Source organism: Streptomyces sp. NPDC021096 (assembly GCF_040641275.1).
Classification (GTDB): Bacteria; Actinomycetota; Actinomycetes; order Streptomycetales; family Streptomycetaceae; genus Streptomyces.
In genome coordinates, this window is record NZ_JBFADG010000007.1 from 1 (window position 1) to 111795 (window position 111795).

Here is a 111795-nt window from a genome sequence, read left to right on the forward strand (position 1 = left end):
ATCATCATCCATCGCCTCCGCGAACGCCGGCGGCACCTCCACAGCCGGCTCCACCGGCCCGGCCTTCTCCACGACCCGCTGGATGAAACCCTCGACCCGCGCGAACGCCGACTCCGCCTCGCGCAGCGCTTCCTCGCTGTACTCGATCATCGACCGGTAATGCGGGGTACCCAGGTAGTAGCGCAGCACGATCGGCCGCCAGTGCTTGACCATCTCCGAGACCAGCACGGAGTTGCCCAGCGACTTCGACATCTTCTCGCCGCTCATGGTCACCCACGCGTTGTGGGCCCAGTACCGGGCGAAACCGTCACCGAAGGCCTTCGCCTGAGCGATCTCGTTCTCATGGTGCGGGAAGATCAGATCCAGGCCGCCGCCGTGGATGTCGAAGTCCTCCCCCAGGTACTTGTGGGCCATCGCCGAGCACTCCAGGTGCCAGCCCGGCCGCCCACGGCCCCACGGCGTCTCCCACGACGGCTCACCCGGCTTGGCGGCCTTCCACATCGCGAAATCACGGGGGTCACGCTTACCCGTCTCACCCTCACCCGAAGGCTGGAGAAGGTTGTCCAGCTCCTGGTTGGACAGCTCCAGATAACCGGGGAACGAACGCACATCGAAGTAGACGTTGCCGTCCACCGCGTAGGCGTGGCCGCGCTCGATCAGGCCCCGCATCATCTCGATCATCTCCGGCACATGGCCGGTCGCACGCGGCTCCACCGTCGGCCGCAAGCAGCCCAGCGCGTCATAGGCGGCGTTGAACGCGCACTCGTTCTCGTAGCCGATCGACCACCACGGACGGCCCTGATCGACCGACTTCGCGATGATCTTGTCGTCAATGTCGGTCACATTGCGCACGAACGTCACATCGAAGCCACGGTAGGTGAACCAGCGACGCATGATGTCGAAGTTCAGACCCGACCGAATATGCCCGATATGCGGCGCGGCCTGCACGGTCGCGCCACACAGGTAGATCGAGACACAGCCCGGGACGAGCGGGGAGAAGTCGCGGATCTGCCGGGCGCCGGTGTCGTACAGGCGGATCATGACGCGGCGTTCAGGATGTCCAGGAGGTCCTGGGCGGCGGCGCGCGGGCCGAGGGCGTTGGTGACACCGGAGGTGTTCAGCACGACCTCGTCCACACCGAGCGCGCGGTACTCGGCGAGCCGCTCGTGGATCTCCGCGGGCGTCCCGTACAGGAACACCCCGCCGTCGACGAGCTTCCTGGCGTCCTCGGGGCCGCCGTCACCGGCCACCACGATTCCGGCCTTGCGCAACGCGTCCTGATAGTGGGGCGCCTGGATGTGCATGCCGCACGAGGCGGCGGCCAGGGCGGTGACGTCGCGGCCGGGGCCGGACAGGGCGACGGGCACGATGGCCGTGACCTTCACCGGATCCGCCAGCTCACGCTTCGCGCCCCGGATGGCCGGCATCAGGACATCGCCCACGTACGACGCGGAGCCGAGCCAGGTGATGGCCACATCGGCGACCTCACCTGCCAGCGCCGCCATCTTCTCCCGGAGCACGCCCAGACCCACGGACACCGGCATCTGGTGGTAGTCGAACAGCTTGGCCTCGACCGAGAAGTGGGCACCCGAGACATCGGCCTCGTCCCGGTTCACCAGGCTGCGCACGATCTGCACGTACTCCCTGCACGCGCCGATCTGGCTGGCGTAGGGCTTGCCCATGACGGCCGCCTGGAACTCCAGCGCGCCCGGGCCGAATCCGGCGACGACGGGCTGCCCCGTCGCGATCGCGACGGAACGGGCCTCCAGCGCCGCCTGGTACGGGGAGCGCAACGGCATCAGCGACACACCGAATCCCGTGGGGATCCTGATGCCGATGCCCGCGAGCCAGCTCGCCACATGGTGGCTGTCGAGCAGCTGCCCCTGTCCCTGCCACAGCCGTTCGGCACGGGTCCACTTCACCAGGTTGGCGAACGTCACCACTTGCTCGGGCCGGTTGGGGCCGAGCGGGAGAAGAATCGAGTACTGCACCCCGTTATTTCCCTTCAATCGCTACGCGAACGCGACCGGGACGGCGTGCTCGCCGGTCCCCGTGCCGTTCAGGACGGAGTGGAGCAGGAGGTCGGTGTCTCCGACGCCGGCCCAGCCGATCATGTAGCCCACCAGTGCCGTCCGGCCCGCCGAGCCGGTGAAGAAGCCGTTCGCACGGATCCCGGCGAGGACGTTCTCCTGGTGCTCGTGCGCCCGGCGCACCAGGGACGCGTCGCCCAGGGTGCGGCCGGCGCCGATCAGCGACTGGATGACACCGCTGCTGCCGTGGCAGACCGACAGGTCGACCGGGCGGCCGGCGGTGAGCCGGGTCGCCTGGTCGGCCATGGCCTCCAGCCGCGCGCCGGACAGCCACTCCTGCCGGCCGGCCGAGGCGAGGATCTCCGCCGAGGACAGCAGCAGGCCGGCGGCGCCGTTGCACCACCCGACGGCCGGGGTCTGGTCGTCCGAGGCGAGACGGTCGAGGAGCCAGTCCGCCGACTGCCGCACCAGGCCGTCGTCGCCGAGGACCCGTCCGATGCGCGAGCAGGCCCACCGCAGTCCCAGTTCGCCGTGTGCCACGTCGAACCACCGGGCGTCCCTGGGCTTCGCCAGATCGGCGAGGACCATGTCGCGCAGCATCGCGAGCCGCTCCTCGCCGACGCCGGGCGTCGTCACGCCGGCCTCGATGCGGGACAGCAGCGTCATGAGCAGGCCGGCGGGGCCGTTGCCCAGGTCGGTGTCCAGCTCGCCCGCCGCGGAGCGCTCGGCGATCCTGCCGAAGATCTTGTCCATCCACTCCGCGTCCACACCGGCGGGCCGGGTGAGCAGCAGGGAGGAGGCGCCCGAGATCGCGGACTCGGCGATGCCCAGCAGTCCCTTGTCGTACTCCGACACCAGCGAGGTCAGGCCGCGGTCCGCACTGAGGGACCAGGGCCGGATGTCGCTGTCGTGGCGTCCCGCGCGGCCCAGGAAGGCCACGGTGCCGCCGATGTCGTGGAACGAGACGAAGTTGCCCGGGGTGATGGTCGGCGCTTCCCCCATGGGGCCGATGCCGCACACCCAGCCCAGTTCCCGGCCGTCCGGCCCGTCGAAGGGCACACCGACGGCAGCGATCTGGCGGGCGATCTCCGGCCACCACGTTCCCGGGCGGGCGTCGGCGAACGTCTCCTTGAACAGGCTCTGCGACGACAGACCCGCGGGGTTCTCCTCGCCGGACAGCTCGCTGAAGCACTCCTCCAGCAGGAACCGGTGGTAGAGGTCGGGGCGCTCGGAGTTGGAACGCACACCCGCGCGGGCGAAGTCCGACGGCGTCTTCTTGTACACGCCCGGAAGGCTGGTCCGGTGCGTGGCCAGTTCCGTCGAGCCGCTGCGCGACACGAAGTAGGGGATGTCCCCCTTGGCCAGCGACGCGCGCTCCTGGATGCCGACGTATTCGACGCCCTCGGGCGAGAGGTAGTCGGGGAAGTGCTTGAGCAGCGTGAAGATCCGCTCGGCTTCCTCGGGGCGGGTCAGGTAGTCCGGGTGCGTGGCCGCGTCGACGAACCTGTTGTAGACCATCGTCGCCCGCAGGAGGATCCGCACGGGCATGTCCGGGTAGGCGTCGAGGACCTTCAGGACGCCGTCCCCGCGGACGAAGCCGAGACCGTCGAAGTAGCCCCGCAGGATGTCGGCGTAGTGGTCCGTCGCCGACAGCTGTGCCTCGCCCAGGCGCGGCACGTTGTCCTTGTGCGTGTACGTGATGGGCTCACGGCCGACGGAGACGGCGTCGGTGCCGATGTGCTGGATGGCCGTCCGGGTGATGTTCGACTTCTGGTCGCCGGCCACCCCGACCCCGGCCATGAGCACGTCGATGGTCGAGGACCGGTTGATCACCGGAACGAGCATCGTGGAGACCACGGAGAGCTTCGCGTGGTTGATCAGCGTGTGCGGCAGCGTGTCGTTGTCCACGCCGGCGTCGGGCCGCATGACGGTCTCGGTGTCGATCACGCACGGGTGCTCGCCGTGAGCCAGCACGTTCTCGTCGTGGAGGTCGGACGCCCCGATGGAGCCGAGGATCGCGCAGAGGGCACCGAACCGGTAGAAGTACCGGGCCGGCTGGTCCGGCGTCTCCATGGCCATCGGGGTGACGAACTGCTGCCAGCCGTGGGAGCCGATCGTCACGGAGAGCGGAATGCAGCCCCGCAGCGAGTACGTCAGGTGCGCGTCGGCCGCCGTGTAGAGGTCCTGCACGAAGGTGTCGGACGTCAGCGCGCGCGGCTTGAACATCATCCGGGCGCCGCCGGCCAGCCGCACCCCGATGACCTGCCGGTTCTCGTTGTGGAGGTCCGAGCCGGAGATGAAGATCGTCGCGATGAGGTCGTCGTCCCCCGGCGCGCCCAGCAGGCCGGCGGCCTTCAGGGCGGGCCGGTCCGCGGCGTACGCGACGAACAACTCGGCGAAGGCGTCGAGCGAGTTGCGCAGGATCGACTCGAGCCGCTCCTTGAGCACCGGGTACTTCTCGGCGATCCGGTGACAGGAGCCGTCCTGCTCGAGGTGCGGCCGGAACTGCTGCATCGCCCGGTCGCCGTCGGTGGTCATGGGCAGGCCCAGGCCTTCGCGGAAGGCGTGGAACTCGCCGATCATCATCCTGAAGGAATGGGCCTCGACGAGGGAGATGAGGGCTTCCCAGATGTCGAAGAGCACCTCTTCGACACGCTCGGGCCGGGTGACCGGAGCCACGAGCTCGCGCAGTGCGGCGTCGACGGCGCTCCTGGGCACCAGGTGCTCGTAGAAGGGAAAGAAGTCCCGCATGGACACGTTCGGTTCAGTCATCACTCACTCGCCTCCAACAAGGACTTCGGCATCGGCGGTCTTCTCCGCGTACAGCTCCCTGTACAGCGTTCCGCCGTTCAGCAGCTCCGCGTGGGTTCCCTGCTCGGCCACCCGGCCGTTGTCGAGCACGTAGATGCGATCCGCGGATTTGATGGTGGCCAGGCGGTGCGCCATGATCACCTGCGTTGCGCCGATCTCCTGGATGAGCTCGGTGACCCGCCGCTCGTTGATGGTGTCCAGCGACGCGGTCGCCTCGTCCATCACGATGATCCGGGGACGCTGCAGGAGGGCACGCGCGATGGCGAGCCGCTGGCGCTGGCCGCCCGAGAAGTTCGCGCCCATCTCCGACACCAGGGTCTTCAGCCCCATGGGCAGGTCCTCGAGGAAGTCGAGGATGCCCACGCTCGCGCAGAACTCGCGCACTTCCTGCTCGGGGATGTCCTGCCCCAGCGTCAGGTTCTCCAGGATCGTGCGGTTGTGCAGGTGCACTTCCTGGGGGATGTAGCCGATCAGCCGGCGCAGCGAGTCCTTGTCGTACTCGGCGATGTCGTGCCCGCCGAACCGGACGGATCCGACGGTCGGCTCGTAGAGGCCGCAGATGATGCGCCCCAGGGTGCTCTTGCCCGAGCCCGAGGAGCCGACCAGCGCGACCTTCGAGCCGGCCGCGATCTCCAGGGAGACGTCGCGCACGACGAAGTCGCTGTGCTTGGTGTACTGGAAGCTGACGCCCTCCAGCCGGATCGAGGTGTCCGGCACCTCCGTCAGGGCGCCGCCGGACGTCTCGGAGGGCGTGTTGCCGATGTCGTTCAGCCTGGCCATGTACCGCGACGCCTCGGCGAACTCGGTGTAGGTCTGGAACACCGAGGTCGACAGCGCGAAGTAGGTCGCCGAGACCGCCTGGACACCGATCGCCGCGCCCAGGGATATCTGACCGCGGCTGACGAAGTACAGGCTGGCGAGCAGGAGGATGATCGGGCCGAACATCTGGGTCGTGGTGGTCACGCCCGAGATCCGGCCCTGCTGCAGGCGCATGCGGGACTTCATCGCGTCCAGCGACGAGGCGTAGACCTTGTGCCAGCTGTCGAGGAACTCGCGGGCGTAGCCGCCCATCTTGATCGTCGGGATGGAGACGATCGCGTCGAGCTGCGTCGACTGGCTCCGGCTCAGCTGGGCGAGCTCGGCGTCGACGGCTTCCAGCACGCGGACGCGCGTCTTGAGCAGATAGGCCGCGTTCAGCAGGAACAGGAAGATCGCGATGAGGCCCAGTCGCCACTCGATGACGAGCAGGTACACGGTCACGCACGCGAGCGTGCCGACGTCGAGGATTCCCTGCGCCACCCGGGAGGACAGCAGGTCCCTGATGGAGTTCACGGTGTTCAGCCGGAACAGCAGCTCGCCTGGTTGTCGCGTGGTGAAGAACTTGTACGGCAAGGACAGCAGCTTGGTGAAGGTGTGCGTCATCAGGTGTTTGCCGAGGAGCGCCACCAGCGACGACAGCACGAGGACCCTGACGAGGTGCAGCACGAAGTAGCCGGCCGCCACTCCCGTGATCAACATGATCATCAGGAACAGGTCGTCCACGCCCTGCCAGCGCGCGTACCGGTCGACCGCCCACTCGGTCAGCATCGGGATGCCGAGCACCGCGCCGTACCCGCTGAGCGAGAGCAGCCCGACCAGCGCCATCCGCTTGCGCGAGCCTTCGGCGAGGAGCGGAGTGCTGCGCCACTCGGCGAACGGCTTCTGCCGCGTCCGCTCGAAGTCGGGACCGATGTCGGCGGAGATCACGATGCCGCTGAAGCCCTCTTCCAGCTCCTCGCGGCTCAGGCGCCGGCGTCCCACGGCCGGGTCCATGACGACGGCCTTCTCGCCGTCGAACTTCTCCAGGATGACGAAGTGGTAGTCCTCCCAGTACAGGATCGTCGGCGAGGAGAACTTCGCGAGGACGGAGACGTCCTTGACGCGGTACAGCTTGGCTTCCATGCCCCGCGTACGCAGGAACCGGGCCAGCTGGCCGGCGCTCAGACCGTCGCGGCCCGCCTCCATGTCGTCCCGTGCGGTGGAGAACTCCTCCGCACGTCCGTAGTAGCGCAGCAGGGAGACGCAGCAGCACAGGCCGCACTCGGTCTGGGTGACCTGGGTGAGGGTCGGTACGCGGCGCGCCGTGCGACGGCCGGTCGTGGAACTCATCGTCACCGACTCTCGACTGCGAAATTGATCGGGGAGACGCTCATGCCCGGGTCGATGCGGTTGAGCAGGTGCAGGACGATGCCGGAGGTGCCGACCATGACGCTGTTGGTGTGGGCGTAGCGGCTGCGCATGTCGCCGATCTTCCGCTCGAAGATCTCCGGCGTCAGCCACCGCCGCTCGACCTCGGCGATCTCCTCGCGCAGCGCGGCGTCGCCGGTACCGGCGGCGATGCCGGCCAGGACGTCGTGGTTGCCCAGGTCGCCATGGCACCAGGTCAGGTTCCGGCCGAAGCCGAGGCCCAGGGTGTTGCGGACCGCCAGGTCACGCATGCGCACCACGGCCTCGTCGTCGCACAGCGAGCTGTACGCCTGCAGGGCCTGGGCGATGCCGCCGGAGCCGTGGCACCAGCCCGTCGCGAAGTTCCAGGGGGTGGCGGCGTTGGAGAACCAGTTGTCCTCCTTGGGGTCGTAGAACCCCTTCAGCCGCTCCACCAGGCCCGACAGCGTGGCGGCGACGACCTCCTGCTGCTCGGGCGAGACACGGGCGTGCGCGTTGCTCAGCGCGTGGATGAGTCCCGCGACTCCGTGCGCGAACCCGGACTGCTCGAGTACGGGCTGGTGGCCGGTGCCGCTCAGCGCGCCGGTGAGCAGGGAGGTCAGCGCCGCGAGGTGACTGTCGGCGTCCGGACCGCCGATCGACGTGACGCACGACATCACGCCGGCGACGCCGCTGATCACGTCCAGGGGCAGCTCGGCCGGTGACGTGTTGCCGACCTGGCCCAGCACCAGCGGGAGCGCGCCCTGCGCGGCGGTGACCCAGGCGTCCTCCCCGAGCAGCCGGCCCGCCGTGGCCAGGGCGAACAGGATGCCCGCCATACCGGTGTAGCCGCTCCAGCCGGCCTCGTGGATGCTGCGCATCTCGTAGCGCTCGCCCGCGAGGATGTCCGCGGTGGTCGAGAAGATCTGCGCGGCCAGGTCGCGGTACTCGGCGTTGTCCAGCACGCGCCCGGCCGAGGCCAGGGCCAGCGCGGGGCCGACGCGTCCGGTGTACACGTCGTATCCGAGCACTCCCGGCGGCCACGGCCGGTTGGCCTGGGCGGAGGCGAGCGGACCGATCCAGGTCCTCGGCAGGTGCGCGAACTTGTCGGGCAGCGAGGTCGCGACCAGCTTGTCCGAGAGACGGACGACGAGCTCGCTCAGCGAGTCGCCGGAGCGTCCTTCCGACCGCGGGGCCGGCACGGTGGCCGCTGCCTCGTCCTCCGGGCCGCCCGCGGCGCCCAGGTGGTTGTCGGGGAAGCGGGAGGCGAAGGCCGAGTAGAGGAGCATGAGCTGCTCCTCGAGCTCGAACTCGCTCATGTTCGTGGTCTTGGCCACCGCGCGGTCGAGCGGCGACTCGTCGAAGTCCGCGCCCACCGCGACGCCGTCGCCGTCCTGGAGGACGACGCTCGTGCTGGCGACGGTGAAGTAGGGGACGTCACGGGCCGCGAGCTGCTTCAGCTCGGAGCCGATGAGGTCCTGGGAGGAGGTCTTGCTGGCGATCGCGATCCGCTTCAGCAGCGCCACGTAGGTCGAGTAGTCGTCCACGGCACCGGGGCCGGACGTCATCCGCAGCGTCTGCGAGTACAGGGCCGTCGGGTTGTGCACGTAGCGCACACGCACCCCGGAGACCGCCTTGCGCAGCAGCGCGTGCCAGCCGTCCCGGTCGGCCATCACCGCGCGGAAGACCTTCGTGAACCCGGCGGCCATCCGCTCGCCGAGCTGGTGGATCTCTTCCTCGGACAGGGCGTTGACGACCGTCTGCCGCTCCTGCGTGTCCTGCGCCTTGAGCACCACGTGGATGCGGTCGGTGTACGGCTCCTGGAACCGCAGCGACTTGAAGGGCGAGGTGCCCCGGCCGGCATCCCCGAGGAACCCGAGGTCGATGTGGCCGGCGTCCTGGTCCTTGCCGACCATGACCAGCGGCAGGATCCCGATTCCGTAGATCGACTGGCCGATGGTGTCGTAGGCGTTCGCCGGGGCCTCGGGCCGGGCCCCGCGGTGGATCCGCGCGGGGTGGAGGATGGTCTCCAGGTCGATGGGGACCGGGCCGCGGCGGGTGGGGACGATGTTCTCGAAGTGCATGTCCCGCGCGTTCAGCAGGTAGAACACCGCGGCGAGCTCGCCGCTGGCGTGCATGAACTCCTCGGAGATGTCCGAGACGTCCTCGGCCTGGATGAACTCCACATAGCCGTAGTGGTCCCGCTCGAGGACCTTCGCGGCGACCAGGGACATGTCCAGGCTGCTGTTGAGCTCCTGCACGACGGTCTCGTACGCGGCCTCGCAGGACACGTCGCGGGGCTTGTACGCCAGGCGCTTGCCGGAGAGGAACTCGAGCACCGAGACGCTGCGGCCGTGGTTGTGCACGTCGCCTTCGGAGAACCCGCAGGAGACGACCGGGTCGGTCGCCTCGATGCCGAAGGTGGCCTCGATGGCCTCCCGGTCGGCCACCAGCCGGCCGCACAGTTCGACCATGCTCTCGACTTCGAGGCGCAGCACCGTGCGCGTGATGTCGCGCAGGACCGGGAAGGACAGCCCGCTCACGTCCTCGAACGACGTGCGCTTCGACTCCTCGACGAAGTAGGTGTACCGCTCGGCCGGGTCGGCGCCCTTCAACTCGCCCTTCTCACGGGCGTGGTTGATGGCGGCCACCAGCGGCCGGGGGTAGACCTCGCGCAACCGGGACTCGGTCCGCTCGAGCAGCTGCGTCACGATGGCCTGGGGCTCGTGGAACAGTTCCTCGAAGGGAGCGATGGGGTCCGCGTTCACTACGGTCGCGGCGAGGTTTTTGATAATGCTCTGGAAAGGGTATTGCTCCGGCCCGGCAAGCCATGTCTCCACCGTGGCACGCGTGATGTCACGCGCAGTGGAAGGTGCTTGCTCTTTTTCTTCGACCTGGAGCGCAGCGACAATATCTTCATCGAACCGCGCCAGCGGCAGGATCGTTTCTGCGACTTCGGCGCCATCGAACTCAGGGTAGTACTTTTCCGAAGATATCACGGTCGGTCGCTGCTCCATTTTCGCGCTATGTCGTAAAACTGGCCGAAGCCGGGCAGGCGGAATGGAGGCCCAGTGGGCGGACCCCCATTCCGCCTTACCGTGCTACACGTTCACCAAATTAGGCGACGACAATCAGCACTTGCTGGTGCACTTGGTCGTCGGGCAGAACGCGGTGCTGACGACGGCGCTCGCGGCGCACCACGGGCCGGTGCCACCGAAGGCGTCGGCGTCGCTGAGCTCGATGAGCTCGGCCTCGTCGAAGCGGCCGAGAACGTCCTGGTTCATCTCCATGATGTACCTCTTTCCAGTGTTAGTGGGTTTGCTGCTTAGGCTCAGTTGCAGGCGTTGGTGCATTCCTTGGTGACGGTGCACCAGCCACCGTTGTTGCCCAGCTTGTTGCTCAGCGAGAAGGTGTTCGTGGTGCACGCGCCGTACGCGACACCGTCGAAGTCCTGCTCGGCAATCTCTTCCACCAGCGAAACATCGCCCTTGTACACGGGAATACCGCCTTCGTATGGGTGGACCGAATCACTACACACCCACCGAAAGATGCTCCTACTGCAACTCCCGATTTCGGAGTTCAACACCCCCCGGTGGAACGATCATGACTTTATGAGTCCACCTCGGGGCCTACAACCGGCTTTCATGTGGCCCACGTCACATTGAACGGGGAATAGGCCATTCCGAATGATGCCGAGAGCCAATCCGGCCGCTTTTCGGATGCCTGACGCCGCAGCCATCACCAAGGAATGGAACGCTCCGTTCTCGCCAAGGGCGGAGGGTTTCCCGCCCGGAGCGGCAGCGCGCCGCGGGGACGCGGCCGTATCTGACGGTCCGTGACATTACCGCCGGTAGGCGCCAGTTGGCAGCTGCCGCAGGTCAACGTCGGGCGCTGCCGACGACCGTGACCGCCCGCCCCGGCCGCCGGTACGGACGGGTCCGCTCGGACGACGGTCGGGCCATGTCAAGTAGCGGATGGGCCAAGTCCGGTTTCGCTGAGGAGTATTGCGGCCACATTGCGTGTGGCTGGAAATGGACCATCCACAGCCGCATGCAGGCGAAAACCGAGCCCTTCTCGTTCAACTGTAGCTTCCCTGAATATCAGGAGGTGCTCCGAGAAAGCCCGATATGGATCACGAAGGCGGCGTCCGGACCGAGAGCTCCGAAGACGTACCTGTTAAAGATTCCGTACATGACAAAAAAACGGCCCCCTCGGCGAATCCTGAGGGGGCCGGACGGTCCGGGGCGGCGGGGGGCGTCAGGCGGAGGCGCCTCCCCGTGCGCCCGCCAGGGCCAGGTCGCGGGAGAGGTGGGAGCGGCACAGACCGTGCTGCCGCAGGCGGCGGCGGTCGGCGCGGTTGTCGTACATGAGCTGCGTGTGGAAGTAGTTCACGTGCTCCAGCACCGCGAACAGCGCGAAGCCGAGGCCCGGGATCGTGCCGCGCCCGGGGTCGCCGGCCACCGCCCAGACCGTGAACGCCACTCCGGCGAACAGCACCGGGACGTTGAGCACGCGGGCGGCCGCGAAGGCCCTGGCGCCGGGGAGCGGCGCCCGGGGTATCTCCATCTGACGGAGCTTGGCCCCCCAGTACGCGGACCCCTCCAGAAGGAGGAGCGAGAACAGCGCGAAGCCGGCGGCGTTCGCCACGGTCACCGGGAAGCCGAGCTCACCGAACCAGATCACGGCCTGGAGAGGGATGTTGATCAGTTCCAGGAGCGCCAGCGACCGCAACCGCCGCCGGACCCGAGCGCGGGATCGTTGATTCATTCCTGGATCATGTCAGTCGGCGTCCGGGGTGGCCACGGCTTCCGGACGGCCCGGCTCCGCGCCGGCGGCGGCCCGGATCTCCTCCAGCAGCGCCGCCTGTCGCAGCACCGCGGCCGTCTGCCCGTCCGGCACCCCGCCCTCGCGCACGGCACGGGCGAACGCCGCCACCGTGGCCGCCACCTGGTCGTGCGGTCCGCCCGCGGGCAGCTCGCGCACGGCCCCGGCCGTCTCCAGGCGTACGACCGGCCGCGCGTCGGCGGGCGGGGTGAAGGCGCGCTCCACGGTGAGGCGGCCGTGGCTGCCCCACAGTTCGTACACGGAGCGGTAGGCGTGCGCCATGCCGAAGGTCAGCTGGGCCGTGACCCCGCCGGGCGTCGTCAGCAGGGCGGCGCCCGTGGTGTCGACCGTACGGCCGGGGCCGCTGCCGAGGTGGGCGCCGGCGACGCGCAGATCGGTGCCGAGGACGTGCAGGGCCGCGCGCAGGGGATAGACGCCCACGTCGAGGAGGGCGCCGCCGCCCAGCTCGGGGCGGTGGCGGACGTCGCCGTCGGGGCGCTCCGGAATGGTGAAGGCGGCGTGCACGGCGCGCAGTTCGCCGATGGCGCCGTCGGCGACGGCCGCGCGGACCGCCTCGTGCTGGCGGTGGTGGACGAACATCATGTTCTCCATCAGCACCAGGGAGCGCTCGCGGGCGAGGTCCAGCAGCCGCGTGGTGTCCGCGTGGGCGCACGTCAGCGGCTTCTCCGCCAGGACGTGCCGGCCCGAGCGCAGCGCCGCCTCCGCCCACGGGGCGTGCAGGGCGTTCGGCAGCGGCACGTACACCGCGTCGATGCCGTCCATGGCCAGGAGTTCGGCGTAGCCGGTCACCGCCCGGCAGCCGTACGGCCGTGCCGTCGCCTCCGCCGTGGCGGCGTCCCGGCTCGCGACGGCGACGAGGGAGACGTCCGGTGCGGCCGCGAGGGCGGGCAGCAGCCGGCGGCGGGCGATGTCGGCGCAGCCCAGGACGCCCATGCGCAGCGTCATCGGCCCTCGTCCCCCATCGCGCCGAGGCAGGCGAGCAGCGTGCGGGCCTGGACGTTGAGGTAGTGGCCGTGGCGGACGAGGGAGCGCAGCTGGCCCGGGGTGACCCAGCGGTAGCCGGGCGGCGGGTCGAGGGGAGCCTGCGCCGCGTCGGCCTCGACGACGAGGGTGCGGCCGACGGCGTTCAGGAAGCGGCCGCCCTCCTCCGAGTGGACGGCCTCGTACCGCACCTGGCGGGGGTCGGCGTTCAGCACCAGGTCGAGGAAGGGCGGCCGGTCGGCGGGGGCGAGGTGGGCGTAGTTGGCGGGCGTGTACTGGACGGTGGGGCCCAGCTCGACGGTGTCGAGGAAGCCGCCCTCCACGCGCGCGTGCGCGAGGAGATGCAGTACGCCGTGGATCCGGCGGGCCACGAAGGCGGTGACGCCGGGTGCCACCGGTTCGATCAGCGGCTGGGTCCAGCGCGGGACCTCGCGGCTGTCGGCCTCCACGGACACGGCCACGACGCGGAAGTAGCGGCCGTCCTCGCGGGCGATGGTCTCGGGCCCGCGCACCCAGCCGGGCACGCCTGCCAGCGGGATCCGCTCGGCGTGCACGTCGTGCCGGGAGCGTTCGCCGGTGAACCAGGACAGCACCTCGGTGTCGGAGTGCAGGGCGCCGGCCGGGCGGCCGTGGTCCGGCAGGCAGGACAGCACGGTACGGGCGTCCATGTTGACGGTGAGGTCCCGGTGCAGCAGCTCGCCGAGCTGGCCCAGGGTCAGCCAGCAGAAGTCGTCGGCCGGCGGTACGTCGCCGAGGGCCTCGACGATGACGTTGCGGTTGGACTTCCGGTGGAACCAGGACCCGTGCTCCGACTGCAGGACGTCGGCGAGGACCCGGCCCCGCCCGGGCCGGGTGAAGTACTCCAGGTACTTCACGTCCGCGCCCCGGTGGACCTTGGTGTAGTTGCTGCGGGTGGCCTGCACCGTGGGCGAGAGCTGCAGCAGGTTGGGGTTGCCCGGCTCCATCTTGGCCTGCATCAGGAAGTGCAGGACGCCGTCGAACTCCTTGGCCAGGATGCCGAGGATGCCGACCTCGGGCTGTTTGATGATGGGCTGGTGCCACAGCCGGTGCGGCCCGCTGCCGGTGGTGACGCGCAGCCCCTCGACGCTGAAGAAGCGGCCGCTGCGGTGGACGAGGTTGCCGGTGCCGTCCTCGAAGGACCAGCCGTCCAGCGCGGCGAAGGGCACGCGCTCGACGCGGAAGCGGTGCGCGCGCCCGCGCCCGGCGAGCCAGTCGTCGAACTCCGCCGTCCGCAGGTGAGCGCCGTCGGTGGTGGCGGCCGAGAGGGCGAGCCGTGCGGGCAGGCCGGCGTCCTCGCGCTCGCGCAGCGCGGGCGGCGGCCCGGCCGGGGCTGTGCGGGGTGCGGGGGGTGCGGCGGGGACGGTGGGGGCGGGGACGTTCGGCAAGGCGGGCTGCCTCCTCGGTTCGGTACGGGTACGACGGCTCACGCCCGCGCCGGGGCGGCGCGCTCGTCGGGGAGGTCGAGGAAGCCGTCCAGTACGCGGCGGTAGTAGGTGGGCCCGAAGCCCATGCGGGCGGTCTCCGGCACCAGGCCCCGCAGCTTGCGGGTGCAGATGCCGGTGACCACGGGCGGGCCGCCCGCGTCCTGGTGCTCCCTGCGGGCGGCCAGGCCCAGGCGCCGCTCCAGGTGGTCGACGATGGTGTCCACCGGTACGGCCTCCCCGGAGGCGACGTTGACGGTCTGGCCGCGCAGGTCCAGGGTGAGCAGCCGGTCGACGACGGTGACGACGTCGGCGACGGCGATCAGGTCGCGCGTGGCCCCCCGGTGGATGCGGACCGTGCCGTCCCGCAGCTGCCGCACGAGGCCCGGCAGCAGCTGGTGGGGCGGCTGGCCGGGGCCCACGACGTGGCTCAGCCGCAGCACCAGGTGCGCGGCCCCACTGGCGCGCAGCCGCTCCTCCAGGGACAGCTTGTGCACGCCGTAGGGGGTGCAGGGGGTGACAGGCCGGTCCTCGGTGCCCGGGCCGGGCCCGGCGCCGTACATGCCGGTGGAGGCGGTCGAGAAGAACAGCAGCCGCCGTCCGGTGGCCCGGCACCGCTCGGCCACCTCGCCGAGCAGCGCCGCCTCGCGGGCGAACGCCTCCCAGGAGGTGCCGCCCGCCGAGGAGACCCCGGCGGCCAGGACCACCGTGTCCGGGTGCCGGCCGGCCAGCGGCCGCAGGTGCCGGGCGAGGAATCCGTTTCCCACAATGTCCATGCCGGGGTTCCCGTCGGGTGAGCGCGGCGGTGTCAGTTCGCCACGAGCGGGGCGCCCGCGGCGAGCTCCTCGAGAGCGGTGACCAGCGCGACGGGGTCGGGCTGGGCCTCCATCTCGCGGCGCAGGCGCTGCGCGGCCTTGCGGTGGCCGTCGTCGCCCAGCAGGCGCGTGACGGCCGAGCGGACATCGTCGGCGTCCGCGGTGGCGTTGTGCAGGGCCATTGCGGCACCGGCGCCGGCGACGCGTTCGGACATCAGCTCCTGGTCCCAGCCGTTGGGCAGGATCAGCTGCGGAATGCCGGCGGCGAGCCCGGTCATGGTGCAGCCGGCGCCGCCGTGGTGGACGACGAGGTCGCACTCGGGCAGCAGCAGGTGCAGCGGCGCGTTCTCCAGGGCCGTCATGTGCGCGGGCAGTTCGCCGACGCGCCGCCGGTCGCCGGCGGTGAGGGTGAGGACGACGTCGACGTCGAGCTCCGCCAGCGCCTCGACGACCTTGGGCACGGCGAAGGACACGGGCCCGAACGTCTCGGTGGCCGAGGTGCTCCACACCACCCCGACCCGGGGCCGCGCCGCGCCCTGTCGGGGCTCCGGCCGCCAGGGCGGCATGGCGCCGGACCCGTTGTACGGCACGTGGCGCACCGGGTGGCGGCGGACGGGCACGGGTACCGCCAGCGCCTCCGGGCAGGGGTCGATCATGTGCTCGTAGGTGTCGGGCGACAGCGGGGCCAGGCCGTGGCGGGCGAAGGCCTGGCTGAAGTCGACGGGCAGGAAGGGCCTGGCCCCTCCCACCTCTTCCCCGTCGTGCGGCCCGACCGGTCCCCACAGGTGCAGCAGGGCGGGGACGTCCAGCACCTTCCCGATCAGCGGGCCTTCCACGCTCATCAGGTCGTGCACGACCAGCTGCGGCCGCCACCAGCGGGCGAACTCCACCGCCGCGTCGCTGCCGCGCATCGAGATCTCGGCCAGGCGCGGCCAGTTCTGCTGGTACCAGCCCATGGCGTCGAAGGCGTCGGCCGACTCCAGCGGGAGGCCGGTCTCCGGGTGCGGGGGCGGCTCGGCGAAGCGCCACTGGCCGCGCTGGGCCTGCACGCAGTTCACCGCGCGCAGCATGACCTCCTCGCGCTCGGCCTCCAGGACGGGCACGGGCGTCAGCCCGGCGCGGGCGACCGCGTCCGACTGGGCCGGTGCGCAGACCACCCGGACCTCGTGGCCGCGGGCGCGCAGCGCCCAGCCGAGCGGGACCATCGACGACCAGTTGCCGGGCGAGTGGGACACGGTGAACAGCACGCGCATGGCGCCTGCGGGGACTGCCGGGCTCATGACCGGCCCTCCTTCGGGTATTTGGCGGACTTCCACCAGTCGGGGTTGTCGCGGTACCAGCCGACAGTGGCTGCCAGGCCCTCCTCGAAGGGGATCCGCGGTGCGTAGCCGAGCTCGTCGTGGAGCTTGCGGCCGTCGAGGGCGTAGCGCAGGTCGTGGCCCTTGCGGTCGGCGACCTTGCGCACCATGCGGGCGTCGGCGCCGCACAGCTCCAGCAGTCGTTCGGTGACGGCGGCGTTGGTGAGCTCGGTGCCGCCGCCGACGTTGTAGATCTCGCCGGCCCGGCCCCGGCCGAGGACGAGGTGGACGGCCGCGCAGTGGTCGTCGACGTGCGTCCACTCGCGCCGGTTGGAGCCGTCGCCGTACAGCGGTACCGGCTGTCCTTCGAGGAGGTTGGTGACGAACAGCGGTATCAGCTTCTCGGGGTGCTGGTACGGGCCGTAGTTGTTGGAGCACCGGGTCACGGAGACGTCCATGCCGTGGGTGCGGTGGGCGGCCAGCGCGATGAGGTCGGACGCCGCCTTGGACGCGGCGTAGGGGGAGTTGGGCGCGAGCGGCCACTCCTCGGTCCAGGCGCCCTCGTCGATGGAGCCGTAGACCTCGTCGGTGGAGACGTGCACGAAGCGTTCGACGCCGCTGTGCCGGCAGGCGTCGAGGAGGACCTGGGTGCCGTAGGCGTTGGTGCGGACGAAGTCGGGGGCGGCCTCGAGGGCGCGGTCGACGTGCGACTCGGCGGCGAAGTGCACGACGGCGTCGTGGCCGGGCAGCAGGTCGAGCAGGAGCGGCAGGTCGCAGATGTCGCCGCGGACGAAGTCCAGGCGCGGGTCGCGGTCGGGGAGGCTGGCGCGGTGCCCGGCGTAGGTGAGCTTGTCGAGGACGGTGACCCGTACCCCTCCGGTCACGGCCAGGCTGCCCTCCAGCAGGGCGCGGACGTACCGGGAGCCGATGAAGCCGGCGCCTCCGGTGACCAGCAGCCTCATGCCGCCACCTCTATCCGGGTGTGGTCGCCCACGACCAGCCGGTGGTGGGGTGTGCCGAGGGCGGCCGCGCCGACGTCGGCGGAGCGGCCGATGAGCGAGCCGCGCACGCCGCGGACGCCGCACACGGAGGCGCCGTCCAGGACGATGGAGTCGGCGATGTCCGTGGCGCGCAGCACGCAGTCCCCGCCGATCGCGGTGTGGGGTCCGACGTGGCTGTCCTCGACGAGGGTGCCGGCGCCGATGACGGCGGGCCCCTCGATGCGCGAGCGCACCACGCGCGCGCCGGCCTCGATCACCACGGCTCCGGTGATCTCGCTGTCCGCGTCGGCCTCTCCGGCCATCGAGGGCCGCAGGTCGCGCAGCAGCTCGCGGTTGCAGGCGAGGACGTCCTCGATGCGGCCGGTGTCCATCCAGTAGCCGGTGTACTCGACGGCGCGGACGTCGTCGCCGCGCTCGACCATCCACTGCACGGCGTCGGTGATCTCCAGCTCGCCGCGGGTGCTGGGCCCGATGGCGGCGACGGCCTCGTGGACGGCGGGCGTGAAGAAGTACACGCCGACCATGGCCAGGTCGCTGACCGGGCGGTCGGGCTTCTCCTCCAGCCGCAGCACCGTGCCGTCCTCGGCGACCTCGGCGACGCCGCAGGCGGAGGGGTCGGGCACCTTGTGGACGACCACCTGGGCGGCGGGGCGGGTGGCCCGGAAGCGCTCGGCGAGGTCCTCGACGCCGCCGGGGAGCATGTTGTCGCCGAGGTACATCACGAAGTCGTCGTCGCCGAGGAAGTCGCGGGCCAGCCGCACGCAGTGGGCCAGGCCCAGCGGTTCGTCCTGCGTCAGATAGGTCAGGCGCAGCCCGAGGGCCGAACCGTCGCCCAGCGCCGCGGAGATGGCCTCCAGCCGGTTCCCGACGACCACGCCGACCTCGGTGACGCCCAGGTCCGCGATGTTGGCCAGCACATGCTCGAGAACGGGCTTGTTGGCGATCGGGATGAGCTGCTTGGGCATCGAGTGGCTGAATGGTCGCAGGCGGGTGCCGTTCCCACCGGAGAGCACGAGAGCCTTCATGGCAATTCCTTACGGAGCTCGGACGCTGATGCGGGTCGTGCTTGCGGGCGGGTCCGGAGGCCCCCGGGCCACCGGGAGATAAGTGCACGCGCCACACGCCTAGTCTCGGCGAGCTCCACGAGGGATTCCCCTAGCACAAGGGGCGTACGAATAGCGGAAGATCACACGCGCGAGCGTGTCGCGATCGGCTAGCGGTCCTCGCCGCCCGTGCTCTGCGGGCCGTCCTCGCCGTCTTCGTACGGCGCTTCCTCGATCAGCCGCTCACCGATGTCGTCCGCCCAGGCCTGCGCCCAGCGCCGCAGCTCGGCCGTACGGCCGGCGTCCAGCCCGTACGCGGCGAACTCGCGGTCGTCGATCCAGTCGGTGCCTTCGAGCCGCGCCCGCAGGTCGGCCAGGTCGAAGGTGTCCCGGGCGTGCCGGCGGCCGAACTCCTCCAGCTCGGCGCACGACCAGCGGCCGGCGGCGGCGTGCACGTCGACGAGGTCGCGGGCCAGGCCGCGGTCGGCCAGGGCCCGGGTCTTGGTGCCGGCCACGTCCTCGGCGGCCAGGGCGGGCCCGTACGCGGTGGGGACGGGCGGGCGCCACATCGTCTCCTTCAGGAGGTGCACCTCGCACTCCCGCTCCGTCTGCGGGTCGGTGACCGTGAAGCGGGCGGAGAGCGGGTCGGTGTGGGCGTGCCGCACCCGCAGGCCGCGTGCCTCGAGCCCGGTGCGGACGGCGGACGCGATGTCCGCCATCGGCACCGGGCTGTCGGTGGCGAGGGCCAGGCCCCGCACGGGCCGGTCCACCAGATGGTGCGCCCGTACGGCGACCCCGCCGGTGACCACGAGCGGATAGGACGCGCCGAGGTCCACCAGCTCGGCGAGCAGCCGCCGCTGGAGCCCGGAGAGCTGCGTGCCGCGGTCCGCTTCCATGGTCGTGATTATGGCGGGGGCCCGGGTCAGCGGCCCGGCCAGCCGTCCAGATGGCGGTGCACCGTGACCGCCGGCCGGGTGGTGGCCGCGGTGGTGGAGGTGGGCTTGGCGAGGAGGGCGGTGACCTCGGCGGCGAGGGCGTCGGCCTTCCGCTTGAGCTCGGCGGCGGGGACGCGGGAGCCGCCGAGGGCGTCCAGCCTGCGGTGGATGCCGGCCAGTTCGCGCTCTGCGGCCGGGGTGAGCCGGCTGGCCCTGGGCGTGGAGACGACGAACTGGTAGGCGCCGGCGAGGGTCTGGCAGCCGGTGCAGTGGTCGTTGACGGCGCGGCCGTTGTTGATGGCGTTCAGGCGCACGTTCTGGCCCGAGAGGGTGACGATCTGGAAGGACAGCGCCACCGAGCGGCAGGCGTCGTCGGCGGTGCAGCCGGAGGAGGTGGCGTTCGCGCGGTTGCTGACGCGGGCGGCGGTGACCGTGCCGAGCTGGTGGACGGTGAAGCTGTCGCGGTACTGCGTGTGGTGGCGGTGGTTGGCGGTGGTGCGGACGCTGTCCATGGTGACGGTCACGCCTCCGGCGGCCTGGGCGGGCCCGCCGGTGACGGCCGTGGCCACGCCGGCGGCCAGCAGGCCCAGCCGCAGGAAGTGCCGGGAGTAAGGGCTTTGCACGGTCTGCTCCTTGGGTGTTCTCACGGTGACGGTGTCGGGGACGCGGCCGGGGCCGTCGGAGCCGGGGCGGTGGACTCCGGGGGCGGGGTGGTCGCGGGGGCGGGGGCCGGGGCGGTCGTCGCGGGCGCCGCCGTCGGGGGTGCGGTCGTGGCGGCGGGCGCGGGCGCGGGGACGGGCGCCGGTGCGGGCTTGGGCGGGGCGGCGGGCGGCAGCGCCGGCGGGAGGGCGGGCGGCAGCGTGGGCGGCAGGACCACGGGCACCGGGGCGGCGGAGGGCTTGGCCTGCGGTGCGTGCTCGCCGGGCGGTGCGGCGACGGGTACGAGCGGGGGCACGCTCGCCGGCGTGGGCAGGCCGGGAGCGGCCGGCGGGGTGCGCCAGGGCAGCGGCGAGACGGGCGGCGCCGCGCCGTCGGGGCTCCAGGTCCCCGGCGTCCGGGCCTCGGCCGGGTCGCGGCCGGGCAGCGGCGGGTGGCTGGGTGCCGGGGGCACGGTCGGCACGTGGGGCTGCAGGATCGGGGCGATCGGCGGCTTGGGCGGCAGCGGCTTGGGCGTGACCCCGCTGGTCCAGGCGTAGGCCAGGGTGGTGGCGACGGCCGCGACGCCCAGGACGAGCCCGATGCGCAGGCGGGGCCGGTCGGCGGTGGCGCGCAGGGCGTTGCGGCCCAGTCGCCCGGAGAGCCGGATGGACAGGTAGGTCATGCCGCCCAGCGGGACGATCAGCATGAGGCTGCCGAGCACGCCGGCCAGCCCGGCGGGGATCTCGCCGGACGCGAACGCCTCGTAGGTTCCGGTCAGTTGTCCGGTGAGCGAGCGCACCCCGGTGGCGACGAGGCGGGGCAGGTTCCACAGCGCGTAGCAGAGCTCGCCGAGCAGCAGCGGGACCATGGTCAGCACCCAGGTGGTGACGATGACGCGGGTCTTGCGCTTGAGGTCGGCGACGGCCGGGTCGGGCTTCCGCCAGGGGACCATGCTGAGCAGGATCGGTTTGATCTTGCCGTAGAGGTCCGGCACTCCGGCGAGGTCGCCGAGGATGAAGTAGCCGTCGAGGCGGACGGCCGGCATCAGCTGCTCCAGCACCTCGAAGTGGCCGAGGTAGACGGCGCAGAGCAGGAAGGGCTGCCCGGTGACGAAGTAGGCGCCGGTGAGCAGCAGCATGAAGACGACGTTGAAGTAGACCCCGCCGAGGTCGGTGCGGATGCGTCCGGCGCGCCCGAGCCGGTAGACGTCGGTGACGTCGGTGTACATGGACGGCCAGATCAGGAAGATCCCGCAGCCGATGCAGCCGGGTTGGGCGCCGTCGTATCTGCAGGCCGAGGCGTGCCCGAACTCGTGGAAGACGAGGGAGGCGACGGTCAGCCCGAAGACGGCGAGCAGCAGCAGGGGCTGGTCGAGGACGTTCAGTACGGGCGTCATCGCGCCGTGGAAGGCGAACAGCCATACGTCCATGGAGACGGCCAGCAGCAGGACGACCACCACGACGGGCGGGCGGTGCAGCCAGGCCAGGGCGCGGGCGATGACCGCCACCCGTCGCTCGTTGAAGACGACCTTGTGGCCCTTGAGGGCGAGCAGCAGGTCCGAGCGGGGGCCGGAGACCTCGTCGCTCTCCTGGCCCTGCGGCACGGTGATGCCGAGCGGTTCGAGTTTGTTCTCCACGAGGTAGGCGACGTTGTCGGCGCTGACCTCGCGGCCGAACCCGGCGCTGACCTCGCGGGCGACGGCCCGCATGTCACGGACGCCGTCGATGGCGGAGGCGACCAGGTGGAGCAGCCGGGAGAGCTGGACCACCTGGCCGTCGCCGCGGCGGGCGATGTACTTGGGCTCGTTGAACCCCGAGCCCTGGTACTCGCCGTGCAGGCGCAGCCCGGCGCCGAGCCTCGGTACGAGGGCTCCCGCTTCGGACTGCGGCTGCGGTTCGGGCTGCCGTGCCACCGGCAGCCGCAGGGTCCCGGCGGCCGTCCCCTCCTGCCCGTACTCCTCCGCGACGGTGTACGGGAAGCCGCCGGGTCCGGGCACCGGGGCGCCGGCGTCCCCTGTCCGGACGTCGGGTGCCACGGTGTCCCGGTCGATGGTCGCGGTCTCGTCGATGCTGCGATGGCGGCTGCGGCCGGCCTCGTGGTCTCCGACCACCGTCATCTGGTTCCTCCCCCTCGACGAAACCGCTGTTCCCCCCCTCGGCCGGGCGGACCGCGCCTTCCCCTGGACGCGGTCCGCCGAGTGCGTGGGCCGGGTCTACTGCTTGATGGAGATGACCTGGGCCGCCTCGGACTGCGCGACCGCGAAGGGCGAGCTCTCGTTGACGGCCAGGGACTCGTTGTGCGCGTGGACGTTGGCCACGTGCTTGGTGACGTTCGTGGTGCGGGAGAAGCTGAACTTCAGCTTCCCGAGCGCCTCACGGCCGGGCAGCAGCTCGGCGGACTCGGCGTCGAGCTCACGCGGGTTCATGCTCATGGCTGGGCCTTTCTGATCGGGTCTGCGCTGGTCGGCGTGGTGGTGCGGCTTCGGTGCCGCGGCCGGCTACTGCTGGATGGCGATGGTCTGGCCGGCCGCGGACTGCGCGAGGGCGTCCGGCGAGCAGACGTTGAGCGCCGACGAGGTGTTGTGCGCCGAGACGTCGGCGACGTGCTTGGTGACGTTGGTCGTCCGGCTGAAGCTGAACTTCAGCTTTCCGAGCGCCTCACGGCCGGGCAGCAGCTCAGCGGACTCGGCCTCGAGCTCATGCACATCGAGCATGGTCGTCCCCCTCCGGGAATGGTGGTGCGAATGAAAGCGCTCGGGCACGGGCAGGACCCCCCAGCCCGCGTCCGATGCTGTCGGACGAGCTGTCCAACGAGATTGGACAGTAGTGGCGTCCGTCGGCACCGCGCAAGCGGTTCCGGTGGACACCCCCCGTAGAATCGGTTCACCCGAGCGGAACCGAGCCAGCCGAGAGCAGGAAGCGACCGTCAGTGGCCAACGCACTGCAGCAGATCATGAGACAGCGTCTGGACCGCCAGGGCTGGTCCTACGGTGACGTCGCTCGCAGGGGCGGCATCCCCCGTTCGACCGTGCACCACCTGGCCACCACCGACCGTCTGGTGCGCATGCCGCAGCCGGCCACGCTCGAAGGACTGTCCCGCGGGCTCGAACTGCCCCTGGACACCGTGCGCCGGGCCGCCGCCGAGGCCTGCGGCATCCACCTCTACCCGACGGCCGAGGACGCACCGGGCACCCCGCCGGACCCCGAGGTCGACCTGCTGATCGCGAGTGTCCAGCGCCTGTCCTCCGACGACCGCCGGCACGTGGCGGCGCTCGTCGAATCACTGCTGGAGCGGGCACCGAAGGAACACCCCGAAGAGGGCTGAACCAGCCGCTCCGGCACGGCCGTCGGGTACCGGACGCAGCTCCGGGCCCGGCCGGTTCCACGGAACAGTTGAATCCGGCGAATATTCCCGTCCGGCCGAGGATCATGCCCCTTCCCGGCTATCGTCTCGATCTGCCCGAGGCCAGGGGGAATGAGTGCTCGTTGTCAGTGGTGGCTCGACGTCCAACGCCGTCGTCAGGGGACGCACCGGGGAATCGGTGGTCCTGCTCTCCGGGGACCTGCCCGACGTGCTCACCGACCGGAGCGTCGCCGAACTCCTCGATCTGGCGGCCGCCGTGCTGACCGACGACGAAATGGGCATGTTCCGCGACTGCCTGCGGGCGCTGCGCCGTGGCGAACGGCTGGGCCGGCGGCGGGTCGAGGCCGGCGGCGCCGTGCTCACCGTCTACTACGAGACCTGAGAGCCGCCCCCCGGGATCGCCGGGGGGCGGCTCTCGTGTGCGGGGCGCGCCCCGGTCAGTGGGGGCCGTGGCCTCCGTGGCCGTGGCCTCCGTGCTCGCGGCCGCCGAAGAGGCCGCCGCCCTCGTTGCCGGATCCGTTGCCGGACAGGATCACGAGGTCGTCCAGGATGTGCGACAGCGGGTCGTCGCCGTCGTTGATCACGGAGTTCTCGGTGCACTGCTGCTGCTGCTGCGAGGACAGGATCGGGATGTCCTGGAGGTTGATGGGCACCGCTCCGGCGAGACCCTGGAGACCGATCTTGCCGATGGCGATGCAGGGCTTGTTGAACGAGCCGTTGATCAGGCCCATCTGCGGGCTCATATAGCCGCTGGTGTAGGTGTTGCCGTAACTCTGCATGGCGCCGTTCGCATTGGCGACGTCCTGGCTGTCACCCCCGTGCGGGCCGCCGTACGCCAGGGCGGGAGCAGCGGTGCCGCCGACCGCGGAAACCGCCAGCACGGCCGTGGCCACAACCTTCTTGATCACGTTTTTCCTCAGCTCCGGTCGACGAATTCACAAGAACTACCTGCATAACTGGGAACGTGTGCGAAGGTTATCGGCCTTCATTCTTTCGGCCCAGGACGGCGAAATGATGAGAGCAGGAATCCACCCGTCCCGGAACAGGGGAAATCCCCCGGCAGCGGGTCCCGCACACCCGCCGCAGGGGGATTTCCTGGCACGCTCGGTCCGGCCGGTCAGTGACCGTGGCCCTGACCCGGGAAGAGGCCGCCCTCGTTGCCGGAGCCGTTGCCCGACAGGATCGGGATCTCGTCGAGGATGTGCGACAGCGGGTCGTCGCCGTCGTTGATCGTGGAGTTGTCGGTGCACTGCTGCTGCTGCTGCGAGGTGAGGATCGGGATGTCCTGGAGGTTGATGGGCACCGCTCCGACGAGACCCTGCGCGTTGATCTTCCCGATGCCGAGGCACGGCTTGTTCAGCGTGCCCTGGATCAGGCTCATCTGGGGGCTTTCCTTGCCACCGGTGTGGGTGTTGCCGTAACCGGTCTTCGCGCCGTTGGCGTTGAAGACATCCTGGTCGTTTCCGATGGCCATCGCGGGCGAGGCGACGGCGCCGACCGCGGAAGCGGACAGGGCGGCCGTGGCGAGAACCTTCTTGAGCACGTCTATGCCTTTCGATCGAGTAGCGCCCCCACTGAGAATGCGTTCTGAATAACTCCGGCCCATTCGGGAAGTTCCGGGCATTCATCGGGCTTTCACTCATTCGAGCCAGTGGGAGTGCTACCGCGAAATCGGCATCAACGGGTCAGCCGCCGATAAGAAAAAATGCTGGTCAGCGTGACATAGCGATACTGCCCGCCACGTTCGCTGCGCAATTCGCCGCGCTCTATCAGATGGGCCACGGTCCACGGGGAGAGCCCCAGCAGGGAGGCCGCGGTCCGCACCGGGACGCTCAGCCCTTCGAAGACCTCGGGCAGAGGCTCCTCGGCCGCCGCCCAGCCGCTCATGGAGAGGTCGTCCACCGAGCGGTCGTCCACCGCGTGACCGCCCACCGCGCCGTAGTCGTGTGCGGCGTAGTAGTCGATCGCGGCACCAGCGTGTCGGGCCATGTCGACGCGCACCATCCCCTCGGTCCAGTCACATTTACGTACTTGCCGCCAGGCTAGTTACTTCAGCCGGAAGGGTATGCACTGACTTGCCGGGCGTCAAGTACGGTATTGCGCGCGCCCGGTCCCCCGTCCCGGTCGTCGTCCGCACGGGCCCGCCGCGCCCCCTACCGTGTGCGGGGCGATCCGACGGGGACCCGGCGGAAGCCGCGGGAAGGCCGCCGGAAAGCCGACGGGAAACTGACTTGCCGACTAGCTAGTTAAAGTCACAACAGAGCACGGAGCAGTCAGGCCGCCCCGGCCGGAGCCCGCGAGGCCCCGGCCGGGGCGGCCGGTTCACGACGGAAAGACGGAGAGCGGGAGACAGACCATGGCCAGCACCCCCAAGGCCCGCAGGAGCAACACCCGCGAGCGCATTCAGAAGACGGCCCTGGACCTCTTCGTCTCGCGCGGCTACGAGAAGACCTCGCTGCGGGAGATCGCCGAGGAGCTCGGCGTCACCAAGGCCGCGCTGTACTACCACTTCAAGACGAAGGAGGACATCCTCACCGCGCTCTCCGACCAGCTGGGAGAGCCCGTCGACGAGCTCATCGCCTGGGGCAGGAGTCAGCCACCGACACTGGAGACCAAGCGTGAACTGCTGCGCCGCTACAGCGCGGTGCTCAAGGACGCCGCCCCGCTCTACCGCATCCTGCAGGAGAACCAGGCGACCCTGCGCGAGCTGGCCGTGGGCGAGCGGCTCAAGGACCGCGTGGTCTCCTTCTCCCGGCTGATCCAGGCCGGTGAGACCCCGGTCGCCACCCAGGTGCGCTTCTCCAGCGCGATGCTGACCGTCCACTTCGGGGCCCTGGCCCTGGAGACGCTGCAGGGCGACCCCGAGGAGAAGCGCACCGCACTCCTCGACGTCGCCCTGGAGATCATCGACTCCACCGCCCCGGTCGGCTGACCGCCGTCACCCTGCGGCTGACGCTCCAGGTCACCCGGAAGGGTTGCTCCACGGCCGGATCCCGCCCCCGCCGCCGGATGCGGTCGGTTTTCTTGGGACGCGAGAGGAAGCCGGGACTCCGCCGAAGGGCCCGGCCCCGCGCCTCACGCAGGATGCCGAACCCCTCCCCGTACCGTATGTGCGGTTTTTAAGATCGCCGTCAGCGGCGTATGCGGCCGCCTCAGCCGAAGAGCGGGGCGTGCTCATCGGCCCACTGCGCATAGCTGCGCCCCGGGCGTCCCAGCAGCCTCTCCAGTGTGGGGTCCACCTGGCTCTTCGCGCCCTGGATCTGGCGCTCGGCGCTCTCCTGCAGCGCCTGGGCGACCTCGGCGCCGTACCGGGCCTCGGTCGCCCGGCGCACCTGCTCCGGGGCGAGCTCCTCGAAGGCCAGCGGCCTGCCGAGCGCCCCGGCCAGCAGCCCGGCCTGCTGACGTGCCGTCACCGCCGCCGGCCCGGTCAGCCCGTACGCCTGCCCGGCGTGGCCGTCCTCGGTCAGGACCCGGGCCGCGACGGCGGCGACGTCACCGGGGTCCACGCAGGCGCCCGGGGCGTCCGCGGGCCAGGCCCGCACCGTGCCGGACCTGCGGATGCCGTCGGCCCAGGCCAGCGTGTTGGTCATGAACGCCCGGGGCCGCAGCAGCGTCCACTCCAGCCCCGAGTCCCGTACGAGCTCCTCCGCACCGCGCTGCCAGCACGTGATGAGGTCCTGGGCGCCGGGGTCGGTGACGGCCGCGGCGGAGAGCTTGACCAGGTGGCGCACGCCCGCGTCCCGGGCCGCGCGCACCACGTTGGCGTCGTGGCCGGGCAGCCGGGGGTCGGCGGTGACGACGAGGACCGCACGGATCCCCTCCATCGCCGACCGCAGGGCCGCGACGTCGGCGAAGTCGCCCGTCGCGATCTGGGCCGTGGGCCCCAGGTCCGGCAGGCGGGCGGCGTCGCGGCCCAGCAGCCGCACCGCGTACCCCCGGCCCGCCAGCAGCCGGGCCGTGGCCCCGCCCACCGTGCCGCTCGCGCCGGTGAGGAGGATGCGGGCACTCACCGCGCGGTGAATCCGCCGTCCACCGGGACGGTGGCGCCGGTGACGAAGGAGGAGTGGTCGGCGAGGAGCCAGGCCGCGGCGTGGGCGATCTCGACCGGGTCGGCGACGCGGGGCAGCATGGAGCCGCCGGTCAGGAGGGCCTCGACGCCCGGGTTCTGGTCGAAGCCCTGCTGCATCAGCTCGGTACGGGTCACGCCGACGGCGAGGGTGTTGACCCGGATGCCCTGGCTGCCGTACTCGTCGGCCGCGGCCTTGGTCAGGCCGATCACCGCGTGCTTGGCCGCGATGTAGGGGGCGGAGGGCACACCCGGGGCCACCAGGCCGGCGGTGCTGGAGGTGTTGACGATCGCGCCGCCGCCGGGGTTCTCGAGCATGGCGGGTATCTGCTGCCGCATGCAGTTCCACACGCCGCGGACGTTGACGTCCATGATGCGGTCGTAGTCGGCGTCGTCCATCAGGTGCATCGGCTCGCGGGCCGTGCCCCAGCCGGCGTTGTTGAAGGCGGCGTCGAGCCGGCCGTGGGTCTCGACGGCCACCGCCACCGCGCGGGCGACGTCCGCCGCCACGGTCACGTCGCCGGTCACCGCGGTCGCCGCGCCACCGGCCGCGTTCAGCTCCGCGGCGAGCTTCTCCAGCAGCTCCCTGCGGCGGGCCAGCAGAATCACCGCGGCCCCTTCGGCGGTGAACAGCCGGGCCGCGGCCGCCCCGATACCGCTGGAAGAGCCCGTAATCATTACCGTCTTGCCGGCGAGCATTCCCTGACGGTCATTCGTGGCGTGATTCTTCATGTCATTCATGGCGCGATCATCACCCGGCGCACAAAGGCGAAGCAAGGCGAAAGCCGACCGCCACGGAGCGGACCGAAAGCTGAATCCCCGGTTCCGGTCAGGGAATCGGGCTCACCCCGCCGCGACGGCCGCCGCCTCCCGCAGCCGGCGCCCCTCGGCGACGACGCGGGCCCCGCGGTCGGGGGAGGTGTCCAGCTGCACCAGGATCGCCGGGGTCGCCAGGGCCGGCAGGATGTGCCGGAAGAGCACGGAGATCTGCTCCTCCAGGTCGCTCAGGCCCGTGGTGACCTGCGAGACGAGCAGCACGCCCGTCCAGGCGCTGATCACGAACCGCGCGGTGGCCTCCGGCTCGACGTGGGGCAGCACCTCGCCCAGCGACTTGGCCTCGGCCAGCAGCTGGGCCGACACCTCGCTCCAGGTGGCCCACGGACCCGTGCTCACCAGCTTCTGCATGTGCGGATCGGTGGCCAGCCGGGCCCCGGCGCGCAACAGGGGCTCCTCCGGCAACCGATGGGCCAGCGCCATGCCCACGTCCACCCACTCCTGGAGCTTCGAGGCCTGCGGGGCCACGCCCTCCAGGGTGACCTGCTCCTCCAGCACCCCGCGCGCCAGGGACTCCTTGGAGTCGAAGTGGAAGTACAGCGCGCCCTTGGTCACCCCGGCCCGGGCCAGGACCTCCGAGATGGTGCAGGCCTCGTAGCCACGCTCGGCGAAGAGCGCCGCAGCCGCCTCCAGCGCTGCCCGGCGAGTTCTGATCCCACGCTCCTGCTGCGCCACTCCGCGACCTCCAGCCGTGTCATCCCGCTCAGCCTTCCGGCAGCGGTGACGCCACGCCGGGTCAGGAGACGAGACCCCTTGGGGGAAACCAAACCGAACGCGACGCATTTTACCCGGCGGTGCATTCTCGAACTCGCCACGCGGCAAAGGCGAGAGGCGTTATTCGGTCAATTAATCCGGGCCGGACCCAGCGTCACCGGCAGGCTCCGATGGCCATGGGAAATGAAGGACTCCAGCGGCTGAAGCTCCTCCACCGGTACGGCGAGAGCGAGTTCCGGAAAGCGATCGAAGAGCGCGGGGAGCGCGAGGGACGCCTCGAGCCGGGCGAGCGGGGCGCCGATGCAGTGGTGGACGCCGTGCCCGAAGGCGAGGTGGTCGCGCCGGGTGGGCCGGGTGAGGTCAAAGCGGTCGGCGTCCGGGCCGTGCCGGTCGGGGTCGAGACCCGTGGCGCTCACCGAGATGACGATGGCATCGCCTGCGGCGATGACCTGGTCCCCGGCCTCGATGTCCTCGATCGCGAAGCGCATCGGAATGGTGGCCACCGGGCCCCGCGCGCGCAGCGTCTCCTCGATGACGTCGTCCCAGCCGGCCTTGCCGGAGCGCACCAGCTCCAGCTGGTCGGGGTGGGTGAGCAGGGCGAGAACGGCTTGTTCGAGGAGGTTGACGGTGGTCTCGTGCCCCGCGCCGATGATGAGCAGCAGGGAGTCCAGGAGCTCCTTCTCCGTCAGCTGTCCCTCGGCGTCGTCGCGGGCGGCGATCAGGTCGCTCGTCATGTCGGCGGCCGGGGCGGCCCGCTTCGCCGCGATGAGGGAGGACAGCAGGGTGTAGAGCTCGTACTGGTTGGCCTGGGCCTCTTCGGGGGTGATGGAGGTGCGGAAGGTGGTGTCGACGACGCGGTAGAGGTCGTCCCGCACCTCCTCGGGTATGCCGAGCAGCTCGCAGATGACCTGGATCGGCAGGGGCAGGGCGAAGCACTCGCGCAGGTCGACGCTCTGCCCCGCCGGGAGGGCGGCCAGGGCGTCGACGAGGGTGGCGACGTGGTGCTCGACGCGCGGGCGCAGGGCGGCGGTGCGGCGGGCGGTGAAGGCCTTGGCCATCAGCTTGCGCAGGCGCCGGTGCTCCTCGCCGTAGGCCGTGAGCATGTTGCGGACCGAGACCCACATCGCCATGGGCCAGCTGTCGTCGAGCTCGCCGTCGCGCCAGGCGGGCCAGTGCCGGTAGGCGTCCTTGGAGACGCGGGGGTCCAGCATGAGCCGGGCGGCGAGCTCATGGCTGGTGATCGCCCATGCCCCGACCCCGCCGGGGAGTTCCACCCGGACGGCCGGGCCCAGTTCGCTCAACCTGGCCGCCTCGCCGCGGACGTCCCGTCCGGAGGGGTCGAGGACTACGGGGCAGGACTGGTGCTGCATCAGCTCTCTCCATTGGATGGTTCGGCGCGGAACGACCGCGCGGGGCCGTGCTCGTGGGGCCTCGGGCCTTGAAGAAAACCGGCCAACCGTTATCTTAGAACAGGACAAGAATTTCAGGTTTCTTGACTCTTGCTCACATCGGGTTTCATGGAGAGTTCCGTGCATCGGCCAACCACTGCGAACGCGATCCCCGCGCCGCGCCCACCCGCCGTTGCACCGACGCTGACCAGCACGGTTCCCCGGGAGTTCGTCCATCGCGCCGCCGTCGCCGAGGTGTTCCTGACCGGCTGCACGGGAGTGGACGAGACGCATTTCACGCTCACCGCCCAATGGCCGCGGGCCCATGCGTTCTTCACCTCGGACGGGGGCACCCGGCATGATCCGTTACTCGCGGCGGAAACGATTCGACAGACCGGTCTGTTCCTCGCCCACACGGAATTGAATGTTCCGATGGGTCATCATTTCCTGCTTCAGGAAATGCAATTCACGGCACATGAGGACCGGCTCGCGATCGGGAACGCCCCCACCGATCTGACCATTGCCGCCACCTGCGTGATCCTCGACCGCAGGGAACGCCGCTTCGCCTTCCGGATGGACATCACCGTCATGCGCGAGGGCCGGACCGTGGCCACCGGCGGCGGCCGCTTCACCTGTCTGCCGCCCGGGCTCTACCACCGCATCCGCGGCCGGCGCGGCAGCACCGCCGACCCGCTGCCGATGATGCTCCCGGCCCGGGCCGAGCCGTGCGAGGTCGGCAGGGACGCTCCCCTGGACGTCGTGCTCTCCCCCACCGCCCGCAGCGACCGCTGGGTGCTCAACCCGAACCTGCGCCACGCGACGCTCTTCGACCACCCCTGCGACCACATCCCCGGGATGGTCCTGGTGGAGGCGGCCCGCCAGGCCGCCTACGGCACGCTGCGGCCCCGCCGGACGCGGCCGTCGCGCGTGGCCGTCACCTTCCACCGGTACGCGGAGCTGGACAGCCCCTGCGTCATCGACGTGACGTCCACGGACGCCGGCGGCCGACAGCCCGCCGACGCCCTCACCACCGAGGTGACCGGCACCCAGGACGGCGAACCGGTCTTCACCTGCACCCTCGCCGACGCGGCCGCCCGCCTGCGCCCCACGGTCGCGGCCTGAAGGCCGCGGGACTCAGGGCCGCGGGGGCCCGGCGCCTCATTCCTCGTCCGCGCCCTCGGAGACCTCGGCCCCGCCGGAGGGCTGCTCCTCGTCCTCGCCGGAGGCGGACTCGGCCTTCCTCTTCTCCTCCTCGGCGCGCCGCTTCTCCTCCTCGGCACGTCGCTTCCGCTCCTCCTCCGCCTTCCGGTCGGACGACGCGGACGGCTTGGACTTGTCGACGGTGTCCTGGGGGAAGGTCAGCTGCTTGCTCATCCACTCCAGCGTCGGGCTGATCTCGCGCCGCCAGGTGGTGAAGTTGTGGCTGCCCGCCGGGAGGATGATCTTCGCCGCGGTCATGGGTTCCTTGACCGCCTTGAGGAACTTCTGCGTCTCCGCGTAGTTCTTCTCGCCCTTCTCGCTGCTGGTGACGAGCACCGAGACATGGGGAGCGGGCAGGTTCCGCAGCCGCCACAGCAGGTCGTGCTCGCGCTGCCGCTTGGCGGCATCCGGGCCGCTGCCGAAGAGCTTGCCCGTCGTGAGGTCGTTCTTGATCCGGTAATCGGCGGACAGGGCGCCGGCCACCGGGTACGCACCGGGCTGGCGCATCGCGAGTTCGAGGGCGCACGTGCCGCCCGAGGAATAGCCCATGACGCCCCAGGCGCTGGCCTCGTGACCGACCCGGTAGGCGCTCTTGAGGGCCTCGGGCAGGTCCTTGGTGAAGTAGGTCTCGGCCTGGGGGCCGTCCGGCACGTCGACGCACTCGGTGTCGCGCGGCGGGGCGATGGTCGGCCGGACCATCACGATCACCGTCGGCTGCATCCGGTTCTCGGAGATCAGCGTGCTCGCCGTCTTCGGCACCTGCAGATACTGGGTGAGATTGGTGATTCCGCCGGGGTAGCCGCTGATGGCCACGATCACGGGGAAGCGCTGGCGCTCGTACTGCTTCTGGAAATACTGCGGCGGGAGATAGACGATCGCCGGCTCGACGACATTCGCACGGCGGGCGACCAGGCGTACGGATTCCACCGCGCCGACCTTGTCCTTCGGCCCCTTCGGCAGCCCCGCCTTCTCCAGCCCCTCCGAACCGCCCGGCCGCACCAGCCCGCCGCCACTGCCCCGGCCCGCCTCGACCTTGCCGTTCCCGCCGGGTTCGGTCACCTGCGTGACCTGGCCGGGCGAGCGGTCGTACTTACCGATCAGCTCGCCCCAGGTGCCGTAGAAGCTATTGGCGGAATTCACCGCGAGCAGGACCGCGGACATGATCGTCAACTGGGTCACCAGGATCGACCCGAGCCGGCCCAGCACGGGCAGCGGACCGCGTCCGGAGAGCCGCGGCCAGAGCCAGATCGTGAGGCCCACACACACAATGGCGACGAACACCACCGTGTACAAGAGTGACCGGCTGGTCAGGCCCATGTGCCCCTCAACTCCCTGCCCCCGTGGTGGGTACTCATGTTCGGTCCGGCAATAGTCACCGATAAAGAGGCGGGAACAGGCGTACAGGGTTGCCCTGCATCCATTTATTGCCCTGCTCTTGTCCTGTCCGTGTACTGCGCTTCCCCGGGAGTTCCCGGCGGGTAAACGGACGCCGAACTTCCAAGAGATACCCGTGGCGGATGAAGAGTCGCCGACGCGCAGGTGGAGGCTGGCCGAACCCTGCCTTCCGCTGGATGGTGGAAAGGCGGCCTCGCGGTGGGGGCACCGCCCGGCGCGGCCGGGGGAGGGCCGGTGGAGGTGGCTGCATGACCGACGCGATCGCGGGCCGGGCGTACGCGGGACCGAACCCTTATCTGCGGGGCCTCTTCGCCCCCGTCCACGACGAGATCACCGCGGTCGACCTGCCCGTGACCGGCCGGATCCCCGAGTCCCTGCGGGGCCGCTACCTGCGCAACGGCCCCAATCCCCTGCACGTCGAGGACCCGGCGGCCTACCACTGGTTCAGCGGCGAGGGCATGGTCCACGGCGTGCGCCTGCGCGACGGGCGCGCCGAGTGGTACCGCAACCGCTGGGTGCGCTCCGACGCGGTGGCCGGGCGGCTCGGCGAGAAACTGCTGCACGGGCCGCGCCACCTGGACATGGACTTCGCGCCCAACACCCACGTCCAGTTCTTCGCCGGGCACTGCCTCGCGCTGGTCGAGGGCGGGACGCTGCCGTACGAGCTCGATCCCGAGCTCTACACGATCGGCCCGTTCGACTTCCACGGCACGCTGCCGGGCGGGCTGTCCGCGCATCCGGTCCTCGATCCGCGCAGCGGTGAGCTGCACGCGGTCGCGTACTGCCCGGCCTGGCCGTACGTGCAGTACGTCGTCGCGGGCACGGACGGGCGGGTGCGCCGCCGTGTCGACGTCCCGGTCGTGGGGCGGCCGATGATGCACGACTTCTCCCTCACCGAGCGGTACGTGCTGCTGTACGACCTGCCGGTCGTCTTCGTCCGGAGCCGACCCGGGGGCAGCCCCCACCCGGTCTGGGACCCGGCCCGGCCGGCCCGGCTCGGGGTGCTGCCGAGGGAGGGCGGGGCGGACGAGGTGCGCTGGCTGGAGATCGAACCGTGTTTCGTCTTCCACCCCATGAACGCCTATGAGCACGGCGGTCGCTTCATCACCGTCCATCTCGTCCGCTACGACCGTTTCTTCGACCCGGCCGACGCCGGCCACCCGGCCCCCGGCCGGCACCTCGCCCGTCTGGAGCGCTGGACCGTCGACCTGGCCGCCGGAACCGTGCGGCGGGAGCGGCTGGACGACCGGCCGGTGGAGTACCCCCGCGTCGACCCGCGCCGGCTCACCGGCCCGCACCGCTTCGGCTACGCGATGCGCGAGCGGGAGCCGGGGCGGGACACCGCTCTGCTCAAGTACGACCTGGAGCGCGGCACGGTCGCGGAGTTCCGGGTGCCGGCGGGCGGGGACGTGGGCGAGGGGGTCTTCGTACCTGCGGCGCCGGACGCGGCGGAGGACGACGGCTGGGTGCTGGCCTTCGTTTACGACCCCGCGCGGGAGGCCACGGACCTGGTCGTGCTGGCGGCACAGGACTTCGCGGCGGGGCCCGTCGCCCGCGTCCATCTTCCGGTTCGGGTGCCGCTGGGTTTCCATGGGAACTGGATTCCCGATCACCACTGATGTACGACGGGGACACGCGCACCCGGCGTGTCGGGTGTGAACGTACTGGAGCAGGCTTGACGGCTAGCCTTACGTAGTCGTCAAGACTGGGGACTTTTCCCCGCAGTACGGACATTTCAACTGCACCCGAGACACATGAAGGACATCTCCCCATGGGCATTCGGAGTCTGCTGCGGAACGCGTTCGGCCGGAACAGGACGGCCGAACGCGACGAACCCAGCCTGCCCCAGCAGAGTGCGGGGCCCGACAACACCGCGGCCGCCGCCGCCACTGTCCCTGACGAGGCCCCTAACACGGTGGTCGTACCGGCCCAGCCGACGGCGGACCGCGCGGACCTCGCCGTCGAGACGGTGGCTGAGCCGGCCGTCGAGCGCGTGGCCGAGCCGGTCACCGAGCGCGCCGCCGAGCCCGTTGCCGAGCGCGTCGTTGAGCCCGCCGTTGAACCCGTAGCCGAACCGGTCACCGAGCCCGTCACCGAGCCCGCCGCCGAGCGCGTGCCCGATCCGGGGCCGTTGGGGCCGATTCCCACGCCGGGGCCGCACCGGCCCGAGCCGGTGCCGCAGCCCGAGCCCGAGCCGACGCCCATGCCGTCGCCGAAGCCCATTCCCGAGCCGGAGCCGGTGCCGACGCCCGATCCGAACCCGGTGCCGGAGCCGGCCCCCGGCCCGGACCCGGAGCCCGCGCCCGCGATGTCGGTCACCGCGCCGGCCGCCCCGGCCGAATCCGCCGACGCCACCGACCTCGTCGGCGCTCCCGCCGTCAGCCTGGAGAAGGTGCAGGCCACCGCCCCCGCGCTGGTCAGCCTCTACAAGTCGGCCGGCGTCTCGCTGCGCAAGCAGGGGCTCGCCGGGCAGCGGGCGGCTGTCTACCTCGTGCTCGACCGGTCGGGCTCCATGCGCCCGTACTACAAGGACGGCACGGTCCAGCACCTCGCCGAGCAGGCCCTGGGCCTGGCCGCGCACCTCGACGACGACGGCGTCGTGCCGGTCGTGTTCTTCTCCACGGACGTGGACGGCACGGCCGAGATCGACCTGGCCAACCACAGCGGCCGCATCCAGGAACTGCACGAGTCCTACGGCCACATGGGCCGGACGAACTACCACTGGGCCATCGAGGCCGTCATCGACCACTACACGAAGTCCGGCAGCACGGACCCCGCCTTCGTCATCTTCCAGACCGACGGCGCGCCGTACAGCAAGTCCGCCGCCGAGAAGGCGCTGTGCGACGCGGCGAAGCTGCCGATCTTCTGGCAGTTCGTCGGCTTCGGCAACCCGGAGGGCAAGGGCTTCGACTTCCTGCGCAAGCTCGACGACCTGCCGGTGCCGGAGCGGCGCGTCGTCGACAACGCGGGCTTCTTCCACGCCGGCCGCGAGCCCAAGGCGCTGTCGGACGACACGCTCTACGCGGAGCTCATGGTCGAGTTCCCCGAGTGGCTGGCCGAGGCCCGGGCCGCCGGGATCGTCCGGTAGGCAGCTCCACGACCACCCGAAGGCCGCCCCCGGGACGGGGGGCGGCCTTCGCCGTACCTCCGTGGGCGCGGGCGATCGAGCGCACGATGGACAGCCCGAGCCCGGCCCCGCCGCCGAGCCGTTCCCGGCCGGGGCCCCGGCGGAAGGGCTCGAAGAGCGTGCCGACGTCCCCGGCGGCGACGTCGGGCCCGGTGTTGACGACGGTCAGCCGGCCGGGCCGGACCCGTACGTCGACGCTCCCGCCCGGGTGGTTGTAGCCCACCGCGTTGCGCAGCAGATTGCCGGTGAGCTGGGCGAGCAGGAGCCGGTTGCCGGTGAGCGGGGAGGCCGCGGCGTCCACGCGGATCCGTACGCCCTCCCGCAGGGCGCCGGCGGCGAGGGAGGCGACCTCCTCGCCGACGACCTCGGCGAGGTCGAGCGGTTCGCGGCTGTCGAGGCCGCGCTCGCTGCGGGCGAGCAGGAGCAGGCCGTCGATGAGCCGCTCGGAGTGCCGGTTGGTCTCCAGGAGCGTGGCCTTCGTACGGGCGAGGTCCTTGGGCGAGGGATCGCCGTCCAGCCCGACCTGGATCGCGGCCCGTTGGGTGGCCAGCGGCGTGCGCAGCTCGTGCGAGGCGTTGGCGATGAACCGCCGCTGGCTGTCGAAGGCCCCCTGGACGGGCCGCAGGAAGAGCCCGGCCGTCCACCAGCCCACGCCGAGCGCGAGCAGCGCGGTCACCAGCAGCGCCGCCGCCGACCAGACGATCAGCTCGTGGGAGGCGGCGGCGCTGACGTCGCCGGAGAGCCGGTGGAGGGTGGTGACGGTCACGGTCTCGTACGGCGGCCGGGCCTCCGCCGGCACGGCGGTCCGCGCGATCCGGGTGGCCCGCTCCTGGGTGCCGGCGCGCGAGAGCACGTTGACGGTGACGAGCAGTCCCGTGCCGAGCACGGCGAACGCCGCCCCGAACGCGACGGCGATGCGGGTCCGTGCGGTCAGTACGGGCCGTCTCACAGGGCGTACCCGACGCCCTGCACGGTACGGATCAGCGGTGGGTCGCCGAGCTTGCCGCGCAGTTTGCTCATCGCCACGCGCACCGCCCCGGTGAAGGGGTCGGCGTGCGCGTCCCAGGCCCGTTCCAGCAGCTCCTCGGCGCTGACGACGGCGCCGTCCGCCTCGAGGAGGATCTGCAGGACGGCGAACTCCTTGGGCGAGAGGTCGAGGCCCTGCCCGTCCCGCTCGGCCGTGCGCCGCACGGTGTCGAGCCGCAGCCCGGCCTTCTCCAGCAGCGGCGGCGCGGGCCGTGCGCTGCGGCGGCGCAGCGCACGCACCCGCGAGACGAGTTCGGGGAACTCGAACGGCTTGGGGAGGTAGTCGTCCGCGCCGAGGTCCAGCCCGGCGACGCGGTCCTCCATGGAGCCGGCGGCGGTGAGCATCAGGATGCGGGTGCGGGAGCCGGCGGCGACGAGGCGCCGGGTGACGTCGTCGCCGTGCACGCGGGGCAGATCGCGGTCGAGGACGACCACGTCGTAGTCGTGCAGCCCGAGGTACGCGAGCGCGGCGTCCCCGCTGTAGACGGTGTCCACGGCGAACCCGGCCCGCCGCAGCCCGGTGGCCACGAGCTCGGCCAGCACTTCCTCGTCCTCGGCGACCAGCACCCGCATGACGTCGTTTCCTCTCGTCCGGCACGCCCCCTTCCTTCCAGAATGGGGGTGTACCAGAGGAGATGTTTCGCGAATGTCTCCACGGGTGGGCCGCCGTACGGTTCAGACGGTCTTCACCGTCCCGCCGTCGATGATGTGATCGGCGCCGGTGATGTTGCCCGCCACGTCGGAGAGCAGGAACGTGATCAGTGCGGCGACCTCGTCCGGCTCGGTGATCCTGCCGGTGGTGATGCCGAACATCTCGGGCACCCGGTCCAGGAGCTCCTGGTGCCCCATCCCACTGGCCGCGGCCACCTTGCCGCCGAACCCGTCGGGGTCCTCCCAGATCGCGGTGCGCACGACGCCGGGCGAGACGGTGTTGACCCGCACACCCTGCGGCCCGAACTCCTCGGCGAGGGACTTGCCGAGGGCGGTGAGCGCGGCCTTGGCGGCGCTGTAGGCGACGGGACCGACGGCGGGGAGCCGGGAGTTGACGGACGAGACGTTGACGACGGCCCCGCCGCGCTCGATCAGGCTGGGCAGCGCGGCGCGGGTCACGCGGATCGCGCTGAAGAGGTTGAGCTCGAAGGTACGGATCCAGTGCTCGTCGTCGGCGTCGAGGAACCCGCCGAGCCGTACGTCGTCCCCGGCGCCGACGTTGTTGACGAGCAGATCGATGCCGCCGAGCTCGGCGAGTGCCCGCTCGACGAGTTCGGCGTTGCCCTCGGGGGTGCTGAGGTCCACCGCCACGGGCACGGCGCCGGTCTCCACCAGCCCGGGCGTGACGGTGCGGGCCGCGCCGACGACGCGGACGCCCTCGGCGGCCAGGGCGCGCACGGTGGCGAGGCCGATGCCGCGGCTGGCGCCGGTGACGACGGCGGTCTTGCCTGCGAGTCGCAGATCCATGATTCCCATCCCCGTTCTTTAACTACAGGTACAAAATTAAGGTGTGAAAAGGCCCGCCCCGGAACGGGCGGACCAGGTCAGAGCGAGTCGAGCAGCGCGTCGACGGTACGGGACAGCCGCTCGGGCCCTTCGGCGACGCGCGCCATGAGGCGCAGCCCGACCACGGTGTTGAGCAACAGGCTCCCCACGGCCCGGGCGTCCCGGCCCGGATCGATCTCCCCGGCCCGCTGCCCCTTCGCGACGAGCGCGGCGAAGGCCTCCTCGGTACGGTCGAACATCCGCCGCACCAGCTCGGTGGCCACGCCGTCGGTCCCGCCCAGCTCGGCAGCGGTGTTGACCCCCATGCAGCCCCGGCGGTCCGGATCACCCAGATCCATCTCCACCAACAGCCCCAACGCCTCCCGCAACCGCTCCTTCACCGGCCCGGCCTGCTCCAGCATCGCGACGAGCGCTTCCGCCTGACTGTCGCGGTAGCGGCGCAAGGCCAGCTCGAAGAGGGCGTGCTTGCTGCCGAAGGCGTTGTACAGACTCCCCTTGCCGATGCCGAGCGCGTCGACGAGGTCCTGCGGCGTGGTGGAGGCGTACCCCTTGCGCCAGAAGACGTCCATCGCCTGCTCGACGGCGATCTCGGGATCGAACTGCTTGGGCCTGGCCATGGTGAAAGAGTAGAGGGTTGTGTACCTGAGGGTCAAGAACCTTCTCGATGGGCTTAGCCCGCAGTCCGGTCAGCGAACTCCTTGAGCTTCTCGGCATCGAGGGTGATGCCGACCGGGGCGGGAATCTCGACGACCTCGCCCATGTCCCACGACCGGCGCATCCGGTACTCGCCGCCCTTGGGCATGCTGTAGACGACGACGCCGAGCTTGCCCCGGTCGATACGGACGTGAACGGGGATCCCGGCGGCCGCGTAGCCGTCCCGCTTCCTCCTGAGGCCGCTCAGATCATCACCCAGGCCGCGGGGGGTGATTTCCACCGTCATCAGCACACCGTCGGGATCGGACCACTCGCCGTGCCCCACGAAGTGCTCGACCGGTGCGAGCACACCGTCCGGACGCACCCGGCCCTGACGGCCGGCCTCGGTCTTGAGCCCCCGCAACGGGTAGAGCCAGAGCCCGGGCCGCTGCTCCCTGCAGCACATGGTGAGGTGCATGAGCGTCTCGCCGTGGTTGCCGTCGTGCGGCGGCTTGACCTCCAGCCTGCCGTTGATGAACTCCAGCCACACGGTTTCGGGAGCCTTGAGGGCGATCTCTTCGAACTCCTCGACGAGCATGCTCATGCGCGGTTCCTTTCAGGTACGCGGGCAGCCGCCCGCAGCTCGGCGATGCGGGCCCGGACTTCGGCGGGTGCCAGGCCTGGCGACTCCGGCGGCCTGGCCTCGCCGCGGCAGGGGCGGCACATGCCGCCCGGCAGGGCGTCGGGCCGTCCCGGCACGCCGCACACGGCGCACTCCATGATGCGGAGCGGCGCCCGCCGGGCCTCCGGCTCCGGCTCGCGTTCCGGGGGCAGTTTCTCGACCAGCCGGATGCGGACCAGCGCCGCAGGGGCGTGCACCTGCGGCGGAAGCCCGGCCGTCAGCGCCCTGACCAGCTGCGATTCACCGGCGCCGCGCGCGAACCACTCCGCCGCGAGCGGTTCGAGTGCCGCGCAGTCCGCCGCCGACAGCGCCAGCCGGTCATCGGCGCGGGTCAACCCGGCCAGCGCGGCGTACGCCCGCGAACGTGCGGGGCGAGCGGCGGGCACCCTCGGCGGCGGGTCCGAGGCCTGCTCCTCGACGACATCTCCCGCCCAGAACCGCTCCCACCATCCGTCGTCCCGCGCCGCCCGCGAGAAGTACGTGCGCGTCACCCACCGCATCCCGCCGTCCTCGGCCTGCCCGCGCTCGCGGAATCGCCGCAGGTGACCGGCGCTGTGGAGCCGGTTGAGCGCGCTGCGGCACGCGGCCTGGCCGTAGTCGGGGCTCAGTTTGGCGAGGGTCTTCGCGTCCATGGCGGCACCCTCGGGAAGGGCGTCGATGAGCGCGGCGATGGCCGCCTCACGCTTCGGCAAGTGGGCGAAGTCGCCCTTGCGGCGAGGAGCTTGGCCGGGGGCGAGGCGCTTGCCGTAGCCCGGGTTGGCCATGGGGGATGCGGACGCGCGCGGGGCGACGTTAGAGTCGTCGTAAGCCACAGGATCCTCTGGAGATCTTGTTGGTGAGACCCCGGCATGGTGTTGCTAGCACCCTGCCGGGGTTGTTTGTTGCTGCGCACGCTAGGGCTTGGCGACGCGCCGTCGCAAGCCGGTCACGAAAAGTCATCTCCCTGTGGTATCGCGGCACTTGGGAGGTACAGGGGAGGGTGGGTGGGTTGTACCAACCCACCCCTTCATCAGAAAGAGAGCTCGGCCCCCGGGGCCCGGAGCTCAGGGCGCAACACCGGGCGCCGGCCTGTGCTTGCCTGCGCACCGCCCACTGTCTACGGTCAAAGACTCCGGACAGCACGCCGACCGGAAGGATCAGGCGGCATGAACAGCACCGCAGCCGGCTCGGGCGGCACCTCCGCGCCCATCCCCCAGCCTGCCGGCACCCCGGAGGAGCTCCGCGCAGCGCTCGCGCTCCTCGCCCCTCACGCACTACCCACGTTCGATGCCGAACGGGCAGTCGCCCTGCAGCAGGCTCGGGACTCGGTGAGCGCCGCTCCCCTGCGACGCTTCACCGGGCAGTGGGCGGTGTACGTCGCCATCGAACGTCACCCTGAGCGCGCCGACCGCCTGCGCCGACTGGAAGCCCGGGCGGCTGAGACCGACGACCTCGACGAGGTCCGCGCGATCACCTCCGAGATCGGCCGCATCCTGGACGTCGCGTTCGTGGAAGCGGCCTGACTCAGCGGTGGCCGAACGGGACTTGCCCCGGTTCCTCCCGCGCCGGACGGGCTGAATAGTCAGCCCGTCCGGCGCTTGAGGACCGGGGTCCGGGGCTGAGCCCCGGGACTCAGCGGGCCTGCAGCGTCCAGCGCTGGCCCGGGCCGCCGCTGCACGACGTGACGCGCAGCGTCGTCGCGGTGTCCTCGATGCAGTGGCCCGAGGCCACGTCCCGCAGCGGGGTCGTGCGGCCCGGCAGGGTCCTCCACTGCTGGTCGGGCGCCGGCATGCACTGGGTCGTCGACAGCACGCGCCCCGCACGGATCTCGAGGCAGCGGCCGTGCGCGGCGTTCTTCAGCGAGTAGACGGGGATGTCCCCGCCGTTCTCCGTGACCAGCCACTTCTGGTCGGACCCGCCGTCGCACGCACGCGTGGCGGTCATCGAATTGCCGTCCAGACAACGGCCCGTGGCCTCGTTGACGAAGCTGTACGTGCCCGTACCCGTACCGGCGGCCGACGCCGGCTGGACCCCGGCGAAGACGGCGGCCAGTCCCGCCGCCACACCGACGCCCCACTTGATGCGCATCCCCATGACCATCTCCTCCCCTAGTGATCGTTCGCGCATTATCCGATCGGCGTCCCGGCCTGAAAAGTCGTTGTCGATCAGTTGTCACACCTCCGCGTCCCGCCGGGTCATAGCAGCGAAGAGCACACAACGCCCGCCCGACAGGAGCCCTTTCGATGTCCACCGCCTACGTCGTCGTCACCGTCCTCGCCGCCGCCATGGCCGGCTTCTCGGCAGGCTCCGTCTTCCTCCGCGCCGCGTGGGTCGTCCAGCCCATGGCCGACTACGGCATCCCCCAGTCCTGGCTGCCCTGGCTCGGTTCGGCCAAGGCCGCCGGAGCCGTGGGCCTGCTGGCCGGGCTGTTCGTGCCGGTCATCGGCCTCCTGGCCGGCATCGGCCTCGTGCTGTACTTCGCCGGCGCCGTCATCGCCGTGCTCCGCGCCCGCTCGTACGCCCACGTACCGTTCCCGCTCGTGTACGCGGCCCCGGTCGTCGCCGCCCTGGCCCTGGCCTGAGCGGGCTCAGCCCCGCCGGACCTCCACCATGAAGCAGCCGAACTCCACCGCGCGCACATGGACCAGAGCCACATCGGGGTCCTCGAACACCTCGCTCAGCGCCGCGTCCACCTCCGCCGCCGGCATCTCTATGAGCGTGCCGCCCAAAATGCGCCCCTGCGCGTCGTACGCGCGCAGCACGCGCCGATCGCCGTGCATCTCCTGCGGGTAGCCGGAGCCCGGGGCTCGGCCTTCGCACTCCCCGGCGTGGATGAAGACCGGACCCCGCTCGTCGTACGCGCCCGGCTCCGCGCCCGTCTCCTTCGCCCACCGGTGCAGCGGGGCGTACGAGACCAGAACGATCCGCTCACCCGGCTCGCTGTGCCGCAGGCAGCAGCGGAGTGGGGCACCGCCGGTCCCGTCCGTGAAGGGCTCGCGGGTGAGTCCGGCGTCGTCGCGCTCGCGCAGCCGGCGCAGGACGGACGGGGCGATGGGGTGGGCCTGATGCGTGACCGTTGTCGTCGTCATGCCGCCCAGCATTCGCCGGCGCGAAGCGCCGCGCTGGCGGCTATCGGACGTGGGCTCCGGCGTCAGTCGTCGCCCCGCCAGATGTTGTCGAATGCCGACTGCTCGACGGCTCGCCGTTGCCGTACGGCCTCCAGCTCCATCACCGCGTCGTAGACCGCCGCCAGCACGGTCTCCACCGCGTCGCCGGCCTCGACCGGGACCTCTTCGGTCCCCTCCTCGCCGATCCCGACGGCCTGCGCCAGGGCGACGAGCACGGGCTCGTTCGCCGCCGAGCGGTCCTCCGCCCCGAGGTCGGCCGCGTAGACCGAGGCCAGGCCCCGGCCCCTGCGCCACAGCCAGTCCCCGACCGCCTCGTACGGCGCCTCCCGGGAAAGCGCCCTCACGGCCTGGTCCAGCACGGGGTCGCCCATGGCGGTCCGCTCGCCGGGCACGATCCGGTCCCCGTCCAACGTGACGGCCCCACCGGCCAGCAGGTCGATCAACTCCGCCCCCGCCAACGCCAGCGACAGATCGCCCGGCTCCACGGGGCGGCCGGGGGCCACGTCCATGGCGGTGAGCGCCAGGTCCCGGGCTGTGGTCATAGAGGCCTCCCTCTATACGAGCCTAAGGAGCGACGACGCCGGTCGCACCCGGGGCAGTCACGAACGCCGCCCACGCAGCGGCGCCGAAGCGTATGCGGGGGCCGTGGGGCCGCTTGGAGTCCCGCACGTGGACGGTCCGGGGGGCCGTCGCCACCTCGACGCAATTGCTGCCATCACCATCGCTGTAGCTGGACTTGACCCAGGACAGTGCCACTTCTACGCAGGCCGCGCCCTCTCCATCGCTATGGCGCGACTTGAACCACACCAACCCACTCATAGCTCGTCAACCATTCGCTCGATGAAGCGCGCCGAATCCCCGCTGGCCAGGGCCTGCGCGCGGATCATGCCATAGCGCTCCGTCAGGAGGCGCACCTCGTCCGCGCCGGACGAGAGGTTGCTCATCGCCTGCCCCTCTGCGAGGGCGAAGCGCCCGTTCTCCTTCGTCTCCAGCAGCACCATCGGTCCGCTGAGCGCGTCGCTGAAGACCTGCGCGAAGGGCAGCACCTGCAAGCAGACGTTCCGCAGCTCGGCCACCGACAGCAGCCGTTGCAGCTGCTGCTTGTGGGCCTCACGGCCCCCCAGCGGGGCGCGCAGTACGGCCTCGTACAGGACGAAGCAGAAGTCGACCCGAGGCTTGCGGGCGAGCAGCTGCTGCCGCTCCAGTCGCGCGGCGATCCGTGCTTCGACCACGTCGTCGTCCAGCGAGGGGCGACGGTCCTCGATCAGCCTCCGCGCGTACTCCTCCGTCTGCAACAGCCCCGGGATCAGCGCGTTCTCGTACGACCAGAACGACACGGCCTCCCGCTCGAGGTTCATGAAGTCGTGCGACCGCGCCGGAAACTTGCCGTTGTCGAGATACGACAGGCCCGCCTTCAGTTTCCCCCTGGCCCCGAACATCTCATCGGCGATCTCCGCCACCCGCGCCGGCACCCGCCGCCGCCCCTGCTCGACCGACTTGATCAGCTCCACCGAGTACTGCACCGCCTCCGCCAGCTCCTCCCGGCTGACACCCGCATCGTGCCGCCACAGTTGGAACTGGCTTCCGAAGTACCGATGGTTGACCGGAAGGTGAGCGCTCTTTTCGAGCATGGGTTCCCCTCTCCTAACCGAGTGGGTACCCCTTGGCCACAGGTCCGTACACCACTCTCCGTGCCCGTTCGGTAACGGATCAGGCTAGGCCCGAACGGCCCGCAAAGGGCGCAAACGCTTGACACAGCCGTCATAAACACCGCGCGGCGCCCCCCTGGCCCTCGGATACGCTAAAGGTGCACCTAAACCCCAAACACACACCGACCAGGGAGCAGCCGCAATGGCTCGACACCTCATCACCAGCGCCCTTCCGTATATCAACGGGATCAAGCACCTGGGCAACATGGTGGGGTCCATGCTTCCGGCCGACGTGTATGCGCGCTTCCTGCGGCAGACCGGCCGCGAGACGCTCTTCATCTGCGCCACCGACGAGCACGGCACGCCCGCCGAGCTCGGCGCCAAGGAGCTCGGTCTGCCCGTCGACACGTTCTGCGCGCAGCAGCACGACGCGCAGAAGGCGATTTACGAAGGCTTCGGGCTGTCGTTCGACTACTTCGGCCGCAGCTCCTCGCCCGAGAACCGCGAGATCACCCAGCACTTCGCGCGTCAGCTGCAGAAGAACGGGTTCATCGAGGAGCGGGCGATCCGCCAGGTCTACTCGCTCACCGACGGCCGCTTCCTGCCCGACCGCTACATCGTCGGCACGTGCCCGCACTGCGGCTACGACAAGGCGCGCGGCGACCAGTGCGAGAACTGCACCCGTGTCCTCGACCCGACGGACCTGATCGACGCCCGATCCGCCATCAGCGGCAGCAGCGACCTCGAGGTGCGCGAGACCAAGCACCTCTTCCTCCTGCAGTCGAAGCTGCAGGGCGAGGTCGAGGCGTGGATCGACGAGCACGGCAAGGACTGGCCGATCCTGGCGTCGTCCATCGCCCGCAAGTGGCTGACCGAGGGTCTGAACGACCGTGCCATCACGCGTGACCTGGACTGGGGCGTGCCGGTCCCGGCCGACACGTGGCCGGAGCTGGCGGCCGAGGGCAAGGTCTTCTACGTCTGGTTCGACGCGCCCGTCGAGTACATCGGCGCGACCAAGGAGTGGGCGGACCAGGACCCGGCGAGCCGCGACTGGAAGTCGTGGTGGTACGAGGCCGACGACGTCCGCTACACCCAGTTCATGGGCAAGGACAACGTCCCGTTCCACACGGTGATGTTCCCGGCCACACAGCTCGGCACCCGCGAGCCGTGGAAGAAGGTCGACTACGTCAAGGCCTTCAACTGGCTCAACTACTACGGCGGCAAGTTCTCCACGTCCCAGAAGCGCGGCGTCTTCACGCACGACGCCCTGGAGCTGCTGCCCGCCGACTACTGGCGCTACTTCATGATGGCCAACGCCCCCGAGTCGGACGACACGTCGTTCACGTGGGAGCTGTTCTCGTCCACGGTCAACAAGGACCTGGCCGACGTCCTGGGCAACTTCGTCAACCGCGTCCTGTCCTTCTCCCGCAAGCGCTTCGGCGACGACGTCCCGGCCGGCAACGAGGCGGGCGCGGCCGAGACGGAGCTGGGCCGTCAGGTCTCGGAGCTGCTGGCCGAGTACGAGCGGCACATGGAGGAGATGCAGTTCCGCAAGGCGGCGCAGGCGCTGCGCGCCCTGTGGAGCGCGGGCAACTCCTACCTCGAGGCCAAGGCCCCCTGGCTGGAGATCAAGACCGACCCCGAGGGCGCCGCGCTGACGCTGCGCACGGCCATGAACCTCATCCACCTCTACTCGATCGTCTCCGAGCCGTTCATCCCGGCCTCGGCGGCGGCCATGCGCTCCGCTTTCCAGCTCGCCGACGACACCGCCACCTGGGTCACCCCGGACGAGGCCAAGTCGCTGTCCTTCATCCCGGCGGGCACGCCGTTCACCGTCCCGCCGGTGCTCTTCGCGAAGATCACCGAGGACGACCTGGCCGCGTACCGCGAGCGCTTCGGCGGCGGCGAGGAGACGGCCGCCTGAGCCGCCCGTAGAAACAGCGTGTGAAGGGCCCGGAACCCCATGGTTCCGGGCCCTTCACTCATGCGTTGATCGTTCGGCAATCGTTCGTTGAGCCCGTCCCGGCACGCTGGAGGTGTTGGGTACGCGGGGGAGACGAGGAAGAGTCGTGTTCGGAAAACGCATCACCGTAAGCGTCCACGGCGGCGACGAGCTGGGCCGGCACCGCATCGTCCGCACGCTCCGGTCCCTGCCCGGCATCGGCGTCGTCCGGGGGGACGAGAGAGCCGTCGTCGAGGTCCTGCTCATGGGGCGGCACGACGGGGGTGCGGCGGGGCGGCTGCGGAGCATGGCCCGGGAGGGCCGGGCGCCGCTGGTCGTGGTCGCGGAGGAGCTCGGCGAGACCGAGCTGATGGCCGTGTCCGAGTACGGCGTGCGTGCGGTGTTATGGAGCCACCGGCTGACGCCGGGGCGCCTGTCGCGGGCGGTGCACAACGCGGCGGGGTGCTGCCCTCCCCTGCCGATAGGCGCGGCACGCGGCTACTGACGCGACGGCTTCCCCGGTACGACGAAGGGCGCCCGGCAGTGCCGGGCGCCCTCGACGTATTGCTCGGAAGCGTTACTTCACCGTCGGCGGCTTGCGCAGCGACAGGTGCAGCTCCTTCAGACGGGACTCGTCGACCTCGCTCGGCGCGCCCATCAGCAGGTCCTGCGCGTTGCCGTTGAGCGGGAACGCGATGGTCTCGCGGATGTTCGGCTCGTCGGCCAGCAGCATCACGATGCGGTCGACGCCCGGGGCGATGCCGCCGTGCGGCGGGGCGCCGAACTTGAAGGCGCGCAGCATGCCGCCGAACTCCTTCTCGACCTCTTCCTTGCTGTAACCGGCGATCTCGAAGGCCTTGTACATGACCTCGGGCTCGTGGTTACGGATGGCGCCGGAGGACAGCTCGGTGCCGTTGCAGACGATGTCGTACTGCCAGGCCAGGATGTCCAGCGGGTCCATGGTCTGCAGGGCCTCGAGGCCGCCCTGGGGCATGGAGAAGGGGTTGTGGGAGAACTCGATCTTGCCGGTCTCCTCGTCCTTCTCGAACATCGGGAAGTCGACGATCCAGCAGAAGCGGAAGACGTTCTCCTCGAAGTGGCCGGCGCGCTTGGCGGCCTCGACGCGGACCGCGCCCATGATCTTGGAGACCTCGTCGAACTCACCGGCGCCGAAGAAGACGGCGTGGCCGGGCTCGAGACCGAGGGCCTCGACCAGGGCCTTGACGTCCTCCGCGGTGAGGAACTTCGCGATCGGGCCCGAGAGCTCGTTGTTCTCGCCGACGCGGACCCAGGCGAGACCCTTGGCGCCCTGCTCGACCGCGTACTCGCCGAGGCCGTCGAAGAACTTGCGGGACTGGCCCGCGGTGTCCGGCACGGCCAGCGCGCGCACGTGCTTGCCGGCGAAGGCCTTGAAGCCGCTGTCGGCGAAGACGCCCGAGACGTCGACAAGCTCGAGCTTGGCGCGCAGGTCCGGCTTGTCGGAGCCGTACTTCAGCATCGCCTCGCGGAAGGGGATCCGCGGGAAGGGCGAGGTGACGTGGCGGCCGTTGCCGAACTCCTCGAAGAGGTCGGTCATGACCTTCTCGATGACCTGGAAGACGTCCTCCTGCTCGACGAAGGACATCTCCATGTCGAGCTGGTAGAACTCGCCCGGCGAGCGGTCGGCGCGGGCGTCCTCGTCACGGAAGCACGGGGCGATCTGGAAGTAGCGGTCGAAGCCCGCGATCATCAGCAGCTGCTTGAACTGCTGCGGGGCCTGCGGCAGCGCGTAGAACTTGCCGGCGTGCAGACGCGAGGGCACCAGGAAGTCGCGCGCGCCCTCGGGGGAGGTCGCGGACAGGATCGGGGTGGCCAGCTCGTTGAAGCCGAGGTTGGTCATCTTCTCGCGGATGGAGGAGATGACGGCCGAGCGCAGCATGATGTTGCGGTGCATGCGCTCGCGGCGCAGGTCGAGGAAGCGGTACTCCAGGCGGCGCTCCTCGTTCACCCCGTCGTCGGCGTTGATCGTGAAGGGGATCTGCTCGGCGGAGCCCAGCACCTCCACCTCGGTGACCTCGACCTCGATCTCGCCCGTGGGCAGCTCGGGGTTGACGTTCTCGGCGCCGCGGCTCATGACCTTGCCGTCGACGCGGACGACGGTCTCCTTGGTCAGGTGGCTGAGCGCCTCGTTGGCCTGGGTGCCCGGGCGGGCCACGAGCTGGACCAGACCGTGGTGGTCGCGCAGGTCGATGAAGAGGATGCCGCCCAGGTCGCGCCGATTGTGCAGCCAGCCACTCAGTCGCACGTCGGTGTCGACGTCAGCCGCACGGAGCTCGCCGCAGTTGTGGGACCGGTACCGATGCATCATTCATCCAAGTCGTGGTCGAGGCCGTTGATCGGGATCGCGCTGCAGAAGACCGTCGGCCTGGGTTAGCGTGCGGTCAGTGTGCATACAGCACTCAGCAAGGGTATCGCCCCACCCGGCATCGGTGGTCTCCGCTGCACACACCCGGCACACCTGCATAAAGTGGGACAATGCGCACCGAGGACGTTCTGGCTGCCCTGGCCACGGGCCTATGGACCTGGGACAACGCCGCCGGAGCCGTCACCCTCGACGCCCAGGCCAGACGGCTCCTGGGCCTCGACGAGCACGTGGAACCCACCGAGGGCGCCGTCCGCGCCCGCTTCCACGCGGTCGACTGGCTGGAATTCCGGGGCGTCCTCGCCCTCTCCGCCGCCGAGGGCACCCTCGGCGAGCTCCGCATGCGCGTGGTCGACGACGCGGGCAAGGCACTGCGGACCGTACGCCTGCGCACCAAGTCGACACACGGCGCCTTCGACCACCTCATGGTCGGCACCATCGAGGAGGTCCCCGAGGCGCTGGAGGGCACCTCCACCGCCCGGCTGCCCGTCGTGGCCGACTGGCACCGCAACCGCGAGGCGTTCCTGCTGGACGCGGGGCGGGCGCTGGCCGAGGCGCACTCCACGGTCGAGGTGCTGAGAGTGGCGGCCCGGCTGTCGATGCCCGGGTTCGAGCCCTCGGGACTGGCCGTCTTCGTCGGCGAAGCCGGCCGGGTGAAGGTCATCGGCCACCACGGCTACAGCCCGGGCGAGGCGGACCCCTTCCTCGACCAGCCGCTGGACGCCGCCTACCCGGCCGCCGAGGTCATCCGCACCGGCCGCGCGATCTACCTCCCCCAGCCCGACGACTACCGCCGCCGCTTCCCCGAGGCCTACCGGCAGGTCGCCCACTTCGGCCGCACGTCCTGGGCGTTCCTGCCGCTGATCAACGCGGGCCGCACCATCGGCGCCTGGATGGCCGGCTTCAGCGTCCCCGTCTCCTTCACGCCCGACGAGCGCTCGGTGCTCACCACCGTCGCCCGGATGCTCGCCCAGGCCCTGGGCCGGGCCAGCGTCCAGGAGTCGGAGAAGGAGCTGTCCGTCGGGCTCCAGCGCTCGATGATGCCCACCGTCCAGCCCGACATCCCCGGCATGTCCGTGGCGGCCCGCTACGTACCGACCGGCGGCGGCCTCGAGGTCGGCGGCGACTGGTACGACATGATCCCGCTGCCCTCCGGGAAGATCGCCCTGGTCATCGGTGACGTCCAGGGCCACGACGTACGGGCCGCCGGGCTCATGGGCCAGCTGAGGATCGCCCTGCGCGCGTACGCCTCCGAGGGCCACCACCCCGACGCGGTCCTCTCCCGGGCCTCCCGCTTCCTGGCCGGCATCAACGGCGAGGGCGACGGCGGGGCCGACCAGCGCTTCGCCACGTGCCTGTACATCGAGGTCTGCCCCACCAGCGGGCTGCTGGTCATCGCCCGCGCCGGCCACCCCGACCCCGCGATCCGGCTCAGCGACGGCACCATGCTCGTACGGCCCACGGCCGGCGGCCTTCCACTGGGGATCATCCCCGACACCGACTACCCCACCAGCCGCGTCGTCCTGGAGCCGGGCGAGACGATGCTGGTCTGCACGGACGGCCTCATCGAGACCGGCGGCCACGACCTGGAGACCGGCTGGGCCCGGCTCCGCGAGATCATCGAGGGCTACCCCCTCGAGCGGGAGGACGGCAGCCTGGAAACCCTGGCCGACACCCTGGTCCAGGCCGTGCACGGCCCGCCGTCGCACTACACCACGGGCCCGCTCATCGACCGCCGCGAGGACGACATCGCCCTGCTGCTGCTCCGCCGCGAGGCCCCCGCCCCGGCCGCGCTCGGCGAACCCGTCCCCGTGCCCCGCCCGCCGCGCCGCACGGTCCTGACCATCGCCCAGGCCGAGCCCGAGCGCATCGCGGAGGTCCGCCAGCAGATCCGCGAGCTGATGCACGACTGGCCCGACGAGGACCAGACCGACTCGGCGGTGCTGATGGTCTCCGAGATGGTCACCAACGTGCTGGTCCACACGGACGGCGACGCGGTGCTGAGCGCGGAGATATCGGGCCGTCCGGGCGGGCGCCGCGTCCGTGTCGACGTCGCCGACGCCAGCGACGAGCTGCCGCACCGGCGCCACCCGGGCGAGATGGCCTCCTCCGGGCGCGGCCTGGTCCTGATGGAGCTACTGGCGGGGGCGTGGGGCGTCGACCCGCGCGGCGAGGGCAAGAACATCTGGTTCGAGCTGTACGAGACCGACTCGGCCGTCGCCCTCGAAGCGATCACATGAGGAACGCCGGACGGGCCCGCGTACGGGCCCGTCCGGCGTTCGCGCGCCACCGCCCGGCTCAGGCCGGGTCGGCCGGAATCCTGCCCAGCCGGCCCGCCTGGAAGTCCTCGAAGGCCTGCGCCAGCTCGGCGTGGGTGTTCATCACGAACGGTCCGTAGTGCCGCATCGGCTCCCGGATCGGCTGCCCGCCCAGCAGCACGACCTCGAAGTTCGGGCTCCGGGACTCCTGCGTCGCGTCCGCCTTGAGCGTGAGCGAGTCGCCGGCGCCGAAGACCACGGTCTGCCCGGTGCGGAAGGGCCGCTGCTCGGAGCCGGCCGTACCGCGCCCGGCGAGCCCGTAGGCCAGGGCGTTGAAGTCCGGGCGCCAGGGGAGGGTGAGCTCGGCGCCGGGGTTGAGGGACACGTGCATCATCGTGATGGGCGTGTGGGTGATGCCCGGCCCCTGGTGGCCGTCTATCTCCCCGGCGATCAGGCGCAGCAGCGCCCCGCCGTCGGACGAGGTGAGCAGGGTGACCTTGCCGCCCCCGATGTCCTGGTAGCGCGGCGGCATCATCTTGTCCTTCTTCGGCAGGTTCACCCACAGCTGGAGGCCGTGGAAGAGCCCGCCGCTGACGACGAGCGACTCCGGCGGGGCCTCGATGTGCAGGAGGCCGGAGCCCGCCGTCATCCACTGGGTGTCGCCGTCGGTTATCGTGCCGCCGCCTCCATGGGAGTCGCGGTGGACGAAGGTTCCGTCGATCAGATAGGTGACGGTCTCGAAGCCGCGGTGGGGGTGCCAGGGGGTGCCCTTGGGCTCGCCCGGCGCGTACTCCACCTCACCCATCTGGTCCATCATGATGAACGGGTCGAGGTGGGAGTAGGCGATCCCCGCGAAGGCCCGGCGCACCGGGAATCCCTCGCCCTCGAAGCCGCCCGGAGCGGTGCCGACGTGCAGCACGGGCCGCTGCTCACCACCGGCGGGCGCGGCCACGCGCGGCAGGGTCAGCGGGTTGTCGACGGTCACTGCGGGCATGTCAGCCTCCTCGGTCTGTCCACGGGCAATTTAGTTGAAGGGTGAACAACCCACAAGGCCGGATCCATTCCCCGGACGCGGAACGCAGCATTCCGCTCGCAGGGTGGACACTTGATCAATGCGCCTGAAATACGCCGCCCTCCTCGCCTCCGTGCTCGCCCTGGCCGTCGCCGGGCTGCTCGTGGCCAACCGGGGCCTGGCCACGGACGCCCCGCTGGCGGAAGGCGACGCGACCGGGCACTACAAGGAGCCGCGGAAGCCGGGCGACACGGCCGCCCGGGCGCTGGAGGGGGTCGTGAAGCGGGTACCCGCCCCCGCGCACCCCACCGCCGGCGCCGGCCGCCCCGAGGCGCTGAGCGCGTCGCAGCCGCCCGTCGCGGCGGAGGCGGCCCCTTCGGCGACCGTGGGGCCGCTGTTCTACACCGCCCAGGGCGAGCCGGCCCACGGCTGCACCGCGAGCGTGGTGCACAGCCCCGGACAGGACCTGGTCGTCACCGCGGCACACTGCGTCTACATGGACGGCTTCCGCACGGACCTGGCGTTCGTGCCGGGCTACCAGGACGGCGGGGCGCCGTACGGGGTGTGGGTGCCGACCTCGATCGACATCGACCCGGAGTGGGCCGAGGACCGGGACCCCGACCACGACGTGGCGTTCCTGCGGGTGCGGCCGACGACCGGGAACGCCCCGCTCGAGAAGGTCACCGGCGCGCAGCGCATCCGCTTCGGCGCACCGGCGAGAGGGCCGGCGCGGGTGCTGGGCTACCCGAACACCGACGAACGGCCCGTGGCCTGCCAGAACGCCACGGAGGCCGAGAGCCGCACCCAGTTGCGCTTCGCCTGCCAGGGCCTGCCGAACGGCACCAGCGGCAGCCCGTTCCTGACGGACGTGGACCCGGCCACCGGCCTGGGCACCCTCGTGGGGGTCCTGGGCGGCAAGGACGAGGGCGGCGACGAGGAGACCTCGTACAGCCCGTACCTCGGGGACGCGATCGAGCGGCTCTACCGGCGGGCGACCCGCTGAGACGGACGGGAGAGCGGCCTCAGCCGTACATCCGTCGCATGGCGAAGTCGACCATCTGCTCCACCGACTTCGCGTCGAAGACGATGCGGTGGTCGCCCTCCATGTCCAGGACGAAGCCGTAGCCCGTCGGCAGGAGGTCTATGACCTCGGCACCCGTGATCACGAAGTACTTGGACTCCTTGCCCGCGTACCGGCGCAGCTCCTTCAGCGACGTGAACATCGGGATCACCGGCTGCTGGGTGTTGTGCAGGGCCAGGAAGCCGGGATTGTCGCCGCGGGGGCAGTAGACCTTGGAGTTGGAGAAGATCGTCTGGAAGTCCTCGGCGGACATCTGACCGGTGGTGAACGCCCGGACCGCGTCGGCGAGGTTCGGGGGCGACGGCTCGGGGTAGAGCGGCTGTTCGCCGTAGCCGCCCTGCTGCTGCGGGGGGACGTAGCCCTGCTGTGCCGCGTTCTGGTCGTAGCCGTACATGCCCTGAAGAGTAACGAGTCACAGTTGGTCGATCAGGTCTTGCGTCTTATTACCGGCCGGTAGCATCATGGAGCTTACTGACCGGTACGCACAGAGGATCGCCCTCCCGTCACCTACGGAGCCGTCTGTCATGGGCCACTACAAGTCGAATCTCCGCGATATCGAGTTCAACCTCTTCGAGGTTCTCGGCCGCGACAAGCTGTACGGCTCCGGTCCGTTCGCGGAGATGGACGTCGAGACCGCCAAGGACATCCTGTCGGAGATCACGCGCCTCTCGGAGAACGAGCTGGCCGACTCCTACGCCGACGCAGACCGCAACCCCCCGGTCTTCGACCCCGAGACCAACACCGCGCCGGTCCCGGACACCTTCAAGAAGAGCTACCAGGCGTACATGGACGCCGAGTGGTGGCGCCTGGGCATCCCGGAGGAGATCGGCGGCACCACCGCCCCGCGCTCGCTGATCTGGGCCTACGCCGAGTCCATCCTGGGTTCCAACCCGGCCATCTGGATGTACTCCTCGGGCCCGGCCTTCGCCGGCATCCTCTTCGAGGAGGGCACCGAGCAGCAGAAGCACATCGCGAAGATCGCGGTGGAGAAGCAGTGGGGCTCCACCATGGTCCTGACCGAGCCGGACGCCGGCTCGGACGTGGGCGCCGGCCGCACCAAGGCCGTGCAGCAGGAGGACGGCTCCTGGCACATCGAGGGCGTGAAGCGCTTCATCACCTCGGGTGAGCACGACATGGCGGAGAACATCCTCCACTACGTCCTCGCCCGCCCCGAGGGCGCCGGCCCCGGCACCAAGGGCCTGTCCCTCTTCCTCGTGCCGAAGTACGAGTTCGACTTCGAGACCGGTGAGCTGGGCGAGCGCAACGGCGCCTACGCCACCAACGTCGAGCACAAGATGGGCCTGAAGGCCTCCAACACGTGCGAGATGACCTTCGGCGACAAGCACCCCGCAAAGGGCTGGCTCATCGGCGAGAAGCACGACGGCATCCGCCAGATGTTCATGATCATCGAGTTCGCCCGCATGATGGTCGGCACGAAGGCGATCGCCACCCTCTCCACCGGCTACCTCAACGCGCTGGAGTACGCCAAGGAGCGCGTGCAGGGCCCGGACCTGGCCAACTTCATGGACAAGACCGCGCCCAAGGTCACCATCACCCACCACCCCGACGTGCGCCGCTCGCTGATGACGCAGAAGGCGTACGCGGAGGGCATGCGCGCCCTGGTGCTCTACACCGCCTCCGTCCAGGACGAGATCGTGGTCAAGGAGGCCGCGGGCGAGGACGCCAAGGCGCTGCACGGCCTCAACGACCTGCTCCTGCCGATCGTCAAGGGCTACGGCTCCGAGAAGTCCTACGAGCAGCTCGCCCAGTCGCTGCAGACCTTCGGCGGCTCCGGGTACCTGCAGGAGTACCCGATCGAGCAGTACATCCGCGACGCGAAGATCGACACCCTCTACGAGGGCACCACGGCGATCCAGGGCCAGGACTTCTTCTTCCGGAAGATCGTCCGTGACCAGGGCCAGGCCCTGAACACCCTCTCCGAGGAGATCAAGAAGTTCCTGGCCTCCGAGGCCGGCGGCGAGGACCTGGCCGGCGCCCGCGGTGCGCTCGCCAAGGCCGCGGTGGACCTGGAGGCGATCGTCGGCCAGATGATCACCGACCTCACCGCCACCGGCGAGGACGTCAAGAACATCTACAAGGTCGGCCTGAACACCACCCGCCTGCTGCTGGCCTCCGGTGACGTCGTCGTCGCCTACCTGCTGCTCAAGGGCGCGGCCGTGGCCGCCGAGAAGCTCGCCGACGCCTCCGCCAAGGACAAGGCGTTCTACACCGGCAAGATCGCGGCGGCGAAGTTCTTCGCGACCGACATCCTGCCGCGCGTCTCCGTCGAGCGCTCGCTCGCCGAGGCCGTCGACAACTCCCTGATGGAGCTGGACGAGGCCGCGTTCTAAGCGGACCCCGATCGAACGGTTGAACAAGGGCAGGAGCCGGGCGCCGAAAGGCCCGCCCGGCTCTTGCCCTGATCCTTATCCTGAGGCCATGAGCTCTGCGCACCGCTTCGACCGCGGCCACACCGACGACCTGATGACCTTCCTCGCGGCCAGCCCGTCGCCGTACCACGCGGTGGCGAACTCCGCCGAGCGGCTGGAGAAGGCCGGTTTCCGCCAGGTCTCGGAGACCGACGCCTGGGACGGGCAGGCCGGCGGCAAGTACGTGCTGCGCGGCGGCGCCATCATCGCCTGGTACGTGCCCGAAGGGGCCGACGCCGCCATGCCGTTCCGCATCATCGGGGCGCACACCGACTCGCCGAACCTGCGCGTCAAGCCGCTGCCGGACACCGGGGCGCACGGCTGGCGGCAGGTGGCCGTGGAGCTCTACGGCGGCACGCTGCTCAACACCTGGCTCGACCGGGACCTGGGCCTGTCCGGGCGGGTCACCCTGCGGGACGGCAGCCACCACCTCGTCAACGTCGACCGGCCCCTGCTGCGCGTGCCGCAGCTGGCCATCCACCTCGACCGCGGCGTCAACCAGGACGGCCTCAAGCTCGACAAGCAGCGGCACATGACGCCCATTTGGGGCCTGGGCGACGTGGCCGAGGGCGACCTGATCCGCTTCGTCGCCGAGGAAGCGGGGCTGGACGCCGCGGAGATCAGCGGCTGGGACCTGATGGTCCACAGCGTCGAGGCGCCCGCCTACCTCGGGCGGGACCGCGAGCTGCTGGCCGGGCCGCGCATGGACAACCTCCTGTCCGTGCACGCCGGTCTCGCCGCCCTCGCTGCCGCTGCCGCCTCCCCCGCCGCCCTCACGTCCATCCCGGTGCTCGCCGCCTTCGACCACGAGGAGAACGGCAGCCAGTCCGACACCGGCGCCGAGGGCCCCCTGCTCGGCAACGTCCTGGAGCGGTCCGTCTTCGCGCGCGGCGGTACGTACGAGGACCGGGCCCGCGCCTTCGCCGCCACGGTCTGCCTGTCCTCCGACACCGGCCACGCCGTGCACCCCAACTACTCCGAGCGGCACGAGCCGGGCCACCACCCCATGCCCAACGGCGGCCCGCTCCTGAAGGTCAACGTCAACCAGCGCTACGCCACCGACGGCGGCGGCCGGGCCGTGTTCGCCGCCGCGTGTGAGCGGGCGGGCGTGCCCATGCAGCACTTCGTGTCCAACAACGCGGTGGCCTGCGGCACCACCATCGGCCCGATCACCGCCGCCCGGCACGGCATCACCACGGTCGACATCGGCGTCGCGATCCTGTCGATGCACTCCGCACGCGAGATGTGCGGCGCGCAGGACCCGTACCTGCTGGCCTCGGCCCTGACCGCCTTCCTGGAAGGCTGATATACAGCCCCCCGAGACGCATCACCATCGAACGTCCCATCGGGGGAACCAGCATGACCAGCCGTAACCTGCGGATCGCCGCCGCGCTCGCCGCCGTGGCCGCCCTGACCCTCACCGCCTGCGACAGCGGCGGTGAGGGCGGCACCAAGGACAAGGGCGGCAAGGCCGACAAGGCCGCGCCCGCCTCCGGCGCACCGGCGTCCGCGTCCCCGGAGGCCGCGTCCCCGGAGGCCGCCGTCCCCTCGCCCGAGAACCCCTGCGACGGCGCCCTCAAGGTCGAGGTCAAGGCGGCCAAGTCGCCGGCCGGACACGCGCTGCTGGTGGCGACCAACACCTCCGACAAGCTCTGCCTCGTCGACGGCTTCCCGTACCTGCGCTTCGACCAGGACCAGGCCACGGTCCTCCCCGTCCAGGAGAGCGCGACGCAGGACAGGATCGGGCTCCGCCCCGGCAAGTCCGCCTACGCCGCGGTCCTGACCTCGGCCGGCGACGGCTCGGGCGGCAAGGGCCGCGACGTCACCCGGCTCTCGGTCACCTTCCAGAAGCCCGACCGCCTCACGATGGAGCCCCTCCCGGGCGCCCCGGCCAAGCCGGCCCTGCCGGGCGGGAAGCTGCACGTCGACGACAAGGTCCGCACGACGTACTGGATGTACGACGAGGCCGGCGCCCAGGAGTGGGTGGTCCCCGGCGGGGGCGCCGCGAAGCCCGCCATGTGATTCGCCGGCCCCGCCCGGGGTACCCGCTTCCCTGCCCGGCCGACGGGCCCTCCGGCCCGCCGGCACGGCCGATCACCTCGGGAGGCGTTTCCCCATGGGCATGGGATGGTGCATCGCTCTGATCGCGGCGGGGGGCATCCTCACGTTCGCGGTCGACTGGCACATGCAGGGGATGAACCTCACCCTCGTGGGCCTCATTCTGATGGCGGCCGGAATCCTCGGCCTGTGCGCGTACGTGAGCATCTTCAAGCGGCGCAGGGTCCAGGCCCCGCCACCGGCGGCCCCCGTCGTCGAGGAGGACCACCGGTACGTGCGCTGAGCCACCGGCTGAGCGGCCACCGGCCGAGCCGGCCGGCCGCTCAGCCGTCGAAGCCCGCCAGCACCAGCGGCAGCCGGGCCGCGCCACCGGCCACCACCCGCACCGGAACACCCCAGTCCTGCTGGTGCATGTGGCAGGCGGGGTACTCGTTGGCCGGGTCGTCGTCGCAGGAGGCGGCCATCGCGGAGACGTGCAGCACGCCCTCGCTCTCCCCGTCCGCCAGCACCAGCTCCCGGTGCAGATCCGTCCCCTGGCCCGCGCCCTCCGCGAGCAGGCCGGGCGGCGTGGAGCTGACGATCAGCCGCGTGGAGGGACCGTAGCGGTCGTCCAGCTTCTGCCCGGCCGGGGCCTGGAAGACCACGTCCAGCAGCAGCGTCCCGGGGGCGACGTCCGTCGCCTCGCGCCGCGTGCGGTGCGCCACGGCCTCCACCCGTACCGCCTCCTCCGGCAGGCGCAGCCGCGTCAGCCGGTGCCGGGCGGACTCGACCACGACGATGTCGTCGTCGACGAGGACGGCGTCCGAGGGTTCGCGCAGGTCGGTCGCGAGCGTGGTCACCTCGCCCGTCGCCGGGTCGTAGCGGCGCAGCGCGTGGTTGTAGGTGTCGCAGACGGCCACCGAGCCGTCGGGCAGGACGGTGACGCCGAGCGGGTGCTGCAGCAGCGCCTGGCCGGCGTCGCCGTCGCGGTGCCCGAAGTCGAAGAGGCCGGTGCCCACGGCCGTACGGACGGCGAAGCCCTCGCCGTCGCGCTCGACCCAGCGCAGCGCGGAGGTCTCGGCGTCGGCCAGCCACAACCGCTCGTCGGTGGCGGCGAGGCCGGACGGCTGGGCGAACCAGGCCTCGGCGGCAGGGCCGTCCACCAGGCCCTCGTTGGTGGTGCCGGCCGCGGCCTCGACAAGTCCGGTCGCCGGGTCGTACGTCCACAGCTGGTGGACGCCGGCCATGGCGATCCACACCCGGTCCGCGAACCAGGCCACGTCCCAGGGCGAGGAGAGCGCGACGTCGCGGGCGGGGCCGGAGGTGGGCGAACCCTGCATCCACTGCCGTCCGGTGCCCGCGACGGTCGTGACGGCGCCCGTGGCCGGGTCGTACGTGCGCAGGGCGTGGTTGACGGTGTCGGCGACGACGACCGTGCCGTCGGGCAGCAGGGCGACGCCCTGCGGCTCGCTGAAGCTCGCGGGGCTGTCGGTGAAGCCGCGCTCGCCGGTGCCGATGCGGCGCACGACGCTCTCGCCGTCCGCTTCGAGCTCGACCAGCTGGTGGCGGGTGGTGTCGGAGACGAGGAGGTTGCCGGAGGGCAGCCGCAGCGCCTTGCCGGGGAAGCGCAGGTCGGTGGCGACCGGCTCGGGGGCGACGTAGGGGCCGTCGCCGCGCCGCAGGGTGCCCTTGGCCTCGTGCTCGGCCTCGAGCTCGCCGACGAGGGTCGCCAGGGCGTGGGCGTGGCCCTCGCCGGCGTGCTGGGCGACGACGTAGCCCTCGGGGTCGATGACGACGAGCGTGGGCCAGGCGCGGACGGCGTACTGCTTCCAGGTCGCGAGGTCGGGGTCGTCGAGGACGGGGTGGTGCACGCCGTAGCGCTCGACGGCGTCGACGACGGCCTGGTGGTCGGCCTCGTGGACGAACTTCGGCGAGTGCACGCCGATGATCACCAGGGTGTCGCGGTGCTTCTCCTCGAGCTCGCGCAGCTCGTCGAGGACGTGCAGGCAGTTCACACAGCAGAACGTCCAGAAATCCAGGATGACGATGCGTCCTCGCAGGTCAGCGAGGGTGAGGTCGGTGTCGCCGGTGTTCAGCCAGCCGCCCTTGCCGATGAGTTCGGGGGCGCGGACGCGTGCGTGTGGGGCCATGCCCCCATCAAACAACACCCGCGCCCGCGCGCATTCCCGCGCCCGGGGAACGACATACGGCGTTAACGTCCCAGGACCCTGTCCTTGAGCGCCGGGAAGTCCTCGCGGGTCTTGGCCACCCGGGCGAGGTCCAGGTCCACGGTCAGCACCTGCTCATCCGGGCCCGCCTCGGCGAGGACCTCGCCCCAGGGGTCGACGACGATGCTGTGGCCGGCCTGTTCCACGCCGGCGTGGGTGCCGGCGGTGCCGCAGGCCAGGACGTACGCCTGGTTCTCCACCGCCCGTGCGCGGGCCAGCAGCGTCCAGTGCTCGCGGCGCCGGGCCGGCCAGCCGGCGGGGACGACGAAGAGCTGGGCGCCGGCGTCGACGAGGGCGCGGAACAGTTCGGGGAAGCGCAGGTCGTAGCAGGTCGCCAGGCCCAGGGTGGTGTCCGGCAGGCGCACGGTGACGGGCTCGGTGCCGGCGCCCATCAGGACGGCCTCGCCCTCGTCGAACCCGAAGCGGTGGATCTTGCGGTAGGTGTGGACGAGGTCGCCGGAGGGCGAGAAGACGAGCGAGGTGTTGTAGATCGGGCCGCTCGGGTCCCGTTCCACGATGGAGCCGGCGTGCAGCCAGACGCCCGCGTCGCGGGCGGCATCCGCCATGGCGTCGGCGGTCGGGCCGTCCAGGGGCTCGGCCTCGGCGGCGAAGGACCCGTAGGCGAAGGCGCCGACCGGCCAGAGCTCCGGGAGGACCACGAGGTCGCTGCCCCGCTGCTCGCGCACGAGCCGTGCGGCGCGGGCGCGGCGCGCGTCGACCGGCTCCTCCGGGTCCACACCGAACTGGATCAACGAGGCGCGCACAGTACCACCACTCTCCGCATCCCTCCCACGAAACCTCCTCCGAGGCGACCGTCCGCAGCGTAACTTAACGGCATAGGCCCCAGACAGCACTTGCCTCGCTCTCACGTACGCATCCGCCCTGCCGCCAGCAACGCCCGAGGGATCAGCCCGTGACAGTCCACCCCAGCCTTCAGCCGGCGATCGACGCCTGGACCCACTCCATCGAATCCGTCAACGAGTTGGTGAGACTGCTCGCCGAGAGCGACTGGAACCGCGCCACCGAGTGCCCGGGCTGGTCGGTGCGCGACGTGGTCTCGCACATCATCGGGGTCGAGTGCGAAATGCTGGGCGAGCCACGGCCGATCCACACGCTGCCGCGCGATCTGCGGCACGTCACCGACGAGTTCTCGCGCTACATCGAGGTGCAGGTCGACGTGCGGCGCTGTCACACCGCGCTGGAGATGAGCTCGGAGCTCGACTACACGATCATCCGGCGCTCGCGGCAGCTGCGGGGCGAGCACCGTTCCCCCCAGACCCCGGTGCGCTGGCCGCTGGGCACCACCGCGGAGCGGACGCTCGAACGGATGCTGACGCTCAGGGCCTTCGACGTGTGGACGCACGAGCAGGACCTGCGCCGCGCGCTGGGGATGCCGGGCAACCTGGACTCGCCCGCCGCGGCCCTGAGCCGGGACTTCCTGCTGTCGGCGCTGCCCAAGGTGGTGGCCAAGGACGCGGCGGCGCGGCCGGGTTCGACGGTGGTCTTCGACGTGCACGGTCCGCTGGAGTTCCTGCGGACCGTGCGGGTGGGGCCTCAGGGCAAGGGGACGCTGGACAGCAGCGTCTCGCTGGGGCCGACGGTGACGTTCGCGCTGGACTGGGAGACGTACGCCCGGCTGGCGTGCGGGCGGGTGCGGCCGGCGGCGGTCGCGGACCGCATCAAGGTCGAGGGCGATCACGGGCTGGCGGACGCGGTCCTGCGGGAGTTCGCGGTCACGCCCTGAGGCCGCCGCCGCCCGGTCGCACGGGTACGTGCACGGTCGCCACGCGGGAGGCGACGATCCGTTCCCGTTCGCGCCGCTCGGTGCGGCCCCGCAGCCGCAGGATCTGCGACAGTCCCAGCGCTTGCAGCACGAAGACGGAGGCGAAGGCCAGCGTGTAGTCGTCGTGCGTCGCGTCCAGCAGGAGGCCGACGGCCAGCAGCGTGGTCATGGAGGCGATGAAGCCGCCCATGTTGACGATGCCGGAGGCGGTGCCCTGCCGCTCGGGCGGGTTGGCGGGGCGGGCGAAGTCGAAGCCGATCATCGAGGCGGGGCCGCAGGCGCCCAGGACCGCGCAGAGCGTGATGAGCAGCCACAGGGGTGCGTGCGCCCCGGGCCAGCCGATGGCCAGGGCCCACAGCAGGGCGGTGGCGCCGAGCGTGCCGAGGACGAGCGGCAGCCGGGCCGCGTGGTGGCGGCCGATGATCTGCCCGTAGACGAGCCCGACGGCCATGTTCACCAGGACGACGAGCGTCAGCAGGGAGCCGGCCGTGCCGCGGGTGAGCCCTTGCGCCTCGACCAGGAACGGCATGCCCCACAGCAGGAGGAAGACCATCGCGGGGAACTGGGTGGTGAAGTGCACCCACATGCCGAGCCGGGTGCCGGGTTCGTGCCAGGCCGAGGCGATCTGCTGCCGCACGAAGCCCTTGCCGAGGCGGGGGCCGGCGGCGGGTCCGCAGCCTTCGGGGTGGTCCTCGAGGAAGGCCAGCATCAGCACGAGGACGATCAGGCCGGCGGCGGCGCTGCCCGCGAACGTCCGCGTCCAGCCGGCGTCGTGCAGCAGCCGGGCCAGCACGACGGTCGAGACGAGGTTGCCCGCCATCCCGAACAGGGCCGCGACCTGCGCGATCATCGGGCCGTTGCGGGCGGGGAACCAGCGGGCGCCCAGGCGCAGCACGCTGATGAACGTCATCGCGTCACCGCAGCCCAGCAGGGCGCGGCAGGCCAGGGCCGTGCCGTAGGAGTGCGCGAGGGCGAAGCCGAGCTGGCCGGTGGTGAACAGGACGGTGCCCAGGGCGAGCACCTTCTTGGTGCCGAGCCGGTCGACCAGCAGGCCGACGGGTATCTGCATGCCCGCGTAGACGAGCAGCTGGAGTATGGAGAAGGTCGACAGGGCCGAGGCGCCGATGTGGAAGCGCTCGGTGGCGTCGATGCCGGCGACGCCGAGGCTGGTGCGGAAGATGATGGCGACGAAGTACACGGCGACGCCGGTCCCCCAGACGCCGATCGCCCGGCGTCCGCCGGGTGGGTCGCCGGGCAGTGCCGTGGAGCGTGGGCTCATCGAGTGTCCCCCCGGGCCAGGTTGCGTACCCAACTGACGTGCCGGTCGACGACCTCGGTCGCCGCCGCGGCGTCCCCGGAGCGCAGGGCCTCCAGGATCTCGGTGTGTTCGGCGATGTTCTTGGCGATGCGGTCGGGGTGGGCGTGCATCACGGCCACGCCCATGCGCAGCTGACGGTCGCGCAGCTGTTCGTAGAGGCCGGAGAGGATCTGGTTGCCGGCGCTGCGCACGATCTCGGCGTGGAAGGCGCGGTCGCTGAGGGAGACCGCGGCGAGGTCGCCGGCGGCGGCCTGGCGCCGCATGTCGTCGACGAGTTCCGCGAGCCGGGCCAGGAGGGCCGGTGCGGCGGGTACGGCCTTGCCGGCCGCGTACTTCTCCACCAGCAGCCGGGTCTCCACGACGTCCGCGATCTCCTGTGCGGAGACGGCGAGGACGAGTGCGCCCTTCTTGGGGTAGAGCTTGAGCAGCCCTTCCGCCTCCAGGCGCAGCAGCGCCTCGCGGACGGGGGTGCGGGAGACCCCGACGGCCTCGGCGAGGTCGCCTTCGGTGAGGAGGGTGCCGCCCTCGTAACGCCGGTGCAGTACGGCGTCCTTGACGTGTGCGTAGACACGTTCGGCGGCGGCGGGCTGTCTGCCCTGGAGGGAGGGGGCGGCGGGCGCGGATGGCATGCGCACAGCATAGATACAAGACAGATGCCTTGATGAGCCCTCGTCCGCGATCCGGACGATCGTCCTGTGCCGCCGCGGGCGGGTCTACACGCCCGCCCAGCCGTCCATCGGGGTGATGAAGACGAACCGCAGGTCCGGGCGCTGTATGGGCAGCAGGACGTGGGTCGTCACCCGTATCTCGGCCATGCCGTGGTACGGCAGGCGCAGCCGGAAGACATGGCCGTCGCGGTGCTCGACCACGTCGAACTCCTCGGCCCATATGCGCCGGCAGTCGGCGTCGCTGTCGAGGATCTCCTCGACGAGGGCGCGCAGTTCCTCGTTGCCGGGGTTGGAGTTGGCGGCGACGCGGAGCATGGCGAGGTAGATGCGGGCGCAGCTGTCCTCCCAGTCGAGCATCTGCTCGCGGGCCTCGGGGTGCAGCAGCGTCCAGCGCATGAGGTTGGGCCGGGGGCGGCGCACCCAGGGGAACCACTCGCCCATGAGGGAGTTGGCCGCAACTACGTTCCAGGCGACGTCGGAGAGGTAGGCGGGGTAGGAGACCTGCTGTTCCAGCAGGGCCTTGACGCCGTGCGGCAGGTCGCGGTGGTCCCGGCCCGCCTCGGGGGGTCTGCGGCCGCAGACGGCGAGGAAGAGTGTGAGCGTCTCGGCCTCGCTCAGCCGCAGCGCGCACGCGACCCTCAGCAGAAAGCTTTCGGAGAAGTCCTGGCGCCGGCCGGCCTCCAGCGCGCGGTACCAGCCCTCGCTGACGCCCGTCATCCGGGCGACATGGGCCTGGGAGAGCCGCCGGCCGGGGCGCGGGAAGACCCCCCGCAGCTCGGGGACGGTTCTGGCATCGATCCGGCCGCGCCAGGCACGGAGCAGGCGGCTGATGGATTCGCCATCCACGCGGTCCACCGGGGCCTCCAATTCCGACACTGCAAGTGTCGGTCAATGTTAAGTAAATTGCCCAGCACGGGCCATTCCACCTCCTGACCAGGGGTGGGGTGTATCCGTAGGCCGCTCCGTACAACGGACAGAGGGCCCGGACTACCGCTCTCTCCTCACTGGAGGGGGGTGAGGAGAGACGTCCGGGCCCTCTGTCCTACGCGGCCCGTCACGGGGGTGCGGGCCGCGTAGCGGAGCTCTCTTCTACGCCCAGGTGATCAGCCGCTTGGGGTTCTCCAGGACCGCCGCGATGTCGGCGAGGACCTTGGAGCCCAGCTCCCCGTCGACGAGGCGGTGGTCGAAGGAGAGCGCCAGCGTGGTGACGTGGCGGGGCTTGACCTTGCCCTTGTGCACCCACGGCTGGAGCTTGATCGCCCCGAAGGCCAGGATCGCGGACTCGCCCGGGTTGAGGATGGGCGTGCCGGTGTCGATGCCGAAGACCCCGACGTTGGTGATCGTGACCGTGCCGCCCGACATGTCGGCGGGCGAGGTCCGGCCCTCACGGGCGGTGGCCACCAGGTCGGCCAGGGCCTGCGACAGCTCGGGGAGCGTTTTGGCCTGGGCCTCCTTGATGTTCGGCACGATCAGGCCGCGCGGGGTGGCGGCGGCGATGCCCAGGTTCACGTAGTCCTTGCGGACGATCTCCTGGTTCTCCTCGTCCCAGGCGGCGTTGACGTCCGGGTTGCGCCTGATCGCCACGAGCAGCGCCTTGGCGACGATCAGCAGCGGGTTGACGCGCAGCCCGGCCATGTCCGGGTCGTCCTTGAGCTTCTGGACGAGCTTCATCGTGCGCGTGACGTCGACGGTGACGAACTCCGTGACGTGCGGCGCGGTGAAGGCGCTGGCCACCATGGCCTGGGCGGTGGCCTTGCGGACGCCCTTGACGGGGATGCGGGTCTCGCGCGCGGCGAGGGCGGGCGCGGCTGCCGGGGCCGGCTGCCGCTCGGGCGCCGCCGACGGCTCGGGCGCGGCAGCGGCGCTCGCCGCCGCGTACACGTCCTCACGGGTGATGACGCCGTCCGCACCCGTGGCGGCGATGGCCACGAGGTCGACCCCGAGGTCCTTGGCGAGCTTGCGCACGGGCGGCTTGGCCAGCGGCCGGGCCCCGGTGGCCGGCGCGCCGGGGCCGACGGCCGGCGCGGGGGCCGCGGCCGGGGCCTGGGCGGGGGCGGCGCGCCCGTTGAGCTCGCCCTGGAGGGCGGCGGTGAAGGACGCCTGGGGGGCCGCGGCGCAGGCGCCCGCCTGCGACGGCACGCCCCGGCCCGCAGCGGCCGTGGCGCCCGCCTTGCGGGGGCGGCGCTTGGTCGAGGACGGGGCGGCGCCGTAGCCGACGAGCACGGCCTGGCGGCCCTGCTGCTCCGGCTCGGCGTCCTCGGCGAGTGCCGAGGCCGCGCTCTTCTCCGCGTGGGCGGCGGTCGAGGCCGGGGCCTCCTCCGCGGGCCCCGCGCCCGGCTGGGTGTCCACGGAGATGATCACCTGGCCGACGTCGACCGTCGTGCCCTCGCCGAAGCGCAGCTCGTGCACCACGCCGTCGAAGGGGATCGGCAGCTCGACGGCCGCCTTGGCAGTCTCGACCTCGCAGACCACCTGTCCGTCGGAGACGGTGTCGCCGACGTTCACGTACCACTTGAGGATCTCGGCCTCGGTCAGTCCCTCGCCCACGTCGGGCATCTTGAACTCACGGAACCGCTGGCCGGTGTTGGCGGTGCTTGTCATCGTCACGACTCTCCCTGGTCCCTAGTACGCCAGCGCGCGGTCGACGGAGTCGAGCACCCGGTCCAGACCGGGCAGGTACTCGTCCTCCAGCCGGGACGGCGGGTAGGGGGCGTGGTAGCCGCCGACCCGCAGGACCGGAGCCTCCAGGTGGTAGAAGCAGCGCTCGGTGATCCGGGCGGCGATCTCGGCGCCCGAGCCGAAGAAGACGGGCGCCTCGTGGACGACGACCAGGCGGCGGGTCTTCTCCACCGACCGCTGGATCGCGTCGAAGTCGATGGGCGAGACCGAGCGGAGGTCCAGGACCTCCAGCGACTTGCCCTCCTCCGCGGCCGCGGCCGCGGCCTCCAGACAGGTCTTGACCATCGGGCCGTACGCGGCCAGCGTCAGGTCGGTGCCCTCGCGGACGGTGCGGGCGGCGTGCAGCGGCCCCGGGATCGCGGTCGTGTCGACCTCGCCGCGGTCGTGGTAGCGGCGCTTGGGCTCGAAGTAGATGACCGGGTCGTCGCTCTGGATGGCCTGCTGCATCATCCAGTAGGCGTCGGCGGCGTTCGACGGCGAGATCACCTTCAGGCCCGCGACGTGCGCGAACAGCGCCTCCGGGGACTCGCTGTGGTGCTCGACCGCGCCGATGGCGCCGCCGTAGGGGATGCGGATGACGACGGGCAGCTTGATCTTGCCGAGCGCGCGGGCGTGCATCTTGGCCAGCTGCGTGACGATCTGGTCGTAGGCCGGGAAGACGAACCCGTCGAACTGGATCTCCACCACCGGGCGGTAGCCGCGCAGCGCCAGGCCGATGGCGGTGCCGACGATGCCGGACTCCGCGAGCGGGGTGTCGATGACCCGCTCCTCGCCGAAGTCCTTCTGCAGGCCGTCGGTGACGCGGAAGACGCCGCCGAGCTTGCCGACGTCCTCACCCATGACGAGGACCTTGGGGTCGGTCTCCAGGGCGGTGCGCAGGGAGGCGTTGATCGCCTTGGCGATCGTGAGCTTCTCGGTGCTCATGGTCAGTTGGTCTCCTCTGCGAACGAAGCCTGGTACGCCACGAACTGCGCGCGCTCCTCGTCGACGAGCGCGTGGCCGTCGGCGTAGGTGTGCTCGAACATCGCCATGTCGTCGGGGTCGGGCATGGTGCGCACGGTGTCCCGTACCCGCTTGGCGAGCGCGTCGCTCTCCTTCTCCAGGGCGGCGAAGAACTCCTCGTCCGCCAGGCCCTGCTTCTCCAGGTAGGCGCGCAGGCGCAGGATCGGGTCCTTGGCCTCCCACAGCTCCCGCTCCTCGTCCAGGCGGTAGCGCGTGGGGTCGTCGGAGGTGGTGTGGGCGCCCATGCGGTAGGTGAACGCCTCGACCAGCATCGGGCCCTCGCCGGTGCGGGCGCGCTCCAGCGCGGCCCTCGTCACGGCCAGCACGGCCAGCACGTCGTTGCCGTCGACCCGCACGCCGGGGAAGCCGTAGCCCTGGGCGCGCTGGTAGAGCGGGACGCGGGTCTGGCGCTCGGTGGGCTCGGAGATCGCCCACTGGTTGTTCTGGCAGAAGAAGACGACCGGCGCGTTGTAGACGGCCGCGAAGGTGAACGCCTCGGCCACGTCGCCCTGGCTGGAGGCGCCGTCGCCGAAGTAGGCGATGACGGCGGAGTCGGCGCCGTCCTTGGCGATTCCCATGGCGTAGCCGGTCGCGTGCAGCGCCTGCGAGCCGATGACGATCGTGTAGAGGTGGAAGTTGTTCTCGTTGGGATCCCAGCCGCCGTGGTTGACGCCGCGGAACATGCCCAGCAGGTTCGTCGGGTCGACCCCGCGGCACCAGGCCACGCCGTGCTCGCGGTAGGTCGGGAAGACGTAGTCGTCGTCGCGCGTCGCGCGGCCGGAGCCGATCTGCGCGGCCTCCTGGCCCAGCAGGGAGGCCCACAGGCCCAGCTCTCCCTGGCGCTGCAGCGTCGTCGCCTCGCCGTCGAAGCGGCGGGTCAGGACCATGTCCCGGTACAGCCCCCGCAGTTCCTCGGGCGACAGGTCGATGGAGTAGTCGGGGTGCTCGACCCGCTCGCCTTCCGGCGTCAGCAGCTGTACGAGTTCGGGCTCACCGGCTGCCTTCTTGGCGCCGGCCCGCTTGCTGCTGCGCCGCGGCTTGCGCGCGGCAGTGCTGTCCACGGTCACGTGTGCTCCTCCGTCTGTCCGGCCCCCGGGGTCGCCGGCGGCCAGAGGGGTTCCCTCCGCCGTGAGGCGCAGAGAGGCTCGCTCGATCCCCGACGGCACACGGGGTGGGTGTGCCGAGGCCGGAACCGGGCGTGACAGGTGCCCCGGCGAATGGCCTGCAATATGCACGTTACCCAGTGGGCGGCATTCCTGCGAAACCCCGCCTGACCTGCGATTTTGCTTGGATTTCCAAGTAAATCTGGAAAGCTCGGCCAATGCGGGGTGCCAATCCACTGGTCAGCGCCTTGCGGGCCGCCGGAACGGGGGCACGTTATCCCGGAGGACAAGAGCAGGGGAAGACTTGATGTGTGAAACTGGCACCGTGCCCGAGCAACGAAAAATCACGGTATTTCTGCTTGACGACCATGAAGTCGTACGGCGCGGCGTCCACGAGATGCTCTCGGTCGAGGAGGACATCGAGGTGGTCGGCGAGGCCGGCACCGCCGCGGACGCGCTCGTGCGCATTCTTGCCACCCGTCCGGACGTGGCCGTACTGGACGTCCGGCTTCCGGATGGCAGCGGAGTCGAAGTATGCCGTGAGATCCGTTCGCAGGACGAAAACATCAAATGCCTGATGCTCACCTCCTACGCCGACGACGAAGCACTGTTCGACGCCATCATGGCGGGTGCGGCCGGGTATGTCCTCAAGGCCATTCGCGGCAATGAGCTGCTCTCGGCCGTACGGGACGTGGCGGCCGGCAAATCACTGCTGGATCCCGTGGCGACCGCCCGGGTGCTGGAACGGCTGCGCGACGGCAAGGACCCCAAGGGCGACGGCAGACTCGCCTCCCTCACCGACCAGGAGCGCCGCATTCTCGACCTGATCGGCGAGGGGCTGACCAACCGCGCCATCGGCGAGCGGCTGCACCTCGCCGAGAAGACCATCAAGAACTACGTCTCCAGCCTGCTCTCCAAGCTGGGCATGGAGCGCCGCTCCCAGGCCGCCGCCTACGTCGCCCGTATGCAGGCCGAGAAGCGCTGAAGGGGCTGCTGAAGGAACCGCTGAAGGGACTTACGTCCCGCCCATCAGGGGCGGGTGCCCCTACGGCGGCGCACGGCCGCAGTGCAAAGTGGTGCCCATGCCAACTGCGCAGCACGACGAATTCCGGGCACTGGAACTGCTCGCCGGTACGCCCTACGGAAGGGTGTCCGTCAGCATGCGCGCCCTCCCCTTCGTCACCGTGGCCCGGCACATCGTCGTCGACGGCCCCGCAGGCTCCCCCGCGCGCGTCCTGCTCCGGCTGCACGGCGGCTTCGGCTACGCCCAGGCCTGCGACGGCAGCGTGGTGGCCTACGGCGCCGACAACCTCGCCGACCGGCGCGAGGGCGAGGAGTCGGTGTGGACCGTGCAATTCGTCGGCACGGCCCGTATCTTCCGTCCGGGCCCCGAAGAACTCGAGCTCTTCGGCCGCCCCCCGCACTCCGCGGACGACGCGCCCTTCATCCCCGAATACCTGTGCATAGAACCTCAGTTCATCACCTTGCACCACCTCGAAGGCGTACCCGCGCGACGAGCCGCACACTCTGCGTGAATTAACATTTGGGACGTGCCGCGCTCACTTGTCACCGATGCCCCACCCGACACCGGACCTGACATCGGCACCCTGCGCACACTGTTGAGCCGCTACGACCGCGCCGGCGAACCCGTCTCCTGCGAAACGCTGACCGAGGGGCTCCTCAACCGCGGCTACCGCCTCTCCACCACCCGCGGCCGCTTCTTCCTCAAGCACCACCTCGACGGCGACCACGACGCCATCGCGCGCCAGCACGACGTCACCCGCCGCCTGGGCGCCCTGGGCCTGCCGGTGGCCCCGCCCGTGCCCACCTCCGAGGGCGGCACCGTCACCGTCCTGGGGGGCCGCTGCTACGCCCTCCACCCCTGGATCGAGGGCCGCCACCGCGACGGCGGCGAGCTCACCGTGGCCCAGTCCCGCTGCCTGGGCAGGCTGCTGGGCCATGTGCACACCTGCCTGCAGGAGGTCATGGAGGGCCCCGAGGGGCCCGCTGAGGGCCCCGGAGCGCCCTCGGACACCGCGGCCCGCCCCGAGGACACCTTCGCCCTCATCGAGGAGCTCCTGGAGCTGGTGCGCGGTGGCGGCGGGAGCGAGGGGAACCGGCCCCGCGACTCCTTCGACGAGCTGGCGGAACACCGCCTCGTCGAGCGCCGGGCCCTGCTGGAGCGCCACGCCCACCGCCGCCCGCCCGCGGCCGCCACCCCCGCCCGGGGCTGGGTGCACGGCGACTTCCACCCGCTCAACCTGCTCTACCGGGGCGGCGAGCCGGCGGCGATCGTCGACTGGGACCGCCTGGGCGTCCAGCCCCGCGCCGAGGAGGCCGTACGGGCCGCCGTGATCTTCTTCCTGCGGCCCGACGGCACGCTGGACCTGGCGAAGATACGGCCGTACGCCCGCGCCTACCGCGGTGCGGCGGGGGCGGACGAGGCGGAGCTGGCGGCCGCAGTGCACCGGGTGTGGTGGGAGCGGCTCAACGACTTCTGGATGCTGCGCTGGCGCTACCAGCTGGGCGACCACCGCGCCGATCCCGGCTTCCCGGCGTCGGCGGCGCTGGCGGTGTGGTGGACGGGCGCGTACGAGTCCGTGCGCGACGCGTTCACCGACTGAGACCGGGCGGGTCCGCCAACGGAGACCGGGCCGGGCGGGAGTGGTCCCGCCCGGCCCGGTGCCGGTTCAGCCTGTCGTGCCCTGCACGGTGGTGCCGCCGGGGCCCGTGCCGGGGGTCGGCGGGTTCTGGGTCGGGTTCTTCCCGTCGTCCGTCGGGCCCGTGGTCGGCTGCTGGTTCGTCGGCTGGGGCGGCGTCGGCTGACCCGTGGCGCCCTGGCTCGGCTGGTGGGACGGACGCTTGGTGTAGTCGTCGGACGGCTCGCGCGGCCGCTCGGGCGCGGTGTAGTCGTCGTCGTCGCTGTCCGAGGTGGGGTTCTGCCCCGTCACGGGGCCCGTGTGCTTGGACGGGCTCTTGCTGGTGCTGGGGCTGGGGGTCTTGGGACCGGTGGACTGCTTGTCCGTGGTCTTGTTGTGCTGAGTGCCGCTGCTGGTGTTGCCCAGCTTGAGCGCGACCACGACGCCCACCGTCGCGACGATCACCGCCAGCACGGCGAACAGCGCCATCCGGCCCTTGCCGCCGCCCGCGCCACGGCCGCCACGGCCACCGCGACCGCCGTTGTAGCCGTCGAAGCCGCCGTCGTCCCCGCCGCCGCGGCGGGGCATGATCGGCTGCTGCGAGGTGTCGCCGTGCTGCGGGTGCGGCATGGCAGTGGTGGCGCCCAGGCCCGGGCCCATGCCGCCGAGCACCTGGGTGGCCGCCCCGGCGTGGTCGATCGGGCCGGTGTTCCACACGCCCGTGTGGCTGCCGGCGTCGTGCAGCATCTGCAGCGCGTACTGGACCAGCCCGCGCATTTCCTCCGCGCTCTGGAACCGGTCGTCCGGGTCCTTGGCGAGGGAGCGCATGACGAGCCCGTCCAGCTCCGGCGGCACCGTCTCCAGCACCTGGGACGGCGCCACGGGCGTGTCCTGGACGTGCTGGTAGACCACCGACAGCGGGGTCTCACCGGTGAACGGGGGACGCAGCGCCAGCAGTTCGTACAGCAGGCAGCCGGTCGCGTAGAGGTCCGAGCGGGCGTCGACGGTCTTGCCGAGGGCCTGCTCGGGGGAGAGGTACTGCGGGGTGCCCATGACCATGCCGGTCTGGGTCATCGTGGACGCCGCGCCGTGCAGGGCACGGGCGATGCCGAAGTCCATGACCTTGACCGCGCCCGTGTTCGTGATGATCACGTTGGCGGGCTTGATGTCACGGTGCACGATGCCGTGCTGGTGGCTGTAGGCCAGCGCCTCCAGCACGCCCGAGACGATGATCAGCGCCTGCTCCGGCGGCGGGGCCTCGGCGTTGAGCAGCAGGTCGCGGATGGTGCGGCCTTCGACCAGCTCCATGACGATGTACGGCACGACGTTGCGGCCGACGACGTCCTCGCCCGAGTCGTAGACGGCGACCACGGCGTGGTGGTTCAGGCCGGCGACCGACTGTGCCTCGCGGGTGAAACGGGCCTTGGAGACCGGGTCCTCGGCGAGGTCGGCGCGCAGCAGCTTGACCGCGACCGTACGGCCGAGGCGCACGTCCTCCGCCGCGAAGACCTCGGCCATGCCGCCTCGGCCCAGTCGGTGGGTCAGGCGGTAGCGGCCGTCCCCGACCAGCCCGCGGTTACCCCACATTTCAGGCACATCGGGCATTCCGCCCCCGTTGGCGTCAGGGTCGGATGGACCCTGGGCGCTCGCAGTCTGTGCCATCAGTCCTCGCCGTCGTATCTGGTCCGCTTCGCGTGAGAGGCGAATCGCGCGGGAAACCCGCCGAAACAGCCTTCCGCTAGGGCACGCTACAGGCTTTGCACCGTGCGCCGGTCCGGGATGGACCGGCTATCAAACCCGTACCGGTACGAGCAAGGCAAATCCCGTGACGGCTTGTCGCGCATCCGGTCACGGAACGGGCACGCGGCTTGACGTGCCCGTTGCCTCGGGCAGACTTGGCCGGGATAGATCGAAGAACAGCCGGATCGGGCCTGTGGCCGGGTCGCCACACCAGGCAGTGCGCCGAGGGGGAAGTAACACCATGAGCCAGGACGGCGCGCGGGGCCGCTACACGGGGCGAGCGGTGGGCGGCGGCCGCTACCAGCTGCGCGACCTGCTCGGCGAGGGCGGCATGGCGTCCGTGCACCTGGCCTACGACTCGGTCCTCGACCGCCATGTGGCGATCAAGACCCTGCACACCGAGCTGGGCCGCGAGGCCTCCTTCCGCGAGCGCTTCCGCCGCGAGGCCCAGTCGGTGGCGAAGCTCACGCACACCAACATCGTCTCGGTGTTCGACACGGGCGAGGACGACCTCGACGGATCGACGATGCCGTACATCGTCATGGAGTACGTCGAGGGCCAGCCGCTGCGCTCCGTGCTCGACGCGGACGTCGCCCAGTACGGCGCGATGCCCACCGAGAAGGCGCTCAAGATCACAGCCGATGTGCTGGCGGCGCTCGAGGTCAGCCACGAGATGGGGCTGGTCCACCGCGACATCAAGCCCGGCAACGTGATGATGACCAAGCGCAACGTGGTCAAGGTGATGGACTTCGGCATCGCCCGCGCCATGCAGTCCGGCGTCACCTCGATGACCCAGACCGGCATGGTCGTCGGCACCCCGCAGTACCTCTCCCCCGAGCAGGCGCTCGGCCGCGGCGTCGACGCCCGCTCGGACCTCTACTCGGTCGGCATCATGCTCTTCGAGCTGCTGACCGGGCGGCTGCCCTTCGACGCGGACTCGCCGCTGGCCATCGCCTACGCGCACGTCCAGGAGGAGCCGGTCGCGCCCTCGACGATCAACCGGTCGATCCCGCCGGCCGTCGACGCGCTGGTCGCCCGCGCCCTGAAGAAGAACCCGAACGAGCGCTTCCCGAGCGCCGAGGCCATGCGCGACGAGTGCGCCCGGGTGGCCGGCACGGCCCAGGCCGCGCCCTCGCCGATCATCATCGCGGGCGGCCCGCCGGCCCGCAGCGGCGCGGGCGTCGGCTCCGCCGTCTTCCCGCCCGTCGACGGCCAGACCCCCGCCCCGGGCCCGCAGAGCGTCCAGACGCCCTACCAGAACCCCTACAACGGCGGCTACGCCCAGACGCCGCCCCCGCCCGGCCCCCAGGGCTACCAGACGCCCCCTCCGGCCTACCAGGCCGGCGGCACCCCGACGGCGCCGTACCCGGCCGCGTCCGGGCCCGTGGGCGGCTCCGGCGGGGCGGGCGGCTCCTCGGGCAAGAGCAACAAGCCGGTCATCATCGGCTCGGGCGTCGTCGCGGTGCTCGCGGTCATCGGCGTCATCGCGGCCATCGCGCTGAACGGCAGCGGGTCGAAGGACGAGGCGAACGACAAGCCGTCGCCGAACCCGTCCGCAGTCACCCCGGGCGGCGGCGGCAGCGTCACCGGGGGCGCCACGGGCGGCGGCACCGGCGGCACGCAGGCGAAGGTCAAGGAAGGCGACAAGTCCAAGACCGTCGAGCGCGAGAAGTGCACGAAGGCCTACGACAACTACCGGGACAAGTCGAAGAAGAGCGCGCCGGACTTCAAGTACATCTACATCGACTCGGTGAAGGAGTGCCTGCAGGCCGCGGGCTGGAAGTACCGGGTGGACGTGGTGAACGAGAACACCTGGGGCAAGGGCACCGTGATGACGCAGATGCCCGATACGGGTGACCCGTTCGACCCGAAGAACGGCGAGTTCGTGCTGACGGTGTCGACGGGCGAGTCGGCTTCGTAGCTTCATTTCGTAGCTTCACATGAGAAAGGCCGGTTGTCGCAGTCGACAACCGGCCTTCTTCATATGACGTATGACGTACGGGCGGTACGGCTTACAGATAGGGGCCCGAGCGGGCGCCGCCGTGCTGCTGGCCGTCGTGCTCGTCGTCGCCCATCACGCCGGCGGGCAGCGCCCGGCGCATCTGCTCCAACTGGGCCCGGGCGGCCATCTGCTGGGCGAACAGCGCGGTCTGGATGCCGTGGAAGAGCCCTTCCAGCCAGCCGACCAACTGTGCCTGCGCGATGCGCAGTTCGGCCTCGGTGGGGATCGTCTCGTCGGTGAAGGGCAGGGAGAGGCGCTCCAGCTCCTCCACCAGCTCGGGGGCGAGACCGTCCTCCAGCTCCTTGACCGAGCTGTGGTGGATCTCCTTGAGCCGGACCCTGCTCGCCTCGTCCAGAGGCGCGGCGCGCACTTCCTCGAGCAGCTGCTTGATCATGCTGCCGATGCGCATGACCTTGGCGGGCTGTTCCACCATCTCCGTCACCGGGACCTCGCGCGGCTCGTCGTCGCCCGCCCCGCCGCCGGGGCTGGCGCTGCCGAGAGCCATGCCGTCCGGGCCTACGACCAGGACGTGCGGGCTCTCCTGCGACCGTTCATTCCTCGGCATATCCATGCCGCCATTCTCTCGCACATGTGATTTCCCCCTGTTGATGCCCCCGTACACGCCTGATCCACCGCGGGGGCGCGCAGGGGCGCACACGATTTCCGGGCGTACGCCTGCGGGAGGGGGCCGGTCTCCGTGGCGACGGGGGCGGCGGGGCTAGCGGCGGCGCAGGCGGAGGGCGAGGAATCCCAGGCCCAGGCCCGTCAGGGCCATCCCGGTGCCCAGGGGGAGCACCCGCATCACCCGGTCCGCGGGTTCCGCGCTGCGCGCGTGGCCGCGGGCGCGGGCCGCACCGCCCGGTAGGTGCGAGGGCGCCTGCGTGGCCTGGACGACCGGTCCCGCGCCGTCGCCGGCCTCCGCCGCCCCGGGCGAGGGCCGCGGCCTGGACCGCGGCGGCTCGGCCGGCGGCGACTCCGGCCGGCCGGGGTGCCGGCGCCCTTCGCCCGCCACCGTCCCGGCCAGCTGCCCGGCGCCGGGGGACGGCGGCGAGGAGGGGAAGACCGTGGTCGCCGTCGTGGCCGACACAGGCACCGACGGCGCCGGAGCAGTCGGCTCCGGCTCCTCGGCCCACGCCGGCCACGGGGCTATGAGCACCGCCGACAACGCCAGCCCGAGCAGCGTCACCGTCCGCGATCCGTTGCGCATGTCGCCACCCTCCGCAAGAGTCACCCCCCTACGGACAACCCCAACCCTCACACGCCCTCTGCCACGGGGCGCGCTGAGCGGCCGGTCGGGTGACGGGGGCCGGGGCGGCGGGGCGGCGATCAGCCGGTGGTCAGGAGGACCTTGCCGACGTGCGCGCTGTCCTCCACGACGCGGTGCGCGGTCGCCGCGTCCCGCATCGGCAGGGTGCGGTCCACGACCGCCCGTACCCGTCCGCCGGCGATCAGCGGCCAGACGTGTTCGCGCACGGCGGCGACGATGGCCGCCTTCTCGGCGAGGGGCCGCCCGCGCAGCGACGTCGCCGTGACCGCGGCACGCTTGGCGAGCAGCTTGCCGAGGTCGAGTTCACCCTTACGGCCGCCCTGCAGGCCGATGACGGCCAGCCGGCCGTTGACGGCGAGGGCCTCGATGTTCCGCGCCAGGTACTTCGCACCGATGATGTCGAGGATGACGTCCGCGCCGACGCCACCCGTCACCTTGTGCAGTTCCTCGACGAAGTCCTGCTCGCGGTAGTCGATGAGGATGTCCGCGCCCAGCTCGCGGCAGCGCTCCAGCTTGTCCGTACCGCCCGCCGTCACCGCCACGCGCGCGCCGACCGCCTTCGCGAGCTGCACGGCCATGGTGCCGATGCCGCTGCCGCCGCCGTGCACGAGGAACGTCTCGCCGGCATTCAGGTGGGCGATCATGAACACGTTCGACCAGACGGTGGCCGTGACCTCGGGCAGCGCGGCCGCCGAGACGATGTCCAGGCCGTCGGGTACGGGCAGCAACTGCCCGACCGGGACGCAGACTTTCTCCGCGTAGCCGCCGCCCGCCAGCAGCGCGCACACCTCGTCGCCGACGGCCCAGCCGCTCACGCCGGGGCCGAGCGCCCCGATGCGGCCGGAGACCTCCAGCCCGGGGTAGGGGGAGGCGCCGGGCGGCGGGTCGTAGAAGCCCTGCCGCTGCAGCAGGTCGGCGCGGTTGACGCCACTGGCCACGACCTCGACCAGGACCTCTCCCTCACCGGGCACGGGATCGGGGACCTCGTCCCAGACCAGTGCCTCGGGTCCGCCGGGTACGGGAATGGTGATCGCATACATGCCGCGAGGCTACTCCCGTGCGTACGAGCGCGCGTGCTAATCCTCGGCGCCCGTCGGGCGCGCCCGCACGATCGTGATCAGGCGGTCCGTGGCTTTGAGCGGGCTCGCCTCCGGATCGTCGTACCCGAGCAGCCGGTGGCCGCGCAGCACGGACACGATCAGGTCGTCCGTGTCGCGCACGCCGCGCCCCACCTCCGCCTTGACCACGGGCCGTTCGACGATGTCGAGGCCGCTGCCCTGCTGGATGAGGTCCTCCATGACCGTGCCGGCACTGGGGCTGAGCACCGACAGACCCAGCAGCCTGCCCGCCGCGCTCGCGCTCGTGATGACGGCGTCCGCGCCGGACTGTCGCAGCAGCGGGGCGTTCTCCTCCTCCCGCACCGCCGCGATGATCTTCGCGGAGCGGTTGAGCTGACGGGCGGTGAGGGTGACGAGCACGGCGGTGTCGTCGCGCTGGGTGGCGACGATGATCTGACGGGCCTTCTGGACCTCGGCGCGCAACAGGACATCACTGCGGGTGGCGTCGCCGATGACGCCCGCGTAGCCGTGCGCGGTGGCCGACTCGACGACCTTGGGATTGGGGTCGACGACGACGACCTTCTCCTTCTCGCGCGGATTGCCGGACGCCGCGCAGAGGGTCTGCGCGGCCGACCGGCCCTTGGTGCCGAAGCCGACGACGACGGTGTGCTCGCGCAAGGCGGACCTCCAACGGGTCAGACGCCATTGCTCGCGGGTGCGCTCGGTGAGGACCTCGAGGGTGGTGCCGACCAGGATGATCAGGAAGAGGACACGGAGGGGCGTCACGAGCAGCACATTGGTCAGGCGGGCGCTGTCGCTGTACGGGACGATGTCGCCGTATCCGGTGGTGGAAAGGGTGACGGTGGAGTAGTAGACGGCGTCGAGGAAGTCGACGCTGCCGTCGGCGTTGTCGTGGTAGCCGCTGCGGTCCACGTAGACGATGAAGACCGTGGCGACCATGATGAGCAGCGCCATGAGGATCCGCCGGCCGACCTGGCGTATCGGCGCCACGCTGTAGCGGGGCAACAGAACCCGGAAGTCGGCCTCGTGCTGCGCCTCGCGGGCGGCGGCGTCGTGGCTGGGCAGAATCACCGGGTGCCTTTCGGGGGGTTGTGCTGGGGGCACGGCGGGTGGGGCTGCTTGATCTTGGCGGTGCGGCGGGGGTCGGCGGTGTCGGGGGCAGCGGTGGTGCGGGCTGCCGCGTTGCGGGCGGGCGGGGTCACCGGGTGCCTCCCGGGAAGCCCTCCTGCGCCGCCCACGGCAGGCACAGCAGCTCGACCTCGCGGCCCCGGCCCGTGCCGCCGGGCGGGACGACGGCCAGGGCGTCGGCGGCCGCGAGGCCGCGCAGCATGGCGGGCCCGTGGAAGCGGAGCGGCCGGACCCGGCCGGCACCCTCGCGGGCGACGGGGATCAGCCGGGTGTCGGTGGGGTGACCGGGCGCGTCCTCGCCGAGCACGGCGCGGTACGGCTCGGGCGCCGCACGGCCCGACAGCGCCCGCAGCAGGGGCTCGGCGAGCGTGAGGAGGCCGGCGACGGCGGCCAGCGGATTGCCGGGGAGACCGACCAGGTGCCGGCCGGGTGTGAGGCGGGCGAGCAGCATCGGATGCCCCGGGCGGACGGCGACGCCGTCGACCAGCAGCTCTGCGCCGAGGTGGCGCAGGGTGGGGTGCACATGGTCGACCGGCCCCCCGGCAGTGCCGCCGGTGGTGAGCACCAGATCCGCGTCGGAGGCCTCCAGGGCGGCCCGCAGCGCGGTCGCGTCGTCCCCCAGCCGGCGGATGCCGCCCACCTCGGCCCCGAGCGCCCGCAGCCACGGCCCGAGCATGGGCCCGAGGGCGTCCCGGATCCGCCCGTCGTGCGGCAGCCCCTCCCGCAGCAGCTCGTCGCCGAGCACGAGCACCTCGGCCCGGGGCCGGGGCGTGACCTTCAGCTGGTCGTACCCGGTGGCGGCGGCCAGCCCGAGCACGGCGGGCGTGACGAACGTCCCGGCGGCCAGCAGCCCGTCGCCGGACTGACACTCCTGGCCCCGGGGCCGGATGTCCTGCCCCTGCGTCAGGTGCCGGCTCGCATACAACTCGCCCTGGGGGCGCACCGTGCCGTGCTCGCTGCGCAGGACGGCCGTGGCACCGGGCGGTACGCGCGCACCGGTGGCGATGCGCACGGCCTCGCCGTCGTGCAGCGGCGCGACATCGGGACAGCCGGCGAGGATGCCGGTGTCGTCCCCTTCCGGCAACCGCCAGGGCCCGGGCCCCGCGACGGCCCACCCGTCCATGGCGGAGGTGTCGAACGACGGCAGATCGGTCAGCGCGGTCAACCGCCCGGCGAGCGTATGCCCGAGCGCCTCGTCGAGCGCCCGCGTACGGGGCGCGAGCGGCTCGGCGGCACGGGCGGCGATGACGCGGGCGGTGGGCCAGGGGGTGGGCCAGGGGGTGGGGGCGTGGGCGTGGTCGGTGGGACCGGTGGGGCATGAGCCGCCGGGGACGTCCGGGGCATCCGTCGGTTCGGGGTCGGCAGAACGTTCCGAGCCGTCGCCCACGGAGCCGAGGGGGGCATCCGCCCGCCCGGCACCGGCAGCGCCGTCGCCGGTGGCAGGCTCATGCGACGAGCCCATGGGTTCGAGGCCCGGGGTCCGGGGCGGAGCCCCGGTTCCGGGAAGGGGCGGGATCGGGGAAACCTCCCCCTCCCCCCGCCGCATCGTGTCGAAGAACCGCACCCCCGCGAACGGCACATCCAGCTCACCAGCCGAATCAGCCGCCCTCGCCCCCTCTCCGGACTCCTCGAACGGATCCCGAGCGAAGTCGAACGAGAAGTACCCGCGCCCGGCAACCGCCGCAGGCGGCCCGGAAACAACCGGAGCCTCACTCTCGGAGCGGCCCCGCCGCTCATCGGCAAGCAGGGCCAAAGCCTCATCCGTGGCCCGGTCCAGCGCGGCATCACCGTCCGTCCCCGGCGCACCTTCCGACGGGGGCCCGAAATCCCACCCTGTCATGACGCCTCGTCAGAGGACCGGGTCTCCTCGGCCCAGCGCGCGGCCAGCGCCACCGCTTTGCCGGCCGCCTCGGCCACCTCCTCCGGACCACCACCACGCTGCGCGGCGGCGTATCCGACCAGGAAGGTCGTCAGTGGCGCGGCAGGACGCGCCACACCGTGCGCGGCGTCGCGCGCGAGGTCGAGGAGGCCGACCGTGTCGACATCGAGTTCGATGCCCAGCTCGGCCTTGACCGCGGCAATCCATTCATCCAGCACGCTCCCATCGTCCCTGATGCGCGCGCGGGCCGTGCCGATGTCCTCCCAGGTGTCGCAGTCGAAGGACGCGGTGGGGTGGTGCAGCCGGCCGAGCGCCAGCTCGGCGGTGAGCAGCCGCAGCGGCAGACCGCCGAGCGTGCCGTGCTCCGCGACGAGCAGCCCCAGCTCGCGCAGCAGCGGCTCCGAACGGTACGCCCCCACGAGCGGCTGCTCCCGCCCGTCACCGTCGACGACCACCACCCCTTCGGCCCCGGCCCCGGCCCCCTCGAGCCCCGCCAGCAACGCCCGTACCGCGTCCTCCCCCAGAAACGGCAGATCGGCGGAGAGGACGAGCACCCGCTCCGCCCGCACGTGCCGCAACCCGGCGGCCAGCCCGGCGAGGGGCCCGCCGCCCGGGGGCTCCTCGCGCGCCCAGATCACCGGCCGGACCGTGGGGCGGCGCGGGCCGACCACCACCGTCCGTGCCGCACCGCCGCAGGCACCCAGCACACGGTCGAGCAGTGACCGCCCGCCGACCCGCACCGCGGGCTTGTCCGCCCCGCCCAGCCGCCGTGCCGCGCCTCCGGCCAGTACTACCGCGTCGTAAACCGTCACCCGTCGAGTATGGCGAGACCGGCACGGACACGACCGGCCAGGCGGAGGCGAGCGGTCAGGCGGAGGCGAGCGGTCAGGCGGACGCGATCGGTCAGGCGGACGCGAGCAATCAGGCCGACGCGACCGGTCACGTGCACGCGGTCGGTCAGAGGGACCGCAGCAGCACCGCCGGCTGCTCGACACAGTCGGCCACGTAGCGCAGGAAGCCGCCCGCCGTGCCGCCGTCGCACACCCGGTGGTCGAAGGTGAAGGACAGCTGCACCACCTGCCGCACCGCCAGCTCTCCCTCGTGCACCCAGGGCTTGGGCGATATTCGGCCGACGCCGAGCATCGCGGCCTCGGGATGGTTGAGGATCGGCGTGGATCCGTCGACGCCGAACACCCCGTAGTTGTTGAGGGTGAACGTGCCGCCGGTCAGCTCGGCCGGGCTGAGTTTGCCCGCCCGCGCGGCCTCCGTGAGCCGGGCCATCTCGACCGACAGCTCGACGGCGTTGCGCGCGTTGGCGTCCCGTACGACGGGGACGACCAGGCCGCGCTCGGTCTGGGCGGCGAAGCCCAGATGGACGTCCGGAAGCGTGACGATCTCCTGCGCCTCGGTGTCGACCGTCGCGTTCAGCTCGGGGTACTTCGCGAGCGCCGCCGTGCAGATCCGGGCCAGCAGGGCGAGGAGCGACACCTTGGCCCCGCCGGACGCGTTCATCGCCCGACGGGCGGCCATCAGCTCCGTGGCGTCCGCGTCCACCCAGCACGTGGCGTCCGGGATCTCGCGGCGGCTGCGGCTGAGCTTCTCCGCCACGGCTCCGCGCACACCGCGCAGCGGCACCCGCAGACCGTCCGGCACCCGCCGGCCGCCCGCCACCCGACGGCCGGCCCGGGCCGCGGGACGCGCCGCCTGGCCCGCGTGAGCAGCCGGGACGGCGCCCGCGACGGCCGCCGCGACCCGCACCTCCTGCGCTCCCTGGGCCACGGCCTCGACATCGGCGCGGGTGATCAACCCGTCCGGTCCCGTGCCGCGCACCGAGGTCAGATCCACGCCGCGTTCCCGCGCGAGACGCCGTACGAGCGGGGAGATGACCGCGATGGCACCCGGTACGGGCGCCCGTTCGGCGGGCCGCCCCACCTCGCGGACCGGAGGACGTACCCGGCGGCGCCGCGCCGAGGGCGCCTGCGTGCCGTAACCGACCAGCACATTGCCCGAGCCCTCGTCCCCGCCACCGGATCCGGCCCCGTCCGCGTGCGCGGTCTCGGAGCCCGCCCCCGCCCCGGCCCCGGGCGCGCCCCCTGCGGAACGCACGGCCGAGCCGCTCCCGGGACCGGGCGCCGAGCCCCCGGCACTCCCCGACTCGCCCACCGCCACGGTCAGCAGCGGCGCGCCGACCGGCAGTTCCGCGCCCTCCTCGCCGAAGCGGGCGGTGACCACGCCCCCGTAGGGGCAGGGGACCTCCACCATCGCCTTCGCCGTCTCGACCTCGACCACCGGCTGGTCGACGGCGACGACGTCGCCGACGCTCACCAGCCAGCGGACGACCTGTGCCTCCGTGAGCCCCTCGCCCAGGTCGGGCAGCGTGAACTCGCGCACCACCGCCATCAGCGCGCACCACTTCCATATGCGTTGTCGTCAGAGGTCCATTGCGCTTCCCACTGCAGTCGCGCCACCGCGTCCAGGACCCGGTCCACGCCCGGCAGATGGTGCTTCTCCAGCATCGGCGGCGGGTACGGGATGTCGAATCCCGCCACCCGCAGCACCGGCGCCTCCAGATGGTGGAAACAGCGCTCGGTGATCCGTGCCGCGATCTCCCCGCCCGGGCCGCCGAAGCCCGTCGACTCGTGCACGACCACGGCCCGGCCGGTGCGCCGTACGGACGCGCAGACGGTCTCCTCGTCGAACGGCACCAGCGACCTCAGGTCGACGACCTCCAGGTCCCAGCCCTCCGCGGTGGCCGCCTCGGCCGCCTCCATGCAGACGGGCACGGACGGCCCGTAGGTGATGAGCGTCGCGGACGTGCCGGGCCTGCGGACGACCGCGCGGCCGATGCCCGGCACCGGCTCCGGGCGTTCCGGGTCCCAGCCCGCCTTGGACCAGTACAGCCGCTTGGGCTCCAGGAAGATCACCGGGTCGTCGGAGGCGATCGCGGCGCGCAGCAGCCCGTAGGCGTCGGCGACGGTCGCCGGGGCGACGACGTGGAGTCCGGGAGTGGCCAGGTAGTAGGCCTCGGAGGAGTCGCTGTGGTGCTCGACGCCGCCGATGCCGCCGCCGTAGGGGACCCGCACGGTGATCGGCATGGGCATCGCGCCGCGCGTCCTGTTGCGCATCCGCGAGACGTGGCTGATGAGCTGCTCGAAGGCGGGGTAGGCGAAGGCGTCGAACTGCATCTCCACCACGGGCCGCAGCCCGTACATGGCCATGCCCACGGCCGTCCCGAGGATGCCCGCCTCGGCGAGCGGCGTGTCCGTGCAGCGGTCCTCGCCGAACTCCTTGGCCAGGCCGTCGGTGACCCGGAAGACGCCGCCCAGCGTGCCGACGTCCTCGCCGAGGACGTGGACGGCGGGGTCGTCGGCCATGGCGTCGCGCAGCGCCCGGCCGAGAGCCTGCGCCATGGTGGCGGGCTTGGGACCGGTTTCGACGGGCGCGGTGGTCATCGCTGCCTTCCTTCCTGGGGGCCGCCCTCCAGGGGGCCCGGGAGCTCCCCCGCGGCAGTCAGCTCAGCACGCAATTGTGCTGCCTGCTCGCGCAGTTGGGCAGTCTGTTCGGCGTAAACATGTGTGAACAGTTCCATCGGGTCGAGCACGGGGTCCTGGTTCATCCGCTCGCGCAGATCGGCGGCCATCCGCTCGGCGGCCTCCTGCTCGTCCCGTATCGCCGCGTCGTCCAGCAGCTCGCGGCGGGTCAGCTCCCGTTCCAGCAGGGCGATCGGGTCGTGGGCGCGCCAGGCCTCGACCTCGGCGTCGCTGCGGTAGCGGGTGGCGTCGTCGGCGTTGGTGTGGGCGTCGATGCGGTAGGTGACGGCCTCCACCAGCGTGGGGCCGCCGCCGGCCCGGGCCCGGCGCACGGCTTCGGCGAGGACCTGATGGACGGCCGCGGCGTCGTTGCCGTCGACGAGCCGGCCGGGCATGCCGTACCCGACGGCCTTGTGGGCGAGGGAGGGCGCGGCGGTCTGCTTGGCGAGCGGCACGGAGATGGCGAAGCCGTTGTTCTGCACGAAGAAGACGACCGGCGCCCGCCACACGGCGGCGAAGTTGAGCGCCTCGTGGAAGTCGCCCTCGCTCGTGCCTCCGTCGCCGACCATGGCGAGCGCGACGACGTCGTCCCCCTTGAGCCGGGCGGCGTGGGCCAGCCCGACCGCGTGGGGGAGCTGGGTGGCGAGCGGGGTGCACAGCGGGGCGACGCGGTGCTCGTGCGGGTCGTAGCCGGTGTGCCAGTCGCCGCGCAGCAGGGTCAGGGCCTGCACGGGGTCCAGGCCCCGCACGACGGCGGCCAGGGTGTCGCGGTAGCTGGGGAAGAGCCAGTCGCGCTCCTCCAGGGCCAGCGCGGCGGCGACCTCGCAGGCCTCCTGCCCGGCGGAGGAGGGGTAGACGGCCAGCCGGCCCTGGCGGGTGAGGGCGGTGGCCTGGGTGTTGTAGCGGCGCCCGCGCACGAGCTGGCCGTACAACCTCCTGAGCAGGTCGGGGTCGAGCCCGTCGGCGGCGTCGGTACCCAGCAGCCGGTACGGCTCCGCGTCGGGCAGCAGCGGGGCGGGGTCGGTCCGGGGTTGCCAGGCCGGGGGCGGACTGGGCCGGTACGAGCCGGGCTGCTCCAGAACCGTCATGACGAGCACCTCCTCTTGGGACGAGCTTGACCGGAAAGCGTCCTGCGCTCTCCCTACCGATTGTTCGGTCGTTGGCACTTTTTGGCTACAGGCGGCCCGAGCCTGTGGACAAACGGTTCTCCACAACTTGAGATATGAACAGGACGTCCATGAAGGGGAGGCATGGCGGTATGCCGGACGAACAGATGGCCACGTCGGGCGGCAGACCGGCCGCCCGCCCGCTCGACGACATCGACCGCTCGATCCTGCGGATGCTGCAGAGCGACGGACGGGCCTCGATACGGTCGGTGGCCGAGCGTGTGCACGTCTCGCGGGCCAACGCCTACGCCCGGATCAACCGGCTCATCGACGACGGCGTCATCAAGGGCTTCGGCGCCCGGATCGACCAGGAGCGGGCAGGGCACGGCGCCTCGGCGTACATCACCCTGAAAATCGTGCAGAACTCCTGGCGCACGGTCCGCGAGGAGCTGCGGGAACTGCCGGGGGTGGCCCACATGGCCCTGGTGAGCGGCGATTTCGACGTCCTGCTGCTCGTCCACACCCGGGACAACCGCGCCCTGCGGGAGCTCGTCCTGACCCGCATCCAGGCCATGGACGAGGTGCTCAGCACCCGGACGCTCCTGGTCTTCGAGGAGACGGACCTCAAGGAGGACCGTCCGCTCGACGAAGGCCGGTAGTGGACGGCGGCCGGACGCTCCCTTCCGGCGGACGCCGGACACGACGGCCGCCCGGCAAGGGAGGGCCCTGCCGGGCGGCCGGTAAACCGCTGCTAGCGGGCTAGCGGTACGTGCGCAGGCCGACGAAGGCCGTGTGGACCACGGCGTCGGCCACCTCGTCGCTGGTGGCGGCCCCACCGCGCTCCGGCCGGTACCACTCCACAACGGAATTGATCATTCCGAAGAGCAGCCGGGTCGCCAGCCGGATGTCCACGTCCTCCCGGAGGTCGCCGTCCGCGGCGGCCTCCTTCAGCAGCTCGGCCACCTGGTGGTCGAACTCGCGGCGGCGCTCCATCGCCCAGCGCTCGGTGTCGGTGTTGCCCCGTACGCGCAGCAGCAGCGTCACATAGGGCAGCTCGGCCATCAGCACCTCGACCGTGCGCCGGGTGACGTACTCGAGCCGGTCGATCGCCCTGCCGTCGGTGGCGCCGGGCTCGTCCAGGACCGCGAAGAGCCCGTCCAGGGCGCGGCTTATGGCAAGCCGCAGCAGCTCTTCCTTGCCCTTGACGTGGTGGTAGATGGAGGACTTGGAGATGCCGGCCGCCTTGGAGAGGTGCTCCATGGAGGTGCCGTCGTAGCCCCGCTCGTTGAACACCTTGACGGCGACCGCGAGCAGCGATTCGGGCGTGTAGGTGTCGCGCTTGGCCATGGTCATGATTACAGCAGGCTCTCCTTGACGGCCGCACGACGGCGGAGGGGCTGACAGGCGGCGTAGCGGCCGCCCGGGTACTCGTGGTCCATGTTCCGCAGGAACCGGTCGAGCCAGTCGGTGTCCAGGGCCCGGCTCCACTCCAGCGGGCCGAGGGGGTAGTTCACGCCCTTGCGCATGGCGGTGTCGATGTCCTCACGGCTCGCCACACCGCGCCCGGCCGCGTCCTCGGCGAAGTCGACGAGCAGGGCGACCGTCCGGGCGACGATCATGCCGGGGGCGTCCCTGATGACGCTGACCTTCTTGCCCAGGGCCTGGAACAGGCCGACGGCCGCCTCGACCTCCTCCTTCGGCGCGGTCGCGGAGGGCGCGAGGGCGACACGGGTGCAGGTGCGGTAGTCGAGGGCTAGATCGACGTCGATGCGCGGGCCCAGGCAGGCCGTGTTCGTGGGGCCCCGGCCGTCGGCGAGGGCGAGCCGGGTGCCGCCCGGCAGGACGAGGCAGCCGTCGAAGGTCCCCTCGCCGCTGTCGCGGGTCACCTCGATGCCGGCTTCCTCGATCATCGCGGGCAGGACGGCGGCGGGCCCAAACAGGCCGGGCCGGTGGCCGACCGCCCGGGGCGCCGGACACGGTTCGGCCGTGTGCGGCGCGGGCGCGGCGGCGCCCTCCCCGTGGTCGTACCAGCCCCGGCCCGTTTTCCGCCCCAGCAGGCCGGCCTCCACGAGCCGCTGCTGGGCGAGCGAGGGCGTGAACTTCGGGTGGTGGAAGAAGGCCTCGTACACCGAACGGGTGACGGCGTTGTTCACATCCTGGCCGATGAGATCGGTCAGCTCGAAGGGGCCCATGGCGAAGCCGCCGCTCTCGCGCAGTACCGCGTCGATCGTGGCGGGGTCCGCGACGCCCTCCTCGTACAGGCGGAAGGCCTCGGCGTAGAAGGGCCGGGCGATGCGGTTGACGAGGAAACCGGGGGTGTCGGCGCAGCTCACGGGCGTCTTGCCCCAGGCGGCCACGGTGGCCCGGGCGCTCTCGGCGACCGCCGCGTCCGTGGCGTGGCCCCGGACGACCTCCACGAGCGGGAGGAGCGGGGCGGGGTTGAAGAAGTGCAGGCCGACGAACCGGCCGGGCAGGCGGAGGGCGCCCGCGACCGCGGTCACGGACAGGGAAGAGGTGTTGGTAGCGAGCACGCAGTCGTCTGGAACGACCGATTCCAGCTCACCGAAGAGCTTCTGCTTGGCGGTGAGTTGCTCGAGAATCGCCTCGATGACGAGCGCGGAGCCGGCGAGGTCGGTCAGCTGTGCGGCAGGGCGCAGGCGGGCGAGTGCCGCGTCCCGGCCGGCCGCGTCGAGCCTGCCCTTGTCCACGAGCCGGCCGAGGCGCGCGGCGATCGACCGCGCCGCCTCCTCCGCCCGGCCGGGGGCGGCGTCGTACAGCCGCACGGGATGCCCGGCGACCAGGGCGACCTGGGCGATTCCCTGCCCCATGGTGCCCGTGCCGACGACGGCGACGGTGCGTGCCGGGTCGATTGGGGTCATGTCAGTGATCCTCCCCGATGAGTTGTCCACAGGTTTGCCGGGCCCCCTTGTCCCGACCGATCGTTCGGTTACTGTATCCATCGGGGGTGCTTCTGGCTCCCCGAACGCTGTCGCCCGATCCCTGTCGCCCTAGTCGCACTGTCAGAGCCCCGCTCGACGAGGAGTTGGTCAGACGTGACCGCCGGACTCACCACCGCCCAGTTGATCGAGAAGCATCTCCCCACGCTCGACCAGGCCCTGGACGCCATCCGTACGCGCGCCTACTGGTCCCCCTACCCCGAGCACCCGAAGGCCTACGGCGACGGCCAGGGGGTGCCCGGCAGCCTCGACGCCGCCGGCGGCCAGGCCTCCTTCGACGCCCTGCGCGGCAAGCGCTTCGAGCTGGACCAGCCCGGCACGGACGGCTGGACGGGCACGGAGGTCTCGCCCTACGGCCTGGAGCTGGGCGTCGAGTATCCGCACGCCGACATCGATGTCCTGCTGCCCGCCCTGCGCGCGGCCATGCCCGAGTGGCGCAAGGCCGGGCCGAAGGCGCGGGCCGCGGTCTGTCTGGAGATCCTCGCGCGGATCAACGCCCGTACGCACGAGATCGCCCACACGGTCATGCACACCAGCGGCCAGGCGTTCATGATGGCGTTCCAGGCCGGCGGGCCGCACGCCCAGGACCGCGGTCTGGAGGCCGTCGCCTACGCCTATGCAGCCCAGGCCGCCGTGCCGGGCTCCGCGGAGTGGGTCAAGCCGCAGGGCAAGCGCGATCCCCTGGCGCTGGCCAAGGAGTTCACGGCCGTGCCGCGCGGCGTCTCGCTGCTCATCGGCTGCAACACCTTCCCCACGTGGAACGGCTATCCCGGTCTGTTCGCCTCGCTCGCCACCGGCAACGCCGTGCTGGTCAAGCCCCACCCGCGCGCGGTGCTGCCGCTCGCCCTGACCGTGCGCATCGCGCGCGAGGTGCTGGGCGAGGCCGGGTTCTCCCCCGACCTGGTCGCCCTGGCCGCCGAGCGGCAGGACGAGGGCATCGCCAAGACCCTGGCGGTGCGCCCGGAGATCCGCATCATCGACTACACCGGCTCCACCGCCTTCGGCGACTGGCTGGAGGCCAACGCCCGTCAGGCGCAGGTCTTCACCGAGAAGGCCGGGGTCAACACGGTCGTCGTCGACTCCACCGACGACTACAAGGGCATGCTCTCCAACCTGGCCTTCTCCCTGTCCCTGTACAGCGGCCAGATGTGCACCACCCCGCAGAACCTGCTGATTCCCCGCGAGGGCATCGGCACCGACGCCGGCCACAAGTCGTACGACGAGGTGGTGGCCGACCTGGCCACCGCCGTGGACAAGCTGCTGGGTGACGACGCCCGGGCCAACGCCCTGCTCGGCGCCATCGTCAACGACCAGGTCAAGGCCCGTATCGACGCCGCCGCACAGCTGGGCGAGGTCGTCCTGGCCTCCCGTTCCGTGGCCAACCCCGACTTCCCCGGCGCCACGGTCCGCACCCCCGTCATCGTCAAGCTCGACGGAGCCAAGCCCGACGCCGAAGCGGCCTATTTCTCCGAGTGCTTCGGGCCGGTGGCGTTCGCGGTGGCCGTCGACTCGGCCGCCGACGCCGTGGAGCTGCTGCGCCGCACGGTGCGGGAGAAGGGCGCGATGACGGTCGGCGCGTACACGACCTCGGCGGAGGTCGAGCAGCTGGTCGAGGAGGCGTGCCTGGAGGAGTGCGCCCAGCTCTCCCTCAACCTGACGGGCGGGGTGTACGTCAACCAGACGGCCGCCTTCTCCGACTTCCACGGCTCCGGCGGCAACCCGGCGGCCAACGCGGCGCTGTGCGACAGCGCGTTCGTCGCCACCCGCTTCCGCACGGTGGAGGTGCGCCGCCAGGCCTGAACCCGTCAGACGGGAGCCGGCCCGCCCCAGTGGAAGAGCGTCATGGCGACGCTGGTGGCGAGGTTGTAGCTGGAGACCTGGGGACGCATGGGCAGGGCGACCAGCCGGGTCGCCCTGGCCCGCAGCTCCGGCGAGATGCCGTGCCGCTCGGAGCCGAAGGCGATCAGCGCGTCGTCCGGTACGGGCACGGACCGGATGTCGTCGCCCTCCGGGTCGAGGACGTACAGCGGCCCGGGCGGCAGCTCCTCGAGGGGCAGCCGCTCGACGGCCGTGGCGTAGTGCAGCCCGGCGCCGGACCGCACGGCGTTGGGGTGCCAGGGGTCGATGTCGCCGGTGGTGACCACGCCGGTGGCCCCGAAGCCTGCGGCGAGACGGATCACGGCGCCGACGTTGCCCAGGTTGCGGGGGTTGTCCAGGACGACGACGGGCGCGGTGCGGGGCAGCCGCGCCAGGGCGTCGAGGTTGGCCCGGCGGTCGCGGCGGGCGGCCAGGGCGGCGACCCCGGTGGGATGCACCCGCGGCACCAGCTCGCGCAGGGTCTGCGCGGGCACCTCCACCAGGAGGTCGTCGAGCGTGTCCGTCAGGTCGTCGGCCAGGTCGGCCGCGAGCTCCAGGGCGGACGCCTTGTCACTAGTGACGGCGGGGCCCACGTCCGCTCCGAAGCGCAGGGCGTGCTTGAGCGCGTGAAAGCCGTCGAGCAGCACGGCGCCGGGTGCGTCGGCGGCCCATCGTCGCAGTACAGCGGCACCGACGTCGTCCTGGGTCATGCCCTCACCCTACGATCCGCTGCTCGGGCAACAATTCAGCCCCTCCGGCGTTTGAGGAGCGGGGTCCGGGGCGGAGCCCCGGAAAGCGCACCCCCACCCGCCCGAGCCTCCGCAGGAACGAGGTCGGCAGGAACACCGCATCGGCCACGATCATCGCCAACGAAAAGAACGGCAGCCCCAACAGCACCGCGATGCCCACGTGCTCGGCCATCATCACCACCAGCAACACGTTCTTCACCCGCCGGTTCAGCAACGTGAAGGGGAAGGCGACCTGCGCGGCCACCGTGCCGTAGCTGAGCAGCAGCACGATGATCCCGCTGGCGGCCAGCGCGTGGGAGAGCCAGGGCCACGGCGAGAAGTAGTCGATGTGCATCGGGTAGTACAGGGCGGTGCCGTCCTGCCAGCGCGAGCCCTGGACCTTGTACCAGCCGGCCGTGGCGTAGATCAGACAGACCTCCGCCATGATGACCAGCAGCGCGGCGTTGTGCGCGAGATGGGCCAGCGTGTCCAGCACCGTCCTGGGCTCGCCGGGGGCGTAGCGCACCGCCGCCCACCACAGGCCGTGGATCAGCCAAAGGCCCCACAGCGCGGTCGCCCAGCCGAGGCCCGGCAGCGGCCCTTCGTCCGTCCACCCCAGGCCCGCGCCGCCGTGGACCTGTGCGGCGGCGAGCGCGAGGCCGCAGACCGTCCACAGCACGATGCCGGGCACGTCCCGGCCGTCCTGGCTCCCGGCCCGGCGGGCGGCGCGCCGGGCGTCGAGGGACCAGACCTGGCCGCAGCGCGTGAGCACGGTGTAGAGGGCCATCAGGTGGATGACGTTGTCGCCGCCGTCGCCGATGAAGACGCTGCGGTTCTGCAGCGACAGCACACAGAGCATCGAGAGCACGGACATGGTCCGGGTGCGCCACCCGAGCATCAGCAGGGCGCTGGAGACGACGGCCAGCGCGTAGACGCCCTCGAACCACATCGGGCTGTCGGACCACAGGAGCGCGGTGAAGGCGTGGTTGTCGCCGGTCAGCTGCCGGGCCATCCCCCCGCTCCAGGGGGCGTCGGGCCCGTACAGCTCACGGCGGTTGGGCCACTCGCGGAGCAGGTAGCACAGCCAGACGAAGGAGAGGCCGATGCGGATGACGGCCGTCTGGTACGGGCCGAGTGAGGAGCCGGTGGCGCGGGCGAGCCCTCGCGTCAGAGAGTTGATCACCGGGTGCTCACCTCCGCGAGGTCGGCGGTGGTGACGGGCCACCAGCCCAGCACGCGGTAGACGGGCTTGGTGTCGGCCTTCTCGTCGCTCCACGGCGGCGGGGCGATGGCCGTGGTCACGGACCGCACCTGTACCCGCTCCACCGGACGACCGTCCCGTGCGGGGCCGAGCCGGGAGGCGACGATGCGGCGTATGTACTGCTCGGAGAGGCGGCCGCGCAGGCCGTTGGGCTGCTCACGGGCGTCGTGGGTGTTGGCGTAGAAGTCCCAGGCGCGGCGGAGTTCGTTCTGCCGCGTGTGGCTGGGGAGCGGGTTGTGGAGGATGGCGGCGCCGTCCTGTGCGGAGAGGTCGGTCCAGGGGGTGACGGTCGTCCGGCCGTCGGGGCCGCGCAGCTCGGCGCGGGCCTGGACGGCGACGTTCTGCTGGAGGGGGTTGGGGGCGAAGAACTTCCAGTTCTGTTCGTACTCCGGATAGACGTAGTCGTCGATCGCCGCCGCGTACTGCTTGCTGACCGTGTTCGGCGGCGCGACGTGCAGGAACATCATTCCCAGGTGTACGGCAGCCGCCAGGCCCACCACCGCGACGCCGGCCGCGACGACGATGCGTGACGGCAGGGACAGCCCCTCCAGTCCGGCGTCCCCGCCGGCCCGCTCGCGCCCGTCGTCCCTCTCCATACCCGCCCCGATTCCGCTCGCCGCACCGATGCCATGTGCACGCCGGGCGCCCCGGCGTGCACCCGAACGGTACCGACGCCGCCCCACGCGGCACAGCGCCCCCGGGTTATCCACAGGGTTGACAGGCCCCGGGCCCCGATCCACCATTGAACCGAACGATCGGTCGGTAGGGAGATACGGGAGAAGCGAGGGGGCACGGCATGACGACGATTGCGCCGGAGGCAAGGACACCCGAGGCGGTGTTCGAAGCCGCCGTGGCCGCCGACGAGCGCATCGAGCCACGCGACTGGATGCCCGACGCCTACCGCGCCACCCTGGTCCGCCAGATCGCCCAGCACGCCCACTCCGAGATCATCGGCATGCAGCCCGAGGCCAACTGGATCACTCGGGCGCCCTCGCTGCGGCGCAAGGCGATCCTCATGGCCAAGGTCCAGGACGAGGCGGGCCACGGCCTGTACCTCTACAGCGCCGCCGAGACCCTCGGCACGAGCCGCGAAGAGCTGCTCGACAAGCTGCACGCGGGCCGCCAGCGCTACTCCTCGATCTTCAACTACCCCACGCTGACCTGGGCGGACGTAGGTGCCATCGGCTGGCTCGTGGACGGCGCGGCCATCACCAACCAGGTCCCGCTGTGCCGCTGCTCCTACGGGCCCTACGCCCGCGCCATGGTCCGCATCTGCAAGGAGGAGTCCTTCCACCAGCGCCAGGGCTATGAACTGCTGCAGGCCCTGAGCAGGGGCACCGAGGCCCAGCACGCCATGGCCCAGGACGCGGTGGACCGCTGGTGGTGGCCCTCCCTGATGATGTTCGGCCCGCCCGACGACGAATCGGCGCACTCCGCCCAGTCCATGGCCTGGAAGATCAAGCGCCACTCCAACGACGAGCTGCGCCAGCGCTTCGTCGACATATGCGTCCCCCAGGCCGAGTCGCTGGGGCTCACGCTCCCCGACCCGGACCTGCGGTGGAACGAGGAGCGCGGACACCACGACTTCGGCGCCATCGACTGGGACGAGTTCCACGAGGTGCTCCGGGGCAACGGCCCCTGCAACGACCAGCGGATCAGCGTGCGCCGGCAGGCGCACGAGGAAGGCGCCTGGGTGCGCGAGGCAGCCGCCGCTTACGCGGCCAGGCATGGGGAGGCGAAGGCATGACCGGCACCGACTGGCCGCTGTGGGAGGTGTTCGTGCGCAGCAGGCGGGGCCTGTCGCACACCCACGCCGGCAGCCTGCACGCACCGGACGCGGAGATGGCGCTGCGCAACGCCCGCGATCTCTACACCCGGCGCTCCGAGGGCGTCTCGATCTGGGTGGTGCCCTCCACCGCGGTCACCGCCTCCTCGCCCGACGAGAAGGACCCCTTCTTCGAGCCCGCCGCCGACAAGCCCTACCGGCACCCCACCTTCTACGACATCCCCGAGGGGGTGCGGCACCTGTGACCGCCGCACTGGCTCTCGGCGACGACGCGCTGGTCCTTTCCCACCGGCTCGGCGAGTGGGCCGGGCACGCGCCCGTGCTCGAGGAGGACGTCGCCCTCGCCAACATCGCCCTCGATCTGCTCGGCCAGGCCCGCACCCTGCTCTCCCTCGTCGGCGACGAGGACGAGCTGGCCTTCCTCCGCGAGGAGCGCGCCTTCCGCAACGTCCAGCTCGTCGAGCAGCCCAACGGCGACTTCGCCCACACCATGGCCCGGCAGCTGTACTTCTCCGTCTACCAGCACCTGCTGTACGCGGAGCTGGCCGCCACGGACGGACCGCTGGCCCCCCTGGCGGCGAAGGCCGTCAAGGAGGTCGCCTACCACCGCGACCACGCCGAGCACTGGATCCTACGGCTCGGCGACGGAACGCAGGAGAGCCACGCCCGGATGCAGCACGGCCTGGACGCCCTGTGGCGGTTCACGGGCGAGCTGTTCGAGCCGGTCGAGGGCGTGCCCGTGGACTGGACCGCGCTGCGCGACGGCTGGCTGACCGGGGTGACGGGCGTCGTCGAGCAGGCCACCCTGACCCTCCCCGTCGGTCCTCAGGCGGGCGCGTGGACGGCGGGCGCGGGCCGGCAGGGCATCCACACCGAGCCGTTCGGCCGGATGCTCGCCGAAATGCAGCATCTGCACCGCAGCCACCCGGGGGCGACATGGTGAGCGCACCCACCCCCCTCGAAGAGGAACTCCGGGCCCTGGCCGGAGCCGTCCCCGACCCCGAGCTGCCGGTCCTGACCCTGGCGGAGCTGGGCGTGCTGCGCGCCCTGCACGTCACCGCCCCCGGCCATGTGGAGGTGGAGCTCACCCCCACCTACACCGGCTGCCCCGCGATAGAGACGATGTCGGCGGACATCGAGCGGGTGCTGCGCGAGCGCGGCATCCCCGAGGTCGAGGTGCGCACGGTCCTCGCCCCGGCCTGGTCCACGGACGACATCACCGCCGAAGGGCGGCGCAAGCTGGAGGAGTTCGGCATAGCGCCGCCGGGGCCGGCCGGCGCATCCGGTCCGGTCATGGTCGGCCTGGGCATCCGCTGCCCCCACTGCGGTTCCACCGACACCACGCTGCTGAGCCGCTTCTCCTCCACCGCCTGCAAGGCACTGCGCCGCTGCGAGGCCTGCCGCGAACCGTTCGACCACTTCAAGGAGTTGTGATGGCAGCGGCCCGCCATGGCGCCTTCCACCCGCTGCGGGTGGCAGCCGTCGAACCGCTCACCGACGACTCGGTCGCCGTGACCCTCGCGGTGCCCGCCGAGCTGCGCGAGACCTTCCGCCACGCACCGGGCCAGCACCTCGCCCTGCGCCGCACCGCGGGCGGCGCCGAGATACGCCGTACGTACTCCATCTGCGGACAGGCCCCGGGCCCGGACGGGCCGGGGACGCTACGGGTGGCGGTGCGGCTGGTGGACGGCGGGGTGTTCTCCACCTACGCGCTCAAGGAGCTGGCCACGGGGGACACCGTGGAGGTGATGGCACCGGCCGGACGGTTCGTGCTGGAGCCCCGCCCGGGGCACTTCGCCGCCATCGTCGGAGGCAGCGGCATCACTCCCGTGCTGTCCATCGTCTCGACCCTGCTGGCGCGCGAGCCCCAGGCACGGTTCTGCCTGATCCGCAGCGATCGCACCACCGCCTCGACGATGTTCCTGGACGAGGTCGCCGACCTCAAGGACCGCTATCCGGACCGGTTCCAGCTCATACAGACCCTCTCCCGCGAGGAGCAGCAGGCCGGTCCCGCCTCCGGGCGGCTGGACGAGGAACGGCTGGCCCGGCTGCTGCCGGCACTGGTGCCGGTGGAAGCGGTCGACGGCTGGTTCCTGTGCGGGCCCTTCGGGCTGGTGCGGGGTGCCGAGCGGGCGCTGCGCGGGCTCGGGGTCGCCCGGGACCGGATCCACCAGGAGATCTTCCATGTGGAGGAGGCCCCGCCCGGCGCCCAGGCGCCCACGGCGGTGGCTCCGGCGCCCGAGCACAGCACGGTGACCGCGAAGCTGGACGGACGGGGCGGCAGCTGGCCGGTGCGGGACGGGGAGTCGCTGCTGGAGACCGTGCTGCGCAACCGGGCCGACGCGCCGTACGCCTGCAAGGGCGGGGTGTGCGGGACGTGCCGGGCCTATCTGGTCTCGGGCGAGGTGCGCATGGACCGCAACTTCGCGCTGGAGCAGGAGGAGCTGGACGCCGGGTATGTGCTGGCCTGCCAGTCGCATCCGGTCACGGAGAAGGTGGAGCTGGACTTCGACCGCTGAGCCTGTTCCCAATTCCGGGCGCCTGCCCTACCTTGACCTCGACTTGACGGACCGTCAGATCCATAGAGCCGGGCCGGCACGGCGGGCGAGAGGAGCGGGGCGCAGTGGACTTCACCTTCACCGAGGAACAGCGGGCCGTGGTCGAGGCGGCCCAAGCCGTGCTGGCCGGGGTCGCTCCCGACGGAGTACCCAGCCCCGCCCTGGTCCCGGGTGCCGTCGCCGAGGACATCGACCGCGCCCTGTGGCGCCGGCTCGCCGACGCCGATCTGCTGAGCCTGCCGCTGCCGGCCGAGCACGGCGGCGCGGGGCTCGGGCCGATCGCCCTGTGCCTGCTGCTGCGCGAGGCCGGCAAGGTCCTGGCCCGCGTCCCGCTCCTGGAGACGGGCGCGGCCGCCCTGGCCCTGCGCACCTACGGCTCGCCCGCCGCGCACCGGCTGCTGCCCCTGATCGGCCGGGGCGAGCTCGTCGTCACCGTGGCCTCCAGCGGCCGCACCGGCCATGACGCGGCCGAACTGGCCGTCACCGCCCGCTCCGACAGCGACGGGCACTGGCTCCTCGACGGCGTCCAGACCGCCGTCCCCTGGGCCCGCAGCGCCGACCGCGTCCTGCTTCCCGCCCACACCGCCACGGGCCGCACCGTGCTGGCCCTGATGTCCCCCGGCCTGCCCGGCATCTCCCTCACCGACCAGGTCTCCACCAACGGCGAGCGCTATGCCGAGATCAGCCTGGACTCCGTGCGCGTCGACGGCGAGGACGTCATCAGCGCGGACGGCGCCTGGGAGTGGCTGCGCGGCGTCCTGACGACCGGCACCTGCGCCCTGGCGCTCGGCGTCGGCACGGCCGCGGCCCGGATGACCAGTGCGTACGCGAGCAAGCGCGAGCAGTTCGGCCATCCCATCGCCACGTTCCAGGCGGTCGCGGTCCAGGCGGCCGACCGCTACATCGATCTCCAGGCGATGGAGGCCGCCCTCTGGCAGGCCGCGTGGCGGATCGAGTCCGGCGCGCCCGGCGCGCTCCCGGCCGCCGCCGACATCGCCGTCGCCAAGATCTGGGCCTCGGAAGGGGTGCGCAGGATCGTCCAGACCGCACAGCATCTGCACGGCGGCTTCGGCGCGGACACCGACTACGCCCTGCACCGCTACCACGCCTGGGCCAAGCAGCTGGAGCTCTCGCTGGGCCCGGCCGCCGCCCACGAGGAGGCCCTGGGCGACCTGCTGGCCGCCCACCCGCTCGGCTGAGGCCGGGACGAACGAGTGAAGCCCCCGGCCGCCGAACAGCCGGCCGGGCCGGCTGCCCGCTCGCTAGATGACCGCGCCGACGGCGCCGTCCGCCGCCACGACCGGGCGGCCCGCGGCGGCCCAGTCCTGCATGCCGCCGGCCACGTTCGCCGCGTCCAGGCCCTGCTGCACCAGATACGCGGTGACCTGCGCCGAACGGCCGCCGGAGCGGCAGATGACGTTGATCCGGCCGCCCTCGGGGGCCTTCTCCGTCAGATCACCGAAGCGCGCCACGAAGTCGCTCATCGGGATGTGCAGCGCACCCTCGGCGTGCCCTGCCTGCCACTCGTCGTCCTCGCGGACGTCCAGCAGGAAATCATCGGACGAGAGAGCGTCGACAGCGACCGTGGGAACACCGGAACCAAACATGCCCCCGACGCTACCCGACCAGCGAGGCCAGCCGGGCCTCCCGCTCGGCGATCTGCGCCACGAGCCCGTCGGCGATCTCCGCCAGCAGCCCGTCCGGGTCGTCCGGCGCCATTTTGATCATCGCGCCGATCGCGGACGACTCCAGCTCCGCCGCCACCGCCGCCAGCAGCTCCTTGCGCGCGGCCAGCCACTCCAGCCGTTCGTAGAGCTCCTCGCCGCGGCTCGGGCGCCGCTGCGCGGGCAGCGGACCGGCCGCCCACTCCTCGGCCAGCTCCCGCAGCAGCACCTCGTTGCCGTCGCCGTACGCGGCGTTCACCCGCACGATGAAGGCCTCGCGCCGCTGCCGGTCGGCCTCGTCCAGCGCCAGGTCGGGATGGGCCTTGCGGACCAGCTCACGGAACGCGCGCCGGGCCTCGTCGCTGGGCCGCACCCGCTTGGGCGGCTGCACCGGCCGCTCGGTCAGCATCGCGGACGCCTCGGGCGAGAGGCCCTCGCTGTCCATCCAGCCGCCGAACAGCTGCTCCACCTCCGGCATCGGCTGCACCAGCCCCCGGGCCTCCCGGGCCCGCCGCAGGTCCTCGGCGTCGCCCGAGCGCGCCGCGACCGCCTCCGCGATCAGCGCCTCCAGCTCGTCGAGTCGGGCGTACATCGGGCCGAGGCGCTGGTGGTGCAGCCGGGAGAAGTTCTCGACCTCCACCCGGAAGGTCTCCACCGCGATCTCGAACTCGATCAGCGCCTGCTCTGCCGTCCGCACGGCCTGCGCGAGCCGCTCGGCGGCGGGATCCTCGGCCTGGCTCTGTTCGGCTTCCGCATTCGTCACCCGCCCAGCGTACGAGGTGGGCCGACGGGCCGGAGCACGCTCCTCGATCACCGGAGAGGCGAATTCCGGCCCTTCCGACGCGGCCCTTCCGACCAGGGCGGATCCCCTCCCGCGGGACGGATCCGCCCAGAGCGGCACACCCCCGTCCTACACTCCCGTCTCCGCCGCCAGCCGCCCGCCGCGCACCGCCGCGACCAGCTCCGCGTGGTCCGCCTCCGTACGGTCCGCGTAGGCCATGGCGAAGGAGGCGACGGCCTCGTCCAGCTCGTCCCCCTTGCCGCAGTAGCCGGCTATCACCAGAGGATCCGCGCTGTGCGCGTGCGCCCGGGCCAGCAGCGCCCCCGTCATCCGCGCGTAGTCGTCGATCTCGCCGGGAGCCAGGGCCGCCGGGTCCACGCTCCCCTTGCGGTTGCGGAACTGCCGCACCTGGTACGGCCGCCCCTCGACCGTCGTCCAGCCCAGCAGCACATCGCTGACAACCTGCATCGACTTCTGCCCGAGCACCACGCGCCGCCCCTCGTGCCCGGCGGTCCCCGCGGGGAAGCCCGCCTTCTGCGCGTACGGCAGCAGGACCGAGGGCCGCGCCTCCTTCACCTGCAGCACCAGCGCCTCGCCCCGGTGGTCGAGCAGCAGCACCACATAGGACCGCAGCCCCACGCTGCCCGTCCCCACCACCCGGAACGCCACGTCCTGTATCTCGTGCCGGGCCAGCAGCGGCAGCAGATCCACCGGCAGCGTGCCCACGTACTCGCCGAGCGAGGACGCCACCGCCGCCGCCTCCCGCTCGGGCACCCGGCGCAGCACGGGCGGGGCGTCCACGAACCGCCGCCCGCCCCGGCCGTCCCGCTCGGTGGCCTTCGCCGCGAAGCGCGCGCTCGTGTTCCGCCGGGCCTTCTCCGCGACCCGCTCCAGCGTGCCCATCAGCTGGTGGGCGTCGGCGTGGGAGACGAGTTCCTCATCCGCGATGGCGTTCCACGCCGCGGTCGCCGGCATGCGGGCCAGCAGTCGCATCGTGTGCCGGTAGGCGCCCACCGCGTCCCGCGCCGCGGCCCGGCAGCCGGGCTCGTCCGCCCCCGCCTCCCGGCCGGCCAGCACCAGCGAGGCGGCGAGCCGCTTCACGTCCCACTCCCACGGTCCGTGGAGGGTCTCGTCGAAGTCGTTCAGGTCGATGACCAGTTCGCCGCGGGCGTCGCCGTACAGCCCGAAGTTGGCGGCGTGCGCGTCGCCGCAGAGCTGGGCGCCCACGCCGGTGACGGGCGAGTCCGCCAGGTCGTAGCCCATCAGCCCGGCCGAGCCGCGCAGGAAGGCGAAGGGGGAGGCGGCCATGCGGCCGACGCGGATCGGCGTCAGCTCGGACAGCCGGCCGGCGTTGGCGGCCTCGACCGACTCCACCGCGCCGGGACGCCCGGCCCCGGGCTTCCAGTCCGCGTGCGCGGACCTGGGCACCCGCTCCCGCAGCGCCTTCCCGGCGGCCTTGCCGGCCCTGCGGCTCTCACCCCCGGCCACCGGCCGAGCGAATCCCGGTACGTACGGCAGTCGCGACATCGCGGCGCCACCTCCCCTTCACCACGGCGCGGCCTCGCGCGGGCGTCAACTGCCCCTGACCGTACCGTCGCGTCCCCGGGCGCACAGGAGGTGTGGGTGCCGCATCTCACAGCGCGAACGGCGCGGGACGCGGCACGCGGAACACGCCCGCGAAACCGGCGATGGACAACGGGCCGGCAGCGCGGAAGGAGGCCGGAGAGAACGGCCGGGAAAAAGCCGCGGGGAAAGCACCGGGGAAAAACAAAGCTCCCCAGGTCCGAAGACCTGGGGAGCGATGGTGCGCGAGGGGGGAGTTGAACCCCCACGCCCTTTCGGGCACTGGAACCTGAATCCAGCGCGTCTGCCTATTCCGCCACCCGCGCATGGGTGCGTCTTCCGGTTTCTGGACCTTTGCCCGGCGTTTCCGCCCGGTTCGTGTCCGTTCGCCTTTCGACATGCAGAACATTAGCACGCTCCGGAGGGTGCCTTCACACGCGTTGCCGACCGCCCGTGGCCCGGGGGGCCGCGAGGAGGGCTCCGGTTGCGGGACACTGGCGTCAGGCCGCCTCTACGATCCCCCGTAGGCGGGCGCGCGAAGGCGACACTCGTCACTCCTGGCGCCGAAGGGGAACCAGCCGTTTTCCCGACGCGTGGATACGATCAGTAAGCAGTATCAGGAACGACACTGAGCATCAGAGACGTCACTGAGGGAAGGAGGTGCCCCGTGGGAGTACTGAAGCGCTTCGAGCAGCGACTCGAGGGTCTCGTGAACGGCACCTTCGCCAAGGTGTTCAAGTCCGAGGTGCAGCCTGTCGAGATCGCGGGCGCACTCCAGCGGGAGTGCGACAACAACGCCACGATCTGGAACCGTGACCGCACCGTCGTCCCGAACGACTTCATCGTCGAACTGAGCGCACCTGACTTCGAGCGGCTCAGCCCGTACTCGGGCCAGCTCGGCGACGAGCTGTCCGGCATGGTCCGCGACTACGCCAAACAGCAGCGGTACACCTTCATGGGGACCATCAAGGTCCACCTGGAGAAGGCCGACGATCTCGACACCGGTCTGTACCGGGTGCGCAGCCGCACCCTCGCCTCCAGCGAGTCGCAGGACCCGCACGGCCGGCCGCAGGCCGGGCCGCGCACCTCGGGCGGAGCCGTCACCAACGGCGCCGGCTACCCGGCGCAGCCCGCCGGCCCGCCGCCCATGCCCACGTCCCCGCCGCCCGGCGCCCGCCCCCAGCCGCGCAGTGGCGGTCCGGGGCCCGGCGCCGTACCGGGGACGCAGACGCGCCGCTGGATCGAGATCAACGGCACCCGTCACCAGATCTCGCGGCCCACCCTGGTGCTGGGCCGCAGCACCGAAGCGGACGTACGCATCGACGACCCCGGCGTCTCCCGCCGGCACTGCGAAATCCGGGTCGGCACCCCCGCGACGGTCCAGGACCTGGGGTCGACCAACGGCATCGTGGTGGACGGACAGCACACCACGCGCGCTACGCTCCGCGACGGCTCGCGCATCGTCGTGGGCAGCACCACCATCGTTTATCGGCAAGCCGAAGGGTGAAGCGGGGGCAATGTCAGAGCTGACCCTCACGGTCATGCGGTTGGGTTTCCTCGCCGTACTGTGGCTGTTCGTCATCGTGGCCGTACAGGTCATCCGCAGCGATCTGTTCGGGACCCGCGTCACACAGCGCGGATCCCGTCGCGGCGGTGACGGCGGACGGCCGCAGCGCGCGCAGCAGCAACAGCAGCAGCAGACCGCGCCGCCGCAGCAGCGCCAGCAGCAGGCCGGCGGCCGCCGTGCCGACCGCGGCCGCCGTGGCGCGCCCACCAAGCTGGTGGTCTCCGAAGGAACCCTCACCGGCACCACCGTCGCCCTGCAGGGCCAGACGATCTCCCTCGGTCGCGCGCACGACTCGACGATCGTGCTGGACGACGACTACGCCTCCAGCAGGCATGCCAGGATCTATCCCGACCGCGACGGCCAGTGGATCGTCGAGGACCTCGGGTCGACCAACGGCACGTATCTCGACCGCACCCGGCTGACCACTCCGACCCCGATCCCGCTCGGCGCGCCGATCCGTATCGGCAAGACCGTCATCGAGCTGCGGAAGTAGTAGGACCCATGACGACCGGAGGGTGGGCAGCGTGGCTGGGAAGGGGCTGTACCCGGAGCCGACGGGCGAGGTGCGCATGAGTCTGTCTCTGCGTTTCGCCGCCGGATCGCACAAGGGCATGATCCGGGAGGGCAACGAGGATTCCGGTTATGCCGGCCCCCGGCTGCTCGCCATCGCCGACGGCATGGGCGGCCAGGCCGCCGGTGAGGTCGCCTCCTCCGAGGTGATCTCCACTCTGGTCACGCTCGACGACGACGTCCCGGGCTCCGACATCCTCACCTCCCTCGGCAGTGCCGTGCAGCGGGCCAACGAGCAGCTGCGCGTCATGGTCGAGGAGGACCCGCAGCTCGAGGGCATGGGCACCACGCTCACCGCGCTGCTGTGGACCGGGCAGCGCCTGGGCCTGGTGCACGTCGGCGACTCGCGCGCGTACCTGCTGCGCGACGGCGTCCTCACGCAGATCACCCAGGACCACACCTGGGTGCAGCGCCTGGTCGACGAGGGCCGCATCACCGAGGAAGAGGCCACCACCCACCCGCAGCGCTCCCTGCTGATGCGCGCGCTGGGCAGCGGCGACCACGTGGAGCCGGACCTGTCGATCCGCGAGGTGCGGGCCGGCGACCGCTATCTGATCTGCTCCGACGGGCTCTCCGGTGTCGTCAGCCACCAGACGATGGAAGAGGCGCTCGCCAGCTACCAGGGGCCGCACGAGACGGTTCAGGAGCTCATCCAGCTCGCCCTGCGCGGCGGCGGCCCGGACAACATCACCTGCATCGTCGCCGACGTCCTCGACGTCGACGGCGGTGACACGCTCGCCGGACAGCTCAACGACACGCCCGTGGTCGTCGGCGCGGTCGCCGAGAACCAGCTGCAGCTGGGCGACGACGGCGCCATGCAGACCCCGGCCGGCCGTGCCGCCGAGCACGCCCGCGCCCACCGGCCCGTACCGTCGCAGGACGGCCCGCACGGCGGCTTCGGGCCGCCCGGCAGCGGCGAGCCGGGCATGGGCGGGATGCCGGACGGCGCGTTCGGCCCGTTCACGGACGAGGACTTCGTCAAGCCGCGCCGCAAGGGCAAGTGGCTCAAGCGGTCGCTGATCATCGCGCTCGCGCTCGGTGTCATCGGCGGCGGCCTGTACGGCGGCTACCAGTGGACCCAGACGCAGTACTACGTGGGCGCCAAGGACAACGACCACGTGGCCGTCTACCAGGGCATCAACCAGGACCTGGCGTGGGTGAGCCTGAGCAAGCTGTACAAGGACCACCCCGAGATCGAACTCAAGTACCTCCCCGTCGACCAGCGCAGCCGTGTCGTGGACACGATCGCGGTCGGCAGCCGGGACCAGGCCCTGCAGAAGGCCAGGGAACTCGGCACGCTCGCCGGCGCCTGCAAGAAGGAAGACGAGCGGCGCAAGGCCGAGCAGCAGCAGCGCGAGAGCGAGAAGCAGAACACCGACCGGACCGGCGGCACGGCCAAGGATCCCGCCAAGGACTCGGCGGAGGCCCGCGCGGGCGCCGCCCAGGCCTCGCCGACCCCGGCTCCGGGCCCCACCCTCAGCGAGGAAGAGCAGAAGTTGGTCCCGCAGTGCAGCAGCGCTCAGCAGTAAAGCCGTAAGGGGCCACGACGCCATGTCAGCGATTCCACCCATGCCGAACACCACCAATACGACGATCAGCAGTGCGGGCCCGCCGAGCAGGCGCAACACCGAGCTCGCCCTGCTGGGCTTCGCCGTGCTCATCTCCTGCTTCGCCTACGCCAACGTCGGCCTGGCCCTGGACGGCGAGATGCCCACGGGCATGCTCGGCTACGGCATCGGGCTCGGCCTGCTGGCGGGCGTCGGTCATCTGGTGGTGCGGAAGTTCGCCCCGTACGCCGACCCGCTGCTGCTGCCGCTGGCCACGTTCCTCAACGGCATCGGCCTGGTCATCATCTGGCGGCTCGACCAGTCGCCGCGCCTTCAGGCCCGTAAGTTCTTCACCGCCAGCGCGACGAACCAGCTGCTGTTCTCGGCACTGGGCATCGCGCTGTTCGTGGCGGTGCTGATCCTGCTGAAGGACCACCGCATCCTCCAGCGCTACACCTACATCTCCATGGTGGTGGCGCTGATCCTGCTGGTGGCCCCGATGTTCTTCCCCGCGAAGTTCGGCGCCCGCATCTGGATCACCATCCCGGGTCTGGGCTCGATCCAGCCGGGCGAGTTCTCCAAGATCGTCCTGGCGATCTTCTTCGCCGGCTATCTGATGGTGAAACGTGACGCCCTGGCCCTGGCCAGCCGCCGCTTCATGGGCCTGTACCTGCCGCGCGGCCGTGACCTCGGCCCGATCCTGGCGGTCTGGGCGTTCTCCATCCTGATCCTGGTCTTCGAGACCGACCTCGGCACCTCGCTGCTGTTCTTCGGCATGTTCGTCGTGATGCTCTACGTCGCGACCGAGCGCACCAGCTGGATCGTCTTCGGTCTGCTGATGTCGGCCGTCGGCGCGGTCGCCGTGTCGACCTTCGAGCACCACGTCCAGCAGCGCGTCGACGCCTGGCTGCACCCCTTCGACGCGTTCAAGGACGGCAGCTCCGACCAGATCGCGCAGGCGCTGATGGCCTTCGGCTCCGGCGGCGTGTTCGGCACCGGCTGGGGCCAGGGCCACTCGGACCTCATCGGCTTCGCCGCCAACTCCGACTTCATCCTGGCCACGGTCGGCGAGGAGCTGGGCCTGGCCGGCGTCATGGCCATACTCCTGGTCTACGGCCTGATCGTGGAGCGCGGCGTACGCACCGCGCTGGCCGCCCGCGACCCGTTCGGCAAGCTGCTCGCCACCGGCCTGTCCGGCGCCTTCGCCATCCAGGTCTTCGTGGTCGCCGGCGGTGTCATGGGCCTCATCCCGCTGACCGGTATGACCATGCCGTTCATGGCGCAGGGTGGTTCCTCGGTCATCGCCAACTGGGCGCTCATCGCCGTGCTCATCAAGATCAGCGACACCGCGCGCCGCCCCGCGCCCGCCCCCGCTCCCTCCCCCGACGCCGAGATGACCCAGGTGGTCCGCCCGTGAACAAGCCCGTGCGCCGGATCGCCATCTTCTGCGGCCTGCTCGTCCTGGCACTGATGATCCGCGACAACTGGATCCAGTTCGTCCAGGCCGACGAGCTCAAGGCCAACAAGCACAACCGCCGCGTCACGATCGCCCGCTACAGCCAGCCGCGGGGCAACATCATCGTCGACGGCCAGGCCGTCACCGGCTCCCAGGAGACCGGTGGCATCGACTTCAAGTACAAGCGCACCTACAAGAACGGCGAGATGTGGGCTCCGGTCACGGGCTACAGCTCGCAGGTGTTCGACGCCAACCAGATCGAGAAGCTCGAGGACAAGGTCCTGACGGGCGACGACGACCGGCTGTTCTTCAACCGGACCGTCGACATGATCACCGGCAAGGGCAAGAAGGGCGGTGACGTGATCACCACCCTCAACACCAAGGCCCAGGAGGCCGCCTTCAAGGGCCTCGGGGACAAGAAGGGCGCCGTCGCCGCCATCGACCCGCGCACCGGCAAGATCCTCGCCCTGGCCTCCACGCCCTCGTACGACCCCTCGCGCATCGCCGGGGCCCAGGACGACAAGGCGTGGAAGGAGCTGCAGGCCGACAAGAGCCAGCCGATGCTCAACCGGGCGCTGAAGCAGACCTACCCGCCGGGCTCCACCTTCAAGGTCGTCACCGCCGCCGCGGCGCTGGAGAACGGCCTCTACAAGGACGTCGACTCCAAGACCGACTCGCCGCTGCCGTGGATCCTGCCCGACACCCGTGTCGCGCTGGAGAACGAGGGCAACATCCCCTGCAAGGAAGCCTCCCTGCGGGTGGCCCTGCAGTACTCGTGCAACACCGTCTTCGGCAAGATCAGCGCCGACCTCGGCAACAAGAAGATGATGGAGACGGCGGAGAAGTTCGGCTTCAACAAGCCGGTCGACACGCCCGTGCGCGCCGTGCCCAGCGTCTACCCCAAGGACAACCGGCCGCAGAACGCCATGGCCGGCATCGGCCAGGCCTCCAACCGCGCCACCCCGCTGCAGATGGCCATGGTCGCCGCCGCGGTCGCCAACAACGGCAAGCTCATGGAGCCGTACATGGTCGACAAGCTGCGCGCGCCGAACCTGAACGTGATCGAGCACCACACGCCGAAGGAAATGAGCCAGCCGATCTCCGCCGACAACGCGCGGAAGCTGCAGAGCATCATGGAGACGGTCGTCGAGAAGGGCACCGGAACCGCCGCTCAGATCAATGGCGTCAAGGTGGGTGGCAAGACCGGTACCGCTCAGCACGGTGTCGACAACAGCGGCAACCCCTACGCGTGGTTCCTGTCCTACGCGAAGACCGGCGACGGCTCGCCGGTCGCCGTCGCCGTCGTCATCGAGGGCTCGGAGACGGTCCGTGACGACATCGCCGGTGGCAAGCTCGCGGCGCCCATCGCGAAGAGCGTGATGGAAGCGGTGCTCAAGACGGAGAAGTGATCCGGCTCACCCTCCGCAGCCGATCACTGCTTTCGTCGGTACCGGTCGTATATCGGGTGGCCGTCGCGCCCGGAAGCTGCCCTGCGTGCCGGGTACGGTATGCCGGACAGCACACCGCCGGACGTGACGTAGGTGCGGTCAGGAAACGGAAGGGCTGGAGCTATGGAAGAGCCGCGTCGCCTCGGCGGCCGGTACGAGCTGGGCTCGGTGCTCGGTCGCGGTGGCATGGCCGAGGTCTACCTCGCCCACGACACCCGGCTCGGCCGCACCGTCGCCGTGAAGACGTTGCGGGTGGACCTCGCCCGCGACCCGTCCTTCCAGGCCCGGTTCCGCCGTGAGGCCCAGTCGGCCGCCTCGCTCAACCACCCGTCGATCGTCGCCGTGTACGACACCGGCGAGGACTACGTGGACGGGGTCTCGATCCCGTACATCGTCATGGAGTACGTCGACGGGTCCACCCTGCGCGAGCTGCTGCACTCCGGCCGCAAGCTGCTGCCCGAGCGGTCGCTGGAGATGACCATCGGCGTCCTGCAGGCGCTGGAGTACTCCCACCGGGCCGGCATCGTCCACCGTGACATCAAGCCGGCCAACGTGATGCTGACCCGCACCGGTCAGGTCAAGGTCATGGACTTCGGCATCGCCCGCGCGATGGGCGACTCCGGCATGACGATGACTCAGACGGCCGCGGTCATCGGCACCGCCCAGTACCTCTCGCCCGAGCAGGCCAAGGGCGAGCAGGTCGACGCGCGTTCCGACCTCTACTCCACGGGCTGCCTGCTCTACGAGCTGCTGACGGTCCGTCCGCCCTTCGTGGGCGACTCGCCGGTGGCCGTGGCCTACCAGCACGTGCGGGAGGAGCCGAACCCGCCGAGCATCCACGACCCCGAGATCACGCCCGAGATGGACGCCATCGTCCTCAAGGCGCTGACCAAGGACCCGGACTACCGCTACCAGTCGGCCGACGAGATGCGCGCCGACATCGAGGCGGCCCTGGAGGGCCAGCCCGTGGCGGCGACCGCCTCCATGGGTGTCGTGGGCTACGGCACCGAGGACCAGCCCACCACCATGCTGCGGCCGCAGGACCACGTGGGCGCGCCCGGGCAGACCTCGATGATGCCGCCCGTCGCCGACGGCGGCGGCTACGGCGGTTACGACGACGGCTCCGGCGGCGGACACCGCGGCGGTGGCGGCAAGAAGAGCAACCTCTCCACCATCCTGCTGGTGGTGGCGGGCGTTCTGGTGCTCGTCGGCGCGATCTTCATCGGCAAGTCGCTCTTCAGCGGCGGCGGCAACAACTCCCAGGTGACGGTGCCGCCGCTGGTCGGCCAGACGCTGGCGGAGGCTCAGCGGTCGGGCGAGAACGGCGGCTTCAAGGTCGCCGAGGGCGAGAAGAAGTTCTGCGACCAGCCCAAGGGCAAGATCTGCGACCAGAACCCCAAGGCGGGCTCCAAGGTGGAGCGCGACAGCGAGGTCAAGGTCGTCGTCTCCCAGGGCGCGGAGAAGGTCTCGGTGCCGGACGTGCTCGGCGCCTCCTTCGACGAGGCGAAGGCCACGCTCGAGGGCAAGGGCTTCACCGTCCGGCAGAAGCAGAAGGAGTCCGAGCGGACCCCTAACACCGTTCTCGACCAGGACCCCAAGAGCGGGGAGAAGGCCGAGAAGGGCACGGAGATCACCCTCACGGTCGCCGCCCAGGCCGCGACCAAGACGGTCCCCTCCGTCGTCGGCCAGATGTTCGACGCCGCGAAGAAGCAGCTCTCCGACAACGGCTTCCAGGTCGTCAAGGAGGACGAGGAGAACTCCGACAAGCCGGCCGGCACGGTCGTGCGGCAGAGCCCGGACGGCAACACCTCGGCGCGCCAGGGCTCCACGGTGACCCTCTTCGTCTCGAAGGGCGGGGCGCAGAAGTCGACCGTGCCCGGCGTGGTCAACCAGAAGCTCAAGGACGCCAGGAAGGCGCTGACGGACGCGGGCCTGAAGGTCGGCAACATCACCGGCCCGCAGGACGACAACGCCATCGTGCTGGTCACCGACCCGGCGGCCAACGCCCAGGTGCCCAAGGACACCCCGGTCAACCTCACCACGGTGGCCGGTCCCGGCGGCGCCAGCGGCGGCCCCGCGGGCCAGACCGGCGGTCAGACGGGCGGCCAGGACATCGGCGGCCTCTTCGGCGGCCTGACCGGCGGCCGGCACTGACGAGTGGCCCTACGGGACCGTTACGGGCCCGTGGACGCCCGTTGAACGCACCGGAGCCCCGGCAACCCCTCTGGGGGGCCGGGGCTTCGTGCTGTGTGCCCTACGGGCCGTCAGCGCAGTTCCTTGGGCGGGGTGCGCTTGGCGTCGACCTTCTCGGTGCGCTCCAGCTCGGCCCAGACGACGTAGCGGTAGTCGGAGGTGTAGACGGGCGTGCACGTGGTCAGGGTCAGGAAGCGGCCAGGGGCCGTCTTCCCCGAATCCTTGGGCACCGGGTCGATGACGTCGACGTTGAAGCGGGAGGTCTGCTTCAGGTCGGCGTAGACCTTGTAGACGTACCAGGTGTCGCGCGTCTCGAAGACGACCGGGTCACCGGTCCTGATCTTGTCGATGTTGTGGAACTTCGCGCCGTGCCCGTCGCGGTGCGCGGCCAGCGTGAAGTTGCCCTGCTTGTCCCAGGGCATGCCCGACTTCACGGGCTCGCGGTAGTAGCCGGCGACGCCCTCGTTGAGGACCTTGCCGCCGGTGCCGGCCTTGACCAGCACCTCGCCGTTGCGCATGGCCGGTACGTGCAGGAAGCCGATGCCGTCCTTGGTGTCCAGGGCGCCGGGGCCCGTGGACCTCGCCCAGTGGTCGCGCACCTGGTTGCCCTGCTTCTTGGCCTCGCGGTCGGCCAGGACGTTCGTCCACCACAGGGAGTAGACGACGAAGAGGGCCATGATCACGCCTGCGGTGATCAGCAGCTCGCCGATGACGCCGACGGTGGCGGCGATCCGCCCCCGTACGCGGTCAGTCCGTGCCACAGACGTTCGTACCCCGCTTCGCTGTTCTCGCGTGTCTCAGTTGACGAGAGCGTCCGGCTTACCCTCGGTCCGGGGCCGCTCGTCGACCATCTTGCCCCACACGATCATGCGGTAGGTACTGGTGAACTCCGGGGTGCAGGTGGTCAGCGTGATGTAGCGGCCGGGCCTGGTGAAGCCCGATCCGGCGGGCACGGGGTCGATGACCCGGACGTTCGCGGGCGACGTCTGGTCCAGTCGGCTGGTCATCTCATAGGTGTAGAAGGCGCTCTTCGTCTCCACGACGATCTTGTCGCCGGGCTTCAGCTGGTTGACGTAGCGGAACGGTTCGCCGTGGGTGTTGCGATGCCCGGCCAGCGCGAAGTTGCCCTGCTTGTCCCAGGGCATCGCGGTCTTGAGCGCGCCGGGCCCGTCGCCCTCGTAGTGCCCCACCATGCCCCGGTCGAGCACCTTGTGCTTGTTGATGCCCTGGGCGATGGGGGCCTTCACGTCCAGGCGGGGGATGTAGATGATCGCGAAGCCCTGGCCCGGCGAGAACGCCCCCGCGTCCCGGTCGGGGCCGCCGCCCTTCTCCCAGCTGTTCTGCAGATGACTGGCGGCGCCGCCCGCCTGCCGCTGGGCGATGACGTTCGTCCACCACAGCTGGTAGGCGACGAACAGCAGCATGACGAGGCCCAGGGTGATGAACAGCTCGCCGACGAGCCGGCTCACGATCACGCCGACGCTGTCCTTGCGGGCGCGCGCGGCGCGCTGGGCGGCCTTGCGCCGCTCGGCACGCCCCCCGGTGACCACCGGCGGCGCGGGCTCCACACGGCGCAAGGTGATCGTCGCGTCGTCCTCCGGCGGCAGGGGCTGGGAGACGTACCCCGTGCCGTAGGACGTCGGCCGCGCGGCCAGGAGGGGGTCCTGCTCGGGCCGGAGTGCGGTCACGCCCCGCCCTTGCCCACCACCGGTGCGAGCCCGGCCGAGCGTTCCACCGCCCCCATGTCGCCGCAGGCGACCAGCCAGTTGGCGAGCATCCGGTGCCCGAACTCGGTGAGCACGGACTCGGGGTGGAACTGCACGCCCTCGACGGGCAGGTCGCGGTGGCGCAGGCCCATGGCGATGCCGTTCTCGGTCCAGGCGGTGATCTCCAGCTCGTCCGGCCAGTGGTCCCGCTCGACGGCCAGGGAGTGGTAGCGGGTGGCCGTGAAGGGCGAGGGCAGGCCGTTGAAGACGCCCTTGCCCTCGTGGGTCACCGGCGAGGTCTTGCCGTGCAGCAGCTCGGGGGCGCGGTCGACGACGCCGCCGTAGGCGACGGCCATCGACTGCATGCCCAGGCAGACCCCGAAGACCGGCACCCCCGTCCTCGCGCAGTGGCGCACCATGTCGATGCAGACCCCGGCCTGTTCGGGCGCGCCCGGGCCGGGGGACAGCAGGACGCCGTCGAAGCCGTCCTGGGCGTGGGCCGGCTCGACCTCGTCGTTGCGGCGCACTTCGCACTCGGCGCCGAGCTGGTAGAGGTACTGGACGAGGTTGAAGACGAAGCTGTCGTAGTTGTCCACGACCAGGATGCGCGCGCTCACCGCGTTACCGCCATTCCGTCGTTGCACTGCCGGCCGGCAGGCCGTTGTCGACCGTCACGTCATTGAACGGCAGCAGCGGTTCCGCCCAGGGGAAGACGTACTGGAAGAGGGCGTAGACGATCGCCAGCACGAGCAGCAGCGAGATCAGCGCCTTCACCCATGCGTTGCCCGGCAGATGACGCCAGATCCAGACGTACATGTGTCCCTACTTGCCGATGACGTAGTCGGTGGACCGTAGTCGATGGTCGATTGCAGCACCAGACTAAGGGGCCGAACCCCGTGGAGGAGGGTCAGCCGGACAAAGCGGCGGGCCTGCCGTCGGTGGCGGGCCGGGTCGCCTCGAGGTGGGCCCAGACGATGAGCCGGTGGCTGTGCCCCCACTCCGGTTCACAGGTCGTCAGCGTCAGGTAGCGGCCGGGCTCGCGGTAGCCGGACCGGGCGGGCACGGGGTCGATCACACCGGTGTCGGTGGGCAGCGTCCGGTACGGGCGGGTGTCGACGCGGTAGGTGAACCAGGTCG

At 71.4% G+C, this 111795-nt stretch carries 107 protein-coding genes, 1 tRNA gene and 1 pseudogene (1 of these 109 only partly in view); 35 read left to right on the forward strand and 74 right to left on the reverse strand.

Annotation, left to right across the window (positions count from 1 at the left end; translation table 11 throughout):
* From cysS to AB0G59_RS12865, 19 genes are all read right to left on the reverse strand, one after another.
* On the reverse strand, positions 1 to 1041 hold a 1041-nt coding region (cysS, locus tag AB0G59_RS12775), incomplete at its 3' end, for a cysteine--tRNA ligase (RefSeq protein ID WP_360910863.1).
* Entirely contained in the window at positions 1038 to 1991 is a 954-nt protein-coding gene (locus tag AB0G59_RS12780) for an LLM class flavin-dependent oxidoreductase (RefSeq protein ID WP_360910865.1), read from the reverse strand. The genes cysS and AB0G59_RS12780, both read right to left, overlap by 4 nt.
* 21 nt (positions 1992 to 2012) lie before the next feature.
* Positions 2013 to 4802 carry a type 2 lanthipeptide synthetase LanM gene (gene lanM, locus AB0G59_RS12785; protein WP_360910867.1) on the reverse strand — a complete coding sequence of 930 codons (2790 nt, stop codon included), beginning with the start codon at positions 4800 to 4802 and terminating at the stop codon, positions 2013 to 2015.
* A gap of 3 nt (positions 4803 to 4805) precedes the next feature.
* Positions 4806 to 6989, reverse strand: coding sequence for a peptidase domain-containing ABC transporter (locus AB0G59_RS12790; RefSeq protein ID WP_360910869.1), 2184 nt, complete (start codon positions 6987 to 6989; stop codon positions 4806 to 4808).
* 2 nt (positions 6990 to 6991) lie between these two features.
* A complete protein-coding gene (lanM, locus tag AB0G59_RS12795; RefSeq protein ID WP_360910871.1) occupies positions 6992 to 9793 on the reverse strand; it encodes a type 2 lanthipeptide synthetase LanM in 2802 nt (933 codons plus the stop codon).
* A gap of 363 nt (positions 9794 to 10156) precedes the next feature.
* Positions 10157 to 10315, reverse strand: coding sequence for a class II lanthipeptide, LchA2/BrtA2 family (locus AB0G59_RS12800; RefSeq protein WP_360910873.1), 159 nt, complete (start codon positions 10313 to 10315; stop codon positions 10157 to 10159).
* A gap of 41 nt (positions 10316 to 10356) precedes the next feature.
* The gene (locus AB0G59_RS12805) at positions 10357 to 10497 is read right to left on the reverse strand and encodes a plantaricin C family lantibiotic (protein ID WP_360910875.1); all 141 of its coding nucleotides are present in this window, start codon (positions 10495 to 10497) and stop codon (positions 10357 to 10359) included.
* A 785-nt stretch (positions 10498 to 11282) separates the two neighbouring features.
* Positions 11283 to 11792, reverse strand: coding sequence for a hypothetical protein (locus AB0G59_RS12810; RefSeq protein WP_360910877.1), 510 nt, complete (start codon positions 11790 to 11792; stop codon positions 11283 to 11285).
* 12 nt (positions 11793 to 11804) lie between these two features.
* Positions 11805 to 12815 (reverse strand): Gfo/Idh/MocA family oxidoreductase, encoded by a 1011-nt coding sequence (locus tag AB0G59_RS12815; protein ID WP_360910879.1) that lies wholly within the window; start codon positions 12813 to 12815, stop codon positions 11805 to 11807.
* A complete protein-coding gene (locus AB0G59_RS12820; protein WP_360911250.1) occupies positions 12812 to 14179 on the reverse strand; it encodes an NDP-hexose 2,3-dehydratase family protein in 1368 nt (455 codons plus the stop codon). The genes AB0G59_RS12815 and AB0G59_RS12820 overlap by 4 nt, the downstream gene beginning before the upstream one ends.
* Before the next feature lie 116 nt (positions 14180 to 14295).
* Positions 14296 to 15069, reverse strand: coding sequence for an SDR family oxidoreductase (locus tag AB0G59_RS12825; RefSeq protein ID WP_360910881.1), 774 nt, complete (start codon positions 15067 to 15069; stop codon positions 14296 to 14298).
* Positions 15070 to 15101: 32 nt separating this feature from the next.
* Positions 15102 to 16388, reverse strand: coding sequence for a nucleotide disphospho-sugar-binding domain-containing protein (locus tag AB0G59_RS12830; protein ID WP_360910883.1), 1287 nt, complete (start codon positions 16386 to 16388; stop codon positions 15102 to 15104).
* Positions 16385 to 17368, reverse strand: coding sequence for a dTDP-glucose 4,6-dehydratase (gene rfbB, locus AB0G59_RS12835; RefSeq protein WP_360910885.1), 984 nt, complete (start codon positions 17366 to 17368; stop codon positions 16385 to 16387). The genes AB0G59_RS12830 and rfbB overlap by 4 nt, the downstream gene beginning before the upstream one ends.
* A complete protein-coding gene (locus AB0G59_RS12840; RefSeq protein WP_360910887.1) occupies positions 17365 to 18432 on the reverse strand; it encodes a glucose-1-phosphate thymidylyltransferase in 1068 nt (355 codons plus the stop codon). Before AB0G59_RS12840 ends, rfbB begins: the two co-directional genes overlap by 4 nt.
* Before the next feature lie 188 nt (positions 18433 to 18620).
* Complete coding sequence (locus AB0G59_RS12845) at positions 18621 to 19346, reverse strand: nucleotidyl transferase AbiEii/AbiGii toxin family protein (protein WP_360910889.1); 726 nt, start codon at positions 19344 to 19346, stop codon at positions 18621 to 18623.
* A gap of 26 nt (positions 19347 to 19372) precedes the next feature.
* Positions 19373 to 20008 (reverse strand): hypothetical protein, encoded by a 636-nt coding sequence (locus AB0G59_RS12850; protein WP_360910891.1) that lies wholly within the window; start codon positions 20006 to 20008, stop codon positions 19373 to 19375.
* Between the two features lie 20 nt (positions 20009 to 20028).
* Positions 20029 to 22140, reverse strand: coding sequence for a hypothetical protein (locus AB0G59_RS12855; protein WP_360910893.1), 2112 nt, complete (start codon positions 22138 to 22140; stop codon positions 20029 to 20031).
* Between the two features lie 96 nt (positions 22141 to 22236).
* Complete coding sequence (locus tag AB0G59_RS12860; RefSeq protein ID WP_071964216.1) at positions 22237 to 22455, reverse strand: hypothetical protein; 219 nt, start codon at positions 22453 to 22455, stop codon at positions 22237 to 22239.
* 66 nt (positions 22456 to 22521) lie between these two features.
* Entirely contained in the window at positions 22522 to 22737 is a 216-nt protein-coding gene (locus AB0G59_RS12865) for a hypothetical protein (RefSeq protein ID WP_071964217.1), read from the reverse strand.
* A 215-nt stretch (positions 22738 to 22952) separates the two neighbouring features.
* Between AB0G59_RS12865 and AB0G59_RS12870 the strand changes: the two genes are divergently transcribed.
* Together AB0G59_RS12870 and AB0G59_RS12875 are read left to right on the forward strand one after the other, a co-directional pair.
* The gene (locus tag AB0G59_RS12870) at positions 22953 to 23348 is read left to right on the forward strand and encodes a helix-turn-helix transcriptional regulator (RefSeq protein WP_360910895.1); all 396 of its coding nucleotides are present in this window, start codon (positions 22953 to 22955) and stop codon (positions 23346 to 23348) included.
* A 154-nt stretch (positions 23349 to 23502) separates the two neighbouring features.
* Positions 23503 to 23769, forward strand: a complete 267-nt coding sequence (locus AB0G59_RS12875; RefSeq protein ID WP_071964219.1) for a hypothetical protein — start codon at positions 23503 to 23505, stop codon at positions 23767 to 23769.
* A 55-nt stretch (positions 23770 to 23824) separates the two neighbouring features.
* Here AB0G59_RS12875 and AB0G59_RS12880 read toward each other — a convergent pair whose 3' ends face one another.
* From AB0G59_RS12880 to AB0G59_RS12890, 3 genes are all read right to left on the reverse strand, one after another.
* Positions 23825 to 24295 (reverse strand): rodlin, encoded by a 471-nt coding sequence (locus AB0G59_RS12880; protein WP_360910898.1) that lies wholly within the window; start codon positions 24293 to 24295, stop codon positions 23825 to 23827.
* 209 nt (positions 24296 to 24504) lie between these two features.
* Complete coding sequence (locus tag AB0G59_RS12885; protein ID WP_071964220.1) at positions 24505 to 24930, reverse strand: rodlin; 426 nt, start codon at positions 24928 to 24930, stop codon at positions 24505 to 24507.
* Between the two features lie 134 nt (positions 24931 to 25064).
* Positions 25065 to 25376, reverse strand: coding sequence for a hypothetical protein (locus AB0G59_RS12890; protein ID WP_143170293.1), 312 nt, complete (start codon positions 25374 to 25376; stop codon positions 25065 to 25067).
* Between the two features lie 367 nt (positions 25377 to 25743).
* Here AB0G59_RS12890 and AB0G59_RS12895 point away from each other — a divergent pair, with 367 nt between their 5' ends.
* The gene (locus AB0G59_RS12895; RefSeq protein ID WP_071965103.1) at positions 25744 to 26319 is read left to right on the forward strand and encodes a TetR/AcrR family transcriptional regulator; all 576 of its coding nucleotides are present in this window, start codon (positions 25744 to 25746) and stop codon (positions 26317 to 26319) included.
* Positions 26320 to 26539: 220 nt separating this feature from the next.
* On the opposite strand, the gene AB0G59_RS12900 is transcribed toward AB0G59_RS12895, so the two are convergent.
* The 4 genes from AB0G59_RS12900 to AB0G59_RS12915 all read right to left on the reverse strand — a co-directional run bounded on the left by AB0G59_RS12900 (position 26540) and on the right by AB0G59_RS12915 (position 30371).
* Entirely contained in the window at positions 26540 to 27397 is an 858-nt protein-coding gene (locus AB0G59_RS12900; RefSeq protein ID WP_360910901.1) for an NAD(P)H-binding protein, read from the reverse strand.
* Positions 27394 to 28185, reverse strand: a complete 792-nt coding sequence (locus AB0G59_RS12905; protein WP_360911252.1) for an SDR family oxidoreductase — start codon at positions 28183 to 28185, stop codon at positions 27394 to 27396. Before AB0G59_RS12905 ends, AB0G59_RS12900 begins: the two co-directional genes overlap by 4 nt.
* 111 nt (positions 28186 to 28296) lie before the next feature.
* Entirely contained in the window at positions 28297 to 28962 is a 666-nt protein-coding gene (locus tag AB0G59_RS12910; RefSeq protein WP_071963450.1) for a ScbR family autoregulator-binding transcription factor, read from the reverse strand.
* Positions 28963 to 29129: 167 nt separating this feature from the next.
* Positions 29130 to 30371 (reverse strand): cytochrome P450, encoded by a 1242-nt coding sequence (locus AB0G59_RS12915; protein WP_360910903.1) that lies wholly within the window; start codon positions 30369 to 30371, stop codon positions 29130 to 29132.
* A gap of 147 nt (positions 30372 to 30518) precedes the next feature.
* Between AB0G59_RS12915 and AB0G59_RS12920 the strand changes: the two genes are divergently transcribed.
* The gene (locus AB0G59_RS12920) at positions 30519 to 31511 is read left to right on the forward strand and encodes a ScbA/BarX family gamma-butyrolactone biosynthesis protein (protein WP_360910905.1); all 993 of its coding nucleotides are present in this window, start codon (positions 30519 to 30521) and stop codon (positions 31509 to 31511) included.
* Between the two features lie 36 nt (positions 31512 to 31547).
* Here the strand turns inward: AB0G59_RS12920 and AB0G59_RS12925 are convergent, their stop codons facing one another.
* Positions 31548 to 32849 carry an alpha/beta hydrolase-fold protein gene (locus tag AB0G59_RS12925; RefSeq protein ID WP_360910907.1) on the reverse strand — a complete coding sequence of 434 codons (1302 nt, stop codon included), beginning with the start codon at positions 32847 to 32849 and terminating at the stop codon, positions 31548 to 31550.
* A gap of 383 nt (positions 32850 to 33232) precedes the next feature.
* Between AB0G59_RS12925 and AB0G59_RS12930 the strand changes: the two genes are divergently transcribed.
* Both AB0G59_RS12930 and AB0G59_RS12935 read left to right on the forward strand, forming a co-directional pair.
* On the forward strand, positions 33233 to 34603 hold the full coding sequence (locus AB0G59_RS12930; protein WP_360910909.1) for a carotenoid oxygenase family protein: 1371 nt from the start codon (positions 33233 to 33235) through the stop codon (positions 34601 to 34603).
* Between the two features lie 152 nt (positions 34604 to 34755).
* Positions 34756 to 36072 carry a VWA domain-containing protein gene (locus AB0G59_RS12935; protein ID WP_360910911.1) on the forward strand — a complete coding sequence of 439 codons (1317 nt, stop codon included), beginning with the start codon at positions 34756 to 34758 and terminating at the stop codon, positions 36070 to 36072.
* On the opposite strand, the gene AB0G59_RS12940 is transcribed toward AB0G59_RS12935, so the two are convergent.
* The 6 genes from AB0G59_RS12940 to AB0G59_RS12965 form a co-directional block, all read right to left on the reverse strand.
* Positions 36014 to 37060 (reverse strand): ATP-binding protein, encoded by a 1047-nt coding sequence (locus tag AB0G59_RS12940; protein WP_360910913.1) that lies wholly within the window; start codon positions 37058 to 37060, stop codon positions 36014 to 36016. The two genes, AB0G59_RS12935 and AB0G59_RS12940, sit on opposite strands and share 59 nt — an antisense overlap.
* Complete coding sequence (locus tag AB0G59_RS12945) at positions 37057 to 37710, reverse strand: response regulator transcription factor (protein ID WP_360910915.1); 654 nt, start codon at positions 37708 to 37710, stop codon at positions 37057 to 37059. The genes AB0G59_RS12940 and AB0G59_RS12945 overlap by 4 nt, the downstream gene beginning before the upstream one ends.
* 102 nt (positions 37711 to 37812) lie before the next feature.
* Complete coding sequence (locus AB0G59_RS12950) at positions 37813 to 38595, reverse strand: oxidoreductase (RefSeq protein WP_360910917.1); 783 nt, start codon at positions 38593 to 38595, stop codon at positions 37813 to 37815.
* 77 nt (positions 38596 to 38672) lie between these two features.
* Positions 38673 to 39251, reverse strand: coding sequence for a TetR/AcrR family transcriptional regulator (locus tag AB0G59_RS12955; RefSeq protein ID WP_360910920.1), 579 nt, complete (start codon positions 39249 to 39251; stop codon positions 38673 to 38675).
* Positions 39252 to 39304: 53 nt separating this feature from the next.
* Positions 39305 to 39871 carry a Uma2 family endonuclease gene (locus tag AB0G59_RS12960; protein ID WP_360910922.1) on the reverse strand — a complete coding sequence of 189 codons (567 nt, stop codon included), beginning with the start codon at positions 39869 to 39871 and terminating at the stop codon, positions 39305 to 39307.
* Positions 39868 to 40713 (reverse strand): hypothetical protein, encoded by an 846-nt coding sequence (locus AB0G59_RS12965; protein WP_360910924.1) that lies wholly within the window; start codon positions 40711 to 40713, stop codon positions 39868 to 39870. Before AB0G59_RS12965 ends, AB0G59_RS12960 begins: the two co-directional genes overlap by 4 nt.
* A gap of 381 nt (positions 40714 to 41094) precedes the next feature.
* Here AB0G59_RS12965 and AB0G59_RS12970 point away from each other — a divergent pair, with 381 nt between their 5' ends.
* Positions 41095 to 41451, forward strand: a complete 357-nt coding sequence (locus AB0G59_RS12970) for a DUF6247 family protein (protein ID WP_360910926.1) — start codon at positions 41095 to 41097, stop codon at positions 41449 to 41451.
* 109 nt (positions 41452 to 41560) lie between these two features.
* Here the strand turns inward: AB0G59_RS12970 and AB0G59_RS12975 are convergent, their stop codons facing one another.
* Complete coding sequence (locus AB0G59_RS12975; RefSeq protein WP_360910928.1) at positions 41561 to 42022, reverse strand: RICIN domain-containing protein; 462 nt, start codon at positions 42020 to 42022, stop codon at positions 41561 to 41563.
* Between the two features lie 149 nt (positions 42023 to 42171).
* On the opposite strand from AB0G59_RS12975, the gene AB0G59_RS12980 reads away from it, so the two are divergent.
* Positions 42172 to 42510 carry a DoxX family protein gene (locus AB0G59_RS12980; RefSeq protein ID WP_360910930.1) on the forward strand — a complete coding sequence of 113 codons (339 nt, stop codon included), beginning with the start codon at positions 42172 to 42174 and terminating at the stop codon, positions 42508 to 42510.
* A 6-nt stretch (positions 42511 to 42516) separates the two neighbouring features.
* On the opposite strand, the gene AB0G59_RS12985 is transcribed toward AB0G59_RS12980, so the two are convergent.
* From AB0G59_RS12985 to AB0G59_RS13000, 4 genes are all read right to left on the reverse strand, one after another.
* The gene (locus tag AB0G59_RS12985) at positions 42517 to 43017 is read right to left on the reverse strand and encodes a DUF1203 domain-containing protein (RefSeq protein WP_360910932.1); all 501 of its coding nucleotides are present in this window, start codon (positions 43015 to 43017) and stop codon (positions 42517 to 42519) included.
* A gap of 62 nt (positions 43018 to 43079) precedes the next feature.
* Positions 43080 to 43598 carry a GPP34 family phosphoprotein gene (locus AB0G59_RS12990; protein ID WP_360910934.1) on the reverse strand — a complete coding sequence of 173 codons (519 nt, stop codon included), beginning with the start codon at positions 43596 to 43598 and terminating at the stop codon, positions 43080 to 43082.
* 22 nt (positions 43599 to 43620) lie between these two features.
* Complete coding sequence (locus AB0G59_RS12995) at positions 43621 to 43875, reverse strand: DUF397 domain-containing protein (RefSeq protein WP_360910936.1); 255 nt, start codon at positions 43873 to 43875, stop codon at positions 43621 to 43623.
* Positions 43872 to 44687, reverse strand: coding sequence for a helix-turn-helix transcriptional regulator (locus tag AB0G59_RS13000; protein ID WP_360910938.1), 816 nt, complete (start codon positions 44685 to 44687; stop codon positions 43872 to 43874). The genes AB0G59_RS12995 and AB0G59_RS13000 overlap by 4 nt, the downstream gene beginning before the upstream one ends.
* Positions 44688 to 44907: 220 nt before the next feature.
* Here AB0G59_RS13000 and metG point away from each other — a divergent pair, with 220 nt between their 5' ends.
* Both metG and AB0G59_RS13010 read left to right on the forward strand, forming a co-directional pair.
* A complete protein-coding gene (metG, locus tag AB0G59_RS13005; RefSeq protein WP_360910940.1) occupies positions 44908 to 46629 on the forward strand; it encodes a methionine--tRNA ligase in 1722 nt (573 codons plus the stop codon).
* A 145-nt stretch (positions 46630 to 46774) separates the two neighbouring features.
* Entirely contained in the window at positions 46775 to 47152 is a 378-nt protein-coding gene (locus AB0G59_RS13010; protein ID WP_360910942.1) for a DNA-binding response regulator, read from the forward strand.
* A 72-nt stretch (positions 47153 to 47224) separates the two neighbouring features.
* Here the strand turns inward: AB0G59_RS13010 and aspS are convergent, their stop codons facing one another.
* Positions 47225 to 48991: an aspartate--tRNA ligase gene (gene aspS / locus AB0G59_RS13015; protein ID WP_360911254.1), complete on the reverse strand. Its 1767-nt coding sequence runs from the start codon at positions 48989 to 48991 to the stop codon at positions 47225 to 47227.
* 170 nt (positions 48992 to 49161) lie between these two features.
* On the opposite strand from aspS, the gene AB0G59_RS13020 reads away from it, so the two are divergent.
* A complete protein-coding gene (locus AB0G59_RS13020; protein ID WP_360910944.1) occupies positions 49162 to 51288 on the forward strand; it encodes a SpoIIE family protein phosphatase in 2127 nt (708 codons plus the stop codon).
* Positions 51289 to 51346: 58 nt separating this feature from the next.
* On the opposite strand, the gene AB0G59_RS13025 is transcribed toward AB0G59_RS13020, so the two are convergent.
* Positions 51347 to 52300, reverse strand: coding sequence for a pirin family protein (locus tag AB0G59_RS13025; RefSeq protein ID WP_360910946.1), 954 nt, complete (start codon positions 52298 to 52300; stop codon positions 51347 to 51349).
* A 118-nt stretch (positions 52301 to 52418) separates the two neighbouring features.
* On the opposite strand from AB0G59_RS13025, the gene AB0G59_RS13030 reads away from it, so the two are divergent.
* A complete protein-coding gene (locus AB0G59_RS13030) occupies positions 52419 to 53321 on the forward strand; it encodes a trypsin-like peptidase domain-containing protein (RefSeq protein ID WP_360910948.1) in 903 nt (300 codons plus the stop codon).
* Between the two features lie 19 nt (positions 53322 to 53340).
* Here the strand turns inward: AB0G59_RS13030 and AB0G59_RS13035 are convergent, their stop codons facing one another.
* Complete coding sequence (locus AB0G59_RS13035; protein WP_071963721.1) at positions 53341 to 53793, reverse strand: SseB family protein; 453 nt, start codon at positions 53791 to 53793, stop codon at positions 53341 to 53343.
* A 130-nt stretch (positions 53794 to 53923) separates the two neighbouring features.
* On the opposite strand from AB0G59_RS13035, the gene AB0G59_RS13040 reads away from it, so the two are divergent.
* The 4 genes from AB0G59_RS13040 (at position 53924) to AB0G59_RS13055 (ending at position 58169) form a co-directional block, all read left to right on the forward strand.
* Complete coding sequence (locus tag AB0G59_RS13040; protein ID WP_360910950.1) at positions 53924 to 55750, forward strand: acyl-CoA dehydrogenase; 1827 nt, start codon at positions 53924 to 53926, stop codon at positions 55748 to 55750.
* Positions 55751 to 55838: 88 nt separating this feature from the next.
* Complete coding sequence (locus tag AB0G59_RS13045; RefSeq protein ID WP_360910952.1) at positions 55839 to 57134, forward strand: M18 family aminopeptidase; 1296 nt, start codon at positions 55839 to 55841, stop codon at positions 57132 to 57134.
* 53 nt (positions 57135 to 57187) lie between these two features.
* Positions 57188 to 57850: a DUF4232 domain-containing protein gene (locus AB0G59_RS13050; protein WP_360910954.1), complete on the forward strand. Its 663-nt coding sequence runs from the start codon at positions 57188 to 57190 to the stop codon at positions 57848 to 57850.
* 94 nt (positions 57851 to 57944) lie between these two features.
* Positions 57945 to 58169 carry a DUF6458 family protein gene (locus tag AB0G59_RS13055; protein WP_071963718.1) on the forward strand — a complete coding sequence of 75 codons (225 nt, stop codon included), beginning with the start codon at positions 57945 to 57947 and terminating at the stop codon, positions 58167 to 58169.
* A gap of 40 nt (positions 58170 to 58209) precedes the next feature.
* Here AB0G59_RS13055 and AB0G59_RS13060 read toward each other — a convergent pair whose 3' ends face one another.
* Together AB0G59_RS13060 and AB0G59_RS13065 are read right to left on the reverse strand one after the other, a co-directional pair.
* A complete protein-coding gene (locus tag AB0G59_RS13060) occupies positions 58210 to 60015 on the reverse strand; it encodes a thioredoxin-like domain-containing protein (RefSeq protein ID WP_360910956.1) in 1806 nt (601 codons plus the stop codon).
* Positions 60016 to 60077: 62 nt separating this feature from the next.
* Positions 60078 to 60857 (reverse strand): carbon-nitrogen family hydrolase, encoded by a 780-nt coding sequence (locus AB0G59_RS13065; RefSeq protein WP_360910958.1) that lies wholly within the window; start codon positions 60855 to 60857, stop codon positions 60078 to 60080.
* Positions 60858 to 61006: 149 nt separating this feature from the next.
* Here AB0G59_RS13065 and AB0G59_RS13070 point away from each other — a divergent pair, with 149 nt between their 5' ends.
* Positions 61007 to 61837 carry a maleylpyruvate isomerase family mycothiol-dependent enzyme gene (locus AB0G59_RS13070; protein WP_360910960.1) on the forward strand — a complete coding sequence of 277 codons (831 nt, stop codon included), beginning with the start codon at positions 61007 to 61009 and terminating at the stop codon, positions 61835 to 61837.
* Here the strand turns inward: AB0G59_RS13070 and AB0G59_RS13075 are convergent.
* The 6 genes from AB0G59_RS13075 to pdhA (AB0G59_RS13100) form a co-directional block, all read right to left on the reverse strand.
* On the reverse strand, positions 61827 to 63155 hold the full coding sequence (locus tag AB0G59_RS13075; RefSeq protein WP_360910962.1) for an MFS transporter: 1329 nt from the start codon (positions 63153 to 63155) through the stop codon (positions 61827 to 61829). The genes AB0G59_RS13070 and AB0G59_RS13075 overlap by 11 nt on opposite strands.
* Complete coding sequence (locus AB0G59_RS13080; RefSeq protein WP_071963730.1) at positions 63152 to 63823, reverse strand: GntR family transcriptional regulator; 672 nt, start codon at positions 63821 to 63823, stop codon at positions 63152 to 63154. The genes AB0G59_RS13075 and AB0G59_RS13080 overlap by 4 nt, the downstream gene beginning before the upstream one ends.
* Positions 63824 to 63907: 84 nt before the next feature.
* A complete protein-coding gene (locus tag AB0G59_RS13085) occupies positions 63908 to 64717 on the reverse strand; it encodes a helix-turn-helix transcriptional regulator (RefSeq protein ID WP_360910964.1) in 810 nt (269 codons plus the stop codon).
* Positions 64718 to 64951: 234 nt separating this feature from the next.
* A complete protein-coding gene (locus tag AB0G59_RS13090) occupies positions 64952 to 66463 on the reverse strand; it encodes a dihydrolipoamide acetyltransferase family protein (protein WP_360910966.1) in 1512 nt (503 codons plus the stop codon).
* A 21-nt stretch (positions 66464 to 66484) separates the two neighbouring features.
* Positions 66485 to 67465 carry an alpha-ketoacid dehydrogenase subunit beta gene (locus AB0G59_RS13095; protein ID WP_360910968.1) on the reverse strand — a complete coding sequence of 327 codons (981 nt, stop codon included), beginning with the start codon at positions 67463 to 67465 and terminating at the stop codon, positions 66485 to 66487.
* Positions 67466 to 67467: 2 nt separating this feature from the next.
* Positions 67468 to 68610 (reverse strand): pyruvate dehydrogenase (acetyl-transferring) E1 component subunit alpha, encoded by a 1143-nt coding sequence (pdhA, locus tag AB0G59_RS13100; RefSeq protein WP_360910970.1) that lies wholly within the window; start codon positions 68608 to 68610, stop codon positions 67468 to 67470.
* Positions 68611 to 68971: 361 nt separating this feature from the next.
* Between pdhA (AB0G59_RS13100) and AB0G59_RS13105 the strand changes: the two genes are divergently transcribed.
* The 3 genes from AB0G59_RS13105 to AB0G59_RS13115 all read left to right on the forward strand — a co-directional run bounded on the left by AB0G59_RS13105 (position 68972) and on the right by AB0G59_RS13115 (position 71270).
* Positions 68972 to 69631, forward strand: a complete 660-nt coding sequence (locus AB0G59_RS13105; protein WP_360910972.1) for a response regulator transcription factor — start codon at positions 68972 to 68974, stop codon at positions 69629 to 69631.
* 97 nt (positions 69632 to 69728) lie between these two features.
* Positions 69729 to 70181 carry a pyridoxamine 5'-phosphate oxidase family protein gene (locus tag AB0G59_RS13110; RefSeq protein ID WP_071963709.1) on the forward strand — a complete coding sequence of 151 codons (453 nt, stop codon included), beginning with the start codon at positions 69729 to 69731 and terminating at the stop codon, positions 70179 to 70181.
* A gap of 15 nt (positions 70182 to 70196) precedes the next feature.
* Complete coding sequence (locus AB0G59_RS13115) at positions 70197 to 71270, forward strand: phosphotransferase (RefSeq protein ID WP_360910975.1); 1074 nt, start codon at positions 70197 to 70199, stop codon at positions 71268 to 71270.
* A gap of 66 nt (positions 71271 to 71336) precedes the next feature.
* On the opposite strand, the gene AB0G59_RS13120 is transcribed toward AB0G59_RS13115, so the two are convergent.
* On the reverse strand, positions 71337 to 72947 hold the full coding sequence (locus AB0G59_RS13120; RefSeq protein ID WP_360910977.1) for a protein kinase: 1611 nt from the start codon (positions 72945 to 72947) through the stop codon (positions 71337 to 71339).
* Positions 72948 to 73266: 319 nt separating this feature from the next.
* Here AB0G59_RS13120 and AB0G59_RS13125 point away from each other — a divergent pair, with 319 nt between their 5' ends.
* Positions 73267 to 74946 (forward strand): protein kinase, encoded by a 1680-nt coding sequence (locus tag AB0G59_RS13125; protein WP_360910979.1) that lies wholly within the window; start codon positions 73267 to 73269, stop codon positions 74944 to 74946.
* 91 nt (positions 74947 to 75037) lie between these two features.
* On the opposite strand, the gene AB0G59_RS13130 is transcribed toward AB0G59_RS13125, so the two are convergent.
* The 10 genes from AB0G59_RS13130 to pdhA (AB0G59_RS13175) form a co-directional block, all read right to left on the reverse strand.
* Positions 75038 to 75598, reverse strand: a complete 561-nt coding sequence (locus AB0G59_RS13130; protein ID WP_071963705.1) for a bacterial proteasome activator family protein — start codon at positions 75596 to 75598, stop codon at positions 75038 to 75040.
* Between the two features lie 147 nt (positions 75599 to 75745).
* On the reverse strand, positions 75746 to 76234 hold the full coding sequence (locus AB0G59_RS13135; protein WP_360910981.1) for a hypothetical protein: 489 nt from the start codon (positions 76232 to 76234) through the stop codon (positions 75746 to 75748).
* Between the two features lie 119 nt (positions 76235 to 76353).
* Complete coding sequence (locus AB0G59_RS13140) at positions 76354 to 77334, reverse strand: NAD(P)H-quinone oxidoreductase (RefSeq protein ID WP_071963703.1); 981 nt, start codon at positions 77332 to 77334, stop codon at positions 76354 to 76356.
* Between the two features lie 36 nt (positions 77335 to 77370).
* A complete protein-coding gene (locus AB0G59_RS13145; protein WP_360910984.1) occupies positions 77371 to 78444 on the reverse strand; it encodes a potassium channel family protein in 1074 nt (357 codons plus the stop codon).
* Positions 78441 to 78575 carry a hypothetical protein gene (locus AB0G59_RS13150; RefSeq protein ID WP_360910986.1) on the reverse strand — a complete coding sequence of 45 codons (135 nt, stop codon included), beginning with the start codon at positions 78573 to 78575 and terminating at the stop codon, positions 78441 to 78443. Before AB0G59_RS13150 ends, AB0G59_RS13145 begins: the two co-directional genes overlap by 4 nt.
* A complete protein-coding gene (locus tag AB0G59_RS13155; protein WP_360910988.1) occupies positions 78572 to 79963 on the reverse strand; it encodes a molybdopterin molybdotransferase MoeA in 1392 nt (463 codons plus the stop codon). Before AB0G59_RS13155 ends, AB0G59_RS13150 begins: the two co-directional genes overlap by 4 nt.
* A 374-nt stretch (positions 79964 to 80337) precedes the next feature.
* Entirely contained in the window at positions 80338 to 81192 is an 855-nt protein-coding gene (locus tag AB0G59_RS13160; RefSeq protein ID WP_360910990.1) for an NTP transferase domain-containing protein, read from the reverse strand.
* 145 nt (positions 81193 to 81337) lie between these two features.
* Complete coding sequence (locus AB0G59_RS13165) at positions 81338 to 82780, reverse strand: dihydrolipoamide acetyltransferase family protein (protein WP_360910992.1); 1443 nt, start codon at positions 82778 to 82780, stop codon at positions 81338 to 81340.
* Positions 82780 to 83832: an alpha-ketoacid dehydrogenase subunit beta gene (locus tag AB0G59_RS13170; protein ID WP_360910994.1), complete on the reverse strand. Its 1053-nt coding sequence runs from the start codon at positions 83830 to 83832 to the stop codon at positions 82780 to 82782. The genes AB0G59_RS13165 and AB0G59_RS13170 overlap by 1 nt, the downstream gene beginning before the upstream one ends.
* Positions 83829 to 84998: a pyruvate dehydrogenase (acetyl-transferring) E1 component subunit alpha gene (gene pdhA, locus AB0G59_RS13175; RefSeq protein WP_360910995.1), complete on the reverse strand. Its 1170-nt coding sequence runs from the start codon at positions 84996 to 84998 to the stop codon at positions 83829 to 83831. Before pdhA (AB0G59_RS13175) ends, AB0G59_RS13170 begins: the two co-directional genes overlap by 4 nt.
* 170 nt (positions 84999 to 85168) lie before the next feature.
* On the opposite strand from pdhA (AB0G59_RS13175), the gene AB0G59_RS13180 reads away from it, so the two are divergent.
* On the forward strand, positions 85169 to 85675 hold the full coding sequence (locus AB0G59_RS13180) for an Lrp/AsnC family transcriptional regulator (protein WP_071963696.1): 507 nt from the start codon (positions 85169 to 85171) through the stop codon (positions 85673 to 85675).
* A 100-nt stretch (positions 85676 to 85775) separates the two neighbouring features.
* Here the strand turns inward: AB0G59_RS13180 and AB0G59_RS13185 are convergent, their stop codons facing one another.
* Both AB0G59_RS13185 and AB0G59_RS13190 read right to left on the reverse strand, forming a co-directional pair.
* Positions 85776 to 86369 carry a TetR/AcrR family transcriptional regulator gene (locus AB0G59_RS13185; RefSeq protein WP_360910998.1) on the reverse strand — a complete coding sequence of 198 codons (594 nt, stop codon included), beginning with the start codon at positions 86367 to 86369 and terminating at the stop codon, positions 85776 to 85778.
* 2 nt (positions 86370 to 86371) lie between these two features.
* On the reverse strand, positions 86372 to 87895 hold the full coding sequence (locus AB0G59_RS13190) for a 3-hydroxyacyl-CoA dehydrogenase (RefSeq protein WP_360911000.1): 1524 nt from the start codon (positions 87893 to 87895) through the stop codon (positions 86372 to 86374).
* A 174-nt stretch (positions 87896 to 88069) separates the two neighbouring features.
* Here AB0G59_RS13190 and paaN point away from each other — a divergent pair, with 174 nt between their 5' ends.
* Positions 88070 to 89773 carry a phenylacetic acid degradation protein PaaN gene (gene paaN / locus AB0G59_RS13195; RefSeq protein WP_360911002.1) on the forward strand — a complete coding sequence of 568 codons (1704 nt, stop codon included), beginning with the start codon at positions 88070 to 88072 and terminating at the stop codon, positions 89771 to 89773.
* Between the two features lie 5 nt (positions 89774 to 89778).
* Here paaN and AB0G59_RS13200 read toward each other — a convergent pair whose 3' ends face one another.
* The 3 genes from AB0G59_RS13200 to AB0G59_RS13210 are packed head-to-tail and all read right to left on the reverse strand — an operon-like array spanning position 89779 to position 92415.
* The gene (locus tag AB0G59_RS13200) at positions 89779 to 90540 is read right to left on the reverse strand and encodes a TrmH family RNA methyltransferase (RefSeq protein ID WP_360911004.1); all 762 of its coding nucleotides are present in this window, start codon (positions 90538 to 90540) and stop codon (positions 89779 to 89781) included.
* A 4-nt stretch (positions 90541 to 90544) separates the two neighbouring features.
* Complete coding sequence (locus tag AB0G59_RS13205; RefSeq protein ID WP_360911006.1) at positions 90545 to 91741, reverse strand: HTTM domain-containing protein; 1197 nt, start codon at positions 91739 to 91741, stop codon at positions 90545 to 90547.
* Positions 91738 to 92415: a DUF5819 family protein gene (locus tag AB0G59_RS13210; protein WP_360911008.1), complete on the reverse strand. Its 678-nt coding sequence runs from the start codon at positions 92413 to 92415 to the stop codon at positions 91738 to 91740. The genes AB0G59_RS13205 and AB0G59_RS13210 overlap by 4 nt, the downstream gene beginning before the upstream one ends.
* Positions 92416 to 92615: 200 nt before the next feature.
* On the opposite strand from AB0G59_RS13210, the gene paaA reads away from it, so the two are divergent.
* The 6 genes from paaA (at position 92616) to AB0G59_RS13240 (ending at position 97362) form a co-directional block, all read left to right on the forward strand.
* Positions 92616 to 93566 carry a 1,2-phenylacetyl-CoA epoxidase subunit PaaA gene (paaA, locus tag AB0G59_RS13215; protein ID WP_360911010.1) on the forward strand — a complete coding sequence of 317 codons (951 nt, stop codon included), beginning with the start codon at positions 92616 to 92618 and terminating at the stop codon, positions 93564 to 93566.
* Positions 93563 to 93850, forward strand: coding sequence for a 1,2-phenylacetyl-CoA epoxidase subunit PaaB (gene paaB / locus AB0G59_RS13220; protein ID WP_071963689.1), 288 nt, complete (start codon positions 93563 to 93565; stop codon positions 93848 to 93850). The genes paaA and paaB overlap by 4 nt, the downstream gene beginning before the upstream one ends.
* The gene (gene paaC / locus AB0G59_RS13225) at positions 93847 to 94548 is read left to right on the forward strand and encodes a 1,2-phenylacetyl-CoA epoxidase subunit PaaC (RefSeq protein ID WP_360911012.1); all 702 of its coding nucleotides are present in this window, start codon (positions 93847 to 93849) and stop codon (positions 94546 to 94548) included. The genes paaB and paaC overlap by 4 nt, the downstream gene beginning before the upstream one ends.
* A complete protein-coding gene (gene paaD, locus AB0G59_RS13230; protein WP_360911014.1) occupies positions 94542 to 95039 on the forward strand; it encodes a 1,2-phenylacetyl-CoA epoxidase subunit PaaD in 498 nt (165 codons plus the stop codon). Before paaC ends, paaD begins: the two co-directional genes overlap by 7 nt.
* The gene (gene paaE, locus AB0G59_RS13235) at positions 95039 to 96124 is read left to right on the forward strand and encodes a 1,2-phenylacetyl-CoA epoxidase subunit PaaE (protein WP_360911016.1); all 1086 of its coding nucleotides are present in this window, start codon (positions 95039 to 95041) and stop codon (positions 96122 to 96124) included. The genes paaD and paaE overlap by 1 nt, the downstream gene beginning before the upstream one ends.
* A 104-nt stretch (positions 96125 to 96228) precedes the next feature.
* Positions 96229 to 97362, forward strand: a complete 1134-nt coding sequence (locus AB0G59_RS13240; RefSeq protein ID WP_360911018.1) for an acyl-CoA dehydrogenase family protein — start codon at positions 96229 to 96231, stop codon at positions 97360 to 97362.
* Positions 97363 to 97425: 63 nt separating this feature from the next.
* Here the strand turns inward: AB0G59_RS13240 and AB0G59_RS13245 are convergent, their stop codons facing one another.
* The 4 genes from AB0G59_RS13245 to AB0G59_RS13260 form a co-directional block, all read right to left on the reverse strand.
* Positions 97426 to 97770 (reverse strand): rhodanese-like domain-containing protein, encoded by a 345-nt coding sequence (locus AB0G59_RS13245; protein WP_360911020.1) that lies wholly within the window; start codon positions 97768 to 97770, stop codon positions 97426 to 97428.
* A gap of 10 nt (positions 97771 to 97780) precedes the next feature.
* Entirely contained in the window at positions 97781 to 98590 is an 810-nt protein-coding gene (locus tag AB0G59_RS13250; protein WP_360911022.1) for a hypothetical protein, read from the reverse strand.
* A 147-nt stretch (positions 98591 to 98737) separates the two neighbouring features.
* Positions 98738 to 100135, reverse strand: coding sequence for a DUF2252 domain-containing protein (locus tag AB0G59_RS13255; RefSeq protein ID WP_360911024.1), 1398 nt, complete (start codon positions 100133 to 100135; stop codon positions 98738 to 98740).
* Between the two features lie 275 nt (positions 100136 to 100410).
* A tRNA-Leu gene (locus AB0G59_RS13260) sits at positions 100411 to 100497 on the reverse strand.
* A 341-nt stretch (positions 100498 to 100838) separates the two neighbouring features.
* Here AB0G59_RS13260 and AB0G59_RS13265 point away from each other — a divergent pair.
* From AB0G59_RS13265 to pknB, 6 genes are all read left to right on the forward strand, one after another.
* Positions 100839 to 101678 carry a DUF3662 and FHA domain-containing protein gene (locus AB0G59_RS13265; protein WP_360911026.1) on the forward strand — a complete coding sequence of 280 codons (840 nt, stop codon included), beginning with the start codon at positions 100839 to 100841 and terminating at the stop codon, positions 101676 to 101678.
* 10 nt (positions 101679 to 101688) lie between these two features.
* Entirely contained in the window at positions 101689 to 102231 is a 543-nt protein-coding gene (locus AB0G59_RS13270) for an FHA domain-containing protein (protein ID WP_360911028.1), read from the forward strand.
* A 76-nt stretch (positions 102232 to 102307) separates the two neighbouring features.
* Positions 102308 to 103837, forward strand: a complete 1530-nt coding sequence (locus tag AB0G59_RS13275) for a Stp1/IreP family PP2C-type Ser/Thr phosphatase (protein ID WP_360911030.1) — start codon at positions 102308 to 102310, stop codon at positions 103835 to 103837.
* Between the two features lie 40 nt (positions 103838 to 103877).
* Positions 103878 to 105272 (forward strand): FtsW/RodA/SpoVE family cell cycle protein, encoded by a 1395-nt coding sequence (locus AB0G59_RS13280; RefSeq protein ID WP_360911256.1) that lies wholly within the window; start codon positions 103878 to 103880, stop codon positions 105270 to 105272.
* The gene (locus AB0G59_RS13285; protein ID WP_071963678.1) at positions 105269 to 106720 is read left to right on the forward strand and encodes a penicillin-binding transpeptidase domain-containing protein; all 1452 of its coding nucleotides are present in this window, start codon (positions 105269 to 105271) and stop codon (positions 106718 to 106720) included. Before AB0G59_RS13280 ends, AB0G59_RS13285 begins: the two co-directional genes overlap by 4 nt.
* Positions 106721 to 106882: 162 nt before the next feature.
* Complete coding sequence (gene pknB / locus AB0G59_RS13290) at positions 106883 to 108913, forward strand: Stk1 family PASTA domain-containing Ser/Thr kinase (RefSeq protein ID WP_360911032.1); 2031 nt, start codon at positions 106883 to 106885, stop codon at positions 108911 to 108913.
* A 110-nt stretch (positions 108914 to 109023) separates the two neighbouring features.
* Here pknB and AB0G59_RS13295 read toward each other — a convergent pair whose 3' ends face one another.
* From AB0G59_RS13295 to AB0G59_RS13315, 5 genes and pseudogenes are all read right to left on the reverse strand, one after another.
* On the reverse strand, positions 109024 to 109713 hold the full coding sequence (locus AB0G59_RS13295) for a class E sortase (protein WP_360911034.1): 690 nt from the start codon (positions 109711 to 109713) through the stop codon (positions 109024 to 109026).
* A 36-nt stretch (positions 109714 to 109749) separates the two neighbouring features.
* Positions 109750 to 110466: pseudogene (locus tag AB0G59_RS13300) on the reverse strand (class E sortase); the annotation flags it as partial.
* A 170-nt stretch (positions 110467 to 110636) separates the two neighbouring features.
* Positions 110637 to 111275, reverse strand: coding sequence for an aminodeoxychorismate/anthranilate synthase component II (locus AB0G59_RS13305; protein ID WP_360911036.1), 639 nt, complete (start codon positions 111273 to 111275; stop codon positions 110637 to 110639).
* A 4-nt stretch (positions 111276 to 111279) separates the two neighbouring features.
* Positions 111280 to 111474 carry a hypothetical protein gene (locus AB0G59_RS13310; protein WP_071963675.1) on the reverse strand — a complete coding sequence of 65 codons (195 nt, stop codon included), beginning with the start codon at positions 111472 to 111474 and terminating at the stop codon, positions 111280 to 111282.
* Positions 111475 to 111565: 91 nt separating this feature from the next.
* Positions 111566 to 111795, reverse strand: the 3' portion of a protein-coding gene (locus AB0G59_RS13315; protein WP_360911038.1) for a class E sortase. It continues 592 nt past the right edge of the window; only the last 230 of its 822 coding nucleotides appear in the window; the start codon falls outside the window, past its right edge; it ends in the stop codon at positions 111566 to 111568.

What these genes read in the sequence shown, in the direction of transcription:
- AB0G59_RS13120 (WP_360910977.1), bottom strand. Translation starts at nt 72,947, where the DNA reads ATGGCACAGACTGCGAGCGCCCAGGGTCCATCCGACCCTGACGCCAAC.
- rfbB (WP_360910885.1), bottom strand. Translation starts at nt 17,368, where the DNA reads ATGAGGCTGCTGGTCACCGGAGGCGCCGGCTTCATCGGCTCCCGGTAC.
- AB0G59_RS13055 (WP_071963718.1), top strand. Translation starts at nt 57,945, where the DNA reads ATGGGCATGGGATGGTGCATCGCTCTGATCGCGGCGGGGGGCATCCTC.
- AB0G59_RS12860 (WP_071964216.1), bottom strand. Translation starts at nt 22,455, where the DNA reads ATGAGCATGAACCCGCGTGAGCTCGACGCCGAGTCCGCCGAGCTGCTG.
- AB0G59_RS12970 (WP_360910926.1), top strand. Translation starts at nt 41,095, where the DNA reads ATGAACAGCACCGCAGCCGGCTCGGGCGGCACCTCCGCGCCCATCCCC.
- AB0G59_RS13130 (WP_071963705.1), bottom strand. Translation starts at nt 75,598, where the DNA reads ATGGATATGCCGAGGAATGAACGGTCGCAGGAGAGCCCGCACGTCCTG.
- AB0G59_RS13270 (WP_360911028.1), top strand. Translation starts at nt 101,689, where the DNA reads ATGTCAGAGCTGACCCTCACGGTCATGCGGTTGGGTTTCCTCGCCGTA.
- AB0G59_RS13255 (WP_360911024.1), bottom strand. Translation starts at nt 100,135, where the DNA reads ATGTCGCGACTGCCGTACGTACCGGGATTCGCTCGGCCGGTGGCCGGG.
- AB0G59_RS13040 (WP_360910950.1), top strand. Translation starts at nt 53,924, where the DNA reads ATGGGCCACTACAAGTCGAATCTCCGCGATATCGAGTTCAACCTCTTC.
- paaE (WP_360911016.1), top strand. Translation starts at nt 95,039, where the DNA reads ATGGCAGCGGCCCGCCATGGCGCCTTCCACCCGCTGCGGGTGGCAGCC.
- AB0G59_RS12905 (WP_360911252.1), bottom strand. Translation starts at nt 28,185, where the DNA reads ATGAAGAATCACGCCACGAATGACCGTCAGGGAATGCTCGCCGGCAAG.
- AB0G59_RS13245 (WP_360911020.1), bottom strand. Translation starts at nt 97,770, where the DNA reads ATGTTTGGTTCCGGTGTTCCCACGGTCGCTGTCGACGCTCTCTCGTCC.
- AB0G59_RS12810 (WP_360910877.1), bottom strand. Translation starts at nt 11,792, where the DNA reads ATGAATCAACGATCCCGCGCTCGGGTCCGGCGGCGGTTGCGGTCGCTG.
- AB0G59_RS12995 (WP_360910936.1), bottom strand. Translation starts at nt 43,875, where the DNA reads ATGAGTGGGTTGGTGTGGTTCAAGTCGCGCCATAGCGATGGAGAGGGC.
- paaB (WP_071963689.1), top strand. Translation starts at nt 93,563, where the DNA reads ATGACCGGCACCGACTGGCCGCTGTGGGAGGTGTTCGTGCGCAGCAGG.
- AB0G59_RS13280 (WP_360911256.1), top strand. Translation starts at nt 103,878, where the DNA reads ATGCCGAACACCACCAATACGACGATCAGCAGTGCGGGCCCGCCGAGC.
- AB0G59_RS13180 (WP_071963696.1), top strand. Translation starts at nt 85,169, where the DNA reads ATGCCGGACGAACAGATGGCCACGTCGGGCGGCAGACCGGCCGCCCGC.
- AB0G59_RS13090 (WP_360910966.1), bottom strand. Translation starts at nt 66,463, where the DNA reads ATGACAAGCACCGCCAACACCGGCCAGCGGTTCCGTGAGTTCAAGATG.
- AB0G59_RS12800 (WP_360910873.1), bottom strand. Translation starts at nt 10,315, where the DNA reads ATGGAGATGAACCAGGACGTTCTCGGCCGCTTCGACGAGGCCGAGCTC.
- AB0G59_RS13275 (WP_360911030.1), top strand. Translation starts at nt 102,308, where the DNA reads ATGAGTCTGTCTCTGCGTTTCGCCGCCGGATCGCACAAGGGCATGATC.
- AB0G59_RS12825 (WP_360910881.1), bottom strand. Translation starts at nt 15,069, where the DNA reads ATGGACATTGTGGGAAACGGATTCCTCGCCCGGCACCTGCGGCCGCTG.
- AB0G59_RS12985 (WP_360910932.1), bottom strand. Translation starts at nt 43,017, where the DNA reads ATGACGACGACAACGGTCACGCATCAGGCCCACCCCATCGCCCCGTCC.
- AB0G59_RS12865 (WP_071964217.1), bottom strand. Translation starts at nt 22,737, where the DNA reads ATGCTCGATGTGCATGAGCTCGAGGCCGAGTCCGCTGAGCTGCTGCCC.
- AB0G59_RS13185 (WP_360910998.1), bottom strand. Translation starts at nt 86,369, where the DNA reads ATGACCATGGCCAAGCGCGACACCTACACGCCCGAATCGCTGCTCGCG.
- AB0G59_RS12790 (WP_360910869.1), bottom strand. Translation starts at nt 6,989, where the DNA reads ATGAGTTCCACGACCGGCCGTCGCACGGCGCGCCGCGTACCGACCCTC.
- AB0G59_RS13080 (WP_071963730.1), bottom strand. Translation starts at nt 63,823, where the DNA reads ATGCCATCCGCGCCCGCCGCCCCCTCCCTCCAGGGCAGACAGCCCGCC.
- paaA (WP_360911010.1), top strand. Translation starts at nt 92,616, where the DNA reads ATGACGACGATTGCGCCGGAGGCAAGGACACCCGAGGCGGTGTTCGAA.
- AB0G59_RS12990 (WP_360910934.1), bottom strand. Translation starts at nt 43,598, where the DNA reads ATGACCACAGCCCGGGACCTGGCGCTCACCGCCATGGACGTGGCCCCC.
- AB0G59_RS13020 (WP_360910944.1), top strand. Translation starts at nt 49,162, where the DNA reads ATGCGCACCGAGGACGTTCTGGCTGCCCTGGCCACGGGCCTATGGACC.
- AB0G59_RS13310 (WP_071963675.1), bottom strand. Translation starts at nt 111,474, where the DNA reads ATGTACGTCTGGATCTGGCGTCATCTGCCGGGCAACGCATGGGTGAAG.
- AB0G59_RS12890 (WP_143170293.1), bottom strand. Translation starts at nt 25,376, where the DNA reads ATGGCCCGACACGCTGGTGCCGCGATCGACTACTACGCCGCACACGAC.
- pknB (WP_360911032.1), top strand. Translation starts at nt 106,883, where the DNA reads ATGGAAGAGCCGCGTCGCCTCGGCGGCCGGTACGAGCTGGGCTCGGTG.
- AB0G59_RS12980 (WP_360910930.1), top strand. Translation starts at nt 42,172, where the DNA reads ATGTCCACCGCCTACGTCGTCGTCACCGTCCTCGCCGCCGCCATGGCC.
- AB0G59_RS13135 (WP_360910981.1), bottom strand. Translation starts at nt 76,234, where the DNA reads ATGCGCAACGGATCGCGGACGGTGACGCTGCTCGGGCTGGCGTTGTCG.
- AB0G59_RS12935 (WP_360910911.1), top strand. Translation starts at nt 34,756, where the DNA reads ATGGGCATTCGGAGTCTGCTGCGGAACGCGTTCGGCCGGAACAGGACG.
- AB0G59_RS12840 (WP_360910887.1), bottom strand. Translation starts at nt 18,432, where the DNA reads ATGAAGGCTCTCGTGCTCTCCGGTGGGAACGGCACCCGCCTGCGACCA.
- AB0G59_RS13060 (WP_360910956.1), bottom strand. Translation starts at nt 60,015, where the DNA reads ATGGCCCCACACGCACGCGTCCGCGCCCCCGAACTCATCGGCAAGGGC.
- AB0G59_RS12895 (WP_071965103.1), top strand. Translation starts at nt 25,744, where the DNA reads ATGGCCAGCACCCCCAAGGCCCGCAGGAGCAACACCCGCGAGCGCATT.
- AB0G59_RS12960 (WP_360910922.1), bottom strand. Translation starts at nt 39,871, where the DNA reads ATGAGCATGCTCGTCGAGGAGTTCGAAGAGATCGCCCTCAAGGCTCCC.
- metG (WP_360910940.1), top strand. Translation starts at nt 44,908, where the DNA reads ATGGCTCGACACCTCATCACCAGCGCCCTTCCGTATATCAACGGGATC.
- AB0G59_RS13035 (WP_071963721.1), bottom strand. Translation starts at nt 53,793, where the DNA reads ATGTACGGCTACGACCAGAACGCGGCACAGCAGGGCTACGTCCCCCCG.
- AB0G59_RS12975 (WP_360910928.1), bottom strand. Translation starts at nt 42,022, where the DNA reads ATGGGGATGCGCATCAAGTGGGGCGTCGGTGTGGCGGCGGGACTGGCC.
- AB0G59_RS12915 (WP_360910903.1), bottom strand. Translation starts at nt 30,371, where the DNA reads ATGCAGCACCAGTCCTGCCCCGTAGTCCTCGACCCCTCCGGACGGGAC.
- AB0G59_RS12815 (WP_360910879.1), bottom strand. Translation starts at nt 12,815, where the DNA reads ATGACGCTGCGCATGGGCGTCCTGGGCTGCGCCGACATCGCCCGCCGC.
- AB0G59_RS13200 (WP_360911004.1), bottom strand. Translation starts at nt 90,540, where the DNA reads ATGACCCAGGACGACGTCGGTGCCGCTGTACTGCGACGATGGGCCGCC.
- AB0G59_RS13095 (WP_360910968.1), bottom strand. Translation starts at nt 67,465, where the DNA reads ATGAGCACCGAGAAGCTCACGATCGCCAAGGCGATCAACGCCTCCCTG.
- AB0G59_RS12955 (WP_360910920.1), bottom strand. Translation starts at nt 39,251, where the DNA reads ATGGCCAGGCCCAAGCAGTTCGATCCCGAGATCGCCGTCGAGCAGGCG.
- AB0G59_RS12945 (WP_360910915.1), bottom strand. Translation starts at nt 37,710, where the DNA reads ATGCGGGTGCTGGTCGCCGAGGACGAGGAAGTGCTGGCCGAGCTCGTG.
- AB0G59_RS12920 (WP_360910905.1), top strand. Translation starts at nt 30,519, where the DNA reads ATGGAGAGTTCCGTGCATCGGCCAACCACTGCGAACGCGATCCCCGCG.
- AB0G59_RS13030 (WP_360910948.1), top strand. Translation starts at nt 52,419, where the DNA reads ATGCGCCTGAAATACGCCGCCCTCCTCGCCTCCGTGCTCGCCCTGGCC.
- AB0G59_RS12930 (WP_360910909.1), top strand. Translation starts at nt 33,233, where the DNA reads ATGACCGACGCGATCGCGGGCCGGGCGTACGCGGGACCGAACCCTTAT.
- AB0G59_RS13170 (WP_360910994.1), bottom strand. Translation starts at nt 83,832, where the DNA reads ATGACCACCGCGCCCGTCGAAACCGGTCCCAAGCCCGCCACCATGGCG.
- AB0G59_RS12950 (WP_360910917.1), bottom strand. Translation starts at nt 38,595, where the DNA reads ATGGATCTGCGACTCGCAGGCAAGACCGCCGTCGTCACCGGCGCCAGC.
- lanM (WP_360910867.1), bottom strand. Translation starts at nt 4,802, where the DNA reads ATGACTGAACCGAACGTGTCCATGCGGGACTTCTTTCCCTTCTACGAG.
- AB0G59_RS13110 (WP_071963709.1), top strand. Translation starts at nt 69,729, where the DNA reads ATGCCAACTGCGCAGCACGACGAATTCCGGGCACTGGAACTGCTCGCC.
- pdhA (WP_360910995.1), bottom strand. Translation starts at nt 84,998, where the DNA reads ATGACGGTTCTGGAGCAGCCCGGCTCGTACCGGCCCAGTCCGCCCCCG.
- paaD (WP_360911014.1), top strand. Translation starts at nt 94,542, where the DNA reads ATGGTGAGCGCACCCACCCCCCTCGAAGAGGAACTCCGGGCCCTGGCC.
- AB0G59_RS12830 (WP_360910883.1), bottom strand. Translation starts at nt 16,388, where the DNA reads ATGAGCCCGGCAGTCCCCGCAGGCGCCATGCGCGTGCTGTTCACCGTG.
- AB0G59_RS13075 (WP_360910962.1), bottom strand. Translation starts at nt 63,155, where the DNA reads ATGAGCCCACGCTCCACGGCACTGCCCGGCGACCCACCCGGCGGACGC.
- AB0G59_RS13000 (WP_360910938.1), bottom strand. Translation starts at nt 44,687, where the DNA reads ATGCTCGAAAAGAGCGCTCACCTTCCGGTCAACCATCGGTACTTCGGA.
- AB0G59_RS13050 (WP_360910954.1), top strand. Translation starts at nt 57,188, where the DNA reads ATGACCAGCCGTAACCTGCGGATCGCCGCCGCGCTCGCCGCCGTGGCC.
- AB0G59_RS12845 (WP_360910889.1), bottom strand. Translation starts at nt 19,346, where the DNA reads ATGGAAGCGGACCGCGGCACGCAGCTCTCCGGGCTCCAGCGGCGGCTG.
- AB0G59_RS13190 (WP_360911000.1), bottom strand. Translation starts at nt 87,895, where the DNA reads ATGACCCCAATCGACCCGGCACGCACCGTCGCCGTCGTCGGCACGGGC.
- AB0G59_RS13140 (WP_071963703.1), bottom strand. Translation starts at nt 77,334, where the DNA reads ATGTATGCGATCACCATTCCCGTACCCGGCGGACCCGAGGCACTGGTC.
- AB0G59_RS13125 (WP_360910979.1), top strand. Translation starts at nt 73,267, where the DNA reads ATGAGCCAGGACGGCGCGCGGGGCCGCTACACGGGGCGAGCGGTGGGC.
- AB0G59_RS12855 (WP_360910893.1), bottom strand. Translation starts at nt 22,140, where the DNA reads ATGACGGTGGTCGGAGACCACGAGGCCGGCCGCAGCCGCCATCGCAGC.
- AB0G59_RS13165 (WP_360910992.1), bottom strand. Translation starts at nt 82,780, where the DNA reads ATGGCGGTGGTGCGCGAGTTCACGCTGCCCGACCTGGGCGAGGGGCTC.
- AB0G59_RS13025 (WP_360910946.1), bottom strand. Translation starts at nt 52,300, where the DNA reads ATGCCCGCAGTGACCGTCGACAACCCGCTGACCCTGCCGCGCGTGGCC.
- AB0G59_RS12965 (WP_360910924.1), bottom strand. Translation starts at nt 40,713, where the DNA reads ATGGCCAACCCGGGCTACGGCAAGCGCCTCGCCCCCGGCCAAGCTCCT.
- AB0G59_RS13045 (WP_360910952.1), top strand. Translation starts at nt 55,839, where the DNA reads ATGAGCTCTGCGCACCGCTTCGACCGCGGCCACACCGACGACCTGATG.
- AB0G59_RS13155 (WP_360910988.1), bottom strand. Translation starts at nt 79,963, where the DNA reads ATGGGCTCGTCGCATGAGCCTGCCACCGGCGACGGCGCTGCCGGTGCC.
- AB0G59_RS13210 (WP_360911008.1), bottom strand. Translation starts at nt 92,415, where the DNA reads ATGGAGAGGGACGACGGGCGCGAGCGGGCCGGCGGGGACGCCGGACTG.
- aspS (WP_360911254.1), bottom strand. Translation starts at nt 48,991, where the DNA reads ATGCATCGGTACCGGTCCCACAACTGCGGCGAGCTCCGTGCGGCTGAC.